The following is a 112,367-nucleotide window of genomic DNA, read 5'->3' as shown; positions in this document are numbered from 1 at the left end:
TGTCGGACGGTCTTTGACCCCGAGATTCCGGTAAATATTTTCGATCTTGGCCTCGTCTATACCATCGCCATTGATGACGAGAATGCGGTGCGGATTGTGATGACGCTGACTGCGCCGGGCTGCCCTGTCGCGGGCGAGATGCCCGGCTGGGTGCAGGAGGCAGTTGAGGCCACGCCCGGCGTGCGCGAGGTGCAGGTCGAGATGACCTTTGATCCGCCCTGGGGCATGGAAATGATGTCTGATGAGGCGCGCCTTGAGCTGGGCTTCATGTAAACGGCCACCACCCTGACGCCTCTCCCCTGAAACACATCCGCCGCGCAGACCGCGATCCCGGCTGCGCGCGGCACCGGGCGCTGCACCCGCGCGGATCGCGATGCGACCAGCCGAAAGCAGGACCGGAGCGCATCACAGGGGCCTCCCATAAAGCAAGGACAGCGCAGCCCTCTTGAAGCAGAGCGCCTGCGGGATTACCTTTACCTCAGACAAAGGATTTCCATCATGTTCGGCATCCCCGGCAAAGCCGCCGTTTCCATTACCCCGCCCGCTGCGAAACAGATCGCCCGCCTGATGGCGCGCGATGGCAGCCAGGGCTTGCGGATCGGCGTGAAAAAGGGCGGCTGTGCCGGTATGGAATATACAATGGATTACGTCGCAGAGGTGAACCCGCTGGACGAGATCGTCGAACAGGACGGCGCGCGGGTGCTGATCGCGCCGATGGCGCAGATGTTCCTGATCGGCACCATCATCGATTACGAGACCAGCCTGCTGGAATCAAAATTCGTGTTCCGCAATCCGAACGTGTCCGAGGCCTGCGGCTGCGGCGAATCGATCCGCTTTAACGAACCGGCCACGGCCCCGTCCCGGATCTGACCTGCACGGATCAGGCCTGCCCTGATCTGCCTTGTCCGACGACCGCGCGCCAGCAGTGTTGACCGGCGGTCTGGCGCCTCATTCCGCAATGCCCCCATTGCATGACGCTCCTGAATTTGCGACCAGATGGGAGCGGTAACAGGGAGAGATCGAATGCGCAGACTGGCGGCGGGCAACTGGAAAATGAACGGCGTTTCGGCCTCGCTTGACGAGATCCGGGCCTTGCTGGCGCTCCATTCCGATCCGGCCTGCGAGATGCTGATCTGTCCGCCCGCAACCCTGCTCACCCCCCTGGCGGTGCTGGCGTCGGATACGGCGCTTTCGGTCGGCGGCCAGGATTGCCACCAGAACGCCTCGGGCGCGCATACCGGCGATATCTCTGCCGCGATGCTGAAAGATGCCGGAGCCACCTATGTGATCCTCGGCCATTCCGAACGCCGTGCTGATCATGGGGAAACCGATCAGCTGGTGGCGCAAAAAGCACTTGCGGCACGCGAGGCAGGCCTCGTTGCGGTGATCTGCCTCGGCGAGACAGAAGGCGAGCGCGATGCCGGGCGGACCCTCGATGTGATCGGCGCGCAGCTGGCAGGTTCGGTGCCGGATGGTGCAACAGGCGCCAATACGGTGATCGCCTATGAGCCGGTCTGGGCCATCGGCACCGGTCGCGTGCCTACACTTGAGCAGATTGCGGAAGTGCATGATTTCATTTCCAGATCCCTGAATGCGCGCTTTGGCACTGCGGCGGGCGCGATCCGGCTTCTCTATGGTGGATCGGTCAAACCCTCGAACGCCGCCGAAATCTTTGCGGTGCCGCATGTTCATGGTGCCCTGGTCGGTGGCGCGAGCCTGAAAGCGTCAGATTTTGGCGCGATCGTTGCCGCGCTTTCGGCTGCCTGAGCTTAGCGCCTTTGACAACTTGCGGATGCCTCCGGCGGGCGTATTTCTGTCACGAGGAAATCAAAGCCTCTTCCTCCTGAGTTAAATACACATCTTCAGCCCGGCTGGCCAGAACGCGCCAGAACCGGTCGCACCTGGAACAGTGGCCAGAGCTGCCGCGTGACAGCCTTCATCCTATGACAAGTCTCGCGCGCCCTGCCCCGCCTTCCGATCCGATCCCCGGCCAGCATCTGCCGGGGAACCGGCTTCTGTCCGGGCATCTGATCTGCATGATCTCTATGGTGGTCTGGGCGGCCGGGTTGCCGGCGGCAGAGTTTCTAATTCCGATCATGCCCTCGGACCAGCTGGGAGCCGTAAGGATCGGCCTCGCGGCGCTGGTCCTGTTGCCGGTCTGGGTGCTGGCAGATGGGCCGCGCGCGATTTTGCGGGCGGACTGGCTGCGCGGGATCGCGGTCGGGGCGCTGATCGGGATCGCGGCCTGGTGTCTGATCATGGGCCAGGCGGCGGGCGGGCCGGTGACGGCGGCGGTGATTACCGCAGCGATGCCGGTGGTGGCCATCGCGCTGGAGGTGCTGTTCGACGGACGACGGCTGAGCCTGCAACTCATTGCCGGAATTACGCTTTCCATGGCCGGCGGCCTGCTTGCCCTGGATTTCAGCGCCGGAGGCAGCAATGTGGCGCTTGGCGCGCTGTTTTGCTGCGGCTCGGTGCTGCTCTACACGCTTGGCTCACGGCTGACGGTGACCAGCTTTCCAACCCTTTCCCTGATCGGGCGCACCGCGCTGACCATGGCGGGGGCAGCGATTTCCATGCTGGTCATCGCCGGGGCCAATCTCGCCATGGGCGCGCCATTGGCCGATCACAGCCTTTGGGGAATGCGCGAGGTGATCTCGCTCGGCCTTTTCGCCATAGGCGGGCTCGCCCTGTGTCAGCTTTTATGGATCATCTCGATCAACAGGATCGGCATCGGCATGTCATCGCTGCATACCAATGCCTCTCCGTTTTACGTCATGCTGATCATGTTCCTCTGGCTTTCAGCGCCCTGGAACTGGCTCCAGGCCGGGGCGGCGGGGCTTGTCGCGCTTGGGGTGCTGGTGGCGCAGGGCGTCATCCCCCTGCCGCGCTTCCGTTAAACCGGCAGGACTGTGGTCGACTTGATTTCTTCCATGCTTAAAAGCGCGGTGACATTGTAAATCTTCACCTCGGAAATCAGCGCCTGATAGAATTCATCATAGGCACGGGCGTTTTTCACCCGCACCTTGAGGATGTAATCGATATCCCCCGCCAGCCGATGCGCCTCAAGCACTTCGGGGCGTTCGCGCAGCGCGTGGAGGAATTTGCGCTGCCAGTCCGCCTCATGTTCCGAGGTGCGGATCAGCACGAAAAAACAGGCCTCAAGCCCGAGGGCCTCGGCATCGAGGATCACCGTCTGGCGCGAGATCACGCCCTGTTCTTTCATGCGCCGGATCCGGTTCCAGACCGGTGTTTTCGACGAGCCCACCTTGCGGGCAATCTCGTCCAGCGACTGCTCTGCATCCTGTTGCAGTTCGGACAGGATTTTCCGGTCCAGATCGTCCAGCGCGGCTGCCATTCCTGATTTCCCCTCTGACGCAGAACTGCGTTCCCAGAGGCCAGAGTATCGGAACATTCTTCCTTATCTGCAAGGGGATCTGGCCGATTCAGAGGAAAAAGTCCTATATTGCTGCCAGTGCAAACCGGCCCCGCCGCCAAACCTGCCCGAAAGCCAGGATCCAAGCCATGTTGACAGCCAGCGCCCCCCTTAAGGATCTGCCGCCCGTGACCTTCGCGGGGGCTGGCCCGGGCGCGGCCGATCACCTTACGCTCGGCGTGCTGCGCGCGCTTGAGGCGGCTGAGGTGGTGATCCATGACCGTCTCGTCGGCGAAGAGGTGATGGCGCTGATCCCGGCCCATGTCCGCCGCATAGACGTTGGCAAAGAGGGCTTTGGCCCTTCGGTCGCGCAATCGACGATCAACCGGGTTCTGGTTGAAACCGCTCAGACCGGCGCGCGCATCGTCCGTCTCAAAGGCGGCGATCCGGGAATTTTCGCCCGTCTCGACGAAGAGATCGAGGCGCTGGAGGCTGCTGGCCTCAGCTTTCGCATCCTGCCCGGCCTTTCGACCGCGCCGGTTGCGGCGGCGGCCATCGGCCAGGCCCTGACAAAGCGGGGCCGCAATGCCAGCCTGCGCATTCTGACCGGCCATGACATGGACGGTTTTGCCGAACAGGACTGGCGCGGTCTCGCCCGTGCCTCTGAGGTTGCGGCGATCTATATGGGCAAGAAATCGGCCCGTTTCATCCAGGGCCGGCTGCTGATGCATGGCGCAGGGTCGGAAACGCCGGTCACCCTGGTCGAGAACGCCTCGCGCGCCGATCAGCGGGTCCATGCCGGGACGCTCGCAACGCTGCCCGCGCTTGCGCTTTGTTGCTCCGGCCCCGCCGTTATCCTTTTCGGCCTCGCGCCCCGCGCGGCCATTCCCGCCATGACCAGTCACGAGGAGGCCCGCGCATGAGCCGCCGCTTTACCCCGAAAGTCGTCACCGCCAATCGCCTGCGCGAAGGGGATGTCGTCTATCTTACCGCCGATGACCGCTGGACGCTGGTCCATGCCGAGGCCGAGCTGATCGAAGACGAGGCCCATGCCCAGTTGCGCCTTCTCCATGCCAATGCGCAGGGGCGGCTGATCGTCGGCGCCTATCTTGCAGATGCGAAACCGGGCCCGAACGGCCCCGAACCCACCCATTTCCGTGAGGCCTTCCGCACGCGCGGCCCCTCGAACTATCACCACGGGAAACAGGCAGACCTCGACCATGTATGATTATACCGACTTCGATGAGCGTTTCGTCCGCGAGCGCGTGGCGCAGTTCTCGCAGCAGGTCGAACGCCGTCTCGATGGCAGCCTGACCGAGGAAGAGTTCCGGCCCTTGCGGCTGATGAACGGGCTCTATCTGCAACTCCATGCCTATATGCTGCGGGTCGCCATTCCCTATGGCACGCTGAACGCGCGCAAGATGCGCCAGCTGGCGAAGATCGGTGCGACCTGGGATAAGGGTTACGGCCATTGGACCACGCGGCAGAATATCCAGTTCAACTGGCCGAAACTGCCGGATATTCCTGCGATCCTGACCGCGCTGGCCGATGTCGGCATGCATGCGATCCAGACGAGCGGAAACACCGTCCGCAACGTGACCGCCGACCATTTCGCGGGTGCGGCGGCTGATGAGATCGCCGATCCCCGCGCCTATGCCGAACTGTTGCGCCAGTGGTCGACCGATCACCCGGAATTCCAGTTCCTGCCCCGGAAGTTCAAGATCGCCATCACCGGCGCGACGCATGACCGCGCGGTGATCCGGGCACATGACATCGGTCTGCAACTGGTGAAGAACGATCAGGGCGAGATCGGTTTCCGCGTGCTTGTGGGCGGCGGCCTTGGCCGCACGCCGCTGATCGGCATGGTGGTGCGCGAATTCCTGCCCGAGGCCGATTTGCTGCCTTATGTCGAAGCGGTTCTCAGCGTCTATAACGTGCTGGGCCGGCGCGACAATAAATACAAGGCGCGTATCAAGATCACGCTGCATGAAACCGGCAAGGAAGAGATCACCCGGCTGGTGGAAGAGCGGTTTGAAGAGCTGCGCCCGCTCTTTGGCGGGGCCGACCAGGCGCTGCTGGAAGATATCCAGGCGGCCTTCGCGCCGCCCGCGTTCCGCAACGCGCCTGTGACCGCCTATGATGATTTCTACAAGGCAGATCCGGTGTTCCGGGCCTGGGCCGATACCAACCTCGCCGCCCATAAGAACGATCAATATGCGATCGTGACGATCTCGGTGAAGGAACAGGGCAAGACGCCGGGTGACCAGACCTCGGACCAGATGGAGCTGATTGCGGATCTGGCCGAGAAATTCGGCCATGACGATATCCGCATCAGCCATGAGCAGAATGTGATCCTGCCGCATGTCCATAAGGGCGATCTGCCGGCACTTCATGCAGCGCTCGTCCAGGGCGGCATTGCCACCGCCAATGTCGGGCTGATCTCGGATATCATCGCCTGCCCCGGTATGGATTACTGCGCGCTGGCAACCGCGCGCTCGATCCCGGTGGCGCAGGAAATTGCCATGCGGTTCAAGGAACTCGACCTCGAACATGAGATCGGGCCGCTGAAGATCAAGATCTCGGGCTGCATCAATGCCTGCGGTCACCACCATGTCGGTCATATCGGCATTCTCGGGCTCGATCGGGCGGGGGTCGAGAATTACCAGATCACCCTCGGCGGGTCTGGCGCCGAAGATGCCGCGATCGGCGACAAGACCGGCCCGGGCTTTGCCTATGACCAGGTGGTGCCGGCGGTGGAACGGATCGTGCGCGCCTATCTGAGCGAGCGTGAAGGGCCACAGGAGAGCTTCCTCGACGCCTTCCGTCGCCTCGGGATGGAGCCCTTCAAGGCCGCCCTTTATGAGAGCGGAGACGCGAAGGATGCCGCGTGACCTGAGCGCCTATCCGGTTGCCGACCGGGTGGCCGCGCTGAACGCGCGCTACAAACACCATTCGGCCCATGATGTGCTGGAACATGCTTTGCAGGATGATGACCTGGGCCGGGTGGCCTTGGTCTCATCTTTCGGAGCAGAATCGGTCGTGCTCTTGCATCTGGTATCGCTGCTGGCACCGGAAACCCCGGTGCTGTTCGTCGACACGCGGATGCTCTTCAAGGAAACGCTGGATTATCAGCGCGAACTGGCCGAGCGTCTTGATCTTTGTGACATCCGCACCATCCGTGCCAATCCGCGCCGGCTTCACTTCGAAGACCCGGATAATACCCTGCATCTCTACAGCACGGATGCCTGCTGCAATGTGCGCAAGGTCGAGCCGCTGGAACGCGCGCTGAAACCCTTTGACGGCTGGATCACCGGGCGCAAACGCTTTCAGAACTCGGATCGCGGCACGCTGGATTTCTTCGAGAATGAGGGCGATTTCCGCATCAAGGTCAATCCCCTGGCGCATTGGGGGCGCGAGGATCTGGAAGACTATATCACCAATAACAACCTGCCGCGCCATCCCCTGGTCGCGAAAGGCTATCCGTCCATCGGTTGCGCGCCCTGCACCAGCCCGGTGAAGCCCGGCGAAGACCCGCGCGCCGGGCGCTGGCGGGGCCAGCAGAAAACCGAATGCGGCATCCATTTCGCGGGCGGCAAGCCCGTGCGCAATACCAGCGAGAGCGCCGCATGAGCGGCGCCGATTTCTGCACAGAAATCGGTCCGGTTCCTGTACAGGAACCGGGCTCCCTGCCCGACCGTCAGCAAAAAGAGGACTGAGACATGAGCATTATTGTCACCGATGCCGGTTTCACCCCGGCCCCCGCCCGCGAGATCCCGGCTTTGGCCGAGCTGACCGCGACCGACCTTGCCGTCGATCTGTCGAATACCGACAGTCCCGAGGCACTGATCCCGCATCTTGACCGGCTCACCCTGATCCGGGTCGCCTTCCCGGCCTTTTCGGATGGCCGCGCCTTTACCATCGCGCGCAGGCTCCGGATGCTCGGCTATAAAGGGCAGTTGCTTGCACTCGGGCCCGTTATCTCCGATCAATATGCCATGTGTCGCCGGGTCGGCTTTGACGGGGTCGAGATCCCGGACGAGCTCGCTCAACGCCAGCCGGAAGAGCAATGGAAATTCCGCGCCAACTGGACGGCGCATGATTACCAGGGCCGCCTGCGCGCCTGATCCATTGGCCACGCGAAGATATGCCACAGCGAGGCCCGGTTTACCCCGGCCCCGCTTGTGCCTTAAATGAGACCGCGCCCGGATGGCGCCCGAGACGGAGCCCGAGATGACCGAGACCGCCGCAACCACTGAGCGCCCGGCAAAACCGCATCTGCCCGATGCCCAGACCGTCACCTCGGTGAGACACTGGACCGACCGGCTGTTTTCCTTCCGCGTCGCGCGGCCGCAATCGCTGCGGTTCCGTTCGGGCGAGTTTGTGATGATCGGGCTGATGGGCGAAAATGGCAAACCGCTTTTGCGCGCCTATTCCATCGCCTCGCCCGCCTGGGATGAAGAGCTTGAATTTTATTCGATCAAAGTGCCCGATGGCCCGCTGACCTCGAAACTGCAGCATGTGAAGCCGGGCGATCAGATCATTCTGCGCCCGAAACCCGTCGGCACCCTGGTCCATGACGCGCTGCTTCCGGGCAAGCGGCTCTGGTTTCTTGCCACCGGCACCGGTTTTGCGCCTTTTGCCTCGCTGCTGCGCGAGCCGGAGACCTGGGAGAAATATGACCAGGTCATCATGATGCATACCTGCCGCGAGAATGCCGAGCTGGATTATGGCCGCGCGCTGATCGAGGGGCTGAAGGAAGACCCGTTGATCGGCGAGCTGATCGGCGACAAGCTCCTTTACTACCCGACCACCACCCGCGAAGAGTCGCAATATAAGGGCCGGATCACCGATAACCTCGCCTCGGGCAAGGTCTTTGAGGATCTCGGCCTGCCGAAGATCAACCCGGAAGAAGACCGCGCGATGGTCTGTGGCTCGCTCGCGTTCAACGTCGATGTGAAGGCGACGCTGGAAAGCTTCGGGCTTGAGGAAGGCGCCAATTCCGACCCGAAACAATTCGTGGTCGAGAAGGCTTTTGTGGGCGACGGGATCTGACACCTCAGACAGGTTAAGATGCAAAGGCCGCAGGGATCCCACCTTGCGGCCTTCTGCATATCTGATCTCTGTCTCCGCTCTGAGCCCGGGCCTGCCAAATAAAAAAAACGGCTGCAGGATCGTCCCTGCAGCCGTTTTTCCTGTTTCACACCTTCGGCCTGAACCGGAATGGCCCTGCAATCACAGGCCGAGTGCAGTCCGGACCTGAGCCAGCACGCTTGCCACCAGAGCCGGGTTCGCTTTCGCGCTTTCGACTGCGGTTTTCAGAATACCCTTGCTCGCCGCATCCAGCGAGGACGCGTCGATCAGTGCATTCACCTTATCCGCATCGAAATTGGCCGGATCGAGTGCGGCATTCGCATCCGATGCCGGAGCAGCGGTGCCTTCGGGTGCGGCGGCGCCTTCCACGGCGGTTTCGGTTGTGGTGGTGGCGGATTCGACCGCTTCCGACACAGCTTCACCGGCCGAGGTTGCAGCATTGCCAGCGGCTTCTGCAGCATTTCCAACAGCGGTTGCGGCACCATCAACGGCCTCGCCCGCAGCAGTGGCGGCCGATTCCGCCGCGCCGGCGACAGCCGCACCGGCCTCGCCTGCCGCTTCGGTTGCAGCATTCCCGAGATCGGTGGCGGCTTCTTCGGTTGCAGCAGCAGTGGCAGCTGCGGCAGCAGCCGCCTCTTCTTCTGCTTTCTTCGCAGCTTCCTCAGCGAGCTTTGCATCTTCTGCGGCCTTGGCCGCAGCTTCGGCTTTCACCTTCTCTGCCGCTGCGGCTTGTTCCTGGGCCGGCTTATAACTGAACTGGTAGTAGCCACCCGCCGCCAGCAGGACGACGATGGCGCCGATGATTACGCTTCTGTTCATGATGAATCTCCCATTGCCGGAAAACAGCCCGGATTGCCCGGATATGGCAGGATCTGCCCGAATTGAAAAGTCTCAGCCCCGAACGCCAGTCAAAAAGGGAAGAATCCCGCTCAGCCCTGCGATCAGCGAATTTGCGCCCAACCGCCCGATCACGACCACCGCTCCGGACAACCGCAGCGTCTCGGAGCCCACAAAGCCGCAATCACGGCAGTTCTTTCTCAGGACAGCCCGCCGGCCCTGAATTCCCTGCTCCCGGGCGCTTGAAAGCCAGCGCCTTCGGGAGTAAGTTCGCGACCGGTTTTCACCTCAGAAGGAAATACTACCATAGGACGCAGACCCCATAACGCCCCGCCGCAACGTGAGACCGGCCCGCGCGTAAACGATCGTATCCGCGCGCCCGAAATCCGTCTGATCGGCGCAGATGGCGAAAATGTCGGTGTTGTCACTCCGGCGCGTGCCATGGCGCTGGCGGAAGAGGCCGGGCTCGACCTGGTCGAGATCTCGCCGAATGCCGTGCCGCCGGTCTGTAAGATCATGGATTTCGGCAAGTTCAAATACGAGACGCAAAAGCGCGAAGCCGAAGCCCGCAAGAAACAGAAGATCATCGAGATCAAGGAAATCAAGTTCCGTCCCGGTACGGATGAGCATGATTACCAGGTCAAGATGCGCTCGGTGCTGAAATTCCTTGAAGAAGGCGACAAGGTAAAGGTCACCCTGCGCTTCCGGGGCCGCGAAATGGCGCACCAGCAGCTTGGGCTTGAGCTTTTGAACCGCGTGTCGGCTGATGTCGGCGATGCCGGCAAAGTCGAGAGCATGCCAAAGCTTGAAGGCCGCCAGATGGTGATGATGATCGGGCCGAGATAACCTGCGCCTGATATCCTGATATGTAAAAGCCCCGCTTTGGCGGGGTTTTGCATATCTGCGAGGCGGATCCCCTTGCAATCTCTCCGGCCTCATCTCCCGCGCCTGATCGCACAAAAGACGGCGCTGCCCCGTCTTGTACCGGCCCCCCCAAAAGGCATCCGCCGTCAGCCAGAGATGGCCCGATCAGGTGTTAAGCGGCACCCTGCCCCTTTCCCTTGCGCTTTGCATTGGCTAAATCCCCTGCAGCAAAAGGGGACGCGCGATGGCAATGGAAAAGACCTTCAACGCTCAGGAAGCCGAGGCCCGGATCATGGATCTGTGGATCGACCAGAAGGTCGGCCGCGCCGGAGCCAATGCCAAACCCGGAAAGCCTGCCTTTTCCGTCGTCATCCCGCCGCCGAATGTCACCGGCAGCCTGCATATGGGCCATGCCTTCAACAATACCTTGCAGGACGTGCTGGTGCGCTGGCACCGGATGCGCGGATTTGACACGCTCTGGCAGCCCGGCACCGACCATGCCGGTATCGCGACCCAGATGGTGGTCGAGCGGGAACTGGCCAAGACCAACCGCCGGCGCTCGGATTTTTCGCGCCCGGAGTTTCTGGGTCTCGTCTGGGAGCAGAAGAAGAAGTCGCGCAGCAATATCATTGGCCAGCTGATGCGCCTTGGCGCCACCTGCGACTGGGACCGCGAGGCCTTTACCATGTCCGGCGCCCCCGGCGCGCCCGAGGGTGAGGATGGCAATTTCCATGATGCCGTAATCAAGGTCTTTGTCGATCTTTATAACAAGGGCCTGATCTATCGCGGCAAGCGGCTGGTGAACTGGGATCCCCATTTCGAAACCGCGATCTCTGATCTCGAAGTCGAGCAGACCGAGGTCGACGGCCATATGTGGCATTTCAAATATCCGCTCGCCGGCGGCGAGACCTATCTTTACGAGGAGAAAAACGAAGACGGGAACGTCACCTTCTCGGAAACCCGCGACTATATCTCGATTGCGACCACCCGGCCCGAGACGATGCTCGGCGATGGCGCGGTGGCGGTGCATCCCTCTGACAGCCGCTATGCTCCGATTGTCGGCAAGCTGTGCGAGATCCCGGTCGGTCCGCGCGCGCAGCGCCGTCTGGTGCCGATCATCACCGATATGTACCCGGATCCCACATTCGGCTCGGGCGCGGTGAAGATCACCGGCGCGCATGATTTCAACGATTACGGCGTCGCGCAGCGCAATGGCATCCCGCTTTACCGGCTGATGGATACCCGCGCCCGGATGCGCGAGGACGGGTTGCCCTATGAGGAAAGCTGCGCAAACGCCAAAGCGATCCTTGATGGCGCGAGTTACACCGAGGCCGATGTCGACCGCATCAACCTGGTGCCCGACCATCTGCGCGGCCTCGACCGCTACGAGGCCCGCAAACTGGTGGTGGCCGAGATCAATGATGAAGGCCTCGCCGTCACGAAGCTGGTGAAGTCGATCGACAAAGAGACCAATGCCGAGCATCTGGAACGGGTGCCGGTGGTCGAGAATAAAAAGATCATGCAGCCCTTCGGTGACCGCTCCAAGGTGGTGATCGAGCCGATGCTGACCGATCAGTGGTTCGTCGAGACCTCGAAAATCGTCGGCCCGGCGCTGGATGCCGTGCGCAATGGCGAGACCACGATCCTGCCCGAGCGCGATGCGAAAGTGTATTTCCACTGGCTGGAAAATATCGAACCCTGGTGCATCTCGCGTCAGCTGTGGTGGGGGCATCAGATCCCGGTCTGGTATGGTCTCGATCTGCGCCCCGCGGGGTTCAAGGACGATCAGGGCGACAATGCGCTGGATGAGGTGGAGCTGTTCCGCTTCCTCTTTGACGGCGGGTTCAATGCCCAGGATCCGGTCTATTTCTGCGCCCCTTCGATTGAAGAGGTGACGGGCCAGTTCCAGGACGCTCTGGCACCGCTGCCAATGCCGCTGAACCATGCCCGCATCATCGAGGTCGAAAACCGCGAGGCGGCCGAGGCCGCTTTGTCGGCGGCGCTGGCGGAATATAACCTGAGCCAGGACCCGACAAAGCTGGTCTATCCGGTCTGGCGCGATGCCGATGTGCTGGACACCTGGTTCTCCTCGGGGCTCTGGCCGATCGGGACGCTGGGCTGGCCCGAGCAGACGCCGGAACTCGCGCGCTATTTCCCGACGAGCGTCCTGGTCACCGGCTTTGACATCATCTTCTTCTGGGTCGCCCGGATGATGATGATGCAACTGGCCGTGGTCGATCAGGTGCCGTTCAAAACCGTTTATGTTCATGCCCTTGTCCGCGACGAGAAGGGCAAGAAGATGTCGAAGTCGCTGGGCAATGTGCTGGATCCGCTGGATCTGATCGCCGATTACGGCGCCGATGCGGTGCGCTTCACCCTGGCTGCAATGGCGGCGATGGGGCGCGATCTGAAGCTCTCGAAGGACCGCATCGCGGGCTATCGCAATTTCGGCACCAAGCTCTGGAATGCCTGCCGCTTCGCCGAGATGAACGGTGTCTGGGAAGGTCATGCGACCAAGTCTGAGCCGCCGGTTGCGACCGCCACCGCCAATAAATGGATCATCGGCGAGACTGCGAAAGCGCTGGCCGAAGTTGATCTCGCGCTGGCCGAGTTCCGCTTTGATCAGGCGGCAGACGCGCTTTATAAATTCGTCTGGGGCAAGGTCTGCGACTGGTATGTCGAATTCGCAAAACCGCTCTTTGACGGTGACGCCGCCGCAGAGACCCGCGCGACCATGGCCTGGGTGCTTGACCAGTGCATGATCCTCTTGCATCCGTTCACGCCTTTCATCACCGAAGAGCTCTGGGCAACGACCGGCACGCGCGAGAAGCTGCTGGTTCATACCGACTGGCCGGAATATGGCCCGGCCCTGATCGACCAGGCGGCGGATGCCGAGATGTCGTTCGTCACCGGGCTGATCGACGAGATCCGTTCGGCCCGCGCGCAATGCCATGTGCCGGCGGGGCTGAAAATCGACATCGTCGCGACCGACCTCGCGGGTGCGGCGCGTGAAGCCTGGAGCCGCAATGAGGCGCTGATCCGCCGCATGGCACGGATCGAGGGTTTCAGCGAGGGGTCTGCTCCGAAGGGCTCGATCCTGGTGGCTGCGGGCGGTGCCGGTTTCGCGATCCCGCTGGAAGGGCTGATCGACATTGCCGAAGAAAAGGCGCGACTGACGAAGACGCTGGAGAAGCTCGGGAAAGAGATCGGCGGGCTGAAGGGCCGGCTCGACAACCCCAAATTCGCAGCCTCGGCGCCGGAAGAGGTGGTGGATGAGGCCCGCGCCAATCTGGAAGCGCGCGAGGACGAGCGCGCCAGGGTCGAGACCGCGTTGAAACGGCTGTCTGAACTGGCCTGACCTCAGCTATTTCAGCAATGCGCGCGCCTGAAAACAGGCGCGCGCTTTAGGTTTAGCACAAGCCGCCGGTGCCGCGCAGGTCAATATGATGGCTAAAGCATAGGACCAGCCGCACCTCAGGCAAAGCGGAGAAACTTGTCTTTCCTGCTGCACGCCATGCGCCGGTCCGCCCGCAGGCATATCCCGACAGCGCTGCCCCTTAGGGCGATACGCCTTGCCGGAACATGCGGTCAAGCCGATCCATCCCTTCCACGCCGTGAGAACTGGTTTCCTCCGACCCCGAGGACCAGATCCTGTAACGGGCAGAGAATGTGGCCTCGATCTGCGCGCCTCGCCTCCGCAGCGCAATCGCACCAGTCCAGGCCAGCAGATGCTGGTCGATCAGCGGGCAATCGGGCGGTGGATGTTCCGCCCGCGCGTTGAGGATCACGAGGTCATAGCTGGCACAGGCCGCCGCAAGCTGTGAAAGCCCGGCCTTCCCGCTCAGAGCCACACCCTTTCGGCCCGCGAAGCCGAAGACTTTCGCCGTGACCGGACCGGTGAAGCCCGGGCGCAGCGCGGCAGTCTTCTGCGATGCGAGATCCCCGTCACTTTCCAGCCAGTTGCCTGCCGAAAAGCCCCCGCCTGTGGCCGTCGACAGCGCCCTGCCCTCTGGCCCCATCACGCCCACCAGCCGCCCGTCAGCAGAGATCAGCAGCCCCGGCCGGTCCGCCAGCGGCCAGAGCATGATCCCCAAAGCGATCAGCCCGCCCCCGGCGAGCCGTGCCCTTCCCGGCCAGGCGATCAGCCAGAGCCCGCCCCAGCTGATGACCGGCAGCGCCAGCCAATGCGGTGCCGCGATCGCTGTCACTGAGCCTTCCAGCCCGGCAACCCAGGCAGCAACCCAGAGGATCCATTCCGAGGCCTTGCCCATGACCCAGAGCGGCAGAGCCTCCAGCCCGACCGGCGCCAGCAGGAAGGCCAGAACCCCCATCGGCATGATGGCGATGCCCATGGCCGGTGTGGTCAGGATATTGGCCATGAGCCCGTAATCGGCAAAGCGGTTGAAATGCGCCGCCGCATAGGGCGCGGTGGCGAAACCGCCGATCACCGAGCTCATGACCACTGTGATCGGCACAATCTGCCAGCGGGCAAGGCGGCCCCGTTGCAACCAGCAATCCATCACCTGAAACCCGGCAATCAGCGAGATGGTCGCCGCCATCGACATCTGGAAACCGGGCGCGAGCAGGCTTTCGGGTTTCAGCGCCAGAAGTACCGCGCCGGCAATCGCGGCACTCCGGATCGTCATCGCCCTGCGGTTCATCAAAATCGCCATAAGCATCACCAAGGTCATGACAAAGGCACGCTCGGTTGCGACATTGGCGCCGGAGAGCTGCAGATAGAACCAGGCGACAAAGATCGAGACCAGGGCCGCAATCTTCTTCGCGTTCACCCGCAGCGCGAGCCAGGGGAAACAGGCGATCCCCCCCCGCAACAGCGCGAAAACAAAGGCCGTCAGGCAAACGAGGTTCATCCCCGAAATCGCAAGGATATGCGCGAGTGAGGAATCGCGCAGATCCTCGACCGTCTTCTGGCTGATGCCCGAGCGGTCGCCGGTCATCGCGCCTGCGGCAAAGGCCCCCGCCTCGCCCGGAATATGACCGCGGATGCCACTGGAAAACCAGGCGCGGAGCCGGCCGATCCATTCCGCTCCGTCGCGCGGCGGCTCCAGCAACAGGACCGGGGTCTGGCTGTAACCAACCGCGCCGAGGCCCTGAAAAAACGCCATGCGGCGGAAGTCAAAGCCGCCGGGCTCTGCCGCATCCTGAGCGGCCGAGAGATGCCCGGTCAGGATCACCGTTTCGCCGGCGGCGGGACTATGGCCATAGGCGTTTCCGTGCAGCGCAACCCGCACGCGATGCGGCACCCGCGCGGAATCGGTGCGCTCCAGCACAACCTGGTCCAGCGTGATCCTGACCGCATCCGAGGCGGAAGTGTCGATCTCGACCACCCGCCCCTCGACCGGGCCGTAATAGCGGAAATCAAGCATCGGGGCGGCGATCATATGCGCGCGCAGCCCCGCCGCCAGCAAGCCAAGAGACAGCGCCAGCACGGCGCCTCCGATGCTGCGAAAGGGAAAAGGCGCAAGCTGGGCCGCGACTGCCGCCAGAACCGCCAGAGCGACAAGCGCGCCATAGACCAGCGCTCCCGGCTCGGTTTCCAGAGCGAACCACAGCCCGATACCGCTGCCAAAAAGGATCACCGCCAGCGGCAGAAGATGGCCGCGCGCGTCCTCAAGCGCGATCAGCGGCCCGATCAGCGCCCGGATCAGCCCCCGGATCAGCCCCCGGCAGCATCTGGCGAGGTGACGCCAGAGCTGACGTGACAACGCAGCCGGATGATCCGCCCCCCCGGACACCGCCTCGCCTGCGCCTGTGGCGGCAATGCTGTCAGCCACCTTGCCCTTCCCCCTCGACCGCGCATAAATGCAGCGCAACTGCGCCTGACTTTGCCGCAGTCACCGATCTTCCTCCGGGAAAGCAGTCAACCGCTCCCCGACCCGCCAGAAATGCCCGCCATATAACAGCCAGCCAGCGCGGCGATCTTCCTCCGCTATGGTTTCCGAAAGGTTAACACCCGCCATGTCCACCCCCGTCGTCACCCGTTTCGCGCCTTCGCCGACCGGCTATCTCCATATCGGCGGCGCGCGCACGGCGCTGTTCAACTGGCTTTACGCGCGCGGGCGGCGCGGCAGGTTCCTCCTCAGGATCGAGGATACCGACCGGGAACGGTCGACCCCCGAGGCAACGGCGGCGATCCTGCAGGGGCTGACCTGGCTCGGCCTTGACTGGGATGGCGATGTGGTCAGCCAGTTCGAACAGAAGGACCGCCATGCCGAGGTCGCGCGCGAGATGCTGGCGCGCGGCACGGCCTATAAATGCTTCTCGACGCCCGAAGAAATCGCCGCCTTCAAAGAGGCGGAAAAGGCGCGCGGCGTGAGCTATCCGGTGTTCGTCTCGCCCTGGCGCGATGCCGATCCGGCCAGTTTCCCCGATGCGCCCTATGCCATCCGTATGAAGGCACCGCGCGACGGCGAGACCGTGATCCGCGATCAGGTTCAGGGGGATGTGGTGATCCGAAATGACACGCTCGACGACATGATCGTGTTACGCTCTGACGCTACGCCGACCTATATGCTGGCGGTGGTGGTGGATGATCATGATATGGGCGTGACCCATGTGATCCGGGGGGATGACCACCTCGTCAATGCTGCACGTCAGCAGATGGTCTATGACGCGATGGGCTGGGCGGTGCCGGTCTGGTCGCATATCCCGCTGATCCACGGGCCGGATGGCAAGAAGCTCTCGAAACGCCATGGCGCGACCGGGCTCGAGGAATACCAGGCCATGGGCTACCCGGCCTCTGGCATGCGCAATTACCTGACCCGGCTGGGCTGGGCCAATGGCGACATGGAGATTTTCACCAGCCAGGAAGCGATGGAGGTTTTCGATCTGAAAGGCATCGGAAAAGCCCCGGCGCGGCTGGATTTTAAGAAACTGGAAAACACCTGCGGCCATCATATCGCGATGGAGGAGGATGCCGCACTGCTGCATGAAATTGAGGCATATCTGGCGGCGGCGGGGAAGCCTGCATTGACGCAGACCCAGTCTGAGCTGCTGCACAAAGCGATGTACTGCGTGAAAGACCGCGCGAAGACTTTCCCGGAACTTATTGAAAAGGCGCATTTTGTGATGGTATCGCGCCCGATCGTTCCTGATGAGAAAGCCGCGGCCAGCCTTGAGGCGGTATCCCGTGGTATACTGAATTCATTGACGCCGCAGCTGCAAAATGCTAGCTGGACGAAGAAAGCGCTTGAGACCATGCTCAACGCGGTGGCGGCTGAAAACGGCATCGGATTCGGCAAGCTTGCTGCACCGCTGCGGGCTGCACTGGCGGGGCGGGCCGCGACGCCTTCAGTCTTTGACATGATGCTGGTCATCGGTCGCGACGAAACTATCGCCAGGCTCTCGGACGCCGCAGTCTGATCTGCGACGCCCCCCGGGCCAGGTGTACGCTCCGCAAGGAGCAGGGAAGAAGCCACGAAACCGCCGCGCTTACGCGGGCGGTTTGCCACACGGGGAACCTGGGAAAATGTCTGACAGAAAAGCGACACTGACGCTCGACGGCAAGGAGTTCGACCTGCCGGTTATGAAACCGGTGCTTGGCCCCGACGTGCTGGATATCCGCAAGCTCTATGGGCAGGCTGATGTCTTTACCTATGACCCCGGCTTCACCTCGACCGCATCCTGCGAAAGCGCGATCACCTATATCGACGGCGATCTGGGCGAGCTTCTGTATCGCGGCTATCCGATTGAACAGCTGGCCGAGAAATCCAGCCATCTCGAGACCTGTTTCCTGCTGATGTATGGCGAGCTGCCGACCGCGGCGCAGCTGGCCGACTTCAATACCCGCGTGACCCGTCACACGATGGTTCACGAGCAAATGATGAATTTTTTCCGTGGCTTCCGCCGCGATGCTCATCCGATGGCGACCATGGTGGGTGTGGTTGGCGCGATGTCCGCCTTCTATCATGACAGCCTTGATATCACCGATGAATGGCACCGCGAGGTCGCCTCGATCCGGATGATCGCAAAGCTGCCGACCATTGCGGCGATGGCCTATAAATATTCGGTCGGCCAGCCCTTCGTCTATCCGAAGAATTCGCTCAGCTATGCCGGCAATTTCCTGCATATGTGCTTCTCGGTTCCGGCCGAGGATTATGTCGTTAATCCGGTCCTCGAAAAGGCCATGGACCGCATCATGATGCTCCATGCCGATCATGAGCAGAACGCCTCGACCTCGACCGTGCGTCTGGCCGGCTCTTCGGGCGCCAACCCCTTTGCCTGTATCGCGGCCGGCATCGCCTGCCTCTGGGGGCCGGCCCATGGCGGCGCCAACCAGGCCTGTCTCGAGATGCTGAAAGAAATCGGCACTGTCGAGCGGATCCCGGAATTCATCGCCAAAGCGAAAGACAAGAATTCCGGCTTCCGGCTGATGGGCTTTGGCCACCGGGTCTATAAGAACTTCGACCCGCGGGCCAAGGTGATGAAAGAATCGGCGGACGAGGTGCTCGAGCTTCTGGGCGTCCATAACAACCCGCTGCTGCAGGTCGCGAAAGAGCTGGAGCGCATCGCGCTGGAAGACGAATATTTCGTCTCGAAGAAACTCTATCCTAATGTCGATTTTTATTCGGGCATCATCCTCGAAGCGATGGGTTTCCCGACCTCGATGTTCACCCCGATCTTCGCGATCTCGCGCACGGTCGGCTGGATCTCGCAGTGGAAAGAGATGATCTCCGACCCGACCGGCAAGATCGGTCGCCCGCGCCAGCTCTATGTCGGCCCGCAGAAACGCGACTATACCGAGTTGCGCTCGCGCTGATCGGTCAACACGTTGCGGAAAGGCGGCTCCTGTGCGGGCCGCCTTTTGCATTGGCCAATGTAGACAGAAGGGGGGTCAGCACCCCTCGGCTCTGCCGAGCCTCTCCCCCCGGGATATTTATGGACAGATGAAATGGCCCTCGTCTTTGGCTTTTCATCTGTCCTCAAATATCCCCGCCGGAGGCATCCCGCCAAAGGCGGGACAGGCCCTTGCCGGTCAGCGGATTTGGCGTCAGGTAAGAGGAGCGCTGCAAGAAAGCCAAATCCGTGCCGCAAAGACTGATCCTGATCGACCTCGCCCGCAGCCTTGCGCTTTTATGCATGGTTATATTTCATTTCACCTGGGATCTGGGCATGTTCGGCCTGATCCCGCCCGGCACCGCCTTTACCGGCTTTTTCTGGTATTTCGCGCGTCTTACTGCCGGGAGTTTCATTTTCCTTGCCGGTGTCGGGCTTTACATGTCGCATGCGCCGGCGATCCGCTGGCCTGCCTTCTTCCGCCGTCTTGTAAAGATCGGCGCAGCGGCGGCTCTGGTTTCGGTCGCGAGTTATTTCGCGATGCCGGAGGTCTGGATCTTTTACGGCATCCTGCATTCCATCGCGGTTTCCTCAATCCTCGGACTGTTTTTCCTGCGCCTGCCAGCGGTCGCCCTGCTTGCCATCGCGGCCCTGGTCTTTGCCCTGCCCTGGTATTGGTCGCATCCGGCGCTCGGCGGAATGCTGGTCTGGACGGGGCTCTCCGGCGAGGTACCCGTCACCGCCGATTTCGAGCCGCTGTTTCCCTGGTTCGCGCCCTTCCTCGCCGGTATGGCCACGGCGCGGATATTCGGGGATCTGGATCTGTGGCAGCGGCTGTCCCTGCCGCCCTCGCGGGTGCTGAACTGGCTGGCCTGGCCTGGCCGCCATTCGCTCGCGATCTATCTGATCCATCAGCCCTTGCTGATCGGAGCGCTGGCCTCACTGGTCTGGCTGATCTCGGTCGTCAGCTGATCCCCCCTTGCCGCGCCAGATGCCAGCGCAGCCGTTCCGTCTCCGGCACGCTTTCATGCAGCCGCTCGCTGGGATCGCGCCCGATCACACGTCGCCTGCGATAGAGAAAGGCTGCGCCAAGGCCGCGCCAGGTGCCGACCATCGGCGCGGCGGGGTCACAGGGAAACCGCTTGCGCCAGCCCTCTGGCAACTCTAGCCCCGCCTGGGCCGCGCGGTCCAGCATCCAGACCAGCGGGATATTCGACAAAGGCCGCGCTGCGGCAAAAGCCCCCAGATGGCCGCCGATATCGCCATGTGCGCCGCGAAACCAGACCTGTTCGATATGGGTGCCACCGCCCGGATTGCTTTGCCAGAGCACCGGCTCGAAGACCACGCGTGTCTCGTCCAGCGCCAGCGCCTGGAGCGCGAAATCCAGGTCCTCTACCGGATGCGGGTCGTGGAAGGCATAGCGCCCCTCGGTCAGCATCCACAAAAGCGGAAAGCGCAGGCCAAGCGCCTTGACCGTCTCCCAGACGCCGATCATCCGGATCGGCGCCCGCGCATGGCAGGAGGCCTGGCGGAAGGCCTTGAGACCGTCGTCATTGCCGCGCCGCTGATACCAGCGCCAGGCGAGGTGCAGATTGCGCTCGGTCGCTGCCTCATGACGCAAAAGCCCCACTTTCGCGATCACCCCGGCCAGGCTGCGCACTGCGAATGCGCCGCGCGAATAGCCGAAGAGGAAGATCCGGTCGCCCTCGCGGTAATGGCTGGCGAGATGACCATAGGCGCGCAGGATCTGTTCCTCGAGCCCCCGCCCCTCGATGACATCCATGATGCGCTTCCAGCCGCGCCAGGGAATACCCTCATCATAATAAAGCGACCGACCCGCCTGCGCCTTGCCGGTCGAGAGGAGCAGAAAGACCCTTCCGGCATTGGTGCGTTCGCCCTGGCGCAGCGAGGCCATGGTGCCGTCAAGGATCACCACATGATCCACCCGGCGGCGCGCAAGGCCCGGGACTGCGGGGCTCGCAGGCTCCACCTCGGCGCGCGGGCGCGGCCGGAAAAAGCGCGAGACGAAAGCGCGCAGGCCTATGATACTGTCCTTTCCGGGCAATCCCTTGCGGGCGGCCCTGCCGGGCCAATGTCCTGGAAAAGACTAGCCCCGCCGCAGGTTTTGTCCAGCGGCGGGGCGTGCAGAAGGTACGGAAATCACGTCAGATTGTCAGCGAAGGCTCAGATCGCAAGGGACAGGACAGTCGCCATCTGCAATTCGCCAAAACCGTTGAAACGGCTGTTCGTCACCACCGAATACGACCCCATGCCATGCAGCACGACGAAATCGCCTTCCTCGGCATCAACCGGGAAAGCCATCTCGCCCGGCAGACGGTCAACCGAATCGCAGGTCGGGCCAAAGGTGATGCGCGGGCTCGGATCTCCCTTCCGCAGCACCCCTTCCGGCGAGATCACCTGAAGCCGGTCGATCATACCGATCTGCGGCATTTCATTCAGCGAGCCATAGACCCCGTCATTGAGGAAGACATGGGCATCGTCACGGATCGCCTTGATGCGGGCGACCAGGGTGAAAGCATCACCGCAAAGCGCGCGGCCTGGCTCGCAGACAAGCGCGGGACGGCCCTCGCCGAACGCCTCATCGGCGGTGCGGCCGATGGCCGCGAAGATCGCGTCATAGTCGGGCATCACTGCCGAAAGGCGATGATTCGGGAAACCACCGCCGACATTGAGACGCGCGATCTTCACACCGGCCTCGGACGCAATTTCAGCCGCTGTGCGGATATAGGTCGCCCAGGCTTCCGGATCGGTGCATTGGGTGCCCGGGTGGAAGGTCAGCGAGGGGATATAACCCGCCCCGGCCACGGTTTTCAGCAGGTCCACCGCCAGCTCGGCCGTCGCGCCGAATTTCGCGCCGAAATTATAGGCGGCACCGCCGACCGGAAGTTTGAACCGGACCGAGATTTCGCAGCCATCCGCCGGCACCAGCGCGATCAGCTTGGCCAGTTCAGAGCGCGAATCGACGCTGTAGCTTTTGACGTTTTTGGCGACCGCATGCGCGATCTCGGCGCGCGAGCGGACCGGATTGTGATAATGGATCGCCGCATCCGGCACGAGATCGCGGATCAGGTCGATTTCAAAAGGCGAGGCACAGTCAAACCCGCGGATCCCGGCAGCCGCCAGGTTCTCGACCATCTCTTCGCCCGGGTTCGATTTCACCGCATAGGTGACCAGCCCGGGGAAACCCTGGAGAAAGCGGCGCGCGGCGGCCTGGGCCACGCTGGGCGCGAAAAAAAGGACCGGGTTTTCAGGCTGATGCAGCCGGATGAATTCGGTCGGATTGTTGAAGATTGTCCGTGAAAGTCCCATCGGCGTTTCCCTTTCAGCCAACAAGACGCTTCGCCCTTCCCCTGCATTCCGGGTCGGGCACCTGCGTGGTTTAAAGAAACCAGGCCAGGTGCGTATGAGCCGCCCTTTTCCTGCCAGAAGGATGCTGCATATGTGTGACAATCTCACCGAACAAAACTATAGAAATGACTGAAATCATCGTTATTATGACGATACCGGGAGACAAACTGCATGGATGACCTCGACAGAAGCCTGATCGGCCTTCTCAGCGCCGATGCGCGGATCTCGGTGGCGACACTGGCGCGGCGTCTGAAAGTGGCGCGTTCGACGATCCAGGCCAGGCTTGAGCGGCTGGAAAACACAGGAATCATAGCAGGTTACACGCTGAAACTGGGCGAGGCCGCACGCGAAGGGCGGCTGCGGGCTTCGGTGCTGGTGACGATCGAGCCGCGCGGTCAGGCCGCGATTCTGACCCGGCTGAAATCGATCCATGAGGTCGAGAAGGTCTATACGACATCGGGCCGGTTCGATCTTTTGCTGCAGATCTCCTGCCCCAATACGCAGATCCTCGATCAGGTGCTGGATCAGATCGGCGCGATGACAGGGGTGAAAAGCTCGGAAAGCCTGATCCACCTCTCGACCCGCATCGACCGGGCGGTGTAAGGCGGGCGCTGAACCAGGGGGCCTGTCATGCTGTCATATCAACACGCTTTTCACGCCGGCAACCTGGCAGATGTGCAAAAACACGCGCTGCTGGCCTGGGTGCTGGATTACATGGTGCAAAAGGACAAGCCGGTTTCCTATATCGAGACCCATGCCGGGCGCGGCCTCTACCGGCTCTCCGGCCCCGAAGCGCTGAAAACCGGCGAGGCCGCGCAGGGGATCGGGCGGCTGGCGGATGCCTTCCCCGAAGGCCACCCCTATCCCGAGCGGCTGGAAGAAACCCGTGCGATGTTCGGCGCCGATGCCTATCCCGGCTCGCCCCTGATCGCGGCGCTTGGGCTGCGCGAGACCGACAAGCTGCATCTGGCGGAACTGCACCCGCAGGAGAATGCAGGCCTGGTCGAGGTGCTCGGCTCCTGGGGGGCGCATATCCGCAAGGAAGACGGGTTTGACTTCGCGCAGTCCCTGACGCCGCCGACGCCGCGGCGCGGGCTGATGCTGGTCGATCCGCCCTATGAGGTGAAATCCGACTACGACCATATCCCTAAATTCTTCGCGCAAGTCTCGCGGAAATGGAATGTGGGGGTCCTGATGCTCTGGTATCCGATCCTGCGCGACGCGCCGCATGTGCCGATGCTCAGGACGCTGGCGGCACAGTTCCCCGAGGCCCTGCGCCACGAGCTGCGCTTTCCCCCCGCCCGCGAAGGCCATCGGATGATCGGCACCGGCATGTTCATCGTGAACCCGCCTTTCGGAATCGAAACCGAGACCGCGCGCCTTGACGGCATCTTCTCCGACCTGGGCTGAACGCGCAGAGGGGGCCAGCCCCCTCGCGGCTTTGCCGCTTACCCCCGGGATATTTAAGGACAGAAAATGAGAGGCAGTGCTATTTTTCTGTCTCTTAAATATCCCCGCCGGAGGCTCCCAAATCAGTCACGCCTGTGAGGCGGCGGTGCTGGCGCAGGCCCGGTCTTCGCGCTAGTCTCTTGCTATGATCCAGAACCTCTTGCGCCATTTGCTGGCCCCCGCCCCCGAGCCCCTGAAAGATACCGATGCGCGGCTGGCGCTGGCGGCGCTGCTGGTACGGCTGGCGCGCAGCGACGGATTATATGCCATTGAAGAGGTCGAGCGCATCGACCGGATCCTGATGACCCGCTACGAGCTGGATGCTTTCGCCGCAGCCGCGCTGAGGACCGAGGCCGAGGCGGTGGAGGCCGAGGCGCCGGACACGGTCCGTTTCACGCGCGCGCTCAAGGCCGCCACCTCGCCCGAAGAACGCGGCGAGCTGATGCAGGCGCTTTGGTCGGTGGCCCTGGCCGATGGCAGCCGCGATCCGGATGAGGACCGGCTCTTGCGCATGGTCTCGAGCCTGTTTGGCCTTTCCGATGTCGAAAGCGCCGAAGCGCGGCAGCGGGCGGAGCGCAGCCTGTGATTGCCGCGCTAGGCATGTATGATACCGGGCGGACCGAAGGCGCGAATGACCGGCTCTGGGCGCTGATCCGCGACGGGCTGCGCGCGCGCGGGATTGCCGCGCCAGAGGCGCTGACGCGCGGGGACGGCGCTTATATGGCCGGCTGGCTTTCCCCCGATCTCGTGCTGGCGCAATGTTGCGGCTATCCGTTTCGGGCGCGGCTTACAGGCCGGGTGACGCTGATCGGCGCAGGAGATCACCGCCTGGCAGGAACCCCTGCCGGGCAGTATCATTCGGTTCTGGTCGCCCGGGACGATGACCCGCGCACGGATTTCACCGATTTCGACGGTGCGGCTTTTGCCTGGAATGAAGATCTCTCACAATCAGGCTGGGCGGCGCCGGCGCATCATGCGGCACGGTCCGGCATCAGGCTTGCCCCGGCCTGGCGCAGCGGCGGCCACCGCGCCTCGGCCCGGGGGGTGCGCGCCGGAAAAGCCGATCTCGCGGCGCTTGATGCCGTGACCTGGGCGATCATGTGCGAGGATGGCAGCGGCGACGCGACCGGGCTGAAAGAGATCGGCCGCACCGGGGCCACCCCAGCCTTACCCTTCATCGCAGGGAAGGATCTCGACCAGGAGAAGGTTTTTGCGGCGCTTGACGCCGCGATCCGGGGCCTGACGGATGAGGACCGTGCGGTTTTGCATCTCTACGGTCTTGTCACCGTCCGTGAGGCGGATTACCTCGCGGTGCCCGATCCCGGCCCGCCCGTCCCTACAGCCTGATCCGATCTTCCGATCAGACAGATTGCTGCAGATCAGACGGCGAATTGCCGGAACGCGGGCGCAGGATGCTGCAAAACCACGTTGCAAACCGCGCAGATCTGCGTCCTACTGACGGGATTATACCTGCGACCAGTCACAGGGGCGACCCGACAAAAAGACGGGCGCGGGCGAAAAGTACAACAGGGGAAGATATCAGGTTTATGGCAGAGGTGCCCGTAATCGAGATCCGGGGGCTGCATAAGTCCTATGGCCCGCTCGAAGTGCTCAAAGGTGTCGATCTTGTCGCGCCGCGTGGTCATGTGATCTCGCTGATCGGCTCTTCGGGTTCGGGGAAATCCACGCTGTTGCGTTGTTGCAATCTGCTGGAAGACAGCCAGCAGGGTGATGTGAAATTTGAAGGCGAAGCCGTGCGCTGGAAGGGCGAAGGTCTGCGCCGCCACCCGGCCGACCGCGCCCAGGTCACCCGCATCCGCACCAATCTTTCGATGGTCTTCCAGCAGTTCAACCTCTGGGCCCATATGACGATTCTCCAGAATGTCATGGAGGCGCCGGTCACGGTGATGAAGCGCGACCCGGCCGAGGTCGAGGCGAAAGCGCGCGAATATCTCGCCAAGGTGGGCATTGCCGACAAGGCCGATGCCTGGCCGGCGCAGCTTTCGGGCGGCCAGCAGCAGCGTGCCGCCATCGCCCGCGCCCTGTGCATGGAGCCGCGCGCGCTTTTGTTCGACGAGCCAACCTCGGCGCTTGACCCCGAACTGGAGCAGGAGGTCATCAAGGTGATCCGGGCGCTGGCCGATGAGGGCCGCACCATGATCCTCGTGACCCATGACATGAAGCTTGCCGCCGATTGCTCGGATCATGTGATCTTCCTTCACCAGGGGCGGATCGAAGAAGAAGGTGCCCCGTCGCAACTTTTCGGCCAGCCAAAATCGGAACGCCTGCGCGGCTTCCTTTCGGCCACGATGGTCTGACCGGGCCATGTCCTGCATCGCCACCATCTCTGCCATCACCGCCAGCATCTGGCTCGCCTCGACCGGCGAGGACCGGGTGCTGGTGATCGGCACCGAAGACACGTTTCCGCCCTATATCCTGCGCGATGATGCGGGGGCGCTTTCGGGCTTTGATTACGAGGTGATGGCCGAGATCTGCAACCGGACGCATCATGACTGCCAATGGGAGGTCGCGCAATTCGGCGACCTGATCCCGGGCGTCGCCGAGGGGCGGTTCGATGTGGTGCTGGGCGGCATGGCGATCACGCCGGAGCGCCGCGCGGTGGTGGATATGTCGATCCCCTATACCTTTGGCAATTCTCTGGAATGGTTTGTCGGCTATGCCGCAGCGCCGCCGCCAGACGCGGCCCGGATCGCGGTCGAGGCGGGAACCATGCATGAAACATGGCTGCGCAAAGAAAAGCTGGATTACCGGTCTTATACATCAGAGCCGGCGGTGCTGAATGCCGTGGCCAAGGGCGCGGCTGACCTGGCGCTTGGGCCCTTTTCAGGCCGCACCGATCTTGAGACGCTGATCGCCGGTCAGGGCCTGGAATATGTCTACAGCCAGGAGATCCCCGATGAGGGCACCGGCATCGCCATGTGCAAAGGGAATGCGCTCAAGGCCGAAATCGACAGCGCCATCGCCGCTATGGAAGCCGATGGCACGCTCGACTCTCTTCACGACACCTGGTTCTGACCCCGGAACCGGCATAAAACCCAGAAAAGCAACCTTCGGGAGATGACAATGAAGAAACTGCTGCTTGCGACCGCCCTCACCGCGCTTGGCGCCGGTGTAGCTGCTGCCGATCCGGTGCGGATCGCCACCGAGGGCGCCTATGAGCCCTATAACCTCATCAATGACAAGGGCGAGCTGGACGGGTTCGAGATCGTGCTTGGCAATGAGCTGTGCAAGCGCGCCGGGCTGGAATGTATCTTCGTCAAGAATGACTGGGATTCGATCATCCCGAACCTGCAATCGGGCAATTACGATGCCATCATGGCCGGCATGTCGATCACCGACGAGCGCCGCGAGAAGATCGCCTTTTCGGAAAACTACACCCAGCCCGCGCCTTCGTCCTATGCAGCAATGTCGCCTGACACGCCGATCGACAGCGGTGTGATCGCGGCGCAGACCGGCACCATCCAGGCGGCGCATGTGGCGGCTTCGGGCGCCAAGCTCCTTGAATTCGCAACGCCCGACGAGACCATTGCCGCAGTGCGCAATGGTCAGGCAGCTGCGGTCATGGCCGATGAAGATTATCTTCTGTCGCAAATCGGCGACGGGCTGGAGATCATCGGCGATGATGTGCTGCTTGGCGACGGCATCGGCATCGGGCTGCGTAAATCCGACACCGAGCTGAAGGCAAAATTCGACGCGGCTATTCAGTCGATGAAGGCTGATGGCTCGCTCAACAAACTGACGGATGAGTGGTTCGACGGCAATTACACGCCGTTCTGATCCGGGCCTCGCCCGCGTGATCTCCGGGGGGCTGCGGCCTTCCGGACCCGCGCGGGCATCCCTTTCGCGCCTTGCGCCTGGTCGCCCAGACCGGGGCAAGGTGCCCCTCCTCACCCGTCTGCCACTGGTCAGCCGCATTGTGAATGCCCTGACCGGAGCCGCCGCGCCAGGGCAAGCCCATGTTCGAATTCTGTGCCGATCCGAAGACCATCGAAGGGCTGAGCTGGCTTTCCTGCTATCTCACCACGCCCAAACATATGGAGTTCTATTTCTCCTTCCTGACGGTGATGGCGCTCTTGCTGGTGACCGCCCCGGCAGCGCTTGCCTTTGGCTTTGGCGGTGCCATGGCGGCGCGGTCGCATATCGCGCCCATCCGGTGGCTCGGCAAGATCTACACCGCCATGGTGCGAGGTGTGCCCGATATCGTCTTTTTCCTGTTCTTCGTGATCGCGCTGGATCAGGGGATCGAATGGCTGATGCATCAGGTCCGGTGCCCGGACTGGTCTGAACCCATCCGTCAGGGGCTTGAATTCCGCGTCTGCCCGGCGGCGAAAGTGCCGCCCAATAACGCGTCGCTCTTTGTACATCAGTCCTATGCCTTCCTGCTGGCCGTTCTGACATTTGCCATTGTTTTCGGCGCCTTCGCGGCCAATGTTCTGAAAGGTGCGATGGATGCCGTGCCGCGCGCCCAGATCGAAACCGCCGAGGCCTATGGCCTCTCGCCGCGCCAGACCTTCCGCCGCATTCTGGTGCCGCAGATGTGGACCTATGCCCTGCCCGGCCTGTCAAACCTCTGGCTGATCCTGATCAAGGCGACACCCTTGCTGTTCCTTCTGGGGATCCAGGACATCGTCTATTGGGCACGCGAGCTGGGCGGGTCGAAATCCGCGCGGTTCGATTATCCGCATGGTGACTGGCGGCTTTATTACTTCCTTGGGCTGCTGGTCTTCTACCTCGCGCTGACCCGTGTCTCCGAGATCGGCCTCGGCCGCCTTACCCGCCGCCTTTCGCATGGCCAGGCCACCCGCGCCGGCGAAACCCTCAGGAAGGATGCGGCATGACCTGCTGGGATACCGTTCAGGCCTATTGGCTGCGCTCGCTGGGCTTTGGCGAAAATGCACTGCCCATCACCAATATCTCGCTTTGCGATCAGTTCGTGCTGATCGGATCGGGGATGCTCTGGAACCTCTATTTCGGCCTGCTGGCGCTGTCCCTCGGCTTTGTTTTCGCCGTCGGCCTCGCCATGGCCAAGGCCTCGCGCCATAAATGGATCCGCAAGCCCGCCGGGTGGTATATCTTCATCTTTCGCGGCTCGCCGCTCTTCATCCAGTTCTTCCTCGTGTATTTCTTCATCACCACCGTGCTGCGCGGCTCGGTCGATGTATTTGGGCTCTTCACCCTCCCGACTGCCTGGCTGGCCAATGCCTGGGCCGGGGCGGCCCTCACCCTTTTCCTCAACACCTCCGCCTATAGTGCCGAGATCTTCTACGGCGCGCTGATGACCGTGCCGAAAGGCGATCTCGAGGCCGCCGATGCCTATGGTATTACCGGTCGCGACCGGTTTTTCCGCATCGAATGGCCGACCATGCTGCGGCTCGGCTGGCCCGCCTATACCAATGAGGCGATCTTTCTGTTCCACGCCACGACGCTGGTGTTCTTCTCGGGTTTCCCGGCGTTTCAGCAACGCGGCGACGCGCTCTATTACGCGAATTACTTCGCCGACAAGACCTTCAACCCCTTTGTCCCCTATCCGATCGTTGCCTTTTATTTCATCATCCTGACGCTCACGCTGATCGGGATCTTCGGCCTGGTGAACAGCCGGCTGAACCGTCACCTGCCCTCGCATCAGAAGAAAAGAATTCGCTTGCGTCCTCAGCTGATCCGCTAGTATCCTATATTTGATCAAATTATCCGGGCACCCGCCCGGACCCGCTCAACCACAGCGTTTCAATCGGGGCCATATGCCCGGCGGGAGAGGCGATCAAACCAAGGGAAGGACCAGGGCATGGTCCGGCTCCTTGCGCATCTTGTGGGCCGGCCGTCTTCCGGGATTGTCGCCAGGCCACCACGAGCGATGGCGCGGGGACGCGTCCATGCTTGCTGGTTTTAATCAATGATGAAGGACTGGCTCAGAAAACATCCGCAGGTCCGCACGATTCGTGTGGCTGCGGCTGATCTCAACGGGCAGGCGCGCGGTAAGCGCGTTCCGGCGCGCTTCGCCGATAATGTGGTGAAAAGCGGCGTTCGTTTCCCCTATTCCGTCTTGAACCTCGACATCTGGGGGGAAGATATCGACGACAGCCCGCTGGTGTTTGAAGAGGGCGACCAGGACGGCACCCTGCGCCCGACCGAGCGTGGTTTCATGCCGATGCCCTGGCTGGAAAGCCCTTCGGCTTTGCTGCCGATCTGGATGTACCGCGAAAACGGCAAACCCTATGAGGGCGATCCGCGCCATGCTTTGCGCGCAGTGGTCGACCGCTATAAGGCACGCGGCCTGACGCCGGTCTGCGCGATGGAGCTGGAGTTTTTCCTGATCGACGATTCCGGCAAGACGATGCAGGTGCCGCTTTCGCCCCGTTCCGGCAAACGCCGCAAGGCGGCCGAGGCGCTGTCGATCCGCGCGCTGGACGCGTTCGACGTCTTCTTCACCGATCTCTATGACGCCTGCGAGGCGATGGATATCCCGGCGGATACCACGACTTCGGAAACCGGGCTTGGCCAGTTCGAGGTCAATCTGATGCATTGCGACGACGCGCTGCGCGCCGCCGATGATGCCTGGTTCTTCAAGATGCTGGTCAAGGGCCTCGCGCGCCGTCACGGCTTTGCTGCATCGTTCATGGCAAAGCCCTATGCCGATTATTCGGGCTCGGGTCTGCATACGCATTTCTCGGTGCTGGACCAGAAGGGCGATAATATCTTCGATTCCGGTGGCCCCAAAGGCACTGCCGTCCTGCGCCATGCCGTGGCCGGTTGTCTTGAGGCGATGCATGATTCGACCCTGCTTTTTGCCCCCCATGCCAACAGCTTCGACCGGCTGGTGCCCGATGCCCATGCCCCTACCGCAATCTGCTGGGGTTATGAGAACCGCACCGCTGCGATCCGTATTCCCTCGGGCAATCCGGCGGCGCGGCGGATCGAGCATCGCGTGGCGGGGGGGGATGTGAACCCCTATCTGATGCTTGCGGCCATCCTTGGCGCGGCGCTTTCGGGCATCGAAGACGGCAAGGAACCCGTCGCGCCGATCAGCGGCAATTCCTATGCGCTTGACCTGCCGCAGATCCCGACCACCTGGCAGGGTGCCATCGACGCTTTTGAATTCTCGCCGCATGTGGCGCGCTTCCTGCCGCCCGAGCTGATCGCCAATATGGTCATGACCAAGCGCCAGGAGCTGCATTACACCGCCGAGCTTTCGCCCGAGGAACTGGTCGAACTTTATCTCGATACCGTATGATCTGAACCGCGATACAGTCCGGCCCCCCTTGACCAGAGGCGGGGCCGCACCCACCATCCTAATGACCGCAACTTCGTGACCCAGAGCGCCCCAATGATCATCGGCATCCTGCAAACCGGGGCCTCCCCCGACGCCCTCAAACCCAGCATGGGCGACTATCCCGATTTCTTCGAACGCCTGCTCGCGGATCGCGGGCTGGAATTCCGCCGCTTCACCGTGATGGAGATGGATTTCCCCGCTTCCGTCCATGACTGTGACGGCTGGCTGATCACCGGCTCGCGCTTCGGTGCCTATGAGGATCACCCGTTCATCAAACCGCTCGAGGCCTTTATCCGCGAGGCCTATGCCGAACATGTGCCGGTCGTCGGCATCTGTTTCGGCCATCAGATCATCGCCCAGGCGATGGGCGGCCGCGTCGAGAAATACAAAGGCGGCTGGTCGGTCGGCCCGACCGATTACCATTTCGGGTCCGGCCCTGAGGCGGAGACGATCACGCTGAACGCCTGGCATCAGGATCAGGTGGTGGAAAAGCCCGAAATGGCCGAGGTCATCGCCTCGACCGATTTCTGCTCCAATGCCGGGCTTTTATATGATGACCGCATGTTCACCGTGCAGCCGCATCCGGAATTCAGGAAAGAGTTCATCGAAGGTCTGATCAAGTACCGCGGCCCGGGGCTGGTGCCCCAGGAGACGCTGGATGCCGCGACCGAGAAGATCGACGCCCCCCTTGGCACGACGAAAATGGCGGAAAGGATCGCGGATTTCTTTCTCTCTCACCAGACAAGGGCCGCTCAGCGCCGCGCATGAAGCGCAGGCCGGGGCCCCAAACCAGAGTGTGAAACATGTCCAACTGGACGGAAAAACTGCCCAAGGCAGCACGGGACTATATCGGCAAGCGTCGCGTCGATGAGGTGGAATGCGTGATCGGCGATATTGCCGGCGTGGCACGCGGCAAGGCGATGCCTGCCGCGAAATTCGCAAAACAAACCAATTACTTCCTGCCCAATTCTATCTTCCTGCAGACCATCACCGGTGAATGGGCCGACAGCCCGTTTGATGCCTTCACCGAGCCGGATATGATCCTTGAGCCCGACTGGTCCACCGCGACCGCCGCGCCCTGGACCGCCGATATCACGCTCCAGGTGATCCATGATGCGAAAGATCAGCAGGGCAATCTGGTGCCATTCTCGCCGCGCAATGTGCTGCGCCGCATCGTGGGTCTTTACGAGGCCCAGGGCTGGCGGCCGGTCGTCGCGCCCGAGATGGAATTCTTCCTGACCGCGCGCAATATCGATCCTAATATGCCGGTGATCCCGCCCATGGGCCGCACCGGGCGGCGTGCCGCCGGGAAACAGGCCTACAGCCTTTCCGCCATCGACGAATATGGCAAGGTGATCGATGATATCTATGATTTCGCCGAAGCCCAGGGCCTTGAAATCGACGGTATCTTGCAGGAAGGCGGCGCCGGGCAGATCGAACTGAACCTGGCGCATGGCGACCCGATTGAACTGTCGGACCATGTGTTCTTCTTCAAACGCCTGATCCGTGAAGCTGCCTTGCGCCATGATTGTTTTGCGACCTTCATGGCCAAGCCCATCGCGGGTGAGCCGGGATCTGCCATGCATATCCACACTTCGGTCGTGGATGTGAAAACCGGCAAGAACATTTTCTCCGCCGCCAAAGGCGCCGAGACGCCGGAATTCAACCATTTCATCGCCGGAATGCAGAACCATATGGGGGCGGCGATCGCGCTGATGGCGCCCTATGTGAACTCCTACCGCCGTTACGTCCCGGATTTCGCGGCGCCGATCAATCTGGAATGGGGTCGCGACAACCGCACCACCGGGCTGCGCGTCCCGATTTCGGGCCCCGCCGCGCGCAGGATCGAAAACCGCCTGCCGGGGATGGATTGCAACCCCTATCTCGGCATCGCGGCGACTTTGGCCTGCGGCTATCTCGGCCTGATGGAGAAGAAAGCCGCGCGCCCGGAATTCACCGGATCGGCCTATATCGATTCGGATGAGATCCCGGTCAACCTCGGCGATGCACTGGATCTTCTGGATGAGGACGTGGCGCTGAAAGACGTGATGGGCGTCGATTTCGTCAGATGTTACGATTCGGTGAAACGCAACGAATACAAAGAGTTCCTCCAGGTCATCAGCCCGTGGGAGCGTGAGCATCTGCTCCTGAACGTGTGATGGCGGTCAATCTTCTGCACGCAAATGACCGGCAAGGGCACTATCCCGACAGCTGGTATGCGGCGACCCGTGTCGCACTTGCGCCCTTCCCGCGCGCCACGGGCGAAATCCGTGCCGATGTCTGCGTGGTGGGGGCCGGTTATACCGGCCTCTCAAGCGCGCTGCATCTGGCGCAAAAGGGGCTGAAGGTCGTGGTGCTCGAAGCGCATCGCGTCGGTTTTGGTGCCTCGGGCAGGAATGGCGGCCAGGTCGGCTCCGGGCAGCGTCAGGACCAGGACTGGCTGGAGAAGGTCGCCGGGCGTGAAAATGCACGGCGCCTCTGGGATATGGCGCAGGACGCCAAGGCGCTTGTGCGTGACCTGGCATCAGAAATGGAGGGGGTCGCCTACCGCCCCGGCATCGCCCATGCCTGCTGGCATGAGAGCGAAGTTGATCACGCGCAGCGTTACGCCGAAAAGCTTGCCCGGGATTACGATTACCATGAGGTCAAGCCGCTCGACCGCGAGGGCCTGCGCGCGCTTGTGGGGTCTGAGGCGTTCAAAGGCGGCGATATCGACCGCGGGGCCGGCCATATCCATGCGCTGAATTTCGTGATCGGCCTCGCAAAGCTGGCAGTGGCCGCCGGGGTGCAGATTTTCGAGGAAAGCGAAGTCACCAGGCTGATCTATGGCGATAAGCCGGTCGCCGAAACGGCCCAGGCCCGCGTCACTTGTGACCACATGGTGCTGGCGGTGAATGGCTATGTCGGCAGCCTGGAAAAGACCATCGCGGCGCGGGTGATGCCGATCAACAATTTCGTTGTGGCAACCGAGCCGCTGGGCGCGCGCGCGCGCGAGGTCCTGGCCGAGCCCATTGCGGTGCATGACACCAAATTCGTGGTAAATTACTGGCGCCTGTCAGAAGATGACCGGCTGATCTTTGGCGGTGCAGAAAGCTACGGCTACCGTTTCCCGGATGTGGCGAAGGTGGTCCGCAAACCGCTTTTGGAGATCTATCCGCAGCTTGCAGACACGAAGATCGACTACGCCTGGGGCGGCACGCTGGCGATCACCGTCAACAGGATGCCGTGCTTCGCGCGACCGGCGAAAAATGTGCTCTCGGCCTCGGGCTATTCCGGCCATGGCGTCGCGCTGGCAACACTTGCCGGCAAGATGATTGCCGAAGCGGTTTCCGGCGAGGCCTCCGGGCAGGCGGGGGGAAAGACAGGGGGCGGCTTTGATCTGCTGGCAGACCTGCCGCATCGTCGCTTTCCGGGCGGCCAGGCCCTGCGCTGGCCCCTGCTGGTCACCGCCATGACCTGGTTCTCGCTGCGCGACCGGCTGGGCTGGTGACAATGTGCCCTGCGCGCTGCAGGGGCTGGTGGGCATAAGAATGACAACGGGCGGAGGCATGATGGCCCCTGCCCGTTTTCCGTTCAGAGCCGTCTACGGCGCCCGGATCCTTACTGGTCCTGGATCATCGCATAGATCTGATCTTTGATGCGCGAGCGCGACCGGCGCAGCGCGTCCTCATGGTCTTCCGACACGGTGTCGATCCGCGTCTCGGCGCGGTGAACCTGATCATTCACCGTGTCATACTCCTCAAGCAGCTTCGCGAAACGGGGATTCGAGACTTTCAGCTCGGTGATGCGCGCCTCTTTGCCCGGAAATTCCTCTTGCAGCGTATGCGGTGTGTTCGACATCGGCAGTCTCCTTCTTCCGTGTTGAGAAGAGGTTAAAACATATGCCATCACACCACTTTGACGCTGATCAAATAAGTAAAATTCAGCGTTGGCTGGTCGCCCAGGCGGGATTTATCCAGGGCTCGTTGTTCAGCGCCGGCAAGGGCTGACGGCCCAGGATATGATCGGCGGCCTTTTCACCGGTCATGATCGAGGGACCGTTGAGATTGCCATTGGTCACCTGGGGAAAGATCGAGCTGTCGGCAAGGCGCAGCCCCTCGACCCCGATCACCCGGCATTCCGGGTCGACGACCGCCATAGGGTCATCTCGCCGCCCCATCCGGGCGGTGCCGCAGGGGTGATAGGCGCTTTCGGCATGTTCGCGGATAAAGGCGTCGATCTCGGCATCACTCCCGACACCCGGCCCCGGCTGAATTTCGGACTTCACATATTGCGCCATGGGGTCCTGCGCGAAAATCTCCCGCGTAAGCCGCACACAGGCGCGGAAATCGACCCAGTCATCGGGGTCCGACATGTAGTTGAAGCGGATCACCGGCGCATCTTCGGGACGTGCGGAACGCAGGGTGACCGAGCCGCGCGATTTCGACCGCATCGGCCCGACATGCACCTGGAATCCATGGCCGCCGGCTGCGGCCTTGCCGTCATAGCGCACGGCAATCGGCAGGAAATGGTACTGGATATCGGGATATTCGACGCCCGCGCGCGATCGGATAAAGCCGCAGGCCTCGAACTGGTTCGACGTGCCCGGGCCGCGCCCAAGGAACAGCCAGTTTGCACCGACCCAGGCTTTGCCGAACAGGTTCCAGTATTTATAAAGCGTAATCGGCTGCGTCGCCTGGAATTGCATATAGATCTCCATATGGTCCTGGAGATTGGCGCCCACACCCGGCCGGTCGGCCAGAACTTCGATCCCGTGTTCTTTCAGATGTGCCGCCGGGCCGATTCCGGACAGCATCAGGAGCTTTGGCGAATTGAGCGATGAGGCCGCAAGGATCACCTCCGAACCCGCGCGGATCACCTGACGCCCGGCCTTTGTATCGACCTCGACGCCCACCGCGCGGCCATTCTCGATCACCACCTTACGGGCGAGGCCGCGGATAACCTGCAGATTTCCGGTCTTCAGCGCCGGTTTCAGATAGGCATTGGCCGCCGACCAGCGCCGGCCTTTCCAGATCGTCGCCTCCATCGGGCCAAAGCCCTCCTGCTGGCGACCGTTATAATCCTGGGTCACCGGATAGCCGGCCGCCGCCCCGGCCTCGATAAAAGCGTCGAACAGCGGATTGTCACGCGGACCCCGGGTGATGTGCAGCGGGCCATCGGTGCCGCGCCATTCCGGCCCCTCGCCGCCATGGGAATGTTCCATCCGTTTGAAATACGGGAGCACATCTGCATAAGACCAGCCATCCGCGCCCATCGCCGCCCAGGTGTCGTAATCTCTGGCATGGCCGCGCACATAGACCATGCCGTTGATCGAGGAAGAGCCCCCGATCACCTTGCCGCGCGGGGTCGCCAGAACGCGCCCACCCAGATGCGGCTCGGGTTCGGATTTCAGGCCCCAGTCGTATATGCCCATATTCATCGGGTAAGAGAGCGCACCCGGCATCTGGATGAACGGCCCGAAATCCGATCCGCCATGTTCGATCACCGTCACACGCTTGCCGGCTTCGGTCAGGCGGTACGCCATGGCGCAACCCGCTGACCCCGCCCCCACGATGACATAATCCGCGACCATGTTCTTCCCTCCGGCCGGGCAAGCCCTCTCCGCCTGCCGGAACGGGGTCCGACAGCCGGGCCAGGCGCCCTCTGTTTCATCGTTTCCGGGATCTGCGACCCGGCGCTTGTTCCGCTCAGTAAGGCGCGTCGACCGGGCCGAGCCCCAGATAGACCGACTTTACCTGAGAATAATGTTCGACAGCCGCATGGCCGTTTTCGCGGCCGACACCCGACAGTTTCGACCCGCCAAAAGGCGCCTCTACCGGCGTCAGGTTATAGGCGTTGATCCAGCAGGTGCCGGCCTCAAGTTCTGCAATCACGCGATGCGCGCGGGCGATATCTTTGGTAAAGACCCCTGCCGCGAGGCCGAATTCGGTCGCATTGGCGCGGGCGATCACCTCGTCCTCGGTCTCGAAATCAAGAACCGCCATCACCGGGCCGAAGACCTCTTCGCGCGCGATCTCCATCTGATCAGTGACATCGGCAAAGACCGTCGGCTCAACAAACCAGCCATCATTCGAGGCACCGCGCCCGCCACCTGTGACCAGCCGCGCACCTTCGGATTTTGCCCTTGCGATAAAGCCCGTGACTTTCTCCAGCTGGGCCTGCGAAACCAGCGGCCCCATCTGGGTGTCGTCATCCTGCGGATCACCCATACGGATCAGCCGGGAACGCTCCTCCAGACGCGCGAGGAAGCGGTCTTTCAGCCCCTTTTGCACGAAAACCCTTGTGCCATTGGAACAGACCTGCCCCGCCGAATAGAAATTGGCGAGCATCGCCGCGCCGACCGCATCCTCAAGGTCTGCGTCGTCAAAAATGATCAGGGGCGATTTGCCGCCAAGCTCCATCGTGACGTGACGCAGCCCTTCGGCGGCTTTGGCATAGACCTTTTGCCCGGTCGGAACCGAGCCGGTCAGCGAGACCTTGGCCACGCGGCTGTCAGAGATCAGGCTGGCGCCGACCGCGCCCCTGCCCTGCAGCACGTTGAAAAGCCCCGCCGGAAGACCTGCCTCGATATAGATTTCCGCCAGTTTCAACGCGCCAAGCGGCGTGACTTCGGACGGTTTGAACACCATTGCATTGCCCATCGCCAGGGCCGGGGCCGATTTCCAGCAGGCGATCTGACTGGGGTAATTCCAGGCGCCGATACCGACGCAGACGCCCAGAGGCTCGCGGATCGTATAGACCATGTCCTGGCCCAGCGGGATCGTCTCGCCCGTCACGGTGGGCGCGAGGCCTGCAAAATATTCCAGCGCATCGGCGCCCGAAGGCCAGTCAGCGACCCGCGTTTCCTGGATCGGCTTGCCGGTATCGAGGGTCTCAAGCTGCGCCAGTTCCTCGCCGCGCTCGCGGATGATCGCGGCCGCGCGGGTCAGCACCCGGGCGCGTTCGACCGGGCGCATGCGGCGCCATGCCTTCTGTGCGCGCGCGGCAGATGCCACCGCCTGTTCGACCAGAGCGGGCGTTGCCTCATGCAAAAGCGCGATCACCTCGCCGGTGCCGGGATAGATCACCTGGATCTCTGCGCCTGCCATATCCTCGACATATGCGCCGCCGATGAAATGGCTGGCTTTCGGTTGCGCCTTCATGCCCTGTCTTTCCTTCCAAGTTCCGCATCCAGATAGGCCAGCGCCATCCGCGCCGCCCTCGCCCCATCCGGCGTGCCCTTTTTCAGGACCTCGCGCAGATAGAGCCCGTCAATCATCGCGCCAAGCGCCTCGGCCAGTTCGCCGGCCCGGCTCCCCGCCAGCCCGCGCAGCGGCGCCAGCAGATTCGACCTGAGCCGCCCCTGATAAATCGCCAGCAAACGCCGTGCGCCGTCAGATGTCTGGGCCAGAACCCAGAAATTCAGCCAGGCCCCGACCACCTCGCGGCGAAAATTTCCAGGACTGAAAGAGGCCCGCAAAATCGCCCTGACCCGTGCCTCGTCGCCCTCGGCCACCGCCAGCGCGCCGCGCACCTCGGCACCGTAAAGCGACAGGATATGACGCATCGCCGCGAGGAAGATTTCTTCTTTGGACCCAAAGTAATGATGCGCCAGCGCCGAAGACATGCCAGCCCGCTTCGCGATCTGACTGACCGTCACATCCAGCGAGCCGGTGCGCCCGATCTCGACAATGGTGGCTTTGATCAGCGCATCCTTTCGGATAGGCTCCATTCCAAGCTTCGGCATCCGCCCATATCCAACAAAACTCTTGCCATATGGGAAAAGCATGAAGTTTATTGACTCGTCAATCAACAATAACTTTTAAATGACACCACCTGACAGACCGGCCGACAGACTGGCCCGCAAACTGTCCAACAGACCGGGAGCCGAAATGACCCTGCGTTCCATATTCCTCGCCAGTGCCGCAACCCTCACCCTTTCCGGTGCCGCCCAGGCGTCGGGCTGCGACAAGATCGTTTTCTCGGATGTCGGCTGGACCGATATCACCGCAACCACCGCCGCCACGACCGAAGTGCTCAAAGCGCTCGGCTATGAGACCGAGGTCAAGATCCTCTCGGTCCCGGTCACCTATGCCGGCCTCGCCGAGGGCGATATTGATGTCTTCCTCGGCAACTGGATGCCGACAATGGAGGGCGATATCGCCTCCTACCGCGAGGCGGGCACCGTCGACACCGTGCGCACCAACCTCACCGGCGCGAAATACACCCTTGCGACCAATGAGGCCGGGGCGGCTGCGGGGATCTCGGATTTCTCGAATATCAAAGACCAGGCCGATGCGCTGGAAAGCAAGATCTACGGGATCGAGGCCGGCAATGACGGCAACCGCCTGATCCTCGACATGATCGGCGCCGACCAGTTTGGCCTTGGCAAGTTCGATATCGTCGAAAGCTCGGAACAGGGCATGCTGGCCCAGGTGGAGCGCAACAGCGCGGCCAGCAAACCGATCGTCTTCCTCGCCTGGGAGCCGCATCCGATGAACTCGAACTTCAAACTGACCTATCTCTCGGGCGGTGATGATGTCTTCGGCCCGGATTTCGGCGGCGCTATCGTCAACACCAATACCCGTAAGGGCTATGTCGCTGAATGCCCCAATACCGGCAAGTTCCTCGAAAACCTGGAATTCTCGCTGGCGATGGAAAATGAGATCATGGGCGCGATCCTCAATGACAGCGCCGATCCGAATGAGGCGGCGAAAGCCTGGCTCAAAGCCAACCCCGACGCATGGAAGCCCTGGCTTGCCGGCGTGACCACCAAAGACGGCGGTGACGCAGTGGGGGCGGTCGAGGCCGGCCTGAACTGATGCAGCCAAGGGGCCGGGCTGCGCGCCCGGCCCTGCCCAACCGGCCCCCTGCCGCACCGGCAAACCCGGCCGGGGCCGGCCCCTGACACCGCAGCCGGAGAGGGTCGCCTCAGGCGCACGCGCCGCCGCCCCCTGCTCCGGCCGCCCGGTTTCCTCCCTGGACAGGCAGCAATGGACTCATTCTTCGCCTCGGTTCTCGCCTTTTTCGGCTATGAGAAGATCGCAAAAATCCCCATCGGCGCCCTGGCGAAGACAGTGGTGGACTGGCTCAAGCTGAATCTCAGTTGGCTGTTCGACGCCATCAGTGACGCGCTGAGCTGGCTGATCAACAGCACGCTTGATGTGCTGCAATATCCGCATGCCCTGGTGGTGGTGGCGGCCTTCATGGCGCTGACCTGGTGGCGGCAAAGATCCTGGCAGCTTTGCCTGCTGGTCCTTTTTGGCTTTCTGTTCATCCTGAACCAGGGATATTGGAGGGAAACCACGCAAACCCTTGTTTTGTTGTTCTATTCCTGCATCACCTGCATGGCCATCGGCGTTCCCATCGGCATTGCCTGCGCGCATCGCCCAAAGCTCTATGCCGCGCTTTCGCCGGTGCTTGACCTGATGCAGACCCTGCCGACCTTCGTCTATCTGATCCCGGCGGTGGTGTTCTTCGGCCTTGGCATGGTGCCCGGGCTTCTGGCCACGGTCGTCTTCGTGCTGCCGGCCCCGATCCGGCTGACCTATCTTGGCGTCTCCTCGACCCCCCTCGCCCTGACCGAAGCGGCCACCGCCTTCGGCGCGACACCGCGCCAGAAGCTGCTCAAGGTCGAACTGCCCTGGGCGTTGCCGCAGATCATGGTGGGGCTCAATCAGACCATCATGCTGTCTTTGTCGATGGTGGTGATCGCGGCCATGGTCGGTGCCAATGGGCTTGGCATCCCGGTGGTGCGTGCCTTGCAGCAGGGCAATACCGCGCTCGGCTTTGAATCGGGGCTGATCATCGTGGTGGTCGCCGTCATGCTGGACCGTATGCTGCGGGTGAGACGCAAATGACCAGAAAAGCTGTAGAATTCGACCGCGTCTCCATCGTGTTCGGCGACCGTCCGGACCGCGCCTTGCCGCTGATGGACGAGGGCCTGTCGCGGGCCGAGATCCAGACCCGCACCGGCCAGGTGCTGGGGGTGCATGACTGCAGCCTGAGTGTGGCCGAGGGCGAGATCCTCGTGCTGATGGGCCTTTCGGGCTCGGGCAAATCAACGCTGCTCCGCGGCGTCAATGCGCTCAATCCGGTGGTGCGCGGCGAGGTGCGGGTCCATGATGGCAATCAGATGGTCTCGGTCACCAAAGCCAGCGCCGAAGGGCTGCGCGGCTTGCGTGCCAACCGTATCGCCATGGTCTTCCAGCAATTCGGCCTGCTGCCCTGGCGCAGCGTGCGCGACAATGTGGGCCTCGGCCTCGAACTTGCCGGGATCAGCCCGTCCGAGCGCCGCGACCGCGTCGACCGCCAGCTGGCCCTGGTCAATCTCAGCCAATGGGCCGACCGCAAGGTCGGAGAGCTTTCGGGCGGCATGCAGCAGCGCGTCGGCCTCGCCCGTGCCTTCGTCACCGATGCCCCGATCCTTCTGATGGACGAGCCCTTCTCCGCCCTCGACCCGCTGATCCGCGCCCATCTCCAGGACGAGCTCCTCGATCTCCAGGCAAGGCTGAAACGCACGATCATTTTCGTCAGCCATGACCTTGATGAGGCGTTCAAACTCGGCAACCGCATCGCTTTGATGGAGGGCGGACGCATCGTGCAATGTGGCACCGCGCGCGAGATCATCGCAAACCCGGTCTCGGATTACGTCGCCGATTTCGTGGCCCATATGAACCCACTGGGCGTGCTGACCGCGCGAGATGTGATGGAGCCGGGCACCTCGCTCCCCGCCGGTCGCGAGATCCATCCCGAAATGCCGGTGCGCGATGTGATGGAGGCGATCACCTCCGGCACCGAAACCCTCGCCGTGATCGAGAATGGCGCGCGCCTCGGCACGATCCGCGCCAATGCGCTTCTTAGTAAACTGCTCAACCCGCGCGGCTGACCCTGCCCCGCGCTGCCTTTCCTCCTGACAAAAAATACGCCCGCCAGAGGCATCCAGCCGCAGCCAGAGCAAAGAAGAAGGGGCCCGCCGTTCCACCGGCAGGCCCTTCCCTCATTTCACCCTGACAAACCTATTCAGGCCTAAGGCAAAGCGCGCCCTCACCCAAGCGCGTAGCCCGCGCCGCGCACCGTCCTGACCGGATCATCGCCGCCGAACTGCATCAGCGATTTGCGCAGACGCCCGACATGGACATCCACCGTCCGCGTGTCGACATAGATGTCGCGACCCCAGACGCGGTCCAGAAGCTGCTCGCGCGACCAGACCCGGCCCGGTTTTTCCATCAGCGTGGTCAGGAGACGGAACTCGGTCGGCCCGAGCTTCAGCACCTTGTCCGAACGGTAGACCCGGTGCGTTTCCGGATCGAGCCGGATATCGCCATATTCCAGCACCACGCCAGCGGTTGAAGGCCTCACCCGGCGCAGCTGGGCGCGGGTGCGGGCCATCAGTTCCAGCACCGAATAGGGCTTGATGACATAATCATCCGCCCCGGTCTCAAGGCCCCGGATCCGGTCCACCTCTTCGGCGCGGGCCGAGAGCATGATGATCGGGGTCGACCGGGTCTCGGGCCGCATCTTCAGCCGTCGGCACACTTCGATGCCGGAAAGCTTGGGCATCATCCAGTCGAGGATGATGATATCGGGCGCCTCTTCCTCGACAAGGATCAGGGCATCCTCGCCATTATCCGCCGGAACCACCCGGAAGCCTTCGGCGTCGAGGTTATAGGCGAGAACCTCCCGCTGCGCGGGTTCGTCCTCGACCAGAAGCACGGTCGGTCTGCCGTCCTGTGCCATTTGCTACTCCTTCCGTTCCGCGTGGCTCACACCGATTCGGATACGGCATCATGTTTCGGACGGTCGTCAGAGGGCAGCTCGCCCTCGACCAGATAAATCACCTGCTCAGCGATGCCGGTGGCGTGATCGCCAACGCGCTCGATGTTCTTCGCGATGAAGTGCAGATGCATGCAGGCAGTGATGGTGCGCGGATCTTCCAGCATATAGGTCAGGAGCTGGCGGAAGAGACCGGAATACATCTGGTCGATTTCCTGATCGCGGGCGCGGATTTCGCGCGCGCGCACTGCGTCGCGGGCGATATAGGCGTCCAGCGCATCCGACATCTGCTGCACCACAAGCTTCGCCATCCGCCGCACGGTGCCGGTGGCGGTGCCCACAGGCGCCATGCCCATCAGAACGAGGCTGCGTTTCGCAAGGTTCTTCGCGTAATCGCCCGAGCGTTCCAGCGCGGTGGAAAGCCGCATCACAGTCAGGACGGTGCGCAGATCCGAGGCTGCCGGGGCGCGCTGTGCGATGATCCTGGCACATTCGGTCTGGATCAGCTCTTCCAGCCCGTCGATTGCGCGGTCGCCCTGGCGCACCTTTTCCGCCAGCGCCTCATCGCGCAGTTCCAGCGCTTCGGCCGCATCGAGAAGCGCCTTCTCGACCAGGCCGCCCATCTTCATCACCTGGGCCTGGACACCTTCCAGATCGCGATCGAAGGAAGAAACAATGTGACTGTCTTGCATGGTCTCTTCTCCCCTCAGCCGATGCGGCCGGTGATATAGGATTCAGTGCGCGGATCTTTCGGGTTGGTGAAGATCTGCGAGGTCTCGCCATATTCCACCAGGTTGCCGAGATGGAAGAAAGCGGTCTTCTGGCTGACGCGGGCGGCCTGCTGCATCGAATGGGTGACGATCACCACCGAGAAATTCGAGCGCAGATCGTCGATCAGCTCTTCGACCTGTGCGGTCGCAATCGGGTCAAGCGCCGAGCAGGGTTCGTCCATCAGCAGCACTTCCGGCGAGGTCGCCACGGCGCGTGCGATGCACAGACGCTGTTGCTGCCCCCCCGAAAGCCCGGTGCCCGGCGCGTGCAGACGGTCTTTTACCTCATTCCACAAAGCGGCCTTCCGGAGGCTCGATTCCACAACCCCGTCCAGCTCGGCCTTTGACCGGACCAGACCATGGATGCGCGGGCCATAAGCCACATTGTCATAGATCGATTTCGGGAAGGGGTTCGGTTTCTGGAACACCATGCCGACCTTGGCGCGCAGCTGCACCGGGTCGACCCGCTTGTCGTAGATATTCTCGCCATCAAGCAGGATCTCGCCCTGGACCTTGCAGATCGGGATCGTGTCATTCATCCGGTTCAGCGTGCGCAGGAAGGTCGATTTCCCGCAGCCCGAAGGCCCGATAAAGGCGGTGACGGCTTTGTCGGGGATATCGACCGAGACGTCTTTGATGGCCTGGCTCTCGCCGTAATACACCTGCACGGCGCTGGCCTTGATCCGGATGCCGTTGGTCTCAACGGTGCGATCAGCAATACGCATATCATTCATGTTCATTACTCGCTTTCGCCTGTTCGCTGCTTACCAGCGGCGCTCGAACTTGCGGCGCAGGAAGATCGCCGTCAGGTTCATGATGAGAAGGAAGACCAGCAGGACGATGATGGCACCGTTCGACCGTTCGATAAAGGCCGGGTCCGAACGCGAGGCCCAGGAATAGACCTGCACCGGCAGCGCGGTCGCGGGATCCGAAAAACCACCATCCCAGGGGGCCGACGGATAGTTGGCGACAAAGGCCACCATGCCGATCAGCAGCAGGGGTGCGGTTTCGCCAAGCGCCGAGGCGAGGCCCAGAATGGTGCCGGTCAGGATGCCCGGCATCGCGAGCGGCAGCACATGATGGAACACGGTCTGCATCTTTGAGGCGCCGATCCCAAGTGCCGCATCGCGGATCGAGGGCGGCACCGCGCGGATCGCCGAACGGGTCGCGATGATGATCGTCGGCAGGGTCTGCAGGCTGAGCACAAGGGCGCCCACAAGCGAGGCCGACATCTTCAGCGCCTCGACGCCCATCTGGCCGCCCATGACGTTGATGAAGATCGCAAGACCCAGGATCCCGTAGACGATCGAGGGCACGGCTGCGAGGTTCGCGATATTCACCTCGATCAGATCGGTCCAGCGGTTCTTCGGCGCGAATTCCTCAAGATAGATCGAGGCTGCCACACCGACCGGCACACACATGATCAGCACCAGAAACATCATATAGGCAGAGCCGAGGATCGCGACACCCAGACCGGCGGTCTCGGGACGGGTGTCCGAGCTGTCGGTATTGGTGACGAAATCCCAGTTCCAGACCGTGGCCAGCATCCCGGCCTCTTTCATCCGGTCCGCGAGATCCAGCTGCCCGAGGGTGACATTCGAGTCGCGCTCTGCACTTTCGCGGGTGACGCGGCCCTTCATATAGCCGTCGATCCGTCCCCCAAGCACGATGCTCGACTCGATGGTCTGTCCCACCAGCGCGGGATCAGAAAGCACATCGGCCCGCAGCTCCCCCGCCGCCCCTTTCGAGATCATCTCGGTGATTTCCTTTTGCGGAACATCATCGGTCTTGATCCCATTGGCGGCAAGCGCTGCCAGGAAGGCTTCGTTGATGACCTTGTTATAGGTCATCGTGGTCTGTTTCGTCAGGTCATCGCGGTTGCGATTGCCGGCAGGGTCGATCACTTCCGCGGAAAGCGTGATCGGGAATGTCGCCTTGGTCTGGAAGAAAGCCGAGGTCCCGTCGCGAAAGATGGTGAAGAGCATGAGGGCAAGGACGGCGAGGCTGAACAGGATCGCCGACAGACCAAGCACCTTGAAGATGCTCTCGGTGCGGTTCCTTGCCTTCATCCGGGCCGACTGGCCGATGATCGAGACCTTCGGCTTACCCGGGGCAGAAGCCGGGCCGCCGACCGGGCCATTTGCGGAAATGTCGCTCATTCGTATTGCTCCCGGTATTTCCGCACAATCCAGACGGCCATCACGTTCAGAAGCAGCGTGATGACGAAAAGCGTCATGCCCAGTGCGAAAGCCACAAGGGTTTCAGGGCTGTTGAAATCGGTATCCCCGGTCAGCTGACCGACGATCTTCACCGTCATTGTGGTCATGGCCTCAAAGGGGTTCAGGCTGAGTTTCGCCGCCGCACCGGCGCCCATCACCACAATCATCGTCTCACCGATGGCGCGGGAGGCCCCCATCAGGATCGCGCCTGCGATACCGGGAAGGGCTGCGGGCAGCACGACCTGGCGGATGGTTTCGGATTTGGTCGAGCCAAGGCCGAAAGCCCCGTCGCGCAAGGATTGCGGCACCGCATTGATGATGTCGTCCGACAGCGACGAGATGAAGGGGATGTTCAGAAGACCGATCACGATACCGGCGGTCATCACCGAGGCCGCCGAATTCCCTAAGCCCATCGGCGCCGAGAAGAAGTCGCGCAGAAAGGGGCCAACGGTGATCAGGGCGAAAAGACCGTATACAACCGTCGGGATGCCGGCGATCACCTCGATCATCGGCTTGACCCAGGCGCGGGTCCGGCGCGAGGCATATTCCGCCAGATAGATCGCGGCGAAAAGACCCAGCGGCACCGCGACGAGAAGCGCTATGATGGTGATATAGATCGTGCCCCAGAAGAGCGGGATAAAACCCAGATCCGAGCCGCCACCGAATTTCGGGTTCCAGGTCAGGCCGAAGAAAAAGTCCCCGATCGGATACTGGCTGAAGAAGTTGAAGCTCTCGGACAGAAGCGACCAGATGATGCCGACCGTGGTCAGGATCGCGATCAGCGAGGCCAGCATCAAGAGCCAGAGCACGACCTTCTCAACGCGGTTCCGGGCCCAGAAATCCGGAGCGGTCAGCTTCAGCGCCCAGGCCAGAGCGGCCACGGCGATCAGGAGGATCACGACGGCCCTGACGATCGAGGCCGACGCCACCGTCTCGCGATACTGCTTCGCCGCCGAAAGCACTTCGGGCGAGACCGGCGATGCGAGGGCGACACCGACCGTTCCGAAGAAAGCCCGCAAATCGCCTTCGCTTGCATTCAGCGCGTCAATATCAGTCTCCGTCAGCGCGCCCTGGTATACCGCATTGTCCAGTCCGGCCGCGATTTTACGGACATCCGACATGGCAAGCGTGCTGGCGGTCGAATCTTCCAGCACAGAGGCCGGCAGATGGCTCAGCGCGGCACTTTCAATAAAGAATGGCTGGATCAGAAGCCAGGCGATCAGCGCGAAAAACGCCGGCACAAAGGCCATGATCGCGGCATGCCAGCCATAATAGGCTGGCAGAGAATGGAGTTTCTTCGTCTCACCCCCGGCCAGCGCCAGCGCGCGCTGTCGACCGAGGATGAAACCGGCGGCAGCGAGCACCGCGAGGATCATCAAAAGAGGCAGGACCGTCATGACCACGTCCGTTCGGGTTACAGGAAGCCCTCATACGGGCAATTCCCTTCTGCGGCCGTGATGCTTCGGTTTTGTAACCCCAGTGTGACAGTTTCGCAAAAACTTGACCGGACGGAGGATATCGCCACCAGAGCCGCAGCGCCGTTTCTAAATGCGAAACCTCAGAAAAGGGGGCGCTGCCCCCCACGCGCATTCGCGCTCCCCCCGGGATATTTAAGAGACAGATGAAAAAGATGCCCCTTTTCATCTGTCTCTTAAATATCCCCGCCGGAGGCTTCCGAAAGCAGTCAGAGGGCGGATGTCAGCTTTTTGCCAGCAGCGCGTCAATTTCATCGCGCCCGGCCATGGCAGAGGCGGCCCCTGCACGGGTGACGCTGAGACCCGCTGTAGCATTGCCGAATCGCAGCGCTGTTTCGATCTCCATCCCTTCGGAAAGCGCGACCGCGAAGCCTCCGTTAAAGGCATCCCCCGCGCCGGTGGTTTCCACCACTGGCCCCGCATTTATGACCGGGATATGCAGCTGTGTCTCACGGTCACGATAGAGAACACCATTCGCCCCGAGCGTCACCACCACCGCGCCAACCCCGCGCGCCAGCAGCGCATCCGCCGCAGAAACGGCGGAGGCGATATCAGTGACCGGAATGCCGGTCAGCAGTTCGGCCTCGGATTCGTTTGGCGTCAGATATTCGCAAAGCGCCAGCAGCGCGTCATCAAGCTCTGCCGCCGGGGCCGGGTTGAGGATCGTGGTCACGCCCGCTTCGCGCGCGAGGCGCAGCCCGGTCCGCGCCGCCTCGATCGGTTGTTCGAGCTGCGTGATGAAAACGCCCGCGCCCCGTATCAGATCTGCCCGCGCCTCAAGATCCCCGGGCGTGATCCGCCCCCCGGCCCCTGCGGCCACGATGATCGCATTATTGCCGGTCGCCGCTTCGATGAAGATGAAGGCCGAGCCGGTATGGCTTGCCGCATCTTCGGTGACTTCAGGGATCACGCCGGCGTCAGACCAGACTGCCCGCGCCATTTTCGCGAAATCGTCGCGCCCGAGCCGGGTGATGATATGGGCGGCACCGCCCGGCCCGGCGGCTTTTGCCGCCGCCACCGCCTGGTTCGACCCCTTGCCGCCCGGCTCCAGCTTGAAATCCTCGCCCATCACCGTCTCGCCGATCTTCGGCTGACGTTTGGCACGGTAGACCGCATCGGCATTGAAAATGCCAAGCACCACCACAGGTTTGACTGCACTCATCATCAGCTCCGGTCTTGAAGGTCAGGCGTCTGTCAGGCGTCCATCAGGCATCGGGCGCGATCACGCCCTTGCGCAACATGAAACAGCCGTAGAACCGGCGCTCGCCGGTCACCACAACCGCATAGGCCTGTTTCGCAAGATCGTAAAAGGCGAAACGATCGATTCCCGGCAGCTGGCGGGCGCGGCCCTCGGCGCGGTCGATCTCGGCCTGGACCTCTGCCTGCACCTCGGGGCGGGCCTCAGCGTCGCCGACAACCTCCATCCGGCCCGCGAAATCCGGCACGAAATCATCCAGCGGCAGCACCGAAAGGATCGCATTCGCCGCCTCGGCCGCACTCAGATTCTCCATCAGGAGCGGCCGGCCCAGCACGGTCTCTTTCGCCACCGAATAAGCGGGGAAATTCGTGTCGACGAGGATCAGCATATCGCCATGTCCCATCGCGCGCAGTGTGCCCAGCACATCGGCATTCAGCCGGTGGTCAATTCCCTTGAGCATCCGTATTCTCCCTGAACATGCGGCGAAGATATGTCGTCGGGTCGGCGGCGTCCAGAACCCCGCTCAGCCAGAACCCCTCCCGGGAGGATAGCGATGCAGATCCGTGATGAGAGACGTGAGGACGAGGAGCGCATCTCCGCCCTGATCACCGCAGCCTTTCTGGAGGCGCCGCACAGGGATGGCAATGAGGCCTGCCTGGTCAGCGGTCTGCGCGCGGCGCAGGCACTGCTGCTGTCGCTGGTCGCGGAAGAGGACGGGCAGCTGATCGGCCATATCGCGGCCTCACCCTGCCGCATAGGGGGGCAAAGCGGCTATGCGCTGATTGCGCCCGTCTCTGTATTGCCCGCCCGTCAGGGTCAGGGCATCGGTTCCGCCCTGATGCAGGCCGCGCTGCAACGGCTGGAGGCGGCGCGGTTTCCCGGCGCGGCGCTGGTCGGCGATCCGCGCTATTATCAGCGCTTTGGCTTTGCGGCGCGCGCGGGTCTCGGCTGTGCCGGGATCCCGTCGGATTATGTCCTCTCACGCGGGCTGACCGGCGCCGCGCCGGTGGGAGAGCTGGATCTCCACCCGGTCTTTACCGGTTGAAACGCGAAAGGGCCGCGAGGTTTCCCCCGCAGCCCCTGATGTCACCTGAAACGGGATCAGCCGAAGACGCGGGTCAGGGCGACGTCGATGGCCCCGGTGATCTCGTCGATATTGTCCGGTGTCGCGATCAGCGCCGGCGCAAGGCAGAGCGTGTTGTTAAACCCCGGCAGCGAACGGTTCGTGACCCCGATGATCACACCCTGCGCACCGCATTCCGCCACAACCTGGGCCGCAAGCTTCTCGGCCACCGGTTCTTTGGTGCCGCGATCCGCCACCAGCTCGGCGCCAAGGAACAGGCCTTTGCCGCGCACATCGCCGATCACCTTATGCTTTTCCATCAGCGCCTGGAGGTTCGCGAGGCAACGATCGCCCATGGCGACCGTATTGCCGATCAGATCCTCGTCTTCGATGATCCGCATGTTTTCCAGCGCCGCTGCCGGGCCGGAGGTGCAGCCGCCAAAGGTCGAAATGTCGCGGAAATAGCTCAGCGGATCCGAGGCATCATCCTTGAACATCTCAAACACGCGCTCGGTGGTCACGGTGCAGGAGATCGCTGCATAGCCCGAGGCAAGGCCCTTCGCCATGGTCACGAAATCCGGCTTGATGCCGTAATGCTGATAGCCGAACCAGGCACCGGCGCGGCCCATACCGCAGACGACCTCGTCGATATGCAGCAAGATATTGTATTTCGTGCAGATCTCCTGCACGCGTTCCCAATAACCTTTCGGGGGCACGATAACGCCACCGCCGGCGGTCACGGGTTCCAGAACGATAGCGCCGACAGTGTCCGGGCCTTCCCGCAGGATCACTTCCTCAATGGCGTCAGCGGCGCGCTCGCCGTAATTCTCGACATCCCATTGCTTGCGGTATTCCAGACAATGCGGCACCCGCACGAAGCCATCGGGGAACGGCCCGTATTGGCTGGACCGCTCGTCCTGGCCGCCACTGGCCAGCGCCGCGATGGTGGTGCCGTGATAGTCGCGGTCACGGTAGAGGATCTTCCATTTCTTGCCGCCGTGATGACGTGCCGAGATCTGGCGCACCATCTTATAGACCTTCTCATTCGCCTCGGAGCCCGAATTCGAATAATAGACCCGGGTCAGGCCCGGCATTTTGGTGATCAGCTTTTCGGCAAACAGCGCGCCCGGGACCGTGCCCGCAGCACCGGCGAAATAGTTCATCTTGATCAGCTGGTCGCGCACCGCATTGGCGATGCTCTCGCGACCGTAGCCGACATTCACCGTCCAGACGCCGCCCGAGACCGCGTCGATGTATTCCTTGCCTTTGGCATCCCAGACCCGGATGCCCTTGCCCTCGACGATCACGCGCGGGTCAGCGGTTTCAAACGCCTTATGCTGCGCCAGATGGTGCCAGACATGGGCGCGGTCGGCTTCAACCACGCGCCCCATATCGTTCATGCCCTGAATGCCTTCCATGGCTCTGCCTTTCCCTGCGAGATCGCCTTCGCCGCGAGTATCGCGGAAATTGCGCCCCGTCATTAGGGCCAGACGCAAAATGGCCCTAAGACCAGACGCCCGATTGCCGGTGGTCGCATAAAAACTGCGAAAGATTGACGAATTTTTGGGCAGCTGGCCGGGCCGGAACAACCTTTCTTTAAGTTTCAGCAGTCTATCCATGTGCGGATCAGACGTGTTGTAAACAGGGGGCCATGGCCATGCCGGGTTCAGAGCTGCCAATTTCAGGGCTGCCAGAGGTGACAGGAGCAGATCCGGCTGTGCCAGATTCGGGTTTGCCGGTTTCGGGTGTGCCAGATGCAGGCTCTCCGGATTCGGACCCGGCAGATCCGGATCTGCGGGCGTCAGACCTGGCGGGGTCAGAGACCCGCATACAATCGGCAAAACTGGAGCTGGCGGAGCGGGCCGATCCGCTGGGCGACCCTTCAATTCTGGCGTTCCTGCGCCGCCATGAGGGCCAGCCGGTCGAGGTCGATGCCAGCCGCCTCCGCCTCCCCAATGGGCCCCTGGTCGAAACGCTTCTTGTTGCGGCCAGGTCCTGGCGCGCCAGAGGGATCGCATTTTCCATAACCGGCCTTGCCACCGGTCATGTGGAACAGCTGCGCTGGCTGGGCCTCGCGGCCGCTCTCGGCCTTGATCCCGGGGCGGAGGTGCTGCCCGTATGACCCTGCGTATCCTGGCAATTGATGATTCCCTGACCATCCGCACTTTGCTCCGGCAGGCGGTCGAGAATGCCGGCTTCGCCTGCGCCACTGCGAATGATGGCAAAGACGGTGTCGATATGTTCAGCGAGGTAGATCCCGACGTTGTGATCACCGACATCAATATGCCCCGGCTCGACGGGTTCGGCGTGATCGAGGCCATTCGCACCGGCACACATAATACCCGCGTGCCGATCCTGGTACTTTCCACCGAAAGCGGCGAGGCACTGAAAGCGCGCGCGCGCGCCGCAGGTGCCACCGGCTGGCTGGTAAAGCCTTTCGAAGATCTGCAACTGATCGCCATCTTGCGCCGTGTCACCGGTTATGCCGGCCCCGGCCATTCCGAACGGGGACAGGCCTGACCATGTCTATGCAATCCATTCGTGACACGTTTTTCGAAGAATGCGAGGATCTGCTTGAGGCGCTGGCCGAAGGTCTCGCCAGGATGGAGACCGGCGAGGCCGACAGTGAATGTCTCAATGCCGTCTTCCGCGCCGTTCATTCGATCAAAGGCGGCGCCGGTGCCTTCGCGCTCTCGGATCTGGTCGCCTTTGCCCATCGGTTCGAAACGGTCCTTGATGAAATCCGCTCGGACCGGCTCGATCTGAGCGACGAGGTCATGCATATATTGTTGCGATCTGCAGATCATCTCGCCGACCAGGTCGAGGCCGCGCGCGAGGAACGCAGCATCGATGAAGAGGTCACAGCCGCGTTCCTTGTAAATCTTGGCACCTGCCTCGGTGATGCCGGTTTCGAGGAGTCTGCCGCCGATGAAGATTTCGGCTTCAGCGCCATCACGCTGGATTTCGGCGCAAGTCCCGGCCTGCCCGCCCTCGACCTTCCGGACCAGGAATTTCCACTCCCGGATCAGTCCCTCCCCGATCCTCTGACCTCTGGCTCCGGGGTGACGGCGGCGCCCGCGCCCGCCGGTCTCCTCCCCGACAAGACCATCAGCGCTCCCCGCCACCGGATCCGCTTCATTCCCTGGCCGCAGCTTTACAGCAATGGCCATGATCCGCTGGTATTGATCACAAGCCTCGCAGCCCCGGGCGAGCTCGTGGTCAGACCGGATCTCTCCTCCTTGCCGGAACTGGCTGAGTTCGACCCGGCAAAGCCTTGTCTTGCATGGGATATTCTGGTTGCGAGCCATCTGCCCGAAGCGGCGGTCGAGGCGCATTTCGAATTCGTGCGCGGCCTGTGTGAGCTTTCTGTCGCGCCGGAAATCACGCCTGCGAGCGGAATCGAAACCCAGGATGTCGCGCTCCCCTGGCCTGCGCCTCTGACGGAACCTCTGGTGGAGCCACTGACAATCCAGTCGCGCCCCCCTGAACCAGAGCAAGTCGTCATCTCACCCCCTGCCGGCCCTCCGCCGGGTGCGGTGACCGAGACCTCCACCCTTCAACCAGAGAAAGACACGGCGAGAGACGCGACTGGCGAAGGCGCCGGCGCCCTTCTCCGCCGTCGTCTTCCGAAAAGCGAAGAAGACGCCGAAGGACGTGGTCCAAAGCCCACATTGCGTGTCGATCTGGAGCGGGTGGACCGGCTGATCAACGCGGTAGGCGAGCTGATCATCAACCAGGCGATGATCGAACAGAGCGTGACCGACCTGTCCTTACCCGCAGACACGGAAATCATCTCCCATACCGAAGATTACCGCCTTCTCGCGCGCGACCTGCAAGAGGCGGTGATGGCAATCCGTGCGCAGCCGGTGAAACCGCTCTTCCAGCGCATGTCCCGCATTGTGCGCGAAGCGGCCGAAGCAACAGGCAAGCCCGCGCATCTGGTCACCATTGGCGATGCGACCGAAGTCGACAAGACCGTGGTTGAGAGGCTGGCGGATCCGCTGACCCATATGATCCGCAACGCCGTTGATCACGGGCTGGAAAGTGCCGCGGCACGCGCGGCGGCTGGAAAGGATCCTGAAGGCACTATTCGCCTCTCTGCCGCACACCGTTCCGGCAGCGTGATCATCACCATCAGCGACGATGGCGGCGGGCTGGACCGCAACCGCATCCTCGCAAAAGCAATCTCACGCGGGCTGGTGGCAGAGGGCGCCGAACTGAGTGATGCAGAGATTGATAACCTCTTATTCCTGCCAGGTTTTTCTACGGCCGAGAAAATCTCGAATCTCTCGGGGCGGGGGGTTGGCCTTGACGTGGTGAAGAACGCTGTCGGGGCCCTTGGCGGTCGGATTGCGATCAGTTCGACCCTCGGCAGCGGCTCCGAATTTACCATTTCACTGCCCCTGACCCTTGCCGTTATGGATGGCATGGTCATTTCCGTAGCCGGCCAGACCATGGTCATTCCGATCGCATCGGTGATTGAAACCATCCGCCCGACCGCCGCCGATCTGCATCTCCTTGGAACCTCCGACCGGCTGCTTTCCATCCGTGGCCGCTTCCTGCCCATGATCGACGTCGCAGAATGCCTTGGTTTCGGCCGACGCGATCCGGCTCAGGCCTCACTTGCCCTTCTGGTGGAAACCGATGCCCAGGCCCATTGCGCGCTGATGGTGGATGCGGTCCTGGATCAACGGCAGGTGGTGATCAAGGGTCTCGATTCAAATTACGGCGCCATTCCGGGCGTCTCGGCAGCAACCGTGCTGGGCGACGGCCAGATCGCCCTGATCCTCGATACCGAAGCCCTGACATCGAACATGTCCGGGCTGATCAATGGACGCAACGGCGCAAACTATCTGCCGCCCGCGGCCGGCGCCTCAGCGGCCCCGGCCTCTCAGTCCTTCCATTCGCTGGCCGCGCGGGCCCAGGCCTTGCCCCAGCCCCAAACCGGAGGCCCCCATGCAATCCATTGATCCCGCCAGCCGCCTTGACGCCGAATTCGTCACCTTCTTCGCCGGCGCGCAGAGCTTCTCGCTCGATATCTCCCATGTCCGCGAGATCCGCCGCTGGAGCACGGTCACGCCCCTGCCCCACGCGCCGAAAGAGGTTCTTGGCGTAATGAATCTGCGCGGCTCGGTCATCCCGATCTATGATCTCTCCGCCCGGTTCGGCCTTGGCCCCACCCAGGACAATCCGCGCAATGTGGTCGTGGTCGCCACCATCGGCAATCAGACCGTCGGCCTGCTTGTCGAGGCGGTCTCGGAAATCCTCTCGGTCGCCAGAAACCAGATCCAGGAGACCCCCGATATCCGCTCTGAAAGCACGCGCGCCTCCATCACCGGCATCATCCAGATGGAGGAAGGCATGACCCGGGTGATCGATCTCGAGGCGGTCATTCAATGCAAACCGAAACAGGTAGCATGACCCGGACCGCCCGCCGCCCCCTCATCCCCTCTGAACCCGGCAACACTGATTTCAGCGATGCCGAATTTCGCCGGGTCGCCAGCTATGCACAACGCGAATTCGGCCTCGTCTTACAGGAAAACAAAAAGCAGGTTGTCCAGTCCCGGATCACCCGACTGTTGCAGGAGTTTCGGTGCACAGATATCGCCTCCTTCTGTTCAAGACTGGAATCGGGCGATTTCCAGGCCGAACGTGAGGCCTTCGTCACCGCGCTGACCACCAATGTCACCAGCTTCTTCCGTGAAGCGCATCACTTCGACATCTTCGCAGAAAACCTGCTGAAGCCCAGTCTGTCCGGTCTCAGATCAGGCCAGAGGCTTCGGGTCTGGTCGGCCGGATGTTCTGCCGGCCAGGAACCAGGTTCGGTCGCGATGCGGATACTTGATCTGCTGCCTGATGCGGCAAAACTCAATATTCGCATTCTTGCCACCGATATTGACCCGGCCATTCTCGCGAAGGCACGCGCTGCGATCTATCCCGAAGAGGAAGCGCGTAGCATCCCGCCCGCGTTTCGCAAAAGTTTCATCACCACCAGCGCCGCAGGACATTTCTCTCCGGATCCATGCGTAACCGGCCTGATCCGTTTTGCCGAGCTTAACCTGGTTGGTGACTGGCCGATGCGCGGCCCATTTGACGCGATTTTTTGCCGCAATGTGGCAATCTATTTCGACAAGCCAACCCAGGCCCGTCTGTGGAGCCCTTTTGCGGCCTTGCTGCGCCCGGGCGGGCTGCTCTTCATCGGACATTCCGAACGCGTCTCAGGACCGGCCATGAACCAGCTCGTCAGCGCAGGTATCACCACCTATCGCCGCCGCCAGGACATAAAAGGATAAGAAAATGAGTTTGAAAGAAAATCTTCGAGTTATGGTGGTTGACGACATGTCGGTCAGCCGCGCTTTGATCTCGCAATCCCTCGAAGAAATCGGCATCCGACATTTCGCCACGGAATCCGACAGCGGTGCCGTATTGGGTAAACTCGCAACCAGCCCTGTGCATCTTGTCATATCCGACATGAACATGCCGGGCCTTTCCGGTCTCGATCTGCTCGCCGCCCTGCGCGGCAATACCGCAACGCAGAAGATCGGATTCATTCTGATCACCGGCACCCCCTCGCCCGAGGTCCTCAAACGCGGCCAGGAGCTGGGCCTGAACAATCTGATCCGAAAGCCGTTCACCGCAGCCACGGTGAAAACGGCAATCGAAAGGGTGGTGGGACCGCTATGACGCAATCTGGCCCCCCCTGTCCGAAGGTGCAGGGGCAATATGATCACATTGGACTCGCTGCAATGCTGACGGCGATATCCCGTGGGCTATGCGACAGCCGTGACATGCTATTACGAGCCGAAGAGGCAATTCTCGCCACCACTGGGACCCCCCCCCCCGGCATGCAGGATATCGACCGTATCGGGCAGCGGCTCGACGATCTGCGAAGGCTCCTTGAGGATCTTTCCGCTGCCAGTGGCAATATTCCCTCACCGCTCCCGGCGCCCAAACTGGCCAGGCGCATCAAACTCGCCGAAATCCGCAGGATCCTCCCGGGCCTTGCCACAGAAATGACCAGCGCTCAGCCGGAACCGGAAGATCCGGTTCTGTTCTGAGCCCTCACAACCAAGCGGATAGAATACGCCATGACCCGCCTGCCAGGATTGCACCTCTCCAGCACAGGCCGCCGCATTTGCAGCCGGGTCAGCCCTGCCCCTGTCCTGTCCGCAGCGGGAGGCCGCGCATGAAAAAGCAGAAGGTCATGATTGCCACAGCCCGCGCCATCAGTGGTGCACGGCTGAGCCGGCGCATCGGGGATCTGCCCGGCTATGAGATCTGCGGGCAGGCACAAGACCTTTCCTCTGCCTATATACTCAGCGAGAGCAGTGAGCCAGCACTTGCACTGATCGGAAGCGAGCTCACACGCTTGCCGGAATTCGAGGGTCTTCTGTCGCTGTTTCGCGTCGCAGAAACCGCCTGGCTGGAAATTCCGGACAGCCTTTCCGGTGAAATCCGCCACAACGGCAGTGATACCACGGCCTTGCCAGGCCTGGTCCAGTGGCTGGAAAGCGCCAAAAGGCAATGCCCTGTTACGTCCTCAGTGCCCTCCCGCCCAAATGCAACTGCTGCACAAAGCGAGGCCGGCGGTACATTTTTGGCCGACCGCATCATTCTGATCGGCGCCTCAACCGGCGGGATCGATGCGCTCCTGACCATTCTGTCGACATTTCCCGCAAACTGTCCGCCCTGTGCCATCGTCCAGCATACCGGCGCGGGGTTCTCTGACAGTCTCGTACGCCTCTTTGCCCGTTGCTGCGCGGCAAAGGTTGTGCCCGCCGCGCCGGGACAGGCCCTGCTTCCCGGCACGGTGGTGATTGGCGCGGGATGCCCTGGCCATTTGATCGTAAAACACGGCACGCCCCATCTGTGCGACCTGGCTTCAGGACCGCCGGTCTCGGGCCATGCACCCTCGGTAGATGTGCTGTTTCAATCCGCGCTCAGCTTTGCGCCTTCGGTCACCGCGGCGCTGCTGACCGGCATGGGGCGTGACGGGGCGGCGGGGCTCCTTGATCTGCGCCGCGCCGGAGCCGTGACTTTCGCCCAGGACGAGGCAAGTTCCACCGTCTATGGCATGCCCCGCGCAGCGGTCGAACTCGGCGCCGCGATGGAGAGCCTGCCGCTGAACCGCATCGCCGGTCAACTGTTGAGCCATAGCCGCAAACGCCAGCCATTGCCGCTGGCGCGCTGACCCGAGGCTTGAATACCCCTGAATGCCATGAGGGCTATGACGGAGGGCCATATGCGGCATGGAGGCTTTGGCGTTCCCGTGAGCCCAGACACCGGACCAATGCCAAGGAAGCCGTGCAGAAGGTTCCTGCCCCTCATTCAGGGTCTTCAGACCGGAAAAACCCGGCCCCAAAAAGCCAGGCAGGACCCTCAGCCCGAGAGCGCCTGTGTGGGTCGTACCCACAAGCGGTGCAACATCCATCCCCGGTAGAAAACCGGCCCTCAGGCCACTGCAACTGTTTCAGTCATCCAGCCGGATGGTGATCCGCCGGTTATTGCGGCCTTTGTTGACGATTTCACCGACGGTCAGCCGCCCGACCTCGCCGATGCGTGCGACATGGGTGCCACTGCAGGGCTGCAGGTCGATCTGTGCCGCCCCTTCGCCAATACCGACCAGCCGCAACCGGCCATGGCCCTGAGGCGGCCGGACTGAAAGCGTTCGGATCAGCTCCGGCCTTGCCTCAAGTTCCTCTTCGGTGATCCAGCCCGTGGTCACTTTCAGATCGGTATCGATCAGGAGGTTCAGCTGCCCGGTCAGCCGCTGTACATCCGGCAACGGGTCGGGAATATCGAAATCCAGCCGGCTCTTCGCGGCGCCGATCTGGCCGCCTGTGACCGGACGCCCCACCACGGCCGCGAGCAGATGCAGCGCCGTATGCATCCGCATATGGCGATACCGCCGCTCCCAGTCGAGACGTTGCACCACCCTCGTTCCGACCGCCGGCAGCGCCTGCGGCAGGCCCGGCACCAGCACGACAATCCCATCGCCGGTGCGGGTGGTCGTACCGATCTGGATCCTGCCATCCTCCCAGATCAACTGGCCAGAATCGCCGGGCTGGCCGCCGCCGGTCGGGAAAAAAATGGACCGCTCAAGCACGATGCCGCCTTCGGGGGAATGGCCGGTGACCAGCGACTCATAGTGCTGAAGATAGGGCTCAGTCCTGTATAGATGCTGCATCTTACCCCTGCCCGGTGCCGCGCAGCGCCGCCCCGATTTCACCGGCATTCCCAAGCGTGATCTCGGCGCTGGTCGAGGGCATCCTGATCCCCTCCGCAATAAAACGCTGCACGATCATATGGTTGATATCACTGCGCACCGAGCCCTGGAAATTCACATCCCGCAGAATGACCCGGATCTCGAAATTCAGCCCGCCGTTAAACCCTTGCAAAACGATGGTCGGCGCCGGGTTCAGGATCACCATAGGCTGTGCCTCTGCGATCTCGCGCAGAAGCCTCTCGACCCGCCTTGTATCCTCGTTCCAGGCCACGGTCACCGGCACAATCAGCCGCCCGGCCAGACCAAATCGGGTCCAGTTGGTGACACGCTGGCTGACGAGATCGGCATTTGGCACCACGACGACATTGCGGTCGAAGGTCTGGATGCGGGTCGAGCGCACCGAGATCGTTTTCACGATACCCTGGGTGGTGCCGACCTCGATCCAGTCGCCCTCGGAAACCGGGCGCTCGATCATCAGGATGATGCCGGAAACGAAGTTCTGCACGATGTTTTGCAGGCCGAAACCGATACCGACCGAAAGTGCCGAAGCAACGATCGCGAGGCCAGAGAGGTCTATCCCGGTGGCATTAATCGCCACCAGCGCCGCAAAGAAGATGCCGACATAGCCGGTCCCCGAGACCAGCGCGTTCTGGCCGCCGCGGTCCATCCGGGTACGCGGCAGGATAGAATTGCGCAGCGCGCCCTGAAACAACCGCGTGATCAGATACCCGATGACGAAAATCACTGCGAAAAGCAGGAAATCCGAGGGCGAGACCCTGGTGTCGCCCAGCTGAAAGCCTTCGCGGAACCGGGTCCAGATCTCGCTTAAATCCGCGATCCGACTGCCCCAGATCAGCGCGAAAAGCGGGATCGACAACAGCGCGAGCGCAAATCCTGCAAGCACCGGCACAAGGCGTTCATTCTCGGCCTCGGCATCGGCGGCGGGGTAGACCACCGCCCAGATATCAGCGAGCAGCCGTTGCAGGATGATCAGCAGCGCCATCAGCCCAAGCGACATGATCGCCGGATAGACCAGCGCCGCGCCGGCCGTCACATAGCCAAGGGCCGCAAGCCCCGGGCCCGCAACTGCGATCAGTTTCAGCGCCCGTCCCAGCAACCCGATCAGTTTTTCGGCGTAGCCGTTCTGTTCGCCCTGTTCCTGGCTCAGCCGCAGGATCCGCCCCATGCGCCACAAGAGGATGCCACCGCCGGCCAGCATCGGGAAGCTCGCAACTGCCGAGACGGCATCGGGGTAATTCTGCCCGTCCATGGTCAGCCGCCGCAGCACTTCGAGCGACAGGACCACCCCCATCAGCGCGGCGAGGATACGGCCTTCCTGGCGCTGATTGCGCTGCAGCGGCAGGATCGCCTGGTCGACATCGACCCGGGGAAACACCCGCGCCGCAAGCCAGAAGGCCACAAAGACCACGCCGCCCAGCACCGGCAGCGCCTGCGCCACCTCACCGGTGATGCGGCCCATAAAACCTGTACGGATCAGCGCGGCTGACAGGGTCACCATACCGATCGACGGCACGATGATCTGCCCGAGCGAGGCCAGCAGGCCAAAGATCCGTCGCCGCGCCTCGGTCTTGCCGATGCGGAGCCGGTCGGCAAAAGCCTCGATCCAGGGCCGGGCGAAAATCGTTGTGGCGACCGTCACCGCAAGCAGCAACAGGATCAGCGGCAGCGCATTCCAGAACTGTGCTCTGGCGCGGCTGTCATGGAGTTTGGTGCTCAGCTCGCCCCAAAGCCGCAGGGCGGTGTCGGTCAGGCCACCCGCCGCTTCGGGCCAGTTGGCCGGGTTCAGCGGCGAAGGCCAGAGCTGCAAAAGCTGGTCGGTGTGACGGCTGCGGGCCTTGCCGTCGATCTCGCGGATCAGACCATCAGCGCGGCGGTAAGCCTCTTCTGCGGCAATACCCGGCGCCTGCAACAAGGAAAGCTGCTGACCAAGATCTTTGCGTTTCTGAGCGATTTCAGGTGCTTCTGTGGCATCTCCGGTCGGGGCCGGACCAAGCGCGCTGATCTGTTCGCGCACCGTGGCAATACGGGACGCATTGGTGGTCTGCGCCACGGTGAGTTTGGCGCGCCAGTCGACGATAAGGCCGCGCAACTCATCAAGACGCGCATCCGTGACGGTGTCAGAGCCCAGTTCGGCCTCGGCTGTGGTCGCAATCTCGCCCCAGGCCGCATAATCAAGCGGCTGGGCCTGATCATCGCCTTCGGCCCGGACAGGCGCCGGTGAAAGGGCAGCGACGCCAAGCCAGAGCGCCAGCAGGCAGTGCAGAAGGCAAAGTGGCAGCCTCATGCGGGCCGCCTCGCAAAAGACCAGACCGCCACCGCGCCCCCCCACTCAGAGATCCTGATAGACCGCCGGCAGCGGGCGGTTGCCGCGCGCCAGCCATTCCGGCACCGGCAAGCCCTTATCCTTGAGGAAGGCCGGGTTGAACATTTTCGACTGATAGCGGTTGCCGTAATCGCAGAGCACCGTGACAATGGTATGGCCAGGCCCCATTTCCTGCGCCATGCGGATCGCACCGGCGATATTGATCGCCGAAGATCCCCCGACGCAAAGACCTTCTTCCGTCAGGAGGTCAAAGGCCAGCGGCAGCGCCTCGGCATCCGGGATCCGCCAGGCCATATCGGGGCGGAAGCCTTCAAGATTTGCGGTTATACGGCCCTGGCCGATGCCTTCGGTGATCGAATTGCCAGGGCTCTCGAACACGCCACTGGTGTAATAGCTGTAAAGCGCCGCGCCTTCGGGATCGGCAAGACCGATTTTCACGCCTTTGGGCTGGAGCGCCATCGCAACCCCCGCCAGCGTGCCACCCGAGCCGACAGCCGCGACAAAGCCATCCACCTTGCCGCCGGTCTGTTCCCAGATCTCGGGCCCGGTCGTCTCGATATGGGCCTGGCGGTTCGCGGTATTGTCGAACTGGTTGGCCCAGATCACACCATTGGCCTCGGTTCTGGACAGCTCTTCGGCCAGGCGCCCGGAATAGCGGATATAGTTGTTCGGGTTTTTATAGGGCGCCGCCGGCACCTGGACGAGCTCAGCCCCGGCGAGGCGGATCATGTCTTTCTTTTCCTGGCTCTGCGTCTCGGGGATCACGATCACTGTGCGAAAGCCCAGTGAATTCCCGACCAGCGCAAGGCCGATCCCTGTATTCCCCGCCGTGCCTTCGACAATGGTGCCGCCGGGCTGCAAAAGCCCCTTCGCCACCGCATCGCGGATGATATACAGCGCCGCCCGGTCCTTGACCGACTGGCCCGGGTTCATGAATTCGCATTTCCCAAGGATGGTGCAGCCGGTCAGCTCAGACGCCTTCTTCAGTTTCAGAAGCGGCGTGTTGCCAATGATGCCCGCCAGATCGCTGTGAATTCGCATGGGTCTTTCCCCCGGGGTCTTTCTCCGGGCGCCATGCCCGCTTTCATGGTTCAGGTGTAAAAGCGCGGGCGCTCAAACTCAAGTCACCCGCGCGTCGGACAAAGCGTGAAGCAGGCCTGATATTCCATAATTCGCCGATCCCGGGCACCAGCCTCGCGCGGTGTCCGCTGTAGGGCCGAGGTTCTCCTTAAATTGCCACGAACTTAAGAGAAATTTTCTGCATCCCGCGGCCCGGTATGCGCCCCCAAAAGCGCAGACCTGCCGGCTCAACACAGGCCATGCCGGTCCTGAAAGTACCGCATTTTTTCCCCGGGCGGCGCAGCTGCGGACAGGCTGGCCGCGATTGCCGGCAGCGCATCAAAAAAGGCGGGCCAGCCGGCCCGCCTTAATTTCCATCGCCAGGCAATCAGCCCGCTTTCGCGACCATAAGCCCGTCTTTTTGCAGCCCCGCATAGCATTCATCCAGCGACTTGGTCGCGCGCTGGATCAGCGTGTCAATCTCGGCCGTCGTGATCACCAGCGGCGGCGAGATGATCATGCGGTCGCCGACATGGCGCATCACCAGATCATTGGCAAAGCAGCGCTCGCGCGCCCGCAGACCAACGGTGCCCTCTTCCGAGTCAAAGCGCGCGCGGGTCGCCTTGTCCGGGGTCAGCACCAGCGACCCCATCAGGCCGACAAGTTTCGTCTCGCCCACCAGCGGGTGATCGGCCAGCGCCGCCCAGCGTTCCGCGAGGTAGGGATTGGCGACCTTCTGCACATGCTCGACCACATTCTCGTCTTGCATGATGCGCAGGTTTTCCAGTGCGACAGCAGCTGCAACCGGATGGCCCGAATAGGTATAGCCATGGTTGAAATCGCCGCCCGAGCCGACGACCTCGGCCACGTCATCCGACACGATCGAACCGCCGATCGGCGCATAGCCCGATGAGAGGCCCTTGGCGACGGTCATGATGTCGGGCCTGATGTCAAAGGTCTGGCTGCCGAACCAGTTTCCGGTGCGGCCAAAGCCGGTGATCACTTCATCAACGATCAGCAGGATATTGTATTTCTTGCAGATTCGCTGAATTTCCGGCCAGTAGGTTTTCGGCGGAATGATCACGCCACCCGCGCCCTGCACCGGCTCGCCGATGAAAGCGGCAACCTTGTCGGCGCCGATCTCATTGATCTTCGCTTCCAGTTCCTGCGCGCGGGCAAGGCCGAAGGCGTCTTCGTCCTGGTCACCACCCTCACCCCACCAATAGGGCTGGTTGATATGCTCGACACCGTCGATCTTGCCGCCATGGGCATGGATCGGCTTCATGCCGCCAAGGCTGCCGCCGCCCATGGTCGAGCCGTGATAGCCATTCCAGCGCGCGATGATCACCTGCTTTTCCGGCTGGCCCTTGACCTGCCAATAGCGGCGGACAAGGCGGATATTGGTGTCATTGGCCTCGGATCCCGAGCCGGCAAAGAACACATGGTTCAGATCGCCCGGCGCCAGTTCCGCAAGCTTTGCCGCCAGCGCAATCGCCGGCACATGCGTCGTCTGGAAGAAGGTGTTGTAATAGGGCAGCTCCATCATCTGGCGCGCCGCAACCTCACCCAGTTCCTTGCGGCCATAGCCGATATTGACGCACCACAGGCCCGCCATCCCGTCCAGAATGCGGTGCCCTTCCGAATCCGTCAGCCAGCAGCCCTCGCCGCGCAGGATCACCCGCGCGCCTTTTTTCGCCAGCGCCGCCTTATCGGTGAAAGGATGGAAGTGATGCGCCGCGTCAAGCTTTTGCAGCTCGGCCGTGGGCGTGTTGTTGTTGATCATATTCATGGTGACCACCCTTTCCGTCAGGAAGAATCAGCAGGCGCCTGGCGCCCTCACATCGCAGGATAGGAACAATCCCGACCGGCATCAAGAAATTTGATCAAATTATTTCCGCCTCGCGACGGCCCGCGCGAAAGCCGCGCGGCGATCTCAGTTCCCCTCGCCGGACCGGCTGCACCAGCCGCGCTCAAAGGCCGCCGCCTCGCCCCAGCCACTCGCATTCAGCGCCTCGGGGTTCAGAGGCGACAGGTTGCGCATCCTGCCATTATCGACCACGCGGCCTGCCAGCGTATCGACCACACATTGCGTCTCTTCGGCCGGACCATCGAAGCCCTGGAAAGAGGCCTCCAGCGCATAGCCGACAATCGTATACTGAAAATCGATAAAACGGATTTCCACGACCTCGCGCCCCTCGCCCTCCTCATCGGCGAATTCGGTGATCACCTGCAGCGTGCTGCCATCCGGGGTCTCGACCACTTCCAGCCGCTGCGAGGTCGCAAAGGCCGCAACGGCGAAATCGGCGACGTCCAGGTCCGGCGCGTCATTGCCATCCGGCACCGCCCCCATTCCATTCCAGATCTTCAGCGCTGCCAGATCGGCCTCGGTCTCCAGCTGCGCGCGGAACCAGAACCCATCGCCCGCTGCACCGGCCCAGTTGCCGGTCACCTCGTTGTCCGCCTGCCGGGCCAGACCGGGAAGCGCCGGGAGCGAAATCCCGACCGCCGCCATCATCGCCAGAACTGTAGCTTGCCGCATTGCCGACCTCCTGAACAGGTAACTGCCAAGCCTTAGGACGGGCCAGGCGGCAAAGCAAAGGTGGAATCCCCCACCTCTGCGGTACAGGTCTGCTTTGGATGACAGGTCAGCGCCCTGCGGTGCACGGGCGCTCACAAGGCAAATGCGCGGACCGGGCAAAGCACAGAACCAAAAGCCTCGCATCATTTGCTTCAGGCGTCTGATCCTGGCCCGGATACTCCCGCCGGAGGCATGCCCGGCCAGCCCCTCAGCCAGCAGCCCGATTATATCCCCGCCTCAGCGCTTGCCGAAGATCGTCCCCAGCACGCCACGCACAACAGCCTGGCCGCTCTTGCTGCCCAGCTGGCGCGCGAAGCTCTTGGCGAACGCCTCCCCGACCGAATCCGACCGAGAAGAACTGCTCTTTTTCTTCGGAGCCTCCTCTGTCGTCCTGGAGGGCGCCTCATAGCGACGCGAAGAATTCTCACCGCCATAGCGCTTGCCACGGCTGAACGCTTCGCCCTCAGCGCTGCCCTCCACCGCCTCTTCCGAACGTGACGCTTCCACCGCCGCCTTCCCGGCGCGCGCGCGCAGAATCTCAAATGCGCTTTCGCGGTCAATCTCGGTGTCGTATTTCCCGGCCAGCGGCGAGGCGGCAAAAGCCGCCGCCCTTGCGCTTTCCTCCGCCGGCCCAAGCCGGCTGAAGGGCGGGCGGACCAGGGTACGCTCGGCCATGCCCGGCACGCCTTTGGCCTCCAGCAGTGAGGTCACCGCCTCGCCGGTGCCAACCTCGCGGATCGCCTCTTCGATCGGAAAGCGCGGATTGGCGCGATAGGTGCGTGCGGCCCGCGCCAGATCGGTCTGGTCCTTGGCGGTGAAGGTGCGCAGCGCATGCTGCACCCGGTTGCCCAGCTGGCCCAGCACAGTATCGGGCACATCGGCCGGATTTTGCGTGATGAAATAGACGCCGACGCCCTTTGACCGGATCAGCCGCGCCACCTGTTCAATCCGCGAAATCAGTGCCTTAGGCGCGTCATTGAACAGAAGATGCGCCTCGTCAAAGAAAAAGACGAGCTTGGGCTTATCCGGGTCACCCACCTCCGGCAGCGCCTCGAACAGCTCGGACAAAAGCCACAGAAGAAAGGTCGCATAAAGCCGCGTGCTGTTGATCAGCTTATCCGCGACAAGGATCGAGATCCGCCCCGTCCCGCCGGGATCCACGGTCATGAGATCCGCGAGCTCCAGCGCCGGCTCTCCAAAGAGATGGGTCGCCCCCTCGTTTTCCAGCATCAGAAGCCGGCGCTGGATCGCGCCCACCGATTGCGATGAGACCAGGCCGTAAGTTGAAGAGATCCCGGCGGAATTCTCCGCGATAAAGGTCAGAAGCGCACGCAGATCCTTCATATCGAGAAGCGCGAGTTTCTCGTCATCGGCCAGTCGGAAGGCGACATTCATCACGCCTTCCTGCACCTCGGTCAGCTCCAGCAGCCTCGACAATAGCAAGGGCCCCATCTCGGCGACGGTGGTACGCACCGGATGGCCGCGCTGGCCAAAGAGATCCCAGAACAGCACCGGGAAAGCCCGATAGGCCAGATCAAGGCCGATGGTTTCGGCCCGGGCCGCAAAGGCTGCATGGGTCTTTGCCGCCGGATCGCCCGGCTGGCAGATCCCCGAAAGATCGCCCTTGATATCCGACAGGAACACCGGCACGCCCGCCGCCGCAAAACCCTCGGCCAGCACCTGGAGCGTCACCGTCTTGCCGGTCCCGGTTGCCCCTGCGATCAGCCCGTGCCGGTTGCCGTATTTCAGCAGCAGCTCCTGCGCGACACCATAGCCCTCACCGCCGCCGCCCAGGAAAATCCGGTCCTGCGCTGCGGCTGCTGTGGCTGGATCAATCTGTGCTGTCACCGGGTCAACTCCTGTCTTGGGCCTGCTATCCGGGCAGGCGACGGGGGCCATGCCGTTTCGGATCGTTCGTTTCGGATCTGCCGTTTCCGACCTCTCATTGCGGCATGGACCTTACCCTGTTCCGCAGTCAAAACCAGCCTCGTTCTCGCCGGGCCGGATGCCGGCAGGACGCCGGCCGGATATCTCGCGGCGCGCACTCGCAAGGCAGGTTCTCCGCCCCGGCTTCGCCCGCGCAGAACCGAGCCGGCAATGGCACAAAATCACAGAAATCCTGACCAAATGGTTAGATTTTTTTCTCTGTCTCTGGCCGCCCGATGTAACAGATTTCCTGTTGACGCAGTGCAGAAAGCTGCTTAGCGTCCCTTTACGTGAAGTCGGCCAGTCCGACAGGGAGCAAAAAATATAAGCGTAAGGGGCCCGCCCCGCAGCGCATGCAAAGGGCCGGTAATTCCGGCCCTTTGTTTTTTTTTGCGCCCGCCCATTTCCCGGCACAGGTCGGCATTCAGCCGGGTGACCATCGCCCCTGTTCCAGTCCATCTGTGCCAGTCCTGCTGCGGAGGTCACCACCATATCCAGGGTTGCAGCCGCTTTTGCCGGCACACTGTCCGGCAATAACCCGCCGCCGGTCGCGCAAATGAGACCTGACACTGCGATTTCAGCGTGATATTCAGCCTGCGGCAGCCAGGCAAATTTCCACCGGCTACAGTCACCGTTCAAAGGACATGACTATATGTTGAACCCGCGTATCTCGCTTCTCGCTCTTGCACTTGCATTCGGCAGCCCCCTTGCCGCTATCGCACAGGACACGACTGAGGCACCCGCTGAAACCGCCGCAGAAACCACCGCTCCGGCAGAATCCGGCGCGGCAGCCGGGCAACCGGCCGCAGGCGGCGATCTGTCGATGGGCTCCGAGATCGGCGGTCAGAGCGCGATCTACACCGCATCGACCCATGAGAAATGGGAGCTGCGCTGCGAACGCGTCGGCCTCGAAGCCGATCCCTGCCAGCTTTACCAGCTGCTGAAGGATGCGGATGGTTCGCCGGTGGCCGAACTGGCGATCTTCTCGCTGCCCGCAGGCGCCCCCGGCCCGGCGGTTGCCGGCGCGAACTTCATCGCTCCGCTGGAAACCCTGCTGACCGAAGGGATGCAGCTGACGGTCGATACCGCAAAGCCGCGCGCCTATCCGTTCACCGTCTGCACCCAGATCGGATGCGTGGCGCGGATCGGTTTCACCGCCGAAGAAATCGCCGGCTTTAAAAAGGGCGCAACCGCGAAATTCGCGATTTCGCCTTTCGTGGCCCCGGATCAGAAAGTCAGCCTTGACGTGTCGCTGAAAGGTTTCACTTCGGGCTATGACGCGATGGTCGCCGCCAATGTGAAAGCCGATGCGGCCGCCGCAGCTGCCGCAGCGGCTGCCCCGGCTCCGGCTGCCGCCGAGTAAGGAGCTTAGCGGGCCGCGCGCAGTGCAAGCACCGCGTTCAGCCCGCCAAAGGCAAAGGAATTCGACAGCGCCGCGCCCGTCCGGGCGCGGCGTGATTCATTCGGGACATGGTCAAGGTCACAATCGGGATCGGCGCGGTCCAGGCCCAGCGTCGGTGCGATCACGCCCTGGTCCAGCGCCATCAGGCAGGCAATCAGTTCCAGTGCCCCTGTCGCGCCAATCGCGTGACCATGCGCCGCCTTGGTTGACGAAACCATAAGCCCCGTTGCCGCCCCGAACACCTCACGGATCGCCGCGACCTCATTGCGGTCATTGACCCGGGTGCCGGTGCCATGGGCGTTGATATAGCCGATCTCCTCGGGGGCAAGGCCGGCCTCTGCCAATGCGGCCCGCATCGCGCCCGCCGCACCGCGGACCGAGGGCACCACGATATCGCCCGCATCCGCCGTCATGCCAAACCCGGAAATCTCGGCCATTACCTTCGCGCCGCGCGCCCGGGCGCGGGTCTCGTCTTCCAGCACAAAGACCGCTGCGCCCTCGCCCATCACCATGCCATTGCGGCTGGCGGAAAACGGGCGGCACCCGTCAGGTGACAGCACCCTGAGCCCCTCCCAGGCCTTGATGCCGCTGAAACACAGCATCGCCTCGGCGCCCCCCGCCAGCATTGCGGGTGCATACCCGTCGCGGATCAGGCGGAAGGCCTGGCCAATCGCATGGTTCGAACTGGAACAGGCCGAAGATACTGCGAATGTTGGCCCGGTCAGCCCGTGCCGCATCCCGATATGCGAGGCGGCGGCGTTCATCATCAGGCGCGGCACCGTCAGCGGCGGCACCCGGTTCCGGCCACCCTCGAACACCGCACGGTAATTTTCTTCCCAGGTATGGATGCCGCCGGAGGCCGAACCGATCAGCACCCCCGCCCCATCGGTCGCGCCAGGCCCCGCCATGGCCAGCGCCTCCTCTGCCGCAGCAAGCGCGTAGCGGGTAAAGGGGTCGTAAAGTGACTGTTCCTGCGGGGTCAGGCCCCGATCCCAGCCCCAGCCCCAGCCCCGGATCTGCGCGCCGATGCGGATGGTCAACCGGTCGGCATCGCGAAATTCCAGGGGCCCGATGCCCGAGCGCCCTGCCGCCAGCGCCGCATAAGTGCCAGGAAGATCATGGGCCAGCGCATTCACCGTTCCTGCGCCGGTGATGACCACCCGCCTCATACGCGCCCGACCGGTCTTTGCGCCGCGATCAGCGCCTCGATGCCGCGAATGATGCCGCCGATATCCGAGACATCCAGATCCTCCGGTCCGGACTGATCGGGGTCATTCGGGTTGAAAGGAACCGAGATGTCGAACCTCTCCTCGATGGCGAAAATCGCCTCCACAAGGCCCAGACTGTCAAGGCCCAGATCCTCGGGCCGGTCGGTTTCGCTTATGCCGGCAGGATCGGCCAGTGCCTGGGCGGCGAGGATCGCGATCACCTGGCGCCCTGTCTCGCTGCGGCTCATCAGGGTGATCCTCAGTCTTCCGTCCCGGCATCGGTGCCGGAGGTCAGTTTTTCCAGCGCGGCGACCCGCGTGGCAAGGCGCGGCAGACGGCGGAGATATTTCTGGATCTCGACATGGGTTTCCATCTTCACCGCCGGATACCCCAAAAGCACCCGCCCCGCCGGCGCATTGGTGAAAATCTTGGTGCCGCCACCGCAGATCACATCATCACCGACGAAGATATTGTCGCTCACGCCAACCTGCCCGGCCAGCACCACGCGGCTGCCGATCTTTGACGAGCCGGCAATACCGACCTGGCCGCAGATCAGACTGTCCTCGCCGATCTGCACATTATGGCCGACATGAACGAGGTTATCGAGCTTGGTGCCGCGCCCGATGCTGGTGTCGCGGATGGTGCCGCGGTCGATGCAGGTATTTGCGCCGATCTCGACATCATCGCCGATGGTCACGGCGCCCAGCGAATGAATGCGCGTCCAGCTTTGCGCCAGGATCTGGTCGCGCTGGCCGAGCGTCTCGCGGATCTCTTCGACGCCGGATTTCTCGGGCGTGACGAAGGAGAACCCGTCCGAGCCGATCACCGCGCCGGGCTGGCAGATAAACCGAGCGCCAATGGAGACGCGTGCGCCGATCTTTGCGCCTTGCAGGATCATCGCATCTTCGCCGATCCGCGCGCCTTCGGCGATCGAGACATGGCTTGCGATCCGGGCCCTGGCGCCCAGGACCACATCGCGCCCGATCACCACGAAGGGGCCTATCGCCGCACCCTCGCCGATCTGTGCCGTCTCATGAACAACTGCCATCGGGTGGATGCCCGGCGCGATCTCCGGCCCCGGATCCATCAGATGCGTGAGCCCCGCCATCGCCAGCCGCCCGCGCGGCGCAAAAATCGCGGCCTCAAGCCCCATCGCGCGCCAGTCTGCCCCCGGCCAGACCACGGCCGCGCGCGCCCGGCCCTCAGAGATCCGGCCCGCATAACGCGGGTCCATTGCTAAGGCGAGGCTTTGCGGCCCCGCGGCCTGCGGCTCGGAGGCCTCAGAGACGCGGATCGTCAGATCGCCTTCGGCCACCGCGTCAAGTGCGGCTGCAATCTCGCCAATACTATGCTCAGCCATCGCAAATCCCTCCGGAACCCGAAGCGACAGTTACTGCGAAACCGTCCGCGCGACCACCCCTTCGGCGCTGAGCGCCGACCAGAGCTTGGCGTCGCGGCCGTAAACGTCACTCCTATAGCCCATCACGCCATGCCCCTGCGGATAGGCCGTGAAATAGACCAGATGGATCGGCACTTTTTTCTCAAGCTTTACAGGCGTTTCCCGACCACCCTTGAGAGTCTGGTTAAACTCGCTTTCGATTTCCGGCGCCTGGTTGCGGAACAGGGCATGGGCAAAATCAAAAGGATCGGCGAGCCGGATACAGCCATGGCTATAAGCCCGCTTATCATGGGCAAACAGAGATTTTGCAGGCGTATCATGCAGATAGATGTTGTACTTATTCGGGAACATGAACTTGACCTTGCCAAGCGCATTATTGTCGCCCGGCGGCTGGCGCATGCCAAAGGGGAAGCTGCGCGCGGTATAGCCCGCGAAATTCACCGATCCACGCGGCACGACGCGGCCATTCCTGTCCACGATCTGCATATGGCTGACCGCATTCGGGTTCGAGCGCAAAAGCGGCAGATATTCCCCCACGATGATCGAGCGCGGCACCCCCCAGGACGGGTTCACCACCATATGATCCATCATATCCGAGAATTCCGGCGTGCGGCGGTCCATCTCCTCGCGCCCGATCACCGAACGCGTGCGGAAGGTCACCCGCCCGTCATCAATGATCTCGGCCGAGAAATCCGTCAGGTTGACCCAGATCATCCGCCCCGCGCGGTCGATATCCATCCACCGCTCGCGTTCCATCGCGACAAGCACGGATTTCATGCGGTCTTCGGGCTCTTTGTTGATCTCGGCCAGGGTATCGCCCCCGGCCACGCCATCAGCGGGCAGACCATGCGCCCGCTGGAAATTCATCACCGCATTTTGCACCATGCGGTCATAAACCGCAGTCGGTGTGGGCGAGAGCCAGCCCATGGCGATCAGCCGGTCGCGCAGGATCACCACACGCTCGCCGGTCGCACCCGGCTCCAGCGCGCCGGCGGGCACCTGCGGCCCCCAGCCTCCCGAAGCGCTCAGCTCCTCAAGGTCAAAACGCGTCTTCATCAGCTGCACATAGGCGTCGGAATCGGGCAGCAGCCGACGCGCCACCGTGGCAGGGTCGCGCGTCGCAATCGCACGCAGCAATGCATAGGAATCGGGCCGGGTGATCTCGCGCACGATGGTGGAATCGATTTTGGCCGGATCCAGCGCGCCCGAACTGACATCCCGGGCCCAGTCAAGCCAGGCGCGTGTCATCTTGACTTCAAGCCGGCCCAGATCTCCCTCGGTCCTGGCCGAGGCCAGCGCGGCGCGGATCCCGGCCAGATCATAGCGCGCGACCGGCAACCCGTGATCCCCGGCGGTCTCAAGCGCGGCGATCAGCGCCTGGCGGCGGGCCGCATCCTCAGGCCCGGTCCAGAGCGTGTCATAGGAGGTGTCGCGATACCAGGCCGCGACCTCTTCATCTTCCGCCGCAGCAACAGCGAGAGATTGTGAAAATGCCGTGGACTTTGCTGCAACTGACTGCCCTGCCGAAACGAGCCCGACAGCCAGCACAAACCCAAGCGCCACCGAAGAAAGAAGGCCTCGCACCCCCGTTTTCAGACCAGGACCGGGGAGGGAAATCGGCATCTGCAACCTCGTAAACATGCGAAAAGCTTCGGCTTCAGCTAGATTCAGTGATTTGGACACCATGTCCATTCACAATCCTGTCCATCGGGCACCATATTGCGCTCCCCCGACAGGCCCGGGCCGGTTTTTCGATCATAGTTGCAGCAGGGCCACGCTGACCACCAGTCAGGAATTCAGCGATTTTTTGCTTATCGGCGGTTGAGTGGGGAACCAAAGGCAATCTTTGCTTGGGCTTCGAATCATGATGTGCCATACAGACCATGCATCCGGAAGGGCGCAGGCAAATGCGCCAGCCGAAGGTGAACGTGCAGGAGAAGCTGCCGCTCAGGCAGTCGACAAGACTAATCTACGGGACAGGCTATGACTGAAAACACATCGAACCTTATCTCGCGTCGCGGGCTGTTGGGCGTGTTCGCGGCTACGGCTGTGGTTGCCGCGCCAACTTATTCCAATGCTTTTGGCGTGCTGAAAGGTGCAGGCGATATCCGCCGCATCCGGATGTATTCGGGCCGTACAGGCGAAAGCATCGATACGATCTACTGGATCGAAGGCAAATACATTCCGGAAGTGTTGAAGGAAATCAATCACTTCATGCGCGACTGGCGCACGGGCGACGTCAAGCAGATGGATCCGCGCAATGTCGATATCATGGCTGCGGCACATCGGCTGATGGATGTGAGCGAATCTTACATGCTGCTCTCTGGCTTTCGCAGCGCAAAGACCAATGCGATGCTGCGCTCGCAATCGGGCGGGGTGGCCAAGAACTCGCTGCATCTCGTAGGTCAGGCTGCCGATCTGCGGCTGAAGTCACGCTCGGTGAACCAGATGGCACGTGCGGCTGCGGCCTGTGCAGCTGGCGGTGTCGGTCGCTATTCGCGCTCGGACTTTGTCCATATGGATTGCGGCGCGGTCCGCAGCTGGGGCGCCTGAGAAAAACCTCTGAGACCAGAGATCAAGTCCGGTTTTCAGACGACCCGGTTTCGACACCGCTTTGAACAAGGCACCCCGCGCGGGTGCCTTTTCGGTTCTGGGGTCCGACCGCGAACCAACTTCGCATACAATGGCATACCGATTGATTTCCGCTGCCATGCTGCGCTACAGCAATCCCCGAGAACTTGCAGGAGGCACGCATGGCTGCGACCCGAACTGAGACCCGTACCGAGACCGACAGCTTTGGCCCGCTGGACGTCCCCGCGGATAAATACTGGGGCGCCCAGACGCAGCGCTCGATCATCAATTTCCCGATTGGCTGGGAAAAGCAGCCGGTGCCGATCATCCGCGCCCTCGGCGTGATCAAGAAGGCGGCGGCGACGGTCAATGCGGCCCAGGGCGATCTGTCCGCCGATCTGGTCGGCGCCATCGCGCAAGCCGCGCAGGAAGTGATCGACGGAAGGTTCGACGACAATTTCCCGCTGGTGGTCTGGCAGACAGGATCGGGCACCCAGTCGAATATGAACGCGAATGAGGTGATCTCGAACCGCGCGATCGAGATCCTCGGCGGCGTGTTGGGCTCGAAAAAGCCGGTTCACCCGAATGACCATGTGAATATGGGCCAGTCGTCAAATGACACTTTCCCGACCGCGATGCATGTCGCGATCGGGATGCATACGCGCGATGTGCTCTTGCCAGGGCTCGAGAAGCTCGCCAAAGCGCTCTGGGCAAAATCGGCTGAGTTCAAAGACATCATTAAGATCGGCCGCACCCATACCCAGGATGCAACGCCGCTGACCCTGGGGCAGGAATTCTCGGGCTATGCGACCCAGGTGGATCGCGGGATCGAGCGCGTCAACCTTGCCCTGCCGCATATCTACGAACTGGCCCAGGGCGGCACCGCTGTCGGCACCGGGCTGAACACCCGCAAGGGCTATGATGTCGCTGTGGCCGCCGAAATCGCGAAGATCACCTCCCTGCCCTTCGTCACCGCCCCGAACAAATTCGAGGCGCTGGCTGCCCATGACGCCATGGTCTTCTTCTCGGGCGCGCTGAAAACGGTGGCGGCGTCGCTTTACAAGATCGCAAGCGATCTGCGGCTGCTGGGTTCAGGCCCGCGTTCGGGGCTGGGCGAGCTTATTCTGCCGGAGAATGAGCCGGGATCCTCGATCATGCCGGGCAAGGTCAACCCGACCCAGGCCGAGGCGCTGACCATGGTCTGCGCCCATGTCATGGGCAATGACGCGGCGGTGACCTTTGCCGGCAGCCAGGGCCATTTCGAGCTCAACGTCTATAACCCGATGATGAGCTATAATGTGCTGCAGTCGATCCAGCTTCTGGGCGACGCGGCAAGCTCCTTCACCGATAACATGGTGGTCGGGACCCAGGCGAATATTCCCCGGATCGAAAAGCTGATGAAGGAATCGCTGATGCTGGTGACGGCGCTGGCGCCCACCATCGGCTATGACAATGCAACGAAAGTGGCCAAGACCGCGCATAAGAACGGCACGACCCTGCGCGAAGAGGCGATTGCACTGGGCTTTGTCGATGGCGAGACTTTCGACCGCATCGTGCGTCCGGAAGATATGATCGGTCCGAAAGACTGATGGCAGACCTCGTCAACCTGAACCGCGTCCGTAAGGATCGGGCGCGCCGCGAAAAGCGGGCGCAGGCTGACACCAATGCCGCGAAATTCGGTCGCAGCCTGTCAGAGCGCGCGGCTGAACTGGCGCGGGGGGAGAAATCCACCCGCGAACTCGATCAGCACCGGCGAGATCCAAATCCCCAGGCGGATCCGGCAGCCGGATCAGATCCCGATCAGGATTAACCCCCGTTTAACCCGGATCAGTGCAGCCTCCGGCAGGAGGTACACCATGATCGATTCCTCAGATCATCTGAGCCGAGAGACCTGGACCCTGCATCTCTTTTCATCCCAGGCCGCCCGCAGCGGCGGCGTGATCCGCCGCAAGGTCCGCGATATTGAACGCTTTGCCGGGCGCGCCTGGTTCCTGTCGGAAATGAAAAGACGTGGCTTCCCGGTGGTGGAAAACGCCGGGCAATTCGTGATCTTTTGCAACAGCGAACCGCTCCGCCGCATCGTCTGAAACGATTTCTGTCCAGAAATCGTGCCGGAGTTTCGCAAAACTCCGGCTGGCGCCCCTGCCCGGCGCTTGCTAGCCTTAGACATGGCTGGTCCGGAAAAACACTCACTCACGCTGCGCGGCCACCGCACCAGTGTCACGCTGGAGCCGGAATTCTGGCAGGCTTTCCTGGAAATTGCATATGCCAGGCCCTGCTCTGTCAACGCCCTGGCGTCTGAAATCGACGAAACACGGCGCCCGGAGGAAGGTCTCGCCTCGGCGATCCGCGTCTATTGTCTGCAGCATTTCCAGAAGCCCTGGACCTGACATGCCTGTCGCGCGTTATCCGCGAATTCCGGGCTTCGCTTTCGATTGAATCCTTTCCCGATCCTGCCTGCGACGAGGAGGGTGTTGTACGGAAGTTGCTGACCTGCGGCTTCTGCCGCTCAGACCCGCATGGCTGGGGGAGCGAACACCCGAATGTCAGGCCAGACGACATGCCCGGCCATGAATATTGCCGCGAGGTCATCGAAGCGGCCCGCTGGCACACTGGAAAGCCGGGGATCGGGTCTTCGCGCCCTTCATCCTCGCCTGTGGGTTCTTGTCCGGAAAGCCGCTGGCGTATCGAACCTTTGGCCTCCTGCTCATGCTACAAGGGAGAAAGTGGCGATGAGTATGTCCATCGACGACAGCATCAGGCCGTTTGACAACGACGCGTAAGACTACGCTGGCAACTGAGGTCCCTCAGGGCAAGAATAGGGTGGCTATGCGCGGATCGGACAAAACGACGGGATCTCTGTTCAGCGACGTCGACCCCGAGGAGCGCATCCCGCCACGGCAACCGCAGCGCAAGAGCCGGGCCGTCGTCAACGATGCGCTGCGCTCGGCTGGATGCCGAGTTCGGCCGGCTCTGTGGAAGCGAGGGTCGCCCCGCAGTCACGCCGGACCGACTGATCCGGGTCAGACTGCTGCAGATCCTCTGCCCAACACGGTCCGGGTCTCAGCTCATGGAGCAAATGGATTGCAACCAGCTATTTCACTGGTCCCTGGGCATCGGGATCGACGACGCTGTCCGGCTCCCGGGCATGTTCCCTAAGAACCGAAACCAGACCAGAGAGCCGCCAGGCAGGACGTGTTCGATTACATCGGGATGTTATGCAAACGGAAGCATGCGAAGAACGGGAAGCTGTCGCCAGGCGGGTTCGAACGGCAGCAGAAGATGAGACACGACGGCGTCCAGGAGGCCCGGGGCTGTTCAAGACTGTCCCCTGGAGCCAAGGCCCGGTTCAACGCCACCAGCAGCACCGCAGCCAAAAACATCATTGCTCTGGGCGGCGGCGCCCATGTCAGTGTCGGCGCGCTAAGGATCGAGGCCACGACCAATAACTCACTGCGGCACGCCTTCCTTGCGCTGCCGGTCCCTTGCGCGGCTGATCGAAACCGGCCGCATCGATGCCCCCCGGTTCATGGCGCGCGAGACGTACTCGGCGACGCGTTGTCCCAGCTCGCCGCCTCCACCGCGCCTCACCCCAGCCGGGCAAGCGCCCCCGCCAGATCGCCATATCCGGTAAATCGACGCTCATAGACCAGGCCCAGCCGCGCTGCACAATCCTGCGCCTTCGCATCCAGCGCCGGGTCATCGGTCTGGGCCTGGTAGACCAGCTTTTCATAATTCCCGAAGATCATATCGCGCAGCTCCGGATGCCGGTCGAGCCCCATCGGCTTCCACACGAAAGCATCAAATTGCCGCACGAGAAAATCGGTGAGATAAAAGGCGGTAAACTCTTCCTCCGACCGCGCCGCAAAACTCTCATTGCCCTCGAAAAACGAATAGCAATGCGGGCCTGCCACCATCTCGACGCCCAGCTCGGCACAGCGCGCGGCGAGCTGGCCGCCCGTGCCGCAATCAGCATAAACCACGAAAATCCGGGAATAGCTGTCCCGCGAGGCAAGGACCGCAGCTTCGACCGCCGCGGTGATCTTATCGGGCCAGAGATGCAGATTGGCGGGCAGACATTGCAGATCGAGATGGGTCCAGCCATTGGCGCGTTTCAGATCAAGGATCTCGCGCGCCAGCGCGCCGCAGGCGATCAACAGGATCCGCCCCTCGCCCTGGCTCGCCACCCCGCCTGGGACGACAACCTCTTCTGAAGGCAGGTTCGGCCTTTCCATCACAGGCCTCCGATTTTCAGGATCACCGGACACGATATGGCCGGCCTGAGCGTCAGGCTCCGACCGTCACCGGGTTTCAGTGCCACCGCTTCATGCCAAGGGCGAGGCTCCCGAGCATCGCCACCAGGGCAATCGCCGGCAACGGCACACCAAGGCTCAGCGCCAGCGAAAGCGTCAGACCAGCAGCAAGGATCACCAGGGCAATCAGCCCGAGAAAGGACGTCAATGGCATTTTCACAACCCTCCACCTGCTAAATCTGGGGTCGCAGACGGGCCTGCGCAAGCCCGAAAGCAAATCAGGCTCCGGATTGCGCCGGAGCCTGTTAATGTTCGGGGAAGTCTCAGGCGCTCAGCTGATTGTGCCGCCGCGCGACCAGCTGTTTCGCGGTCTCGACCGCCACTGCTGCGTCGCGGCAATAGGCATCCGCACCGATCGCCCTGCCGAATTCCTCATTCAGCGGCGCCCCCCCCACGAGCACGATGTAGTCCTCGCGCATGCCTTTTTCCTTCAGCGTGTCAATCACCACCTTCATATAGGGCATGGTGGTGGTCAGAAGCGCCGACATCCCAAGGATATCAGGCGTTTCCGTACCAAGCGCCTCGAGATATTTTTCCACTGAGTTGTTGATGCCCAGATCCACAACCTCGAAGCCGGCGCCTTCCATCATCATCGCGACAAGGTTCTTGCCGATGTCGTGGATGTCACCTTTGACGGTGCCGATCACCATCTTGCCCATGCGCGGCGCGCCGGTTTCCGCCAGCAGTGGCTTGAGGATGGTCATCCCCGACTTCATCGCATTCGCGGACAAAAGCACTTCAGGCACAAACAGGATGCCGTCACGAAAATCATCGCCGACGATCTTCATGCCGGCCACCAGCGCCCGGGTGAGCACGTCATAAGGCGTCCAGCCGCGGTCCAACAGGATGCGCGTCCCCTCTTCGATCTCGTCCTTCAGCCCGTCATAGAGGTCGTCATGCATCTGCAGGACCAGCTCGTCATCGGGAAGTTCCGAGAGGATGATTTCGTCGTCATCGGCCATGGGGCGCTCCAGCGGAGAGAGTTCGTTCCTCTCTCAATGGGCTGAAAACGACACTTCCACTCAGATGTTTGCGACACTAGCGAAGAGAAAGCCGACTTCCGCACGTTTCCCCCTTTTCTTCACCCGTACATGTTCTATTTTTGTTCCAGAATTTTCAGGGAATCCCACCGTGCCAGCGCCCCGCCCTTCCAGCCCTGTGACCACACCGCTGCCCGGTCTTTTGCCGGGGCAACGCGTCAGGGCACGTGGTGCCGGTCTCAACGAGGCCGGCCGTTATGAGCCGCATCAGCGCGAGGCGCTGTCCGACGGCTGGGATATGGTCGAAGATGACGCGCTGGTGCAGACGGAAATCAGCCGCGAAGTGCCGAAATCGGCGATCAGCCGCAATGCCTCGCCCGACCTGCCCTTTGACCGCTCGGTCAATCCCTGGCGCGGGTGCGAACATGGCTGCGTCTATTGTTTCGCGCGGCCGACCCATGCCTATCTCAACCTTTCGCCGGGGCTGGATTTCGAGACAAAGCTCGTCGCGAAACCGGGGATCGGCCAGGTGCTGGACCGTGAACTTCGCGCCAGAAGCTACAAGGTCGCGCCGATCGCGCTTGGCACCAATACCGATCCCTGGCAGCCGGGCGAGGCGCAGTACCGGGTGACACGTGAGGTGGTCGAGGTGCTGTCGGCCTTTCGCCACCCTCTGGCGATCACCACCCGCGGCACGCTGATCGAGCGCGATATCGACCTTCTCGCCCCGATGGCGGCGGAGGGTCTCGTCCGGGTGGGCATCTCGATTACCACGCTGGATCAGTCGCTTGCGCGCAAGATGGAGCCCCGCGCGCCGGCGCCTGCCCGCAGATTACAGATCATCCGGCGGCTGAGGGAGGCCGGCATCCCGGTGCGGCTGATGCTGGCGCCGGTCATCCCTGGCCTGACCGATCATGAGATCGAGCCACTGCTGGACGCCGCAAAGGAGGCCGGCGCGACCAGCGCCAGCTGGATCTCGCTCCGGCTGACGCAGGAGGTGGCGGGGCTGTTTCGCGACTGGCTGGAACGGGCCGAGCCCGGGCGCGCGACCAAGGTGCTGAACAGGGTGCGCGAGATGCATGGCGGCAAAGATTATGACGCCACATTCGGCAAAAGGATGAAGGGCGAAGGCCTCTGGTCGCGGCTGATTGCCGACCGCTTCCGCCGCGCGGCGGCAAAACTGGGCCTGGACGCGCCGCAGCCGGCGCTGCGCTGTGATCTTTTCCGGGTGCCCTTTGCCAGAGGCGACCAGCTCGGCCTGTTCTGATCCGGCGGGCCAGAAGACCGGTTTCTGCACAGAAACCGGACAAATTTCTTTTAAGAAATTTGCCTTGCGCCTCAGGGCAGCGGGTCGCGCAAGGCGAGCAGGCGCAAGGCGGCATAACGGGCAAAATCGCGGCTGACCACTTTGCGCCGGGCGGGCGCCAGCGGTGTCTCATCAGACATGCGGATGATCTCGCCCCCGAACGCGTCAGCGAGGATCAGGCCGTCGTTTTCGGGCAGGATCTCTTGCGGGAAATCAGGTCCGACCGCCCAGAAAAAACGGTCGCACCAGGCGGTATAGCCCTGCCATTTGCGATCCGCCCGAAAATCCGCGCGGCAGGATTTGCATTCGACGATCCAGACCTCGCCCTTTGGCCCGATCGCCATCACATCCGCGCGCAGCTTGCCAGCCAGCGGCATTTCCGCAACCGGTGCAAATCCGTGGCTGCACAAAAGCCGCGCAACCCCGCGCGCGATGCGCTGACCCGCCTGCAGGGGCAAGAGATCAGGGGCGACTTCGGGGATTTCAGCCAGGGTCAGGCGATGCATCAGGTTGTCCATCGCTCCAACATGAACAAACAGTAAACATTTGTCCAGTCTTCCGGCCTGCCGCAAGCAATACCCGAACCGGGCCAGCGGCGGACTTGCACTACTGCCCCCGCAGCCCTAGATATGAAAGCGGCGGGTGCTGCTCTTCGCGTGAGGGGTCCATAACCCAGTGGCCGATAAGCATATGAATGGGGGCTGGCTCTGCCCGGATCCTGGTCCGGATACCTGGTTCCCACCTGAGACCTCTGGCTCTCGGGATATCGAGACCACCCACGGCCGCTGCGGGCCCGCCACCTCTTCCCGCCCCAGCTGGCACGCCTCAGCCAAAGAAAAGCCCGCCAGCGGTGACGCGGCGGGCTTCTTAAGCTGATGGCTGACGGATCAGCGGCGCGGCTGGCGCTTTTGCTGTTCAGCCCGCGCCTCGATCCGGATTGGGATCATCTGCTGACGCAGGCCGCCGCGCGGCGTGTCATCCTGTTCGGCCAGCATCATGACGCGGATTGCAAATTGCACGCCCGAAAAGAGAACGCCGAAAAACATCACCAGCATCGCGACAGCCACCCAACCCATCGTGCCTGCCCCGCCAATCAGCGCACCTACGGCCGCGACATTGGTCCAGAGCATGGCGGCGACGAACCCTGCGGACAATCCAAACCCGATGGCGACGGATTGAATATAGAGGCGGACGAGCTTCGGCATGAGTCGTTTCTCCTGCAGTTTCCAGAAAGCTATGCACCTGCAGCGTCTATGTGAAGACCCGGATACAGTAATTGCGCAAAAGCGTGACAGCTTGCCGCTACGTCACCCGAACAGGTCAGACCGCGATCCGGGTAAAGCCGTCGCGCAGCGCATTGGACCAGGCCTCGCTCATGGCGCGGAAGCCTTCATCCCCGGCTTCGATCCGGCGCCGCGACGTGACTTGCAGCGCGTCTTTTTCGATCACTGCCAGATCGAGCGGCATTCCCACCGAAAGGTTCGAGCGCAGGGTTGAATCCATCGACAGCAACACCGCCTTCTGTGCGTCCTGCAACCCGGTTTCCGGCCGGACCACCCGGTCCAGGATCGGTTTGCCGTATTTATGTTCGCCGATCTGGAGGAAGGGCGTGTCATCGGTGGCTTCGATGAAATTCCCCTCGGGATAGATCAGGAACATGCGCATACCGCCGCCCTTCCTTTGCCCCGCGACGATCATCGAGGCCGAGGCGCCCTGGCTCATCGAGAGTTTCTCGTCGATCTCACGCCGCACTGCAGCCAGCGTATTCCCCACCAGCTGCGCCACTTTCAGCATGGTCGGCGCCAGGGTGATCGAGGTTTCCGGCGTTGCGATCTCGTCATCCATCGCCTCATGCAGCCGCGCGATGGTGGTCTGAGTAACGGAAAGCGATCCCGCCGTCATGATCACGATCACCCGCTCGCCCGGCACCTCAAAGGTGAACATCTTGCGATAGGTGGAAATATTGTCGAGCCCCGCATTCGTGCGGGTATCGGACAGGCATACCATACCCTGGTTGAGCAGAAGGCCGACACAGTAGGTCATTTCTCACCGGAAAAATTTATTCACCCGCAGGACACTACTGATCAGAAGAAAGGATCGCAACCGTGACATCCATCGCTTCATCGCCTGACTGGCCGCCGCGCGCCACGCCGCGGATGGGGGCAGCATCGCGGGCGTCAAAGCCAGAGGCAAGGCGTATGTAGCGTTCATCCGGGCAGCAGGCATTCGCGGGGTCAAAGCCGATCCAGCCAAGACCCGGCACATGGATCTCGGCCCAGGCATGGGCGGCCTCATGCGCGGCGCCCGATGCGTCGGCGAAAAGATAGCCCGACACATAGCGCGCCGGCAGGTCACGCAGCCGCGCCAGCGCGATCAGCGCATGGGCATGGTCCTGACAGACCCCCTCGCCCAGGGCGAGCGCTTCTGATGCCGAGGTATGGGCATCAGTCACACCAGGATGGTAGGCGATGGCCCCGGTCACCGCAGCCGATAAGCCATGCGCCAGAGCAAGCGGCCCCCCGGCATCCGATACGCCTTCTGCCAGATCCGAGAGCGCCGCCGAAGCGGCGGTCATCGCGGTCTCGCGCTTATAAGCGCAGGGGTTGATCATCTCGCGGTAGCCTTTCAGCATACCGGCAGTGTCAGAGGTCTCTACCAGTCCGCGCACGGTCACTGACAGGTCCGTCAGCGGCCCGGCGATGCTCCAGCCCTGGATGCGGTCGCCGGCGCCATCGGTGAACTCGGCCCCTCTGACCGCCGCCGCATCGCCGCCTTTGACAGAGATCTCCCATGAGATCACCCTCTGGCCCTGAAACACCGAAGGCGTCAGCCGGTGGCTTTGCACAAGGCCCCTGACCGGGCGTTCATAGCTATATCGGGTGATGTGATCGACGCTCAGGCGCATCAGCTGATTTCTCCGCCCAGATAGACCTCATGGATGACAGACCCAAGATCTGCCACGGATCCGATGAACCGCGAGAGGTATTCGTGCAGGCCTTCATCGAAGATGCGATCAATCGTCTCGCTCTCCAGGTCTGACAGCATGACGCGCACCCGCTCCTGCGCCGCACCGTCTTTGCGGTAGCATTTCGCCAGCCGCGCGAGGTGATTGTCAGCGCCCGCAATACAGGTGATCAGCGCGCGCGGGCTTTGCCGGTTCAGGATCAGGAAATCGGCGATCTTGCCGGCGGTGATCTCGCCCCCATAAGCCCAGTGAAAGGCACGCTGCGCGCCCATCGCGCGCAAAAGTGTCGACCACTGGTAATTGTCGAGCCCCGATCCCACGAAATCCAGTCGCGGCAGCAGCACGTAATATTTCACGTCCAGAAGCCGGGCGGTATTGTCGGCGCGTTCCAGATAATATCCCAGATTCAAGAAGTTATAACCGTCATCGCGCAGAAGATTGGCGTCGATCGCGCCCCTCACCAGCGCCGATTGCCGCGTGACCCAATCGGTCAGCGTGGACTGGTCGAGGGTCGAGCGTTCCAGCCGTTCAAGCTGGCGCAATTCCTGAAAGGCCATGTTCAGCGCATCCCAGACCTGGGCGGTCATGGCGGTGCGCACGATGCGGGCGTTTTCCCGCGCAGCCGTCAGGCAGCTGGCGACGGAGGACGGGTTGTCACGGTCGAAAAACAGCCAGGATTCCAGATTGCGCTGCACCGGGTCGCCATATTTGGCGGTGAAGCCCTCGGCCATGCCGCTGGCCTGCAACAGGCTGTCCCATTCACTGCGATAACCATGTTCCGACGGGATCAGCGAGATGCGGCTGCCCACATCCAGCAGCCGCGCGACCGTATCGGCGCGCTCCATGTAACGTGCGATCCAGTAAAGGTTATTGGCGGTTCTTGAAAGCATGTCCGGTTACTCCGCCAATACCCAGGTGTCCTTGACGCCGCCACCCTGCGACGAGTTCACCACGAGACTGCCCTCGCGCAGAGCCACCCGCGTCAGCCCGCCCTTCACCAGTTCAATCCGCTCTCCGACAAGGCAATAGGGGCGCAGATCGACATGGCGCGGGGCCACGCCCTCGTCGACAAAGGTCGGCACGGTTGACAGTGCCAGCGTCGGCTGTGCGATGTAATTTGACGGATTGGCGATCAACTGGGCGCGGAAGGCCTTGATCTCGGCCTTGCTGGCCGTTGGACCAACCAGCATCCCATAGCCGCCCGAGCCATGCACCTCCTTCACGACCAGCTCGGAAAGGTTGTCGAGCACATATTTCAGATCGTCGCGCTCTGCGCATTTCCAGGTGGGAACATTGTTCAGGATAGGCTCTTCGCCCAGATAAAAGCGGATCATCTCGGGCACATAGGTATAGATCGCCTTGTCATCGGCGACCCCTGCCCCCGGCGCCGAACAGATCGACACCCCACCCGCGCGATAGACATCCATCAGACCCGGCACGCCCAGCATCGAATCCGGGCGGAAACACAGCGGATCGAGGAAGGCATCATCGATCCGGCGATAGATCACATCGACGCGTTTCGGGCCTTCGGTCGTGCGGGCATAGACGAATTCGCCATCAACAAAGAGGTCCTGGCCCTCGACCAGTTCGACCCCCATCAGATCGGCCAGGAAGGAATGTTCATAATAGGCCGAGTTGAAATGCCCCGGCGTCAGGATCACCACCTTGGGGTCACCCTGGCATTTCGCAGGCGCCACCGAGGCCAGCGTCCGGCGCAGGATTTCCGCATAGGAATCAATCGGCTCGATTCGGTTTTCGCGGAAAAGACCCGGGAACATCCGCATCATGATCTCGCGGTTTTCCAGCATATAGGAGACGCCCGAGGGCGTGCGGCAATTGTCTTCCAGCACGAAAAACTCTTCCGGCCCGGTGCGCACAAGATCGATGCCGACGATATGGGAATAGACGCCTTTGGGCGGCACAAAGCCCACGGCAGCCTTCTCATAGGCGGCATTCTGATAGACGAGGTTTGCCGGCACCCGGCCCGCGCGGATGATCTCGCCCCGCCCGTAAACATCGACCAGAAACATGTTCAGCGCTTTTGCGCGTTGTTTCACGCCACGATCCAGCCTGGCCCATTCGGCGCCGGAAAACACGCGCGGAAACATGTCGAAAGGGATCAGCCGGTCCGGGTCGCCGCCCTCACCATAGACCGCGAAAGTGATGCCGATGCGGCGAAACAGCGCCTCCGCCTCGGCCTGTTTCAGGCTCCGGAGTTCTTTCGGCATGGTCGCCAGCCATTCTTCGAGCCTCGCATAGGGGGCGCGGGTGCCCCCGCCGGATCCGTTCATCTCGTCGAAGAATACGCCCATATCTGGCTCCACTCGCTTAATGGCCCTTTCAGTCAAGCGCGCCGTTTCCGCATCGTAAAGGCCTGACCGGGTCAAAACTGCACGAATGACTGACTGCAACAGATGCAACCGCTCAAAAAAAGGGCATTGCTGTCGCAAACGCCCCAGCCCAGCGGCGGTTCCCGTCTATCCTCGCCCTGATCGAGGCAGACATGTGCCAGGGGGGCAACAAAGGTGATCAGGAACCAGGCAAGAAACCCGGCACCGGTCCAAAGGCGCGGACCAGCAGGATATCCATGAAGCCGGCAGAAAGGCAGGTTGCCTTCCAGATCAATGCGAAGACGCCGCGCCAGCCCCTGACGCGCGGCGGAGGGGCTCCAGGCCGGCTGAACTCCCCCAGTCGCAATAGAATCCGCGCGATCACCGGCCCAGCAAGTTTCGCCCTTCCTCCCCCGCTTCAGCCAGCAGGACAGGCGACAGATCGCCCCTTGCCCTTGCAGCCCGCCCCCCCTCGCGCCTAGATGGAAGGCAAGGCCCCGTCGGGGGCAAAACAGCACAGGTAGTTCCGATGATCCGCAGCCTTCCGACCCGCAGCCTTCAGACCGGCAGCCTCTTCCGCCCTGTATTGGATGCAAATTCCGGTGCCACTGGGTCTGGCAAGGGCTTTGGTGATCTTCCGGAATGGGATCTGACCGATCTCTACCCTGCGCCGGACGCGCCGGAATTTGATCGCGATATGGAATGGCTGACCAAAGCCTGCGCCGATTTTGCGACGACCTATGAGGGCAGGCTCGCCTCGCTTGATGCGGCGGCGCTTTTGCAATGCGTGCGCGAATACGAGGCGATTGACGTCACTGCCGGGCGGCTGATGTCCTATGCGGGGCTGCGCTACTACCAGAACACCATGGATTCCGAACGCGCCAAATTCATGTCCGACGCCCAGGATGCGGTGACGGTGGCGACCACGGCGCTTGTGTTCTTCAGCCTTGAATTCAACCGGCTGGAAGATGCTCATCTTGGCGCCCTGCTGGCCGCCAATGCCGATCTCGCCCGCTACAGGCCGGTCTTCGAGCGGATGCGCGCCATGCGCCCGCATCAGCTTTCCGATGAGATGGAGAAATTCCTCCATGACCAGTCGGTGGTTGGCGCCTCGGCCTGGAACAAGCTCTTTGACGAGACCACTGCCGGGCTGATGTTCACGGTTGCGGGCGAAGAGGAGGAGCTGAATCTCGAGGCAACGCTGAACCTTCTGACCGATACCGACCGCGTGAAACGCGAGGCCGCGGCGCGGGCACTGGCGGTGGTGTTTGACAAAAACGTCAAGCTTTTTGCGCGCATCACCAATACGCTTGCCAAGGAAAAGGAAATCGAGGATCGCTGGCGCAAGATGCCGACGCCGCAGACCGGCCGGCACCTGTCGAACCATGTCGAACCCGAAGTGGTCGAGGCGCTGAGGAACGCCGTTGTCGCCGCCTATCCAAAGCTTTCGCACCGCTATTATGCGCTGAAAGCGAAATGGATGGGGCTGGACCGGCTTGAGGTCTGGGACCGCAATGCGCCGCTGCCGGTCGAGGCCCCGAAGACCATCGACTGGGCAACGGCCGAGCGCCAGGTGACCGAGGCCTATGGCGCCTTTGACCCGCGCATGGCCGATCTGGCAAAACCGTTCTTCACCAAAGGCTGGATTGATGCCGGGGTGAAGCCCGGCAAGGCGCCCGGGGCATTTGCCCATCCGACCGTGACCACCGTCCATCCTTATGTGATGCTGAACTATCTGGGCAAACCGCGCGATGTGATGACGCTGGCGCATGAGCTGGGGCATGGCGTCCACCAGGTGCTGGCGGCGGGCCAGGGGGAGCTTCTGTCCTCGACCCCGCTGACGCTGGCGGAGACGGCATCGGTCTTCGGCGAGATGCTGACCTTCCGCAAGCTTCTGGACGAGGCCAAAACCCCGGCCGAGCGCAAGGTGTTGCTGGCGGGCAAGGTTGAAGACATGATCAACACGGTCGTGCGCCAGATCGCGTTCTACGATTTCGAATGCAAACTGCACGCCGCCCGCCAGGAGGGCGAGCTGACGCCGGACGATATCAACGCGCTCTGGATGTCGGTCCAGGCCGAGAGCCTTGGTCCGGTGTTTGACTTCATGGATGGCTATCAGACCTTCTGGGCCTATATCCCGCATTTCATCCACTCACCCTTCTATGTCTACGCCTATGCCTTTGGCGACGGCCTCGTGAACGCGCTTTATGCCGTTTACGCCGACGGGCTGCCGGGATTCCAGGACAAGTATTTCGACATGCTGAAAGCGGGCGGCTCGAAACATCACAAAGAGCTGCTGGCACCGTTCGGCCTTGATGCCTCGGACCCGAAATTCTGGGACAAGGGCCTTTCGATGATCGCAGGCTTTATCGACGAGCTGGAAGCGATGGAATAAGAAAAAGCCCCCGGACCGAAAGGCTCCGGGGGTTTTCATATCGATGTCCCCGCTGCCTCCGCCGTGCTCCGGCCAGAGGCGTCCAGCGGGTTTCCCCTGCCCCCCGGGAACCCTGCCCGGCGCACGGCGTTATGCGCTGAGGGAGGAAAATCCAATGTCGATTGCAAAAAACACCATCTGTCTGTGGTTCGACAAAGACGCAGAGGCGGCGGCAAATTTCTACGCCTCGGTCTTCCCCGACAGCCGGGTCGAGGCCGTTCACCACGCGCCCGCGGATTACCCTTCGGGGAAAAAGGGCGACGTGCTGACGGTTCAGTTCACCGTCGCCGGGATCCCCTGTATCGGGCTGAATGGCGGACCGGTTTTCCGCCAGGATGAGGCCTTCTCATTCCAGATCGCGACCGAGGATCAGGAAGAGACCGACCGGTACTGGACAGCGATTGTCGGAAATGGCGGCCAGGAAAGCGAATGCGGCTGGTGCAAGGACCGCTGGGGCGTGTCCTGGCAGATCACGCCGCGCACATTGACCGAGGCGATGGCCGCAGGCGGCGCAGAAGCCGCGCGCGCCTTTGCGGCGATGATGACCATGCAGAAGATCGATGTCGCGGCAATTGATGCAGCCCGAAGGGGGTGATCACGCAGGACTGATGCAGGACTGATCACAGCGAACTGCTGCCAGGGGCGGCGCCGGGTATGATTCCCTGCGTTCAGCCCTCGCGGTGCCGCAGATGGCGCAGCGCGTGCCAGGCCAGTGACGTGGCATAGCCCACCGAGAACAGCAAAAGCGTCACCCAGGGGTAGGTGATCACCAGGGCGACCGCCGCCACCGCAGCCACCAGCGCATAGGGCGCGGCCGATGCCGGGATGCGCACCCGTTTCAGGCTTGGTGTCGGCAGGCGCGAGATCATCAGCGCGCCGACCGCCACCATCCAGAAGGTGATCACCGCCTCATGCAGCCGGTAGCCGGTCACATGCGCGATATAGATCGGTGTCAGTGCGAGCATGGCTCCTGCCGGTGACGGCACCCCGATGAAACCGGTCTTTTCCGTCGGCACCTCTTCGCGATTGCCGACATTGAACCGCGCAAGGCGCAGCATACAGCAGACCGCATAGATCAGCACCGCGATCCAGCCCATCGAGGCCTCGGCCCGCAGGCCCCAGATCCACAGCACCATCGCCGGCACCACACCGAAATTCACGAAATCGCACAGGCTGTCGAGTTCTGCGCCGATCGCGCTCTCGGATCGCAGCATCCGCGCCAGACGCCCGTCCAGCCCGTCCAGAAACGCCGCCAGCGCGATCAGCAGGACCGCGATATTGACATTGCCGGTGATCGCAAAGCGGATCGCGGTCAGACCGGCACAAAGCCCGAGGATCGAGACGAGGTTCGGCAAAAGCCGCAGCACAAGAAGGCTGCGCTCGCCCCTGACATCCCGGCCACCTTCCTGACCACCTTCCGCAGCGGTGCCAACTGCCGCATCGCTGCCGGCATCAGGCACAGCCGGGGGCCGGATCTCGTCGTCGGGCCCGCCCATTCATTCAATCCGGGCATGGCGCGCAGGCGCCTCGGTTCCGATCAGCGCGATCACCGTCTCACCAGCCACAGCGGTCTGGCCAAGCGCCACCTGCGGCTCCACCCCTTCGGGCAGATAGACATCAAGGCGCGAGCCGAAACGGATCAGACCGAACCGCTCGCCGGTGCGCAGGCTGTCACCCGGCTTCGTCCAGCAGACAATGCGCCGCGCCACAAGGCCCGCGATCTGCACCACCGCAATATGGCGGCCATCCTCAAGCTGGATCGCCAGCGCATTGCGCTCATTATCCACCGAGGCCTTGTCGAGCGAGGCGTTGAAGAATTTGCCCGGCCGGTAAGCCACCGCCGTGACCTTGCCTGCTATAGGCGCGCGGTTCACATGGCAGTTGAAGACCGACATGAAGACCGAAACCCGGGTCAGCGGTTCATTCCCCAGCCCCAGTTCAACCGGCGGCACTGCCGGGGTGATCATCGAGACCACGCCATCGGCGGGGCTGACGAGAAGGCCCTTATTCTCGGGCACTGCACGTTTCGGATCGCGAAAGAAGTAGTAGCACCAGACCGTAAGCCCGACACCGATCCAGCCCAGCGGCTCCCAGATGAAGAAGAGGACCAGAGTGATCAGCGCGAAGATCGCGACGAAGGGGATCCCCTCACGGTGCATCGGCTTGACGAAAGTGTCGATCATGCGCATGGGGCTGTCCTCTTGCCGGGTATCTGCCTCGTCTCTACCCGCTCCGGGCGCAGGCGGCAACACAGGCGCGAAGCGCGGGCGCCGTCCTGGCGGCGATTACAGCCTGTTTCACGGGTCTGTGATCCGCGCCTCATCTTCGGGCCAGTCGATCGCGCGGCGGTAAAGATGCCAGCTTGCATGGCCAAGGACCGGCAGCATGATGAAAAGCCCCAGAAACCCCGGCAGCATCGCGAGAAACAGCATAAGCGCGATAGCCCCGCCCCAGGCCGGCATGAGGACCGGGTTTTCGCGCACCAGCGCAAGGCTGGTGAGCATCGCGGTGACATAGTCGATATCGCGGTCAAGCAGCATCGGCAGGCTCACCACCGTCAGCGCGAAAAGCAGCGCCGCAATCGCCGCCCCGGTCAGTGTGCCGAAAACCAGCAGCGCGATTCCCGGCGGCGTGGCGAAAACAGCCAGCGATTGCGAGACATTGGTCATCGTCACATTGCCCATGAACAAGGCGAAACTCATATGGGCGAAAAAGTTCCAGAACAGGAAATAGCAGACGATCATCGCCGCCATTGACGGGATCTGACCGTCCTTTTGCACGAAGATCACGCCAAGGATCGCCCTGCCCTGCAATGCGCGACCCGAACTGAGGCGCCGGCTGACCTCGTAAAGCCCGCAGGCGATGAAGGGGCCAAGGATCGGAAAGCCCGCAGCTGCCGGCAGGGTCCACCAGAATTGCCCCTGGGTGGTCAGTGCCCAGACCACCAGCCAGCCGCCAAGCACATAGATCAGCGCGAAAAACAGGCCCCAGCCCGGCGCGCGGCGAAAATCCTGCCAGCCCATTTTCAGCGCATAGTGAAAGTCGCCAGGATCAAGCCGCAGGACCTCAGGCCTCGTGCCCGGCAACCTGCCCCCCGGCAGGTTTGATCCCTGCCGCTTTGCCCCCGCCGGCGCTTCGGTCTCGCTCATCGCTGTCATTCCGTCCTCCCTCTTGCCCTGGCAAGGCTAAGGCGCGGGTCGGCCTTTCTCAAAGTTGTAACTTTCCCGATGAATTTCTCCGGGCCTGCTGTCGGCCCGGAAATCAGGAAGCAGCCACCGGATCTGACCCGGCCACGGGGTAGCCCAGCAGCTGGGCCCTGGGGGCGCTTTTCGTGGCGCGACCGCCGGGTGGCGCCAGGGCCATCGCAGTCCCGCGCGGTTCACCCGACCCGACTGGCAATCCTGGTTATCTTCGCCCCCCAGGCCGCCAGTCAGCTGATATGAGGGTTCTGGGAGATCTGCGCCCTGTGATGAGGCAACATCTTTCGCTGCTCCGCCTGGCACAACACCCGCCCGGCGAGCCCGCTGCGCTCGCATAAAGGCCTTGACGCAAGCACGAGTGGCAGCAGCAAAGACCGGCCCAATCTCAGGCCGGGCAGACCCGCGCCGGTCCTGCGGCGCGCAACCGCTGCCTCAGGGCCGCCCCCCCTGCGCGTCGCCGCCAGGTCCGGCTTCGGCAATTGACCCCGTCGCCCCCAATGGATAGGGAAATGCCCAGGTTAAAGCAGCCAGGCGCGAAGAGGGCTTTCAGCATGTCACAAGACAGCACCAATCCGGGAAGCACCGTTCCGAAGAGCTTCCAGGAGATCATCCTGCGGCTTCAGAATTACTGGGCCGACAAGGGCTGTGCCGTGTTGCAACCCTATGACATGGAAGTCGGCGCCGGCACTTTCCACCCGGCGACAACGCTGCGCAGCCTTGGCAGCAAACCCTGGGCCGCCGCCTATGTGCAGCCCTCGCGCCGCCCGACCGATGGCCGCTATGGCGAAAATCCGAACCGGCTCCAGCATTACTACCAGTATCAGGTCATCATCAAACCCTCGCCGCCGAATCTGCAGGAGCTGTATCTCGGCTCGCTGAAGGCCATCGGCATCGACCTTGGCCTGCATGATATCCGCTTTGTCGAAGACGACTGGGAAAGCCCGACGCTGGGCGCCTGGGGTCTTGGCTGGGAAGTCTGGTGCGACGGGATGGAAGTCAGCCAGTTCACCTATTTCCAGCAGGTCGGCGGCCATGACTGCAAGCCGGTCTCGGGCGAGTTGACCTATGGGCTGGAACGCCTTGCCATGTATGTGATGAATGTCAGCCACGTCATGGATATGCCGTTCAACAACCCGGACGCGCCGATCCCGCTGACCTACGGCGATATCTTCCGCCAGACCGAGGAAGAATATTCGCGTCACAATTTCGACGGCGCCACGACCGAGATGCTGTTTCGCCATTTCGAGGATGCAGAGGCCGAATGCCAGCGCCTGCTGGATTTCCCGCCGGCGGACCCGAAAACCGGCAAGACCATCATCATGGCGCATCCGGCTTACGATCAGACGATCAAGGCCTCACATCTCTTCAACCTGCTCGACGCGCGCGGCGTGATCTCGGTCACCGAGCGTCAGGCCTATATCGGCCGCGTCCGGGCGCTGGCGAAGAAATGTGCTGATGCCTTCCGTCAGACCGAAGCGGGCCGCGATGCGGCAGAGGCTGTCCCGGCCTGACCGGATCTCAGCGGCAGAGCTGCGCGCGGACACAGGAGATACAGAGTGAATGCTGGCAAAATCGCAGCCGGAGGGCTTCTGGTGACGGGCCTTGTTGCAGGTGTCCTGATGTACTGGCTTCAGGTCTATGCCTTTTATGAGCCGGTCGCTTTCGGGCCGGGCGAGACGGAAATCCGCCTGACCCCGCTTGGCTCGGAGCTGCCCGAGGCCATCGTTGCCGACCATGTCGAGGGGATCGACGCGGACAGCTCGCCTTTGAGGTTCCGCGCCTGTTTCACCACGCCGCTGTCACAGTCGATGCTGACCGAGACCTATCAGATCTACCCGAACCCCGAACCGCTGAACGGCCCGGGCTGGTTCACCTGCTACAAAGCGGATGAGATCGGCCATGCGCTGCAGACCGGCGAGGCGCTGGCTTTTCTTTCTGAACCCGGCATTCATCCCGGCGTCGACCGCGTGATCGCGGTCTTCCCCGATGGCCGCGCCTATGCCTGGCATCAGCTGCAGCCGGAAACCGCCGAAGGCCCCTGATCAAAGCCGGAATAAGCTCCCTGCCCGCCCTCGGCCCATCCTGCTTGCGGGCCTCACGGGAGCCCCCCGGCGGGATGCCAAACTACAGCGCGACCACGCTGCCTCTGTTGTGATCTGCCGCAAGACTGGTTAGGGACTGCGGCACTGACAAAATACGGTGCCGCCATGCCAGACCTGCTGATCGAACTCTTTTCCGAGGAAATCCCGGCGCGGATGCAGGCCGGCGCCCGTGAGGCGCTGAAAAAGCTTGTCACTGACGGGCTGGTCGAGGCCGGCCTGACCTATGGTGGCGCCGGAGCATTCTCGACACCGCGCCGCCTGACGCTTGCCATCGAAGACCTCTCCCCCGCCAGCCGCCCCGTCAGCGAAGAGCGCAAGGGACCAAGGACCGATGCCCCCCAGGCCGCGCTTGACGGCTTCCTGCGCTCGACCGGGCTGAGCATCGACCAGCTGGAAAAACGCGCCGATAAAAAGGCCGAAGTCTGGTTCGCCGTGGTGAAAAAGCCAGGACGGCCGGCGTCGGACATCGTCGCCGACGTGCTGGAAAACGCGATCCGCACCTTCCCCTGGCCGAAATCCATGCGGTGGGGCTCGGGCACGCTGAAATGGGTGCGCCCGCTGCATTCGATCCTCTGCATCCTCTCGGATGAAAGCGGCGCCACCGTCGTGCCGCTGGATATCGACGGCATCACCTCGGGCGAGACCACGCGCGGCCATCGTTTCATGGCGCCTGACAGTTTCACCGTCACCTCTTTCGAGGATTATGCCGCTAAGCTGCGCCGCGCAAAGGTCATGCTCGACCAGGCAGAGCGCGAAGCGGCCATCGCGCATGGCGCGAAAAACCTCGCCTTCGCCGCCGGGCTGGACGTGGTCGAGGATAAGGGCCTCCTGACCGAGATCGCGGGCCTTGTCGAATGGCCGGTGCCGTTGATGGGCCGCATCCCCGAGGCCTTCCTCGGCCTGCCGCCCGAAGTGCTGCAAACTTCGATGAAGGAGCACCAGAAGTTCTTCTCGGCCCGCAACCCGAAGACCGGCCGCATCGAAGGCTTTGTCACGGTCGCGAATATCGAGACGCCCGACGGCGGTGCGACCATCCTCGCCGGCAATCTGAAAGTGCTGACCGCGCGGCTGTCAGATGCGCGCTTTTTCTGGGAAAATGACCTGCGGGTGGCGAAGGCAGGCATGAGCGAATGGGCCGAGGGCCTGACCCATGTCACCTTCCAGTCGAAACTCGGCTCGCAGTCTGAGCGTATCGCCCGCATTGCGGCACTGGCGCGCGAGATCGCGCCGCTGGTCGGCGCCGATGCGGACCAGGCCGAACATGCCGCGCGTCTGGCGAAGCTCGACCTGCGCTCGGCCATGGTCGGCGAATTCCCCGAATTGCAGGGCGTCATGGGCCGCTATTACGCGCTGGAAGCCGGCGAGCCGGACGCTGTGGCCAACGCCGCCCGCGACCACTATTCTCCGCTCGGCCCCTCCGACGCTGTACCTTCCGAACCCGTTTCGGTCGCCGTGGCCCTGGCCGACAAACTCGATACCCTGACCGGCTTCTGGGCCATCGACGAGAAACCCACCGGCTCGAAAGACCCCTTCGCGCTGCGCCGCGCCGCCCTTGGTGTGATCCGGCTGGTGCTGGGGAATGAGGCTCGCATATCCTTGGGATCTCAGGGGATCAAACCTGCTATCGAGCCCATTGTAATTTCGGGCAAGCTGTCGGCCTGGGAACCGACAGCACGAGATAACGGTATTATTTCGGAGCTCCTAACCTTCTTCCACGACCGCCTGAAGGTCTTCCTCAAAGACCAGGGCATCCGCCATGACGTGATTGACGCCTGCCTTGCCATGCCGGGGAATGACGATCTCACACTGCTCGTCAAACGCGCCACCGCGCTTGCCGAGACGCTGAAATCTGACGACGGCAAAAACCTCATCCAGGGCTATAAGCGCGCGAACAACATCCTCACCCAGGCCGAAGCCAAAGACGGTGTCGAATATTCCTTCGGCCCCGATCCCAAACTGGCCGAGACCGACGAGGAACGCGCCCTCTTCACCGCCCTCGACCAGGCAGAGGCGAAAATCACCCCCGCCATGGCAAAGGAAGATTTCGCCACCGCCATGCAGGCCATGGCCGAATTGCGCGCGCCGATTGATGCTTTCTTCACCGCCGTGCAGATCAATGCGGAAAACCAGATCATCCGCAGGAACCGCCTCAACCTCCTGCACCGGATCCGCGCCATCTGCTCCGGCACCGCCGATCTGACCAAAGTCGAAGGCTGATCCCTTCCGCCTGGGGCCAATATGCACCGGGGTGCGGGGGCGGGAAGCCCCCGCCGCCGCCTGCCATCTCTCACACCGCTTGCGCGAAACAAAATCCGCCCTATTCTGCCAGCCGTGTGAGGAGTGCTGCAGTGCAGAAACAAGCGAAGATCACCGCCTTTTCGGAAATCACCCCATCGGCGCCCATCACAACCGAGGCCCATGGCTGGAAGGCGAAATGTCTGCAGCGCCTCGTTCGCCTTGACCTGCCGGTGCCGCAATCGGTTGCCCTGCCTGCGGCCACCATCCGCGCCCTCGCCCAGGGGCAGCCGGTCGATGCAACTGCCATCCTTGCCCATTTCGGCACCGACCAGACCGCGGGCCCCCTTGTCTCGGTCCGCGCCTCACCCGCCAACCCCGACTGGGGCGGCCCGGCCACAATCCTTAATATCGGGCTGAACGCCGCGCGCCATGCGGCGCTTGTGGAAAGCCATGGAAGCGAGGCCGCAGATGCGCTCTGGTGCCGGTTCATCCAGAGCTACGCGATCCATGTCGCGCGCCTTGATCCCGATATGTTCGAGGATGTAGCGCCCGGCCCCGACGCCCTGCGCGAGCTGCGCCGGCTTTATGAATACGAGACCGACGAGCCCTTCCCCGAAGACCCGGCGCGCCAGCTTTCCGAAGTGCTGCGCTCGATGGCGCGGGCCTGGGAAGGCACCTCGGCCCGCCTTCTGCGTTCGGCCAAAGGCGCGCCGGAAGACGCCGCGCTTGGCCTTGTCGTGCAGCAAATGGCACAGGGAATCGGTCAGGGCATTTCCGGCTCTGGCGTGATCCAGTTCGTCGATTCTGTCACCGGGCTGAGCCGCATTACAGGGCGCTATCTCGGGCAAAGCCAGGGCCGTGATGCGCTGGCCGCGCGCGAGGCGCTTTATCTTACCCGTGACCCGCGCGGCCCCTCGCTGGAAGAGGAGGCCCCGGAAATCATGCAGGACCTGATCCGGATGGGCGCGGTCTGCCGGGTGAAACTGCGCGAGGAAATGCAGATCGAATTCACCGTCGAAGACGGCAGGCTCGCGGTGCTTGACGCGATCCGCGTGGCGCGCTCGGTCCGGGCCGGGCTGAAAATCGCGGTGACGCTGGCCGAGGACGGGGTGATCCCGCAATCCGAAGCGGTTTTGCGGGTCGAACCCCGCGCCCTGTCCGAGCTTTTGCACCACCAGGTCGATCCGCGCGGGCTGCGTGACGTGATCTCGAACGGCATCGCCGCCTCGCCGGGCGCCGCCACGGGCAAGCTGGTTTTCACCTCCGAAGCCGCCCAGGCTTCGGCCGCACGCGGCGAGGACTGTATCCTTGTGCGGCGTGAGACGGCCCCGGAGGACATTCGCGGCATGCATTCGGCGGTCGCTGTCCTGACGGAACGCGGTGGCATGACCAGCCACGCCGCCGTGATCGCGCGCGGCCTTGGCCTGCCCGCCGTGGTCGGCGCCTCTGATCTGCGGCTTGACGGCAAGGACAAAAAGCTGACCGCCCGCGATGGCCGAATTTTCCGCGAGGGCGATATTATCACCATCGATGGTTCACGCGGCGAAGCTCTGGCGGGTGCTGCCGAAATGCTGCCGCCTGCGCTGGATGACAGCTTCCACCGGCTGCTGACATGGGCGGATGAGTTCCGCGACATCGGCGTGCGCGCCAATGCCGATACTCCCTCGGACGCCGCGACCGCGCGCAAGTTCAGCGCCGAAGGCATCGGGCTCTGCCGCACCGAACATATGTTCTTCGAAGAAGACCGCTTCACCGTCATGCGCGAGATGATCTTCGCCGATACCTCCGCCGACCGCGCCTCGGCGCTGTCGCGGCTTTTGCCGATGCAACGCGAGGATTTTCTTCAGCTTTTCGACATCATGCAGGGTCTGCCGGTCTGCATCCGCCTCTTCGACCCGCCCTTGCACGAGTTTCTGCCCGCGACGCGCGAAGGCCTGCGCGAGCTGGCCGAGGCGCTGGATCGCCCGCTTTCCGAGGTCACCCGCCGCGCCGAGGCTCTGCGTGAGGTGAACCCGATGCTGGGCATGCGCGGTGTCCGTCTCGGCGTCGTGCTGCCGGAAATCTACGACATGCAGGCCCAGGCGATTTTCGAGGCCACGATCGAGAGCGCGAAGCGCGGCGCGGTGGTGGTGCCCGAGGTTATGATCCCGCTGGTTTCGGCCGCGCGTGAGGTCGAACTGGTCCGCACCCGGATCGACGCGGTTGCCGCAGCCGTGCGCAGCCGCGCAAAGGCCGATTTCGATTACCGGCTCGGCGTCATGGTCGAGACCCCCCGCGCCTGTCTGCGCGCCGGCGAGATCGCACAGCATGTAAGCTTCCTTTCGTTCGGCACCAATGACCTCACACAGATGACCTATGGTCTCTCGCGCGATGATGCCGGGCGATTCATGAACACCTATGTGCAGCAGGGGGTCTTCCCCGAAGACCCGTTCCACATTCTCGACCAGGACGGGGTCGGCGAGCTTTTGCTGATTGGCGCCGCGCGGGGGCGGGAAACCCGCCAGGAGCTGAAGCTCTCGATCTGCGGCGAGCATGGCGGCGACCCGCTTTCCATCGCTTTCTGCCGCCTGGCGGGATTCGATTACGTGTCGTGCAGCCCGTACCGGGTGCCCATGGCACGTCTTGCGGCGGCCCATCTGGCGCTTCGGGACCATGTGGATAAGTGAAATGGAACCACAATATCATGTGGTTGCCGTGCGAAGTTAATGAATTCGAAACGCATTGTCGGCATTATTCCGCCGAAGCTGACGAATATCTTGTGACCAATTCGCAACAACACTGGACCGCCAGTCCTTGATTCGCCTACTCACGCCCCTTGTTGACCGGTGGCGGCCATAGTTTTGGCCAAAGCCGCGTTTTTGGTGCCCATCGGTATCTGGTGAAAATCAGCCCAGAAGACCGGGCCTTGGGGTAACAGAGCAGGAACCCGAATATGAAACGCTCAGGGAATGTGCTGGCAGCGGTCTCCGTGACCGCTACCTTTGCCCTCACCCAACTGGCCGCCCCGATGGCGGCTCAGGCAGATGTCACCCGCAGTGACATGAACAAACCACGTCTGACCATCGCGGATGAGATGGGGCAGCTTCTCGGCAGCGAGAAGTCGCGACTGAAGGAATTTACCGGCAAGTCGGCTGGCCAGACGGTCGGCAAGTCGGCCGGCAAGTCGGTCGGCCAGCCGAAAATCACCACCGAAACCAGCGCGGCAGACTCTGGCGCGGAAAACTCTGGCAGCAAGGTTGTGACGAAAAGAAACACCGCGAAAGTGATCCGTCCCGGTGCAGATAATGACGCGGGCGCAGCGACGGACACCAGAACCGCCTCGGTCAGCCCCGACCCCGCATCAGAGGACGACGCTCCGCAAACCGTGGTCAGAGCCACGGAGTCCGGCAGTCTGCGGGTTGTCGAGGAAGTGGTCTCGGAAACAGTCGTGGATACGCCCGAGGGCCGTAAGATCCGACGCGTGATCAAAAGAACCACACTCCGTGGTGGCGCAGTGAAAACAGTCGCCGCAACCCCGGTACCCGGGACTGCAAAGCCCGAAATCCGCTATGATACCGCCTGGCTCAGGTCCCAGCCGCTGGAACAGGGCGGGCGCGAATGGCAATGCCTGACCGAGGCAATCTATTTCGAATCGCGCGGCGAAAGCCTCCAGGGCCAGTTCGCGGTGGCCGAAGTGATCCTGAACCGGCGTGACAGCGGCCTCTACCCCGCTTCGGTCTGCGGCGTGGTGCGCCAGGCGGGCGGCGGCAGCTGCCAGTTCTCTTATACCTGCAATGGCAGTTCGACCCAGATGCGCGACGGCTATTCGCGTGAAGTGGCTGGCCGGATCGCGTCGCTGATGCTCTCGGGCGCGCCGCGCAATCTGACCGCGGGCGCAACCCATTTCCACACCCGCGGCGTGAGCCCCTCCTGGTCAAAGCGCTTTGCCCGGACAACCTCAATCGGGTCGCATCTCTTCTACCGTCAGCCCGGTACCCGCGGCTGAGGCCGCCCGGGGCGGGAGAACCTGCCCCTTCCGGATTGATCCAGCCAGTTTGCCCCAGGCATTTTGCCCCGGCCCGGTAAGACCCGGTCGGGGCAAAAGCTTTTCCTGTCGGTAAAGGGCTTGGGATCGGCGACACAGGCTGCTAGGGATTTGCAGCACCAGCATTGTCAGCCGCAGCCATAGCACCGGAAGAGGCCGCCCATCATGACCACCAGCGACAGCGCCCTCGCCTTCGGCCATCCCGAAGCCCGTGCCGAGGCCTCGGCCAGCGCCGATCCACGTGACCGGATCAGCCTGCGCGACCATGTTGTCGAGGCCGATATCGGCGCTTTCCAGAAGGAACGCGGCCATAAACAACGGCTTCGTTTCAATATCGTGATCGAGGTGCGCCCGACACCGCAGCCCTTGGAAGATGATGTCGACCGGATCCTGTCCTATGACCGGATCACCGAATCCATCGCGACGGAACTCGCGACCGAGCGCCTGAACCTTCTGGAAACCCTCGCCGAACACCTGGCCGAGCGGCTCCTTGCAGAACCCCAGGCGATGCGCGCCTTTATCCGGATCGAAAAACTCGATGTCGGCCCCTATGCGCTTGGGGTCGAGATCGTGCGCTCGCGCGCCGAAGTGCCGGTGCGGGCGGGCGATGACACGCTGCATCCGCTGGTCGTTTACTTTGACAATGCGACGATCCATGCGCCTGACCTGACCTCCCGGATCGACGGCGTGCTGTCTTCGGGCCAGCCCGCAGTCTTTTGCGTCGGCCTGCCCGACATGGCGCGCCCGCAGACCGGCCACCGCCCGACGCAGCGCCGCGTCGATCTGCTGGCCATCGAGCAAAACGCCTGGGTGCTGGCCGCGCGCGATCCGCGTTGCGTGGTCGTGTCCTCGCGCACCGAGATCGACTGGGCGATCAAACGCGGCAGATCGGTGGTCTGGGCGCCGTCGAAACTGGTGCTCGACGCGGTCGACGGGCCACAGACCCGTGACCCGGTGGCGCTGGCTTTGTGGCTGGCCGAGGAAATGGCGGCCTCGGGCCTCGTTCTTCACGGCGATGTTTCAGTGCCGGCGGGAAGCCGCATCCCGGCGGTAAAGGGCTGAGACCCCGGCTTGTCAAATTCCGGCGCCGCAGGCAGAACCCCCGCACCCTCCTGCGGAGCCATTGATGCCTGAGCGCCTGCCCCATCCTGACCAGATCCTGTCACCGCTGCCGCGCAGTGCCCTGGCGGGACCTGCATCTGCGACCCGCCATGCGCTCGCGGGATCGCGACATCTGTGGTGGGACAGCGCTGACCGTCTGAGCAGGGGCACCCCCCGGGCGGCACCGCTGGCGCAGCTTCCGCCTGCAGAGACAGCAGCGATCAGCCGGAGCCGTGCCGATCTGTGCGGCCTGACACTGGATCGGCCACGGATCATGGGCATCCTGAACGTCACCCCGGACAGCTTTTCCGATGGCGGACGCCACAATGCCCTGGAGGCGGCGGTCGACCGCGCCCGTGAGATGATCCGCGATGCGGAGATCCTTGATATCGGCGGCGAAAGCACCCGGCCCGGCGCTGCCGAGGTGCCGGTGGCCGAGGAAATCGAGCGCACCGCCCCGGTGATCCGCGCGCTGCGCGAGGTCGGGATCACCACGCCGATCTCGATCGATACCCGCAAGGCGCGCGTGGCCGAAGCCGCGCTGGAGGCCGGGGCCGATATCATCAATGACGTGACCGCCCTGCGCTTCGACCCCGATATGGCCCCACTGGTGGCCGCGCGCGGCGTGCCGGTGGTACTGATGCATTCGGTCGCCACACCCGAGACGATGCAGAAACACGCGGTCTATGACGATGTGCTCTGGGCGGTGCGCGACCATCTCTACGAGCGGGTCGCGGCAGCCCTGAGCGCGGGGATCAGGCCGGAAAACCTGATCCTCGACCCCGGTATCGGCTTTGGCAAAACGACCGCGCATGACCTGCGGCTCTTGCGCGAGCTTGCAGGGTTTCATGATTTCGGGCTGCCGCTGCTTCTGGGCGCCTCGCGCAAGAAATTCATCGGCGCGCTGACCGGGGCGGCGACGCCTGCGGAACGCGTCACCGGATCGGTTGCGGTGGCCTTGCAGGGCGCCGCGATGGGCGCGCATATTCTGCGTGTCCATGACACCAGAGAGACCCGGCAGGCCCTGTCGATCTGGCAGGCGATCCAGGGCAACAGCAGTGAGGCCTGAGGCGTCAGGTCTGACGCCCGTGCCCGGTAACTATTTGGTCAGGGCGCGGCCCGGCAAAGAGGATTGATCATGTCTAAAAAGCTTTTCGGCACTGATGGCGTGCGCGGCCGGGCCAATAGCTGGCCGATGACGGCCGAGATGGCGCTGAAGCTTGGCGCCGCTGCCGGGCGCTATTTCCGCCGCGACGGATCGGCGGCGCATCGGGTGGTGATCGGCAAGGATACAAGGCTTTCGGGCTATATGCTGGAAAACGCCCTGACCGCCGGCCTGACCTCGACAGGGATGAATGTGCTGCTGCTTGGCCCGGTTCCGACGCCCGGGGTGGGGTTTCTGACCCGCTCGATGCGCGCCGATCTCGGCGTGATGATCTCGGCCAGCCACAATCCGCATGAGGATAACGGCATCAAATTTTTCGGGCCCGACGGGTTCAAACTCTCGGATGAGGCCGAGGCGGAAATCGAGGCCATGGTCGAGGGCGAGATCGAGCTGGCCGAGGCCCGCATGATCGGCCGCGCCAAGCGGATCGAAGACGGGCGCGGGCGCTATCAGGAATTCGTCAAAACCTCCTTCCCGGCGGGGCTGCGGCTTGACGGGCTGAAAGTGGTGGTCGATTGCGCCAATGGCGCCGCCTACCGCGCCGCGCCCGAAGTGCTCTGGGAGCTTGGTGCCGAGGTGATTCCGGTCGGCGTCACCCCGAATGGCACCAATATCAACGAGAATTGCGGCTCGACCCATCCGCAGACCGCGGCCGAGGCGGTGATCACCCATGGCGCCGATCTGGGGATTGCGCTTGATGGCGATGCGGATCGGGTGATGATCCTTGATGAGAATGGCGTCGTCGCCGATGGCGATCAGTTCATGGCGCTGCTGGCAAGCCGCTGGGCGGCGGATGGGCGGCTGAAGGGCGGCGCGCTGGTCGCGACGGTGATGTCGAACCTCGGGCTGGAGCGGTTTCTTGAGGCCAAAGGCCTGAGGCTGGAGCGCACCGCCGTGGGCGACCGCTATGTGGTGGAACGGATGCGCGCCGGCGGTTTCAACCTTGGCGGCGAACAGTCGGGCCATATCGTGATGACCGATTACGCCACCACCGGTGACGGGCTGGCGGCGGCGCTGCAATTCCTGGCCGAGATGGCGCGGTCGGGGCAAAAGGCCTCCGAGCTTACGCATCAGTTCGAAACCGTGCCGCAGCTTCTGAAAAACGTCCGTTACACCGCCGGCGCGCAGCCCCTTGAAGATGCACGGGTCAAGGCGGTGATCCAGGCCAGCGAAAAGCGTATCAATGGCAAGGGCCGCCTCCTGATCCGCAAATCCGGGACCGAGCCGCTGATCCGGGTCATGGCGGAATGCGTCGACGCGGCCCTTCTGACCGAAGTGGTCGATGAGATCGCCGCGACCGTGGCGCGTGCTGGCTGATCCCCGCCGATCACGATGCCGGGTCCTGACAGGGGCCAGGGTTTGCCTGACTGGTATCCCGCCCCTCTTTGCGCCAGGGTGGGGCAGGATATCCGACAGGAGGTCAGCATGACCCTATTCACCCCGCTGCGCACCGCCCTTCTCGGCAGCGCATTCGCCCTGCCCTTCGCGGCCTTCGCGCAGGACACCCCGCCCGACCGGCTGGACCTGCAGGGCCATGAGGTCACCCGCAGCGAGAATGCCGATTTCGAACAGGTGATCAGCGTCGATGGCGTCGAGGTGCTGAAGGACGGACAGGTCCTGCTGGACGGCATCACCGAAGTTGCGGGCCAGCAGGTCGTCACCGGCATCTCGGGCGCCGGCGGTAATGCCTGCAACAGCACCCCTTTCGTGCTGTCCCTGAAAGACGGCAAGCCGGTGATCGACGGGCCGATTGACAGCTGTTCCTGGTTCGAGATGACCCCACAGGACGGCGCCCTGATCTTCCACTCCGAGGCCTTCCCCGGCAGCCCTGCCGAGATCTGGACATGGAGCCCGGTCTCGGGCCTGACCGAGGCCTCGCCCGAGGGCTTCACCCCAAAATCCGGCCAGGGCTGGGAGAATTTCGCCAGCCTCGACAGCGCGCATCCCATCGACGCGCTTGGCTTCGCGCCGGTCTATGCCGAGGTCAAGGCGGGCATGTCCGCTGCAGACTGGGACGCCTATACCGGGATCCTGGCCCAGCTTGGCTCGGGGGATCTGGTCGAAGGCGGCTATCGCGGCAGCGCCTGCAACAAGCTGATCTGTGACACGGAATGGGCGATCCTTTGGATTGACCAGGCCAGCCAGCAGGCGTTCACGATGTGGAAGGGCGGGGATGACGAGATGCCGAAGACCTGGCCCGCCGATCCGGGAAGCTGGCCGGAATGGGTGCAGCTGGATGCTGCGTCCTCGGCCGGCGGCGCGAACTGAGACAAAGCAAAAGGGCCGGAGCATCGCTCCGGCCCTATTCAGTCTGTCAGCCTCGGATCAGACCTCTTTGCGGCCAGAGGCGATGATGCAGACCAGCGTGATCACCGCCGCCAGCAGCATGTAATAACCGACATAGGCCATGCCGTAATTCGCCTGCAGCCAGGTCGCGGCATAGGGCGCGAGCGAGGCGCCGAAGATTCCGGCAAAGTTGAAGGTGATCGACGAGCCGGTATAGCGCACCCGGGTCGGGAATGGCGCCGCCAATACCGCACCGATCACGCCATAGGTCAGCCCCATCAGGAACATGCCGATGGTGACAAAGAGGTAGATCGAGCTTTCATCATCGGCCGTGCCCTGCATCAGCGGGCCGAGGAAGAATGAGAAGATCCCGATCAGAACCGTCACCACGATCAGAAAGCCGTATCGACCCACCCGGTCCGCGACCTTGCCCGCAAAGGGGATCGCAAGGCCGAAGATCACCGAGCCGTAGATCTGGATCAGCAGCGCATCCTTGAAGGGAATGCCCAGCGTCTTGATGTTATAGCCCAGAAGCCAGGCCGAGCAGATATAGAACAGTACAAAAGTCACCAGCGCCACGAAGGTGCCAAGGAACAGGTTGCGCTTGTGGTTTTTGAACACCTCGGCGACCGGCACGCTCACGCGTTCTTCCTTCTCGATGGTTCTGGCGAATTCCGGGGTTTCCGAGATCGACATCCGCACCCAGAGCCCCAGCACGATTAGAAAGATCGAGGCGAGGAATGGCAGGCGCCAGCCCCAGGCCATGAACTGCTCTTCCGAGATGAAATGCAAAAGGATCCAGAAAAAGCCCGACGACAGGAACAGACCAACCGGCGCGCCGAGCTGCGGGAACATTCCATACCAGGACCGCTTGCCCTCGGGCGCGTTTTCCGTGGCCAGGAGGACCGCGCCGCCCCATTCGCCACCCAGGCCAAAGCCCTGGCCAAAGCGGCACAGCGCCAGCAGCATGGGGGCCGCAACGCCGATCTGCGCATAGGTCGGCAGCATGCCGATGATGACGGTCGAGACCCCCATGGTCAGCAGCGCCGCCACAAGCGTCGCCTTGCGGCCGATGCGGTCGCCAAAATGGCCAAAGACAATGGCACCGAAGGGTCGCGCGAAGAAGGCGATCGAGAACGTCGCGAACGAGGCCAGCAGCGCGGTCATCGGGTCAGAACCCGGGAAGAACAGCGCCGGGAAGACCAGAACGGCGGCAGTGGCATAGGCATAGAAGTCGAAGAATTCAATGGTGGTGCCGATCAGACTTGCCAGCAGCACACGCCGCGGCGAATTCTTCGGCCCTTCGGCGGCGCTGCCGCCGGCCAGAGTGGTGTCAGACATTTCTCAATCCGGGTAATTTTGTTGCACTGGCGGGTCGCTTTTAGCAATCCGCGCTGACTGGTTGCGGTAAAGCTTTGTCAATCCGGGTGAAAGCGGCAAAGCGCGGGTGACTGGCTGGATTGCGCGAAATGCATGGCTTGCGGGGGACACCATCCTGCTCTGAACGCACTTCCCTCTGCTATGCGGACCCTGCCGCAGAGGGCAAAAGCGGAAGCTTGCCTCCGCGCCAGGGTCAATCCCGTCCCGGGGCTGGTGGGCGCGATGTTCCTCCGGCGTCGGGCGGCCGAGCTCCAGACCTTCCCCGCCCCATCTGGCGGAGCGGTCCAGATCTTAAGGGGCAACCGTCAGTCCCCTGAAAGAAAAAGGGCGCCGGATCTCTCCGGCGCCCTGTCATTCTGCAATCAGTTGCGGGCCTTGTCGACCATTTTGCCCTTGGAGATCCAGGGCATCATTTCGCGCAGTTTCGCACCGACCTTCTCGATCTGATGCTCGTCATTGGCGCGGCGCGAGGCTTTCAGCGTCGGCTGGCCAACGGCATTTTCCAGCATGAAGTCGCGGACGAACTTGCCCTGCTGGATATCGGCCAGCACTTCTTTCATGCGGGCTTTGGTCTCGTCATATTTCAGAATGCGCGGGCCGGTGACATACTGGCCGTATTCTGCGGTGTTCGAGATCGAGTAATCCATATTGGCGATGCCGCCTTCATAGATCAGATCGACGATCAGCTTCACTTCGTGCAGGCATTCGAAATAGGCCATTTCCGGCGCGTAGCCGGCTTCAACCAGGGTCTCGAAGCCGCAACGGATCAGCTCGACCAGACCGCCGCAGAGAACCGCCTGCTCACCGAAGAGGTCGGTTTCGCATTCTTCGCGGAAATTGGTCTCGATGATCCCCGAACGACCGCCGCCAATGGCCGAGCAATAGCTCAGACCGATGTCGAGCGCCTTGCCCGAAGCATTGGTGTGAACCGCCACGAGGCAGGGCACGCCGCCGCCTTTGGTATATTCGCCGCGCACCGTGTGGCCCGGGCCTTTCGGTGCCATCATGATGACGTCGACGCCGGCTTTCGGCTCGATCAGGCCGAAATGCACGTTCAGACCATGGGCGAATGCGATTGCAGCGCCTTCACGGATATTGTCATGCACGTATTTCTTATAGGTTTCAGCCTGCAGCTCGTCGGGCATGGTGAACATGATCACGTCAGCCCAGGCAGCCGCTTCGGCAATGCCCATGACCTTCAGGCCTTCGCCTTCGGCTTTCTTGGCCGACGGGCTGCCGTCGCGCAGCGCAACGACGAGGTTTTTCGCACCCGAATCGCGCAGGTTCAGCGCATGGGCATGGCCCTGGCTGCCATAGCCGAGGATCGCCACTTTCAGGTTCTTGATCAGATTCACATCGCAGTCGCGATCGTAGTAAACGCGCATAACAGCACTCCTTTGCTGAAGATGGGGGCAGAATAGGAATATTTCTCGCGCGCTCCGTTCAAAAATCGCCCAGATGACGGGTAGATGAATATTATCATTCATCATCCCGGTATTTTGTGAAACAATCATGCAATGAGCCTTACTCTCGACGATACAGACCGCCGCATCCTGCGCCACTGGCTGGCAGAGCCGGATCTCGCCCGCAGCGATCTGGCGCTGCGCGCCGGTGTTACCCAGGCCACGCTCTGGCGCCGGATCGAGCGGTTGCGCGAGGCGGGCATATTGCGTGGCGAGACCATGGTGATCGACTGGCGGGCGCTTGGTTATGAGGTGGAAGTCAGCCTGCGCTTCACCCTCGACAAGACCGAGCCAAGGGCGTTCGACGATTTCATCGATGCCGCGCGCGAGGTGCCCGAGGTGCTGGCGATCGAGACCTTCCTTGGCCGCGTCGATGTGCGCCTGAACGTGATCGCCCGCGACATGAGCCACTGGACGGAAGTCTATCGCGAAAAAATCCTCGCTTTGCCGCATATCGCCGAAGTTGACGCGCTGATGCTGATTTCTACAATCAAGGATGACAGCGCCTTGCCATTATGAGCCGCTGCCGTTCCCTCCCTTTTCATCTTTCCTCACAAGACTGCATTTCCAGATCAGGAGACCAATATGATGATATCCATTTTCCGCATCACCTTCTGCGTCCTCGCGCTGCAGATCCCTGGCATCGCGGCGGCGAAAATCGGCGTGAAACTCGGTGCGAACTGGGATGGCAAATCCGTTCCGGCCGGGCAGCAATGCAAGCTTGATGGCGGCAATGGCAGCACCCCCCCGATGGAGGTCAGCGGCCTGCCGGCGGGCACGGCGATGGTGGTGCTGTCCTTCAATGACCAGGGCTACAAGCCCCTGTCAAAAGGCGGCGGCCATGGCCAGATCGGTTTTCCCGTTGCGGGCGACACGGCAAAACTGCCTTCGGTTCCGGGCATGACGAAACAGCTCCCCGGTGGCGTGAGTGTGGTGAAAAAGGCCAGATCCAAAGGAAAATATGCCTCGCCCGGCTATCTGCCCCCCTGTTCGGGAGGCAAGGGTCACAGCTATACCGTCGATGTGACTGCGGTGGATGCCAAAGGCAAAGCGCTGGAAAGTGTGATAATTGGCATCGGGCGTTACTGACACGGGCCGCAGCTGGGAAAAGGAAGCTGCATGACCATCGCCGGACTGGATGAGACCGACCGCGCCATTTTGCGCGACCTCGCGATGGATGCCAATCTCGGCGCGGGCGAGATCGGGCGGCGCCATGGTCTGTCGCAGCCCGCCACCTGGCGGCGGATCCGGCGGCTGGAAGAGACCGGCGTGATCAAAGGCCGCCGGGTCGAGGTTGACCGCGCAAGCCTCGGCTTTGGCGTGACGGTGTTCCTGGGGATCAAACTGGCGACCAAAGGCCGCGTCAGCCTTGAGGATTTCGAACGCGCCGCCACCGCCATCCCCGAAGTCCAGGTCGTGCAGCACGTGCTGGGCCTGTTCGACTACCGCCTGCGCGTCGTCGCCCGCGATCTTGCGGATTTCGAGCGCGTGCTGCGGCGGCGGGTGATGACGTTGCCCGGGGTCGGAAATGTCGAGGCCAATGTCGTCCTGACCGAAGAGCGCCGCCCCGGGCCTTTCGGCTGATCCTTCAGCGTGAAATTCCGGTGGCGGAGCCCTGCTCACGGCGCTAGCGTCACGCTGCCACAGGAGGAATACTATGAAACTGCCGCATGACCATATCGACCCCGAGGGGCTGGAGGAATTTTCGGTCGTCTTCACCGACCGTTCGCTGAATCATATGTCAGCACGGTTCCAGCAGGTGATGCGCGATGTCTCGGGCTGGCTGCGCGAGGTCTATAATGGCAGCGCCGTGGCACTCGTCCCCGGCGGCGGCACCTATGCGATGGAATCCGTCGCACGCCAGTTCGGGAGTGGTCGCGTCCTGGTGGTGCGCAACGGATTTTTCTCGTTCCGCTGGAGCCAGATCTTCGACATGGGTGGTTTTGCAAGCGAGGTCGAGGTCGCCATGGCACGCGCCGCCGGCAATGACCCGACCTCGCCTTTCGCGCCGCCTCCCGTCGGGGAAGTGGTCGCGAGGATCCGCGAAACCAGGCCAGACGCCGTTTTCGCACCGCATGTCGAAACCGCCTCCGGCATCATCCTGCCCGATGATTACATCCGCCAGATCGGCGAGGCCGCGCGCGAGGTCGGCGCGCTGTTTGTGCTTGATTGCATCGCGTCGGGCACGATCTGGGTCGATATGGCCGCGCTCTCGGTCGATGTGCTGATTTCCGCGCCGCAAAAGGGCTGGTCGTCTTCGCCCGCCGCCGGGATCGTGGTGCTGGGCCCGCGCGCCGAGGAACGCCTCGCCGACAGCACATCGAACAGTTTCGCGCTGGATCTGAAGAAATGGCGCGCGATCATGAAGGCCTATGAGGATGGCGGCCACGCCTATCATGCCACCATGCCAACCGATGCGATCCTCGCCTTCCGCGACGCGATGCAGGAAACCCGCGAGATGGGGCTGGACGCCGCGAAAGAAGCGCAATGGGATCTGGGCCGCAAAGTCCGCGCCGAGCTGGCCGCGCGCGGCATCCGGTCGGTCGCGGCCGAAGGCTTTGCTGCCCCCGGCGTTGTGGTCAGCTTTACCGACGATCCCGCCATCCAGAACGGCGCCAAATTCCGTACCGAAGGCGTCCAGATCGCGGCAGGTGTGCCTTTGCAGATCAATGAGGGCGAGGCCTTCCGCAGCTTCCGGCTTGGGCTGTTCGGCCTCGACAAGCTGAAGGATGTCGATGGCACTGTGGCGCGGCTGACCCGAGCGCTTGACAAGGTGATCTGAAGATCCGGAGGAGATCTGAGGATCGGGGGGCCGTCTGGCCCCCCTTTTTCCTTTACTTTCAGCCGGGTCTTACGATTTCAGCCCGGTCTCGCGCAAAATCCCGCGACGCTTAGCCTCGTAATAATAGCCATTCGCGTACCACCTCTCGGCCCGGTCCTGGCTGCCATCCGACACCATCCAGGCGCCGCGGAGATATTTCCCGGCATAGCGCAGATTGGTCTCGGCATTCAGCAACCCTTCGGGCGGGCCATTATAGCCCATGGTCCTTGCGGTCTGCGGATGAATCTGCAGCAACCCGTAATAGGGTCCATTGCGCGCCGACGGATTATAGCCGCTTTCGCGCCGGATCATCCGGTGCAAAAGGCTCTCCGGGATCTGATGCTCTGCTGCATATTTGCGGATCAGGGCCCGCATCTCGGGCGTCTCCCCGGCATTGAGCCCCTGTGAGGGCGACGGCCCGTCGGGTTTCCGGCGAGAACAGGCCACGAGGGCCAGGGGCGCAACAAGAGCAAGGGCAAGCAAAGAGCGGCGGTCCGGATGCATCCTGAGGGCTTTCGGGTAAAGGTTTCAGATATGGCGGGCGGGGCTTTGGTCTCTCCGGACCAGGGCAGCCCCGGTCTTCGCGAGCTTTCCGCGCGGGTTTATGCGCTCGCCCGTCTTCCGGCAAGGGCAAGGCCGGACACCTGATTGCGCAACGGCAAACCCTTGCCGGCGCCCGCTGTCATGCCCCTGTTTCACTCTGCCGCCAGGAAGAGGCGACGCCCCGGAGATCATCTGTCACCAGGGGGTTGCACAGGGGTCGCGCCCATATATAGTCGGCTCGTCCGGATCGGTGGAACAGTATGGGGCCGACGCCCTCTCCGCCGCCCGGACCGACCGGGCCAAATACGGCGCGGCCATACCAGCTGAAGGCAGGAGCCGACGGATATGGAAGGCAAAAGCTCTGGATATAAGGCGAAGAAGGCCGGGCCTGCGGCTTGTCTTATGCTGCACTGCGGTTGGTTTCCACCGCCTGCCCGCTCCCGCCGCAGCTGCCCCGGTCCCGCCAGCCTTCGCGTCACCCGGCAGTGTTTCGCGCCTCACCGCCGCGCAACCGGGCCCTTCTTCCGGCAAAGTTGCAGCTGGCCGCATCCTGGTCAGCATAGCATCCGTCCTGTCAGCCAGATGAACACGCAGACGAGCTTTCGGACGACACCATCGAGAAATCCATATCGGGCGCGTGCTGGTCACGCGCCTTTTTCTTTTTCCGCAGCCGGCCGCAGCCGGGTTTGCTCCGCCCCGGGAAACGCCCCGCGGCGGATGGCAGAGAGTAATATGTGATGGCGATACAGACCCTTGTCCTGAATTCAGACTTCCGCCCCCTGTCCTGCAATCCGCCTTCATCCTGGCACTGGAAGGATGCGGTGACGGCCATCATCCTGAACCGGGTGAGCCTCGTGGCCGAATATGACCATGTGGTGCGTTCGCCGAGCGTCACGATGCGCGTGCCGAGCGTGGTGGCGCTGAAACAGTATCAGCGGCTGGATGGCTGGCCGGCCTTTACCCGTTTCAACATCTATTGCCGCGATAAATGGCTGTGCCAGTATTGTGGCCGGCGGTTTCTGTCCGATCAGCTGACCTTCGACCATGTCCAGCCGCGCTCGCGCGGTGGGCGGTCGTCCTGGGAAAACATCGTCGCCGCCTGCGCACCCTGCAACCACCGCAAAGCCAACCGGACCCCGAAGGAGGCCGGGATGAAACTGCTGCGGGCGCCCTACACCCCGACCCGACGCGAACTGGTCATGGCCGCGCCGCGCTATCCGCAGTCAGACGTCCATCACAGCTGGCTAGATTTCCTCTACTGGGACAGCGAGCTGGAGAGCTGATCTGCACAACACCAGGGCTTTTGTCAATTCTGGCATGAAAAGCACCAGAACCCGGTTTCTGGTGTGTGTGGTGAGGCATCGGATTAACAATCTGCCAGTTTTCGGCAGATCCGACCGCTGAAGTTGGCGCAAAATACTTCTGCCTCGAGGGCAGTTGACCCGGCCAGAGCTTAACAGGGGCAAGATGCAAACTCGTATGGACAAATAATCATCGAAAGCTCTATGCCCCCCTTTCGGCGGGGACATTCGCGGACAACGATCGCCCCAGAATCGGCGGCCTTATTGCAATCCCTTCAACATTAAGGTTTCCGCTTCCACCCCTTTTCTCAGCCATTAACCGCGATGACGCTGTATCGCGCATGGCTATAATTGATCATTTCCCTCGAGAACACCGACCATGTTTACAAAGGCTGCAGGATATAACCGTCAAACGTATGCAGTTTTGCGTTTTGACCATCCAGCGCGGCTTCAACCCGCGACCGCACTTCCGAGGTCGAAATCAGCACTTGCCTTTTTCCGGTCGCGACCTTCGCGCTTTCTGCGAGGAAGGCCGCCAGATCGTTCTCATCCATTTGCTGCTGGCCCGGTTCATCGAAAACCGCAAAGCCGAATTGGTTCGTCTCCACATGCTTCGATAATTCAATCAGAGCTAGAATATATGACCACTTGAGCCGCACGACATCGCTCGCCGATGCCTCGAACGTGATGTCCTTGACGATCTGCTCGCCGTCCTTGGCCGCGGCCCGGACCTGAGGCCGGAAATCCTCGCCGGAGAGCGTGAAGCTGTCGATCTTGAAGGACGAGAAGTGGAAGCTCTTCAATTGGCGCTGCAAGGCCAACTGCAGAAGCCATCTGGACCTGCACCGGTTTCGTGCCGGTTTTTTGAGAGCGATACTCGCCATCAAGGAGACCGGCTATGGCAGCGATACACAGCGACGGGTTCAAGCGGGATGCGGTGCGCATCGCGCTCACCAGTGGTCTGACACGGCGCCAGGTTGCGTCTGATTTGGGGATCGGGCTTTCGACGCTCGGCAAATGGGTTCGGGCTGTTTCCGAAGACGCCAGGGTGCCTGCGCAGGACGCCGATCTGCTTCGAGAGAACGAACGACTTCGCAAAGAGAACCGTATCCTCAGGGAGGAGAGGGAAGTGCTAAAAAAAGCGGCGATGTTC

Annotated in this window: 107 protein-coding genes and 1 pseudogene (1 of these 108 running past the window's edge); 65 read left to right on the top strand and 43 right to left on the bottom strand. The window is 62.6% G+C overall.

What is annotated here, in order from left to right; translation table 11 throughout:
• The 4 genes from AC4FS3_RS13835 to AC4FS3_RS13820 all read left to right on the top strand — a co-directional run.
• Nucleotides 1-273: the 3' portion of an SUF system Fe-S cluster assembly protein gene (locus tag AC4FS3_RS13835; protein ID WP_198836416.1), read on the top strand. Its footprint begins 99 nt before the window's first position; only the last 273 of its 372 coding nucleotides appear in the window; its start codon lies off the left edge, out of view; the stop codon is at nt 271-273.
• A gap of 225 nt (nt 274-498) precedes the next feature.
• Entirely contained in the window at nt 499-870 is a 372-nt protein-coding gene (locus AC4FS3_RS13830; RefSeq protein ID WP_491021050.1) for a HesB/IscA family protein, read from the top strand.
• Nucleotides 871-1,023: 153 nt separating this feature from the next.
• On the top strand, nt 1,024-1,767 hold the full coding sequence (tpiA, locus tag AC4FS3_RS13825; protein ID WP_491021049.1) for a triose-phosphate isomerase: 744 nt from the start codon (nt 1,024-1,026) through the stop codon (nt 1,765-1,767).
• A 176-nt stretch (nt 1,768-1,943) separates the two neighbouring features.
• Entirely contained in the window at nt 1,944-2,900 is a 957-nt protein-coding gene (locus AC4FS3_RS13820) for a DMT family transporter (RefSeq protein ID WP_491021048.1), read from the top strand.
• On the opposite strand, the gene AC4FS3_RS13815 is transcribed toward AC4FS3_RS13820, so the two are convergent.
• Nucleotides 2,897-3,358 carry an Lrp/AsnC family transcriptional regulator gene (locus AC4FS3_RS13815; protein WP_092897358.1) on the bottom strand — a complete coding sequence of 154 codons (462 nt, stop codon included), beginning with the start codon at nt 3,356-3,358 and terminating at the stop codon, nt 2,897-2,899. The two genes, AC4FS3_RS13820 and AC4FS3_RS13815, sit on opposite strands and share 4 nt — an antisense overlap.
• A 167-nt stretch (nt 3,359-3,525) precedes the next feature.
• On the opposite strand from AC4FS3_RS13815, the gene cobA reads away from it, so the two are divergent.
• The 6 genes from cobA (at nt 3,526) to AC4FS3_RS13785 (ending at nt 8,428) form a co-directional block, all read left to right on the top strand.
• Nucleotides 3,526-4,299 carry a uroporphyrinogen-III C-methyltransferase gene (gene cobA, locus AC4FS3_RS13810; protein WP_491021047.1) on the top strand — a complete coding sequence of 258 codons (774 nt, stop codon included), beginning with the start codon at nt 3,526-3,528 and terminating at the stop codon, nt 4,297-4,299.
• Nucleotides 4,296-4,604, top strand: coding sequence for a DUF2849 domain-containing protein (locus AC4FS3_RS13805; RefSeq protein ID WP_198836328.1), 309 nt, complete (start codon nt 4,296-4,298; stop codon nt 4,602-4,604). The genes cobA and AC4FS3_RS13805 overlap by 4 nt, the downstream gene beginning before the upstream one ends.
• Nucleotides 4,597-6,267: a nitrite/sulfite reductase gene (locus AC4FS3_RS13800; RefSeq protein WP_491021046.1), complete on the top strand. Its 1,671-nt coding sequence runs from the start codon at nt 4,597-4,599 to the stop codon at nt 6,265-6,267. Before AC4FS3_RS13805 ends, AC4FS3_RS13800 begins: the two co-directional genes overlap by 8 nt.
• Complete coding sequence (locus AC4FS3_RS13795) at nt 6,257-7,006, top strand: phosphoadenylyl-sulfate reductase (protein ID WP_491021045.1); 750 nt, start codon at nt 6,257-6,259, stop codon at nt 7,004-7,006. Before AC4FS3_RS13800 ends, AC4FS3_RS13795 begins: the two co-directional genes overlap by 11 nt.
• An 89-nt stretch (nt 7,007-7,095) precedes the next feature.
• Entirely contained in the window at nt 7,096-7,500 is a 405-nt protein-coding gene (locus AC4FS3_RS13790) for a DUF934 domain-containing protein (protein ID WP_491021044.1), read from the top strand.
• A gap of 106 nt (nt 7,501-7,606) precedes the next feature.
• Nucleotides 7,607-8,428: a ferredoxin--NADP reductase gene (locus tag AC4FS3_RS13785; protein ID WP_491021043.1), complete on the top strand. Its 822-nt coding sequence runs from the start codon at nt 7,607-7,609 to the stop codon at nt 8,426-8,428.
• A gap of 180 nt (nt 8,429-8,608) precedes the next feature.
• Here the strand turns inward: AC4FS3_RS13785 and AC4FS3_RS13780 are convergent, their stop codons facing one another.
• Nucleotides 8,609-9,286 (bottom strand): hypothetical protein, encoded by a 678-nt coding sequence (locus AC4FS3_RS13780; RefSeq protein WP_283177814.1) that lies wholly within the window; start codon nt 9,284-9,286, stop codon nt 8,609-8,611.
• A 324-nt stretch (nt 9,287-9,610) separates the two neighbouring features.
• Between AC4FS3_RS13780 and infC the strand changes: the two genes are divergently transcribed.
• Complete coding sequence (gene infC / locus AC4FS3_RS13775; RefSeq protein WP_198836417.1) at nt 9,611-10,150, top strand: translation initiation factor IF-3; 540 nt, start codon at nt 9,611-9,613, stop codon at nt 10,148-10,150.
• 262 nt (nt 10,151-10,412) lie between these two features.
• On the top strand, nt 10,413-13,526 hold the full coding sequence (locus AC4FS3_RS13770; protein WP_491021042.1) for a valine--tRNA ligase: 3,114 nt from the start codon (nt 10,413-10,415) through the stop codon (nt 13,524-13,526).
• Between the two features lie 199 nt (nt 13,527-13,725).
• Here AC4FS3_RS13770 and AC4FS3_RS13765 read toward each other — a convergent pair whose 3' ends face one another.
• Nucleotides 13,726-15,963: a ComEC/Rec2 family competence protein gene (locus AC4FS3_RS13765; protein WP_491021041.1), complete on the bottom strand. Its 2,238-nt coding sequence runs from the start codon at nt 15,961-15,963 to the stop codon at nt 13,726-13,728.
• A gap of 184 nt (nt 15,964-16,147) precedes the next feature.
• On the opposite strand from AC4FS3_RS13765, the gene gltX reads away from it, so the two are divergent.
• The 3 genes from gltX (at nt 16,148) to AC4FS3_RS13750 (ending at nt 19,936) form a co-directional block, all read left to right on the top strand.
• Nucleotides 16,148-17,551 carry a glutamate--tRNA ligase gene (gene gltX, locus AC4FS3_RS13760; protein ID WP_491021040.1) on the top strand — a complete coding sequence of 468 codons (1,404 nt, stop codon included), beginning with the start codon at nt 16,148-16,150 and terminating at the stop codon, nt 17,549-17,551.
• 106 nt (nt 17,552-17,657) lie between these two features.
• A complete protein-coding gene (locus tag AC4FS3_RS13755) occupies nt 17,658-18,947 on the top strand; it encodes a citrate synthase (protein ID WP_283177809.1) in 1,290 nt (429 codons plus the stop codon).
• 266 nt (nt 18,948-19,213) lie between these two features.
• Nucleotides 19,214-19,936, top strand: coding sequence for a heparan-alpha-glucosaminide N-acetyltransferase (locus tag AC4FS3_RS13750; protein WP_491021039.1), 723 nt, complete (start codon nt 19,214-19,216; stop codon nt 19,934-19,936).
• Here the strand turns inward: AC4FS3_RS13750 and AC4FS3_RS13745 are convergent.
• Both AC4FS3_RS13745 and AC4FS3_RS13740 read right to left on the bottom strand, forming a co-directional pair.
• Entirely contained in the window at nt 19,929-21,008 is a 1,080-nt protein-coding gene (locus AC4FS3_RS13745) for a T6SS phospholipase effector Tle1-like catalytic domain-containing protein (protein WP_491021106.1), read from the bottom strand. The two genes, AC4FS3_RS13750 and AC4FS3_RS13745, sit on opposite strands and share 8 nt — an antisense overlap.
• 140 nt (nt 21,009-21,148) lie before the next feature.
• Nucleotides 21,149-22,294 carry a type III PLP-dependent enzyme gene (locus AC4FS3_RS13740; protein ID WP_491021038.1) on the bottom strand — a complete coding sequence of 382 codons (1,146 nt, stop codon included), beginning with the start codon at nt 22,292-22,294 and terminating at the stop codon, nt 21,149-21,151.
• 210 nt (nt 22,295-22,504) lie between these two features.
• Here AC4FS3_RS13740 and AC4FS3_RS13735 point away from each other — a divergent pair, with 210 nt between their 5' ends.
• The 13 genes from AC4FS3_RS13735 to AC4FS3_RS13675 all read left to right on the top strand — a co-directional run bounded on the left by AC4FS3_RS13735 (nt 22,505) and on the right by AC4FS3_RS13675 (nt 34,560).
• The gene (locus AC4FS3_RS13735) at nt 22,505-22,936 is read left to right on the top strand and encodes an Lrp/AsnC family transcriptional regulator (protein WP_092897328.1); all 432 of its coding nucleotides are present in this window, start codon (nt 22,505-22,507) and stop codon (nt 22,934-22,936) included.
• A gap of 27 nt (nt 22,937-22,963) precedes the next feature.
• Complete coding sequence (locus AC4FS3_RS13730; protein ID WP_491021037.1) at nt 22,964-23,743, top strand: 23S rRNA (adenine(2030)-N(6))-methyltransferase RlmJ; 780 nt, start codon at nt 22,964-22,966, stop codon at nt 23,741-23,743.
• Nucleotides 23,744-23,927: 184 nt separating this feature from the next.
• Nucleotides 23,928-24,368, top strand: coding sequence for a tellurite resistance TerB family protein (locus tag AC4FS3_RS13725; RefSeq protein WP_491021036.1), 441 nt, complete (start codon nt 23,928-23,930; stop codon nt 24,366-24,368).
• The gene (locus AC4FS3_RS13720; RefSeq protein ID WP_491021035.1) at nt 24,365-25,129 is read left to right on the top strand and encodes a phosphate/phosphite/phosphonate ABC transporter substrate-binding protein; all 765 of its coding nucleotides are present in this window, start codon (nt 24,365-24,367) and stop codon (nt 25,127-25,129) included. The genes AC4FS3_RS13725 and AC4FS3_RS13720 overlap by 4 nt, the downstream gene beginning before the upstream one ends.
• Before the next feature lie 200 nt (nt 25,130-25,329).
• The gene (locus AC4FS3_RS13715) at nt 25,330-26,100 is read left to right on the top strand and encodes an ABC transporter ATP-binding protein (RefSeq protein WP_198836343.1); all 771 of its coding nucleotides are present in this window, start codon (nt 25,330-25,332) and stop codon (nt 26,098-26,100) included.
• A 7-nt stretch (nt 26,101-26,107) separates the two neighbouring features.
• The gene (locus AC4FS3_RS13710) at nt 26,108-26,818 is read left to right on the top strand and encodes a substrate-binding periplasmic protein (RefSeq protein ID WP_491021034.1); all 711 of its coding nucleotides are present in this window, start codon (nt 26,108-26,110) and stop codon (nt 26,816-26,818) included.
• Nucleotides 26,819-26,866: 48 nt separating this feature from the next.
• Nucleotides 26,867-27,580, top strand: a complete 714-nt coding sequence (locus AC4FS3_RS13705) for a transporter substrate-binding domain-containing protein (protein WP_491021033.1) — start codon at nt 26,867-26,869, stop codon at nt 27,578-27,580.
• Between the two features lie 179 nt (nt 27,581-27,759).
• Complete coding sequence (locus AC4FS3_RS13700) at nt 27,760-28,641, top strand: ABC transporter permease (RefSeq protein WP_198836346.1); 882 nt, start codon at nt 27,760-27,762, stop codon at nt 28,639-28,641.
• Nucleotides 28,638-29,468 carry an ABC transporter permease gene (locus AC4FS3_RS13695; protein ID WP_491021032.1) on the top strand — a complete coding sequence of 277 codons (831 nt, stop codon included), beginning with the start codon at nt 28,638-28,640 and terminating at the stop codon, nt 29,466-29,468. Before AC4FS3_RS13700 ends, AC4FS3_RS13695 begins: the two co-directional genes overlap by 4 nt.
• 228 nt (nt 29,469-29,696) lie before the next feature.
• Nucleotides 29,697-31,031 carry a glutamine synthetase family protein gene (locus tag AC4FS3_RS13690; RefSeq protein ID WP_491021105.1) on the top strand — a complete coding sequence of 445 codons (1,335 nt, stop codon included), beginning with the start codon at nt 29,697-29,699 and terminating at the stop codon, nt 31,029-31,031.
• Nucleotides 31,032-31,124: 93 nt separating this feature from the next.
• A complete protein-coding gene (locus AC4FS3_RS13685) occupies nt 31,125-31,838 on the top strand; it encodes a type 1 glutamine amidotransferase (protein ID WP_491021031.1) in 714 nt (237 codons plus the stop codon).
• 35 nt (nt 31,839-31,873) lie between these two features.
• A complete protein-coding gene (locus tag AC4FS3_RS13680; protein WP_491021030.1) occupies nt 31,874-33,229 on the top strand; it encodes a glutamine synthetase family protein in 1,356 nt (451 codons plus the stop codon).
• Nucleotides 33,229-34,560, top strand: a complete 1,332-nt coding sequence (locus AC4FS3_RS13675; protein ID WP_491021029.1) for an NAD(P)/FAD-dependent oxidoreductase — start codon at nt 33,229-33,231, stop codon at nt 34,558-34,560. The genes AC4FS3_RS13680 and AC4FS3_RS13675 overlap by 1 nt, the downstream gene beginning before the upstream one ends.
• 110 nt (nt 34,561-34,670) lie before the next feature.
• On the opposite strand, the gene AC4FS3_RS13670 is transcribed toward AC4FS3_RS13675, so the two are convergent.
• The 4 genes from AC4FS3_RS13670 to betI form a co-directional block, all read right to left on the bottom strand.
• Nucleotides 34,671-34,910, bottom strand: a complete 240-nt coding sequence (locus tag AC4FS3_RS13670) for an HP1242/YdcH family protein (RefSeq protein WP_198836351.1) — start codon at nt 34,908-34,910, stop codon at nt 34,671-34,673.
• An 82-nt stretch (nt 34,911-34,992) separates the two neighbouring features.
• Complete coding sequence (gene betA / locus AC4FS3_RS13665) at nt 34,993-36,642, bottom strand: choline dehydrogenase (RefSeq protein ID WP_491021028.1); 1,650 nt, start codon at nt 36,640-36,642, stop codon at nt 34,993-34,995.
• Between the two features lie 115 nt (nt 36,643-36,757).
• A complete protein-coding gene (betB, locus tag AC4FS3_RS13660; RefSeq protein WP_491021027.1) occupies nt 36,758-38,212 on the bottom strand; it encodes a betaine-aldehyde dehydrogenase in 1,455 nt (484 codons plus the stop codon).
• Nucleotides 38,209-38,796 (bottom strand): choline-binding transcriptional repressor BetI, encoded by a 588-nt coding sequence (gene betI, locus AC4FS3_RS13655; RefSeq protein WP_283177796.1) that lies wholly within the window; start codon nt 38,794-38,796, stop codon nt 38,209-38,211. Before betI ends, betB begins: the two co-directional genes overlap by 4 nt.
• A 145-nt stretch (nt 38,797-38,941) precedes the next feature.
• Here betI and choX point away from each other — a divergent pair, with 145 nt between their 5' ends.
• The 3 genes from choX (at nt 38,942) to choV (ending at nt 41,937) form a co-directional block, all read left to right on the top strand.
• Complete coding sequence (choX, locus tag AC4FS3_RS13650; protein ID WP_491021026.1) at nt 38,942-39,871, top strand: choline ABC transporter substrate-binding protein; 930 nt, start codon at nt 38,942-38,944, stop codon at nt 39,869-39,871.
• Between the two features lie 171 nt (nt 39,872-40,042).
• On the top strand, nt 40,043-40,909 hold the full coding sequence (choW, locus tag AC4FS3_RS13645) for a choline ABC transporter permease subunit (RefSeq protein WP_491021025.1): 867 nt from the start codon (nt 40,043-40,045) through the stop codon (nt 40,907-40,909).
• Entirely contained in the window at nt 40,906-41,937 is a 1,032-nt protein-coding gene (gene choV, locus AC4FS3_RS13640) for a choline ABC transporter ATP-binding protein (RefSeq protein WP_491021024.1), read from the top strand. Before choW ends, choV begins: the two co-directional genes overlap by 4 nt.
• Nucleotides 41,938-42,095: 158 nt before the next feature.
• Here the strand turns inward: choV and phoB are convergent, their stop codons facing one another.
• From phoB to AC4FS3_RS13605, 7 genes are all read right to left on the bottom strand, one after another.
• The gene (gene phoB, locus AC4FS3_RS13635; RefSeq protein WP_092897294.1) at nt 42,096-42,788 is read right to left on the bottom strand and encodes a phosphate regulon transcriptional regulator PhoB; all 693 of its coding nucleotides are present in this window, start codon (nt 42,786-42,788) and stop codon (nt 42,096-42,098) included.
• Between the two features lie 26 nt (nt 42,789-42,814).
• Entirely contained in the window at nt 42,815-43,516 is a 702-nt protein-coding gene (gene phoU, locus AC4FS3_RS13630) for a phosphate signaling complex protein PhoU (RefSeq protein WP_283177793.1), read from the bottom strand.
• A 14-nt stretch (nt 43,517-43,530) separates the two neighbouring features.
• On the bottom strand, nt 43,531-44,328 hold the full coding sequence (gene pstB, locus AC4FS3_RS13625) for a phosphate ABC transporter ATP-binding protein PstB (RefSeq protein ID WP_283178793.1): 798 nt from the start codon (nt 44,326-44,328) through the stop codon (nt 43,531-43,533).
• Nucleotides 44,329-44,358: 30 nt separating this feature from the next.
• On the bottom strand, nt 44,359-45,753 hold the full coding sequence (gene pstA, locus AC4FS3_RS13620) for a phosphate ABC transporter permease PstA (protein WP_491021023.1): 1,395 nt from the start codon (nt 45,751-45,753) through the stop codon (nt 44,359-44,361).
• Nucleotides 45,750-47,210: a phosphate ABC transporter permease subunit PstC gene (pstC, locus tag AC4FS3_RS13615; RefSeq protein WP_491021022.1), complete on the bottom strand. Its 1,461-nt coding sequence runs from the start codon at nt 47,208-47,210 to the stop codon at nt 45,750-45,752. The genes pstA and pstC overlap by 4 nt, the downstream gene beginning before the upstream one ends.
• A gap of 301 nt (nt 47,211-47,511) precedes the next feature.
• A complete protein-coding gene (locus tag AC4FS3_RS13610; protein WP_491021021.1) occupies nt 47,512-48,450 on the bottom strand; it encodes a ribokinase in 939 nt (312 codons plus the stop codon).
• Nucleotides 48,451-48,493: 43 nt separating this feature from the next.
• A complete protein-coding gene (locus AC4FS3_RS13605) occupies nt 48,494-48,946 on the bottom strand; it encodes an RbsD/FucU family protein (protein ID WP_491021020.1) in 453 nt (150 codons plus the stop codon).
• A 93-nt stretch (nt 48,947-49,039) separates the two neighbouring features.
• On the opposite strand from AC4FS3_RS13605, the gene AC4FS3_RS13600 reads away from it, so the two are divergent.
• Entirely contained in the window at nt 49,040-49,531 is a 492-nt protein-coding gene (locus AC4FS3_RS13600) for a GNAT family N-acetyltransferase (protein ID WP_491021019.1), read from the top strand.
• A gap of 56 nt (nt 49,532-49,587) precedes the next feature.
• Here the strand turns inward: AC4FS3_RS13600 and tpa are convergent, their stop codons facing one another.
• Nucleotides 49,588-50,967: a hypotaurine--pyruvate aminotransferase Tpa gene (tpa, locus tag AC4FS3_RS13595; protein WP_092897282.1), complete on the bottom strand. Its 1,380-nt coding sequence runs from the start codon at nt 50,965-50,967 to the stop codon at nt 49,588-49,590.
• A 299-nt stretch (nt 50,968-51,266) separates the two neighbouring features.
• On the opposite strand from tpa, the gene AC4FS3_RS13590 reads away from it, so the two are divergent.
• The 8 genes from AC4FS3_RS13590 to AC4FS3_RS13555 all read left to right on the top strand — a co-directional run bounded on the left by AC4FS3_RS13590 (nt 51,267) and on the right by AC4FS3_RS13555 (nt 57,740).
• Nucleotides 51,267-51,671 (top strand): STAS domain-containing protein, encoded by a 405-nt coding sequence (locus AC4FS3_RS13590; protein ID WP_491021018.1) that lies wholly within the window; start codon nt 51,267-51,269, stop codon nt 51,669-51,671.
• The gene (locus AC4FS3_RS13585; protein ID WP_283177786.1) at nt 51,668-52,069 is read left to right on the top strand and encodes a response regulator; all 402 of its coding nucleotides are present in this window, start codon (nt 51,668-51,670) and stop codon (nt 52,067-52,069) included. Before AC4FS3_RS13590 ends, AC4FS3_RS13585 begins: the two co-directional genes overlap by 4 nt.
• Before the next feature lie 2 nt (nt 52,070-52,071).
• Entirely contained in the window at nt 52,072-54,519 is a 2,448-nt protein-coding gene (locus tag AC4FS3_RS13580) for a chemotaxis protein CheA (RefSeq protein ID WP_491021017.1), read from the top strand.
• Nucleotides 54,506-54,970, top strand: coding sequence for a chemotaxis protein CheW (locus tag AC4FS3_RS13575; RefSeq protein ID WP_491021016.1), 465 nt, complete (start codon nt 54,506-54,508; stop codon nt 54,968-54,970). Before AC4FS3_RS13580 ends, AC4FS3_RS13575 begins: the two co-directional genes overlap by 14 nt.
• On the top strand, nt 54,967-55,842 hold the full coding sequence (locus AC4FS3_RS13570; RefSeq protein WP_491021015.1) for a CheR family methyltransferase: 876 nt from the start codon (nt 54,967-54,969) through the stop codon (nt 55,840-55,842). Before AC4FS3_RS13575 ends, AC4FS3_RS13570 begins: the two co-directional genes overlap by 4 nt.
• A 4-nt stretch (nt 55,843-55,846) precedes the next feature.
• Nucleotides 55,847-56,233, top strand: a complete 387-nt coding sequence (locus tag AC4FS3_RS13565) for a response regulator (protein ID WP_092897272.1) — start codon at nt 55,847-55,849, stop codon at nt 56,231-56,233.
• Between the two features lie 104 nt (nt 56,234-56,337).
• Nucleotides 56,338-56,607, top strand: a complete 270-nt coding sequence (locus AC4FS3_RS13560) for a hypothetical protein (RefSeq protein WP_491021014.1) — start codon at nt 56,338-56,340, stop codon at nt 56,605-56,607.
• Nucleotides 56,608-56,735: 128 nt separating this feature from the next.
• Nucleotides 56,736-57,740: a CheB methylesterase domain-containing protein gene (locus AC4FS3_RS13555; RefSeq protein WP_491021013.1), complete on the top strand. Its 1,005-nt coding sequence runs from the start codon at nt 56,736-56,738 to the stop codon at nt 57,738-57,740.
• Between the two features lie 279 nt (nt 57,741-58,019).
• On the opposite strand, the gene AC4FS3_RS13550 is transcribed toward AC4FS3_RS13555, so the two are convergent.
• From AC4FS3_RS13550 to AC4FS3_RS13525, 6 genes are all read right to left on the bottom strand, one after another.
• Complete coding sequence (locus AC4FS3_RS13550; RefSeq protein WP_491021012.1) at nt 58,020-58,736, bottom strand: alanyl-tRNA editing protein; 717 nt, start codon at nt 58,734-58,736, stop codon at nt 58,020-58,022.
• 1 nt (nt 58,737) lies between these two features.
• Entirely contained in the window at nt 58,738-61,080 is a 2,343-nt protein-coding gene (locus AC4FS3_RS13545; protein WP_491021011.1) for a DUF3772 domain-containing protein, read from the bottom strand.
• A gap of 45 nt (nt 61,081-61,125) precedes the next feature.
• Entirely contained in the window at nt 61,126-62,160 is a 1,035-nt protein-coding gene (locus tag AC4FS3_RS13540; protein WP_283177779.1) for a cysteine synthase A, read from the bottom strand.
• Nucleotides 62,161-62,566: 406 nt separating this feature from the next.
• A complete protein-coding gene (locus AC4FS3_RS13535; protein ID WP_491021010.1) occupies nt 62,567-63,967 on the bottom strand; it encodes an aspartate aminotransferase family protein in 1,401 nt (466 codons plus the stop codon).
• A 144-nt stretch (nt 63,968-64,111) separates the two neighbouring features.
• Nucleotides 64,112-64,717, bottom strand: coding sequence for a hypothetical protein (locus tag AC4FS3_RS13530; RefSeq protein ID WP_491021009.1), 606 nt, complete (start codon nt 64,715-64,717; stop codon nt 64,112-64,114).
• Between the two features lie 276 nt (nt 64,718-64,993).
• Complete coding sequence (locus AC4FS3_RS13525; protein WP_491021008.1) at nt 64,994-66,604, bottom strand: helicase HerA-like domain-containing protein; 1,611 nt, start codon at nt 66,602-66,604, stop codon at nt 64,994-64,996.
• Nucleotides 66,605-67,334: 730 nt separating this feature from the next.
• Here AC4FS3_RS13525 and AC4FS3_RS13520 point away from each other — a divergent pair.
• Nucleotides 67,335-68,045 carry an invasion associated locus B family protein gene (locus AC4FS3_RS13520; protein ID WP_491021007.1) on the top strand — a complete coding sequence of 237 codons (711 nt, stop codon included), beginning with the start codon at nt 67,335-67,337 and terminating at the stop codon, nt 68,043-68,045.
• Between the two features lie 5 nt (nt 68,046-68,050).
• On the opposite strand, the gene AC4FS3_RS13515 is transcribed toward AC4FS3_RS13520, so the two are convergent.
• From AC4FS3_RS13515 to AC4FS3_RS13500, 4 genes are read right to left on the bottom strand one after another with little or no spacing between them, the layout of a single operon-like run.
• Nucleotides 68,051-69,253, bottom strand: coding sequence for a beta-ketoacyl-[acyl-carrier-protein] synthase family protein (locus AC4FS3_RS13515; protein ID WP_491021006.1), 1,203 nt, complete (start codon nt 69,251-69,253; stop codon nt 68,051-68,053).
• Nucleotides 69,250-69,540 carry an acyl carrier protein gene (locus tag AC4FS3_RS13510; RefSeq protein ID WP_491021005.1) on the bottom strand — a complete coding sequence of 97 codons (291 nt, stop codon included), beginning with the start codon at nt 69,538-69,540 and terminating at the stop codon, nt 69,250-69,252. The genes AC4FS3_RS13515 and AC4FS3_RS13510 overlap by 4 nt, the downstream gene beginning before the upstream one ends.
• Before the next feature lie 11 nt (nt 69,541-69,551).
• Nucleotides 69,552-70,652, bottom strand: coding sequence for a UDP-3-O-(3-hydroxymyristoyl)glucosamine N-acyltransferase (locus AC4FS3_RS13505; RefSeq protein ID WP_491021004.1), 1,101 nt, complete (start codon nt 70,650-70,652; stop codon nt 69,552-69,554).
• Nucleotides 70,653-70,682: 30 nt separating this feature from the next.
• Nucleotides 70,683-72,314, bottom strand: coding sequence for a L,D-transpeptidase family protein (locus AC4FS3_RS13500; RefSeq protein ID WP_491021003.1), 1,632 nt, complete (start codon nt 72,312-72,314; stop codon nt 70,683-70,685).
• A 360-nt stretch (nt 72,315-72,674) separates the two neighbouring features.
• Between AC4FS3_RS13500 and mepK the strand changes: the two genes are divergently transcribed.
• From mepK to AC4FS3_RS13470, 6 genes and pseudogenes are all read left to right on the top strand, one after another.
• A complete protein-coding gene (gene mepK, locus AC4FS3_RS13495; RefSeq protein ID WP_092897246.1) occupies nt 72,675-73,244 on the top strand; it encodes a peptidoglycan L,D-endopeptidase MepK in 570 nt (189 codons plus the stop codon).
• 200 nt (nt 73,245-73,444) lie between these two features.
• The gene (gene fumC / locus AC4FS3_RS13490; RefSeq protein WP_283177770.1) at nt 73,445-74,851 is read left to right on the top strand and encodes a class II fumarate hydratase; all 1,407 of its coding nucleotides are present in this window, start codon (nt 73,445-73,447) and stop codon (nt 74,849-74,851) included.
• On the top strand, nt 74,851-75,072 hold the full coding sequence (locus AC4FS3_RS13485; RefSeq protein WP_283177769.1) for a DUF4169 family protein: 222 nt from the start codon (nt 74,851-74,853) through the stop codon (nt 75,070-75,072). Before fumC ends, AC4FS3_RS13485 begins: the two co-directional genes overlap by 1 nt.
• A gap of 46 nt (nt 75,073-75,118) precedes the next feature.
• The gene (locus AC4FS3_RS13480) at nt 75,119-75,349 is read left to right on the top strand and encodes an N-(5'-phosphoribosyl)anthranilate isomerase (protein ID WP_283177768.1); all 231 of its coding nucleotides are present in this window, start codon (nt 75,119-75,121) and stop codon (nt 75,347-75,349) included.
• Nucleotides 75,350-75,430: 81 nt separating this feature from the next.
• Complete coding sequence (locus tag AC4FS3_RS13475; protein ID WP_283177767.1) at nt 75,431-75,652, top strand: ribbon-helix-helix domain-containing protein; 222 nt, start codon at nt 75,431-75,433, stop codon at nt 75,650-75,652.
• Between the two features lie 439 nt (nt 75,653-76,091).
• Nucleotides 76,092-76,434: pseudogene (locus tag AC4FS3_RS13470) on the top strand (transposase); the annotation flags it as partial.
• Nucleotides 76,435-76,849: 415 nt separating this feature from the next.
• Here AC4FS3_RS13470 and AC4FS3_RS13465 read toward each other — a convergent pair.
• From AC4FS3_RS13465 to AC4FS3_RS13455, 3 genes are all read right to left on the bottom strand, one after another.
• The gene (locus tag AC4FS3_RS13465) at nt 76,850-77,497 is read right to left on the bottom strand and encodes a DUF1638 domain-containing protein (protein ID WP_491021002.1); all 648 of its coding nucleotides are present in this window, start codon (nt 77,495-77,497) and stop codon (nt 76,850-76,852) included.
• A gap of 76 nt (nt 77,498-77,573) precedes the next feature.
• Nucleotides 77,574-77,729, bottom strand: a complete 156-nt coding sequence (locus AC4FS3_RS13460; RefSeq protein WP_283177765.1) for a hypothetical protein — start codon at nt 77,727-77,729, stop codon at nt 77,574-77,576.
• Nucleotides 77,730-77,838: 109 nt separating this feature from the next.
• Nucleotides 77,839-78,537, bottom strand: a complete 699-nt coding sequence (locus tag AC4FS3_RS13455; protein WP_491021001.1) for a corrinoid protein — start codon at nt 78,535-78,537, stop codon at nt 77,839-77,841.
• A gap of 196 nt (nt 78,538-78,733) precedes the next feature.
• Here AC4FS3_RS13455 and AC4FS3_RS13450 point away from each other — a divergent pair, with 196 nt between their 5' ends.
• Complete coding sequence (locus tag AC4FS3_RS13450; RefSeq protein WP_491021104.1) at nt 78,734-79,822, top strand: PA0069 family radical SAM protein; 1,089 nt, start codon at nt 78,734-78,736, stop codon at nt 79,820-79,822.
• Between the two features lie 71 nt (nt 79,823-79,893).
• Here AC4FS3_RS13450 and AC4FS3_RS13445 read toward each other — a convergent pair whose 3' ends face one another.
• From AC4FS3_RS13445 to AC4FS3_RS13420, 6 genes are all read right to left on the bottom strand, one after another.
• Complete coding sequence (locus AC4FS3_RS13445; RefSeq protein WP_283177764.1) at nt 79,894-80,367, bottom strand: MmcB family DNA repair protein; 474 nt, start codon at nt 80,365-80,367, stop codon at nt 79,894-79,896.
• 381 nt (nt 80,368-80,748) lie between these two features.
• The gene (locus AC4FS3_RS13440) at nt 80,749-81,066 is read right to left on the bottom strand and encodes a hypothetical protein (RefSeq protein WP_491021000.1); all 318 of its coding nucleotides are present in this window, start codon (nt 81,064-81,066) and stop codon (nt 80,749-80,751) included.
• Between the two features lie 115 nt (nt 81,067-81,181).
• Nucleotides 81,182-81,904 (bottom strand): proteasome-type protease, encoded by a 723-nt coding sequence (locus tag AC4FS3_RS13435; protein ID WP_283177762.1) that lies wholly within the window; start codon nt 81,902-81,904, stop codon nt 81,182-81,184.
• Between the two features lie 34 nt (nt 81,905-81,938).
• Nucleotides 81,939-82,766, bottom strand: coding sequence for a transglutaminase family protein (locus AC4FS3_RS13430; protein WP_491020999.1), 828 nt, complete (start codon nt 82,764-82,766; stop codon nt 81,939-81,941).
• Nucleotides 82,766-83,716 (bottom strand): alpha-E domain-containing protein, encoded by a 951-nt coding sequence (locus AC4FS3_RS13425; RefSeq protein ID WP_491020998.1) that lies wholly within the window; start codon nt 83,714-83,716, stop codon nt 82,766-82,768. The genes AC4FS3_RS13430 and AC4FS3_RS13425 overlap by 1 nt, the downstream gene beginning before the upstream one ends.
• Before the next feature lie 6 nt (nt 83,717-83,722).
• Complete coding sequence (locus AC4FS3_RS13420; protein WP_283177759.1) at nt 83,723-85,138, bottom strand: circularly permuted type 2 ATP-grasp protein; 1,416 nt, start codon at nt 85,136-85,138, stop codon at nt 83,723-83,725.
• Nucleotides 85,139-85,685: 547 nt separating this feature from the next.
• On the opposite strand from AC4FS3_RS13420, the gene AC4FS3_RS13415 reads away from it, so the two are divergent.
• Both AC4FS3_RS13415 and AC4FS3_RS13410 read left to right on the top strand, forming a co-directional pair.
• Nucleotides 85,686-87,551, top strand: a complete 1,866-nt coding sequence (locus tag AC4FS3_RS13415; protein ID WP_491020997.1) for a M3 family oligoendopeptidase — start codon at nt 85,686-85,688, stop codon at nt 87,549-87,551.
• 154 nt (nt 87,552-87,705) lie between these two features.
• The gene (locus AC4FS3_RS13410) at nt 87,706-88,185 is read left to right on the top strand and encodes a VOC family protein (protein ID WP_283177757.1); all 480 of its coding nucleotides are present in this window, start codon (nt 87,706-87,708) and stop codon (nt 88,183-88,185) included.
• A gap of 73 nt (nt 88,186-88,258) precedes the next feature.
• Here the strand turns inward: AC4FS3_RS13410 and pssA are convergent, their stop codons facing one another.
• From pssA to AC4FS3_RS13395, 3 genes are read right to left on the bottom strand one after another with little or no spacing between them, the layout of a single operon-like run.
• Complete coding sequence (pssA, locus tag AC4FS3_RS13405) at nt 88,259-89,086, bottom strand: CDP-diacylglycerol--serine O-phosphatidyltransferase (RefSeq protein WP_491020996.1); 828 nt, start codon at nt 89,084-89,086, stop codon at nt 88,259-88,261.
• The gene (locus tag AC4FS3_RS13400) at nt 89,087-89,839 is read right to left on the bottom strand and encodes a phosphatidylserine decarboxylase (RefSeq protein WP_491020995.1); all 753 of its coding nucleotides are present in this window, start codon (nt 89,837-89,839) and stop codon (nt 89,087-89,089) included.
• Nucleotides 89,840-89,887: 48 nt separating this feature from the next.
• Nucleotides 89,888-90,748: a DUF2189 domain-containing protein gene (locus AC4FS3_RS13395; RefSeq protein WP_491020994.1), complete on the bottom strand. Its 861-nt coding sequence runs from the start codon at nt 90,746-90,748 to the stop codon at nt 89,888-89,890.
• A 593-nt stretch (nt 90,749-91,341) separates the two neighbouring features.
• Between AC4FS3_RS13395 and AC4FS3_RS13390 the strand changes: the two genes are divergently transcribed.
• From AC4FS3_RS13390 to AC4FS3_RS13350, 9 genes are all read left to right on the top strand, one after another.
• Complete coding sequence (locus tag AC4FS3_RS13390) at nt 91,342-92,301, top strand: glycine--tRNA ligase subunit alpha (protein ID WP_491020993.1); 960 nt, start codon at nt 91,342-91,344, stop codon at nt 92,299-92,301.
• A gap of 108 nt (nt 92,302-92,409) precedes the next feature.
• Nucleotides 92,410-92,832 carry a DUF6446 family protein gene (locus tag AC4FS3_RS13385; protein WP_491021103.1) on the top strand — a complete coding sequence of 141 codons (423 nt, stop codon included), beginning with the start codon at nt 92,410-92,412 and terminating at the stop codon, nt 92,830-92,832.
• Between the two features lie 165 nt (nt 92,833-92,997).
• A complete protein-coding gene (gene glyS / locus AC4FS3_RS13380; protein WP_491020992.1) occupies nt 92,998-95,109 on the top strand; it encodes a glycine--tRNA ligase subunit beta in 2,112 nt (703 codons plus the stop codon).
• Nucleotides 95,110-95,240: 131 nt separating this feature from the next.
• Nucleotides 95,241-97,796 (top strand): putative PEP-binding protein, encoded by a 2,556-nt coding sequence (locus AC4FS3_RS13375; RefSeq protein ID WP_491020991.1) that lies wholly within the window; start codon nt 95,241-95,243, stop codon nt 97,794-97,796.
• 266 nt (nt 97,797-98,062) lie between these two features.
• Complete coding sequence (locus tag AC4FS3_RS13370; protein WP_491020990.1) at nt 98,063-99,115, top strand: cell wall hydrolase; 1,053 nt, start codon at nt 98,063-98,065, stop codon at nt 99,113-99,115.
• Between the two features lie 204 nt (nt 99,116-99,319).
• Nucleotides 99,320-100,216, top strand: a complete 897-nt coding sequence (locus AC4FS3_RS13365; RefSeq protein ID WP_092897202.1) for a dihydroneopterin aldolase — start codon at nt 99,320-99,322, stop codon at nt 100,214-100,216.
• 64 nt (nt 100,217-100,280) lie between these two features.
• A complete protein-coding gene (gene folP / locus AC4FS3_RS13360) occupies nt 100,281-101,324 on the top strand; it encodes a dihydropteroate synthase (RefSeq protein WP_491020989.1) in 1,044 nt (347 codons plus the stop codon).
• 69 nt (nt 101,325-101,393) lie between these two features.
• A complete protein-coding gene (glmM, locus tag AC4FS3_RS13355) occupies nt 101,394-102,737 on the top strand; it encodes a phosphoglucosamine mutase (RefSeq protein WP_491020988.1) in 1,344 nt (447 codons plus the stop codon).
• A 108-nt stretch (nt 102,738-102,845) separates the two neighbouring features.
• Entirely contained in the window at nt 102,846-103,688 is an 843-nt protein-coding gene (locus AC4FS3_RS13350; protein WP_491020987.1) for an Ivy family c-type lysozyme inhibitor, read from the top strand.
• Nucleotides 103,689-103,745: 57 nt separating this feature from the next.
• On the opposite strand, the gene AC4FS3_RS13345 is transcribed toward AC4FS3_RS13350, so the two are convergent.
• Together AC4FS3_RS13345 and ilvC are read right to left on the bottom strand one after the other, a co-directional pair.
• Nucleotides 103,746-105,047, bottom strand: a complete 1,302-nt coding sequence (locus tag AC4FS3_RS13345) for an MFS transporter (RefSeq protein WP_491020986.1) — start codon at nt 105,045-105,047, stop codon at nt 103,746-103,748.
• A 401-nt stretch (nt 105,048-105,448) separates the two neighbouring features.
• On the bottom strand, nt 105,449-106,471 hold the full coding sequence (gene ilvC, locus AC4FS3_RS13340; RefSeq protein WP_198836408.1) for a ketol-acid reductoisomerase: 1,023 nt from the start codon (nt 106,469-106,471) through the stop codon (nt 105,449-105,451).
• Nucleotides 106,472-106,603: 132 nt separating this feature from the next.
• Here ilvC and AC4FS3_RS13335 point away from each other — a divergent pair, with 132 nt between their 5' ends.
• The 4 genes from AC4FS3_RS13335 (at nt 106,604) to AC4FS3_RS13320 (ending at nt 109,331) form a co-directional block, all read left to right on the top strand.
• On the top strand, nt 106,604-107,068 hold the full coding sequence (locus AC4FS3_RS13335) for an Lrp/AsnC family transcriptional regulator (RefSeq protein WP_491020985.1): 465 nt from the start codon (nt 106,604-106,606) through the stop codon (nt 107,066-107,068).
• 66 nt (nt 107,069-107,134) lie between these two features.
• Nucleotides 107,135-107,638, top strand: coding sequence for a YbhB/YbcL family Raf kinase inhibitor-like protein (locus AC4FS3_RS13330; protein ID WP_491020984.1), 504 nt, complete (start codon nt 107,135-107,137; stop codon nt 107,636-107,638).
• A gap of 30 nt (nt 107,639-107,668) precedes the next feature.
• A complete protein-coding gene (locus AC4FS3_RS13325; RefSeq protein ID WP_233092753.1) occupies nt 107,669-108,133 on the top strand; it encodes an Lrp/AsnC family transcriptional regulator in 465 nt (154 codons plus the stop codon).
• Between the two features lie 73 nt (nt 108,134-108,206).
• On the top strand, nt 108,207-109,331 hold the full coding sequence (locus tag AC4FS3_RS13320; protein WP_491020983.1) for an aminotransferase class V-fold PLP-dependent enzyme: 1,125 nt from the start codon (nt 108,207-108,209) through the stop codon (nt 109,329-109,331).
• A 69-nt stretch (nt 109,332-109,400) separates the two neighbouring features.
• On the opposite strand, the gene AC4FS3_RS13315 is transcribed toward AC4FS3_RS13320, so the two are convergent.
• On the bottom strand, nt 109,401-109,874 hold the full coding sequence (locus tag AC4FS3_RS13315; RefSeq protein ID WP_491020982.1) for a transglycosylase SLT domain-containing protein: 474 nt from the start codon (nt 109,872-109,874) through the stop codon (nt 109,401-109,403).
• Between the two features lie 776 nt (nt 109,875-110,650).
• Here AC4FS3_RS13315 and AC4FS3_RS13310 point away from each other — a divergent pair.
• Nucleotides 110,651-111,196 carry an HNH endonuclease gene (locus tag AC4FS3_RS13310; protein ID WP_491020981.1) on the top strand — a complete coding sequence of 182 codons (546 nt, stop codon included), beginning with the start codon at nt 110,651-110,653 and terminating at the stop codon, nt 111,194-111,196.
• 401 nt (nt 111,197-111,597) lie between these two features.
• On the opposite strand, the gene AC4FS3_RS13305 is transcribed toward AC4FS3_RS13310, so the two are convergent.
• Nucleotides 111,598-112,029 carry a hypothetical protein gene (locus AC4FS3_RS13305; protein WP_491020980.1) on the bottom strand — a complete coding sequence of 144 codons (432 nt, stop codon included), beginning with the start codon at nt 112,027-112,029 and terminating at the stop codon, nt 111,598-111,600.
• Nucleotides 112,030-112,112: 83 nt separating this feature from the next.
• Between AC4FS3_RS13305 and AC4FS3_RS13300 the strand changes: the two genes are divergently transcribed.
• Nucleotides 112,113-112,367 (top strand): transposase (locus tag AC4FS3_RS13300; protein ID WP_491020979.1); only part of this gene is annotated, 255 nt, incomplete at its 3' end.

It is taken from the genome of Pseudogemmobacter sp. TB195, from assembly GCF_058313095.1.
Note: the sequence above shows the minus strand (reverse complement) of the source record. Positions and strands in the feature narration are given on the sequence as shown.

What these genes read in the sequence shown, in the direction of transcription:
- AC4FS3_RS13830 (WP_491021050.1), top strand. Translation starts at nt 499, where the DNA reads ATGTTCGGCATCCCCGGCAAAGCCGCCGTTTCCATTACCCCGCCCGCT.
- tpiA (WP_491021049.1), top strand. Translation starts at nt 1,024, where the DNA reads ATGCGCAGACTGGCGGCGGGCAACTGGAAAATGAACGGCGTTTCGGCC.
- AC4FS3_RS13820 (WP_491021048.1), top strand. Translation starts at nt 1,944, where the DNA reads ATGACAAGTCTCGCGCGCCCTGCCCCGCCTTCCGATCCGATCCCCGGC.
- AC4FS3_RS13815 (WP_092897358.1), bottom strand. Translation starts at nt 3,358, where the DNA reads ATGGCAGCCGCGCTGGACGATCTGGACCGGAAAATCCTGTCCGAACTG.
- cobA (WP_491021047.1), top strand. Translation starts at nt 3,526, where the DNA reads ATGTTGACAGCCAGCGCCCCCCTTAAGGATCTGCCGCCCGTGACCTTC.
- AC4FS3_RS13805 (WP_198836328.1), top strand. Translation starts at nt 4,296, where the DNA reads ATGAGCCGCCGCTTTACCCCGAAAGTCGTCACCGCCAATCGCCTGCGC.
- AC4FS3_RS13800 (WP_491021046.1), top strand. Translation starts at nt 4,597, where the DNA reads ATGTATGATTATACCGACTTCGATGAGCGTTTCGTCCGCGAGCGCGTG.
- AC4FS3_RS13795 (WP_491021045.1), top strand. Translation starts at nt 6,257, where the DNA reads ATGCCGCGTGACCTGAGCGCCTATCCGGTTGCCGACCGGGTGGCCGCG.
- AC4FS3_RS13790 (WP_491021044.1), top strand. Translation starts at nt 7,096, where the DNA reads ATGAGCATTATTGTCACCGATGCCGGTTTCACCCCGGCCCCCGCCCGC.
- AC4FS3_RS13785 (WP_491021043.1), top strand. Translation starts at nt 7,607, where the DNA reads ATGACCGAGACCGCCGCAACCACTGAGCGCCCGGCAAAACCGCATCTG.
- AC4FS3_RS13780 (WP_283177814.1), bottom strand. Translation starts at nt 9,286, where the DNA reads ATGAACAGAAGCGTAATCATCGGCGCCATCGTCGTCCTGCTGGCGGCG.
- AC4FS3_RS13770 (WP_491021042.1), top strand. Translation starts at nt 10,413, where the DNA reads ATGGCAATGGAAAAGACCTTCAACGCTCAGGAAGCCGAGGCCCGGATC.
- gltX (WP_491021040.1), top strand. Translation starts at nt 16,148, where the DNA reads ATGTCCACCCCCGTCGTCACCCGTTTCGCGCCTTCGCCGACCGGCTAT.
- AC4FS3_RS13755 (WP_283177809.1), top strand. Translation starts at nt 17,658, where the DNA reads ATGTCTGACAGAAAAGCGACACTGACGCTCGACGGCAAGGAGTTCGAC.
- AC4FS3_RS13740 (WP_491021038.1), bottom strand. Translation starts at nt 22,294, where the DNA reads ATGGGACTTTCACGGACAATCTTCAACAATCCGACCGAATTCATCCGG.
- AC4FS3_RS13735 (WP_092897328.1), top strand. Translation starts at nt 22,505, where the DNA reads ATGGATGACCTCGACAGAAGCCTGATCGGCCTTCTCAGCGCCGATGCG.
- AC4FS3_RS13730 (WP_491021037.1), top strand. Translation starts at nt 22,964, where the DNA reads ATGCTGTCATATCAACACGCTTTTCACGCCGGCAACCTGGCAGATGTG.
- AC4FS3_RS13725 (WP_491021036.1), top strand. Translation starts at nt 23,928, where the DNA reads ATGATCCAGAACCTCTTGCGCCATTTGCTGGCCCCCGCCCCCGAGCCC.
- AC4FS3_RS13715 (WP_198836343.1), top strand. Translation starts at nt 25,330, where the DNA reads ATGGCAGAGGTGCCCGTAATCGAGATCCGGGGGCTGCATAAGTCCTAT.
- AC4FS3_RS13710 (WP_491021034.1), top strand. Translation starts at nt 26,108, where the DNA reads ATGTCCTGCATCGCCACCATCTCTGCCATCACCGCCAGCATCTGGCTC.
- AC4FS3_RS13705 (WP_491021033.1), top strand. Translation starts at nt 26,867, where the DNA reads ATGAAGAAACTGCTGCTTGCGACCGCCCTCACCGCGCTTGGCGCCGGT.
- AC4FS3_RS13700 (WP_198836346.1), top strand. Translation starts at nt 27,760, where the DNA reads ATGTTCGAATTCTGTGCCGATCCGAAGACCATCGAAGGGCTGAGCTGG.
- AC4FS3_RS13695 (WP_491021032.1), top strand. Translation starts at nt 28,638, where the DNA reads ATGACCTGCTGGGATACCGTTCAGGCCTATTGGCTGCGCTCGCTGGGC.
- AC4FS3_RS13690 (WP_491021105.1), top strand. Translation starts at nt 29,697, where the DNA reads ATGAAGGACTGGCTCAGAAAACATCCGCAGGTCCGCACGATTCGTGTG.
- AC4FS3_RS13685 (WP_491021031.1), top strand. Translation starts at nt 31,125, where the DNA reads ATGATCATCGGCATCCTGCAAACCGGGGCCTCCCCCGACGCCCTCAAA.
- AC4FS3_RS13680 (WP_491021030.1), top strand. Translation starts at nt 31,874, where the DNA reads ATGTCCAACTGGACGGAAAAACTGCCCAAGGCAGCACGGGACTATATC.
- AC4FS3_RS13675 (WP_491021029.1), top strand. Translation starts at nt 33,229, where the DNA reads ATGGCGGTCAATCTTCTGCACGCAAATGACCGGCAAGGGCACTATCCC.
- AC4FS3_RS13670 (WP_198836351.1), bottom strand. Translation starts at nt 34,910, where the DNA reads ATGTCGAACACACCGCATACGCTGCAAGAGGAATTTCCGGGCAAAGAG.
- betA (WP_491021028.1), bottom strand. Translation starts at nt 36,642, where the DNA reads ATGGTCGCGGATTATGTCATCGTGGGGGCGGGGTCAGCGGGTTGCGCC.
- betB (WP_491021027.1), bottom strand. Translation starts at nt 38,212, where the DNA reads ATGAAGGCGCAACCGAAAGCCAGCCATTTCATCGGCGGCGCATATGTC.
- betI (WP_283177796.1), bottom strand. Translation starts at nt 38,796, where the DNA reads ATGCCGAAGCTTGGAATGGAGCCTATCCGAAAGGATGCGCTGATCAAA.
- choX (WP_491021026.1), top strand. Translation starts at nt 38,942, where the DNA reads ATGACCCTGCGTTCCATATTCCTCGCCAGTGCCGCAACCCTCACCCTT.
- choW (WP_491021025.1), top strand. Translation starts at nt 40,043, where the DNA reads ATGGACTCATTCTTCGCCTCGGTTCTCGCCTTTTTCGGCTATGAGAAG.
- choV (WP_491021024.1), top strand. Translation starts at nt 40,906, where the DNA reads ATGACCAGAAAAGCTGTAGAATTCGACCGCGTCTCCATCGTGTTCGGC.
- phoB (WP_092897294.1), bottom strand. Translation starts at nt 42,788, where the DNA reads ATGGCACAGGACGGCAGACCGACCGTGCTTCTGGTCGAGGACGAACCC.
- phoU (WP_283177793.1), bottom strand. Translation starts at nt 43,516, where the DNA reads ATGCAAGACAGTCACATTGTTTCTTCCTTCGATCGCGATCTGGAAGGT.
- pstB (WP_283178793.1), bottom strand. Translation starts at nt 44,328, where the DNA reads ATGAATGATATGCGTATTGCTGATCGCACCGTTGAGACCAACGGCATC.
- pstA (WP_491021023.1), bottom strand. Translation starts at nt 45,753, where the DNA reads ATGAGCGACATTTCCGCAAATGGCCCGGTCGGCGGCCCGGCTTCTGCC.
- pstC (WP_491021022.1), bottom strand. Translation starts at nt 47,210, where the DNA reads ATGACGGTCCTGCCTCTTTTGATGATCCTCGCGGTGCTCGCTGCCGCC.
- AC4FS3_RS13610 (WP_491021021.1), bottom strand. Translation starts at nt 48,450, where the DNA reads ATGAGTGCAGTCAAACCTGTGGTGGTGCTTGGCATTTTCAATGCCGAT.
- AC4FS3_RS13605 (WP_491021020.1), bottom strand. Translation starts at nt 48,946, where the DNA reads ATGCTCAAGGGAATTGACCACCGGCTGAATGCCGATGTGCTGGGCACA.
- AC4FS3_RS13600 (WP_491021019.1), top strand. Translation starts at nt 49,040, where the DNA reads ATGCAGATCCGTGATGAGAGACGTGAGGACGAGGAGCGCATCTCCGCC.
- tpa (WP_092897282.1), bottom strand. Translation starts at nt 50,967, where the DNA reads ATGGAAGGCATTCAGGGCATGAACGATATGGGGCGCGTGGTTGAAGCC.
- AC4FS3_RS13585 (WP_283177786.1), top strand. Translation starts at nt 51,668, where the DNA reads ATGACCCTGCGTATCCTGGCAATTGATGATTCCCTGACCATCCGCACT.
- AC4FS3_RS13580 (WP_491021017.1), top strand. Translation starts at nt 52,072, where the DNA reads ATGTCTATGCAATCCATTCGTGACACGTTTTTCGAAGAATGCGAGGAT.
- AC4FS3_RS13575 (WP_491021016.1), top strand. Translation starts at nt 54,506, where the DNA reads ATGCAATCCATTGATCCCGCCAGCCGCCTTGACGCCGAATTCGTCACC.
- AC4FS3_RS13570 (WP_491021015.1), top strand. Translation starts at nt 54,967, where the DNA reads ATGACCCGGACCGCCCGCCGCCCCCTCATCCCCTCTGAACCCGGCAAC.
- AC4FS3_RS13565 (WP_092897272.1), top strand. Translation starts at nt 55,847, where the DNA reads ATGAGTTTGAAAGAAAATCTTCGAGTTATGGTGGTTGACGACATGTCG.
- AC4FS3_RS13560 (WP_491021014.1), top strand. Translation starts at nt 56,338, where the DNA reads ATGCTATTACGAGCCGAAGAGGCAATTCTCGCCACCACTGGGACCCCC.
- AC4FS3_RS13555 (WP_491021013.1), top strand. Translation starts at nt 56,736, where the DNA reads ATGAAAAAGCAGAAGGTCATGATTGCCACAGCCCGCGCCATCAGTGGT.
- AC4FS3_RS13550 (WP_491021012.1), bottom strand. Translation starts at nt 58,736, where the DNA reads ATGCAGCATCTATACAGGACTGAGCCCTATCTTCAGCACTATGAGTCG.
- AC4FS3_RS13545 (WP_491021011.1), bottom strand. Translation starts at nt 61,080, where the DNA reads ATGAGGCTGCCACTTTGCCTTCTGCACTGCCTGCTGGCGCTCTGGCTT.
- AC4FS3_RS13540 (WP_283177779.1), bottom strand. Translation starts at nt 62,160, where the DNA reads ATGCGAATTCACAGCGATCTGGCGGGCATCATTGGCAACACGCCGCTT.
- AC4FS3_RS13535 (WP_491021010.1), bottom strand. Translation starts at nt 63,967, where the DNA reads ATGAATATGATCAACAACAACACGCCCACGGCCGAGCTGCAAAAGCTT.
- AC4FS3_RS13530 (WP_491021009.1), bottom strand. Translation starts at nt 64,717, where the DNA reads ATGCGGCAAGCTACAGTTCTGGCGATGATGGCGGCGGTCGGGATTTCG.
- AC4FS3_RS13520 (WP_491021007.1), top strand. Translation starts at nt 67,335, where the DNA reads ATGTTGAACCCGCGTATCTCGCTTCTCGCTCTTGCACTTGCATTCGGC.
- AC4FS3_RS13515 (WP_491021006.1), bottom strand. Translation starts at nt 69,253, where the DNA reads ATGAGGCGGGTGGTCATCACCGGCGCAGGAACGGTGAATGCGCTGGCC.
- AC4FS3_RS13510 (WP_491021005.1), bottom strand. Translation starts at nt 69,540, where the DNA reads ATGAGCCGCAGCGAGACAGGGCGCCAGGTGATCGCGATCCTCGCCGCC.
- AC4FS3_RS13505 (WP_491021004.1), bottom strand. Translation starts at nt 70,652, where the DNA reads ATGGCTGAGCATAGTATTGGCGAGATTGCAGCCGCACTTGACGCGGTG.
- AC4FS3_RS13500 (WP_491021003.1), bottom strand. Translation starts at nt 72,314, where the DNA reads ATGCCGATTTCCCTCCCCGGTCCTGGTCTGAAAACGGGGGTGCGAGGC.
- mepK (WP_092897246.1), top strand. Translation starts at nt 72,675, where the DNA reads ATGACTGAAAACACATCGAACCTTATCTCGCGTCGCGGGCTGTTGGGC.
- fumC (WP_283177770.1), top strand. Translation starts at nt 73,445, where the DNA reads ATGGCTGCGACCCGAACTGAGACCCGTACCGAGACCGACAGCTTTGGC.
- AC4FS3_RS13485 (WP_283177769.1), top strand. Translation starts at nt 74,851, where the DNA reads ATGGCAGACCTCGTCAACCTGAACCGCGTCCGTAAGGATCGGGCGCGC.
- AC4FS3_RS13480 (WP_283177768.1), top strand. Translation starts at nt 75,119, where the DNA reads ATGATCGATTCCTCAGATCATCTGAGCCGAGAGACCTGGACCCTGCAT.
- AC4FS3_RS13475 (WP_283177767.1), top strand. Translation starts at nt 75,431, where the DNA reads ATGGCTGGTCCGGAAAAACACTCACTCACGCTGCGCGGCCACCGCACC.
- AC4FS3_RS13465 (WP_491021002.1), bottom strand. Translation starts at nt 77,497, where the DNA reads ATGGAAAGGCCGAACCTGCCTTCAGAAGAGGTTGTCGTCCCAGGCGGG.
- AC4FS3_RS13460 (WP_283177765.1), bottom strand. Translation starts at nt 77,729, where the DNA reads ATGCCATTGACGTCCTTTCTCGGGCTGATTGCCCTGGTGATCCTTGCT.
- AC4FS3_RS13455 (WP_491021001.1), bottom strand. Translation starts at nt 78,537, where the DNA reads ATGGCCGATGACGACGAAATCATCCTCTCGGAACTTCCCGATGACGAG.
- AC4FS3_RS13445 (WP_283177764.1), bottom strand. Translation starts at nt 80,367, where the DNA reads ATGCATCGCCTGACCCTGGCTGAAATCCCCGAAGTCGCCCCTGATCTC.
- AC4FS3_RS13440 (WP_491021000.1), bottom strand. Translation starts at nt 81,066, where the DNA reads ATGCCGAAGCTCGTCCGCCTCTATATTCAATCCGTCGCCATCGGGTTT.
- AC4FS3_RS13435 (WP_283177762.1), bottom strand. Translation starts at nt 81,904, where the DNA reads ATGACCTACTGTGTCGGCCTTCTGCTCAACCAGGGTATGGTATGCCTG.
- AC4FS3_RS13430 (WP_491020999.1), bottom strand. Translation starts at nt 82,766, where the DNA reads ATGCGCCTGAGCGTCGATCACATCACCCGATATAGCTATGAACGCCCG.
- AC4FS3_RS13425 (WP_491020998.1), bottom strand. Translation starts at nt 83,716, where the DNA reads ATGCTTTCAAGAACCGCCAATAACCTTTACTGGATCGCACGTTACATG.
- AC4FS3_RS13420 (WP_283177759.1), bottom strand. Translation starts at nt 85,138, where the DNA reads ATGGGCGTATTCTTCGACGAGATGAACGGATCCGGCGGGGGCACCCGC.
- AC4FS3_RS13415 (WP_491020997.1), top strand. Translation starts at nt 85,686, where the DNA reads ATGATCCGCAGCCTTCCGACCCGCAGCCTTCAGACCGGCAGCCTCTTC.
- AC4FS3_RS13410 (WP_283177757.1), top strand. Translation starts at nt 87,706, where the DNA reads ATGTCGATTGCAAAAAACACCATCTGTCTGTGGTTCGACAAAGACGCA.
- pssA (WP_491020996.1), bottom strand. Translation starts at nt 89,086, where the DNA reads ATGGGCGGGCCCGACGACGAGATCCGGCCCCCGGCTGTGCCTGATGCC.
- AC4FS3_RS13395 (WP_491020994.1), bottom strand. Translation starts at nt 90,748, where the DNA reads ATGACAGCGATGAGCGAGACCGAAGCGCCGGCGGGGGCAAAGCGGCAG.
- AC4FS3_RS13390 (WP_491020993.1), top strand. Translation starts at nt 91,342, where the DNA reads ATGTCACAAGACAGCACCAATCCGGGAAGCACCGTTCCGAAGAGCTTC.
- AC4FS3_RS13385 (WP_491021103.1), top strand. Translation starts at nt 92,410, where the DNA reads ATGTACTGGCTTCAGGTCTATGCCTTTTATGAGCCGGTCGCTTTCGGG.
- glyS (WP_491020992.1), top strand. Translation starts at nt 92,998, where the DNA reads ATGCCAGACCTGCTGATCGAACTCTTTTCCGAGGAAATCCCGGCGCGG.
- AC4FS3_RS13370 (WP_491020990.1), top strand. Translation starts at nt 98,063, where the DNA reads ATGAAACGCTCAGGGAATGTGCTGGCAGCGGTCTCCGTGACCGCTACC.
- AC4FS3_RS13365 (WP_092897202.1), top strand. Translation starts at nt 99,320, where the DNA reads ATGACCACCAGCGACAGCGCCCTCGCCTTCGGCCATCCCGAAGCCCGT.
- folP (WP_491020989.1), top strand. Translation starts at nt 100,281, where the DNA reads ATGCCTGAGCGCCTGCCCCATCCTGACCAGATCCTGTCACCGCTGCCG.
- glmM (WP_491020988.1), top strand. Translation starts at nt 101,394, where the DNA reads ATGTCTAAAAAGCTTTTCGGCACTGATGGCGTGCGCGGCCGGGCCAAT.
- AC4FS3_RS13350 (WP_491020987.1), top strand. Translation starts at nt 102,846, where the DNA reads ATGACCCTATTCACCCCGCTGCGCACCGCCCTTCTCGGCAGCGCATTC.
- AC4FS3_RS13345 (WP_491020986.1), bottom strand. Translation starts at nt 105,047, where the DNA reads ATGTCTGACACCACTCTGGCCGGCGGCAGCGCCGCCGAAGGGCCGAAG.
- ilvC (WP_198836408.1), bottom strand. Translation starts at nt 106,471, where the DNA reads ATGCGCGTTTACTACGATCGCGACTGCGATGTGAATCTGATCAAGAAC.
- AC4FS3_RS13335 (WP_491020985.1), top strand. Translation starts at nt 106,604, where the DNA reads ATGAGCCTTACTCTCGACGATACAGACCGCCGCATCCTGCGCCACTGG.
- AC4FS3_RS13330 (WP_491020984.1), top strand. Translation starts at nt 107,135, where the DNA reads ATGATGATATCCATTTTCCGCATCACCTTCTGCGTCCTCGCGCTGCAG.
- AC4FS3_RS13325 (WP_233092753.1), top strand. Translation starts at nt 107,669, where the DNA reads ATGACCATCGCCGGACTGGATGAGACCGACCGCGCCATTTTGCGCGAC.
- AC4FS3_RS13320 (WP_491020983.1), top strand. Translation starts at nt 108,207, where the DNA reads ATGAAACTGCCGCATGACCATATCGACCCCGAGGGGCTGGAGGAATTT.
- AC4FS3_RS13315 (WP_491020982.1), bottom strand. Translation starts at nt 109,874, where the DNA reads ATGCATCCGGACCGCCGCTCTTTGCTTGCCCTTGCTCTTGTTGCGCCC.
- AC4FS3_RS13310 (WP_491020981.1), top strand. Translation starts at nt 110,651, where the DNA reads ATGGCGATACAGACCCTTGTCCTGAATTCAGACTTCCGCCCCCTGTCC.